We start from the raw sequence: 113,679 nt of genomic DNA on the forward strand, positions 1-113,679 counted from the left end.
CGTTAGCAGTTTTTCTGCCAACACCCGGCAGGGCTTCTAATTCTTCACGAGTCTGAGGCACTTCGCCCCCATGTTTTTCTAGGAGCAATCGACAAGTCTCCTGAATATGTTTCCCCTTGGAATTGAATAAGCCGATATGCTGAATATAAGGCCTTACATCTTCTTCGCCAAGATCTAAAAGAGCTTGCGGAGTATTGGCAATCTTATAGAGCTTACGCGTTCCTTTGTTGACGGACACATCAGTCGCTTGCGCAGAGAGTAGTACTGCAATCAATAGCTCAAATGGTGAATTATACTCCAGCTCGGTCTCTGCCTTGGGATTATTGGCTTTCAGTTGCTCAAAAAAAGCACGACGTTTTGCTAGATTCATAATTTCTTTTGCTGGGCTCTAGCAATCGCCGCTGCGATGATGGCGCGTTTGCGCTCTTGTTTCTTGAGTTCGTCTGCGGATGATGGGCTTTCGGCATTGACTGCTACTAATTTACTTGCAGATTTTTTTGCCAGGCGTTCAGCATTATCTTTTCGCTCTCTATCGAGTCGTTGCTCGCGATTGTGATAACGCTTGCGGGAAATATCTGCTAATTCTTGGGACCAAGCATCCCAGCCGGTTTGAGTGCCGGTCACATCAATCATGTGGATGCAATCAACGGGGCATGGCGGAATACAGAGATCGCAACCCGTGCACCATTCTCTCAGCACGACATGCATTTGCTTAGAAGTGCCAACGATCGCATCAACGGGGCATGTCTGAATACATAGGGTGCAACCTATGCACTTTTGCGGGTCGATAAAGGCGACTAGTCGTGGGCGTTCAATCCCGCATTCTGGGTCGATGGTGGGGTGAAGATCAAAGGCATCTTGTGGGTAGATGGATATCAGAATCTTGCTCAGGCGTTTGATGCCTTCAATGCCACCAGGAGGGCAACGATTGGGCAAAGCTTCGCCGCTCGCCATTGCTTCTGCATAGCCGCGGCACTCAGGGTAGCCGCACTTAGTGCATTGCGTTTGCGGCAGAATATCCTCAAGTTGATCGATGAGATTATTAGCTTGGCTCATGAAAATTTCTTGTGAAGATCTTCTTAAAAGTAAAGACTTCGAAGAGCCTTTAATTTATGATAACTTAATAGTCCGAGTAGCCGTTTTCTTCGTATTCTGATGTTCACGAATGAACGTCTTAATCTTCGGATAAACTTTTTCGCGCCAACGACGGCCAGCAAAGATGCCGTAGTGACCTGCGCCAGCAACTTCATAATGGTCTTTATTCTCTTTTGGGATGCCGGCACATAAAGCATTCGCTGAACGGGTCTGACCACTGCCGGAAATATCATCGAGCTCGCCTTCAACGGTAAGACGAGCAGTCTTTTTAATGTCTTGAGGTTTAACGAGCTCACCAGCAACTTCCCAGGTGCCATTAGGTAATGCATAGTCCTGGAAAACAGTCTTGATGATGTCTAAGTAGAACTTGGAATCCAAGTCCAGCACTGCGTTGTATTCGTCATAGAAGCGAATGTGTGATTCCGCATCTTGCTCGTCGCCACGCACTAGGTTCTGGAAGTAATCCCAGCGAGACTGTAAGTGGTTTTGTGGATTCATGGCGATGAAGCCAGTGTGTTGCAAGAAGCCTGGATATACCTTGCGTCCAGCGCCTGGATAGTTGGGTGGAACGTTATAAATGACATGACTCTAAAACCACTAATATGCCTTCTGATCAGCCAAATTATTCACTGAAGTCGGTGACTTACGTGCGTCAATTGGGCCGCCCATCATTATCATGGATGCCGAAGTGGCTTCGCTAGCAGATGCTGTCAAAGAGACCGCGCCTAAAGTAGGAACGGTTGGCTGGCAAACAGAAATCACGTGCAAATCTTTTGCGCCGATGGTGCGAATGAATGCTTGAACGTAGTGGACATAATCATCAAGACCAAATTCACCACCCCCTCTAATGGAACGAGGCGTGCATCAATCCAGTCGGCGATGTACACCTTATGGTCTTGTAGGAGTGTGCGCACAGTGTCGCGCAGCAATGTGGAGTGATGACCGGATAAAGGGGCAACCACAAACACCACTGGATCTTCCTTGAGTTTCTTAATAACTTCAACATCATCGGAAAAGCGTTTAAAACATACTAACTTGCAAAATGGTTTTGCAAGCGTCGTCATTTCATGAATAGCAACTTCGCGACCGTGCGCCTGCACTGAGTGAATGCCAAACTCTGGTTGCTTTTTTACCTAAACGGTAGAGTAACTCATAGTTAGCAGCTAAACGCTCAGACTCTGGAACCATTGACGCTGGATTTGAAGCATTAATAAAGGCTTCAGAAGCAGCGCGTGCCCATGAGCTCACTGGTTGAAGTAAGGCTTTTTGAAATTCGTGCAACTGATATAGCATGGTGCCTCCGGTAATTCATGATATCCGCTTGGTACGCTTGGATTAAGCTAATACGCGGGCGATTGCTTTAGCCACTTTATCAATATTTTTAGTATTGAGGGCTGCCACACAAATGCGTCCAGTAGAGAGGGCGTAAATGCCGTCTTCTTTCTGTAAGCGCTCAACTTGCTCAGCTGTTAAGCCTGAGTAAGAAAACATTCCACGTTGCTGCTCGATGAAAGCAAGGTCTTGCTTTGCTCCAGCGGCAGCGAGTTTTTCAACAAGACCATGACGCATTGCTTTAATGCGATCACGCATTTCCGTCAACTCATCTTCCCAGAGCTTGCGTAATTCTGGCGAATTCAAAACAGCGGCCGCAATGGCGGCACCATGAGTTGGAGGATTGGAATAGTTTGTCCGAATCACACGCTTCAATTGAGAGAGTACGCGAGTAGATTCATCTTTACTTTGTGTCACGATAGACAAGGCGCCAACACGCTCACCATAGAGGGAGAATGACTTGGAGAAAGAACTGGAAACCAAGAAGGACATACCCGATTCAGCGAAGAGGCGAACCGCAATACCGTCTTGCTCGATCCCGACCGCAAAGCCTTGGTAAGCCATATCCAAGAAGGGAATCAAGCCTTTGTTCTTACAGATATCAATCACTTGACGCCATTGAGCTTCGGTAATATCCGCGCCGGTTGGGTTGTGACAACAAGCGTGCAACAGCACAGTAGTGTTCTTTGGGAAAGACTCTAAAGACTTCACCATGCCATCAAAATCAACACCGCGAGTTTTGCCATCGAAGTAGGTGTACTGAAGCACTTCGAAGCCAGCGGATTCAAAAATGCCGCGGTGGTTTTCCCAGGTTGGGTTGCTAATAGCGCATGGCGCGTTTAAGTTCAGGCGTTTAATAAAGTCGGCGCCAACGCGCAATGCGCCTGTACCACCTAAACATTGAGCGGTAACAACACGACCATCTTTAATGGGTGCAGAGTCAGCGCAAAACAATAGCTTTTGCACTGCGCTGTTGTAGGGGTTTGGACCTTCGATAGGGATGTAGCTACGTGGAGAGTGCTTTGCAACAATCGCCTCTTCCGCTTGAATCACCGCTTTTAAAAGAGGCACCTTGCCTTCGTCTGTGTAATACACGCCAACACCTAAATTCACTTTGTCAGCGCGTTGGTCTGCACCGTAGGCTTCTGTGAGGCCAAAAATAGGATCTTGAGGGGCAAATGGGACTGAGGCAAACAGGATCATTTGAGGTCGAAAGTGGTGGTTTTAGGCTGGGTTTGTTCTTAATTGACGTTAACTTCAGTTTAATTTTCGGTTTTTGAGGCCAGAAGCAACTATTTCCTAAGAAAAAACGGCAAAATCATTGTTTGTACAAAATTCGCTGTGAAGAAATCTCACGGATGAAATAAATGATAGCCGATATGTTCCCTAAGTTACCTAAAACTGGATCAAAATCTGAAGTAAAAGCGGAGAAGAAAAGCTCGGCTGTAGATCCTTTGGGCGAGGTCGGTCACGACCTAGATCCTGCCAAGTTCGTGACCTTTCCTGACTCCCCTTATTACCTGTATCAGCGCTTTCCGCCGGCAGGAGACCAGCCTCAGGCAATTGATGCCCTGGTTGAGGGCATTGAGGATGGACTGACTTTTCAGACGCTTTTGGGGGTTACAGGGTCAGGAAAGACCTTCACAATGGCCAATGTGATTGCCAGAACCGGTCGTCCAGCCATCATTTTTGCCCCGAATAAGACCTTGGCTGCCCAGCTTTACAGTGAATTTAGGGAGTTTTTTCCTAAAAACGCGGTTGAGTACTTCGTGAGTTACTACGACTATTACCAGCCAGAGGCCTATGTTCCTCAGCGGGACCTCTTTATTGAAAAAGACTCTTCGATTAATGAGCATATTGAGCAAATGCGCTTGTCCGCAACAAAGAGTCTATTAGAGCGTCGCGACGTCATTATTGTGGCCACCGTTTCGGCAATTTACGGTATTGGTAATCCAGGCGACTATCACAGCATGGTGATGACATTGCGTCCTGGCGACAAAATGAGTCAGCGGGATATTTTGATGCGCCTGATCGCGATGCAGTATGACCGCAATGCAACCGATTTCAAGCGTGGTGTATTTCGCGTGCGCGGTGACACGATTGACATTTTCCCTGCCGAGCATAATGAGTTAGCGGTTCGGGTTGAATTATTTGATGATGTCATCGAGCGTTTGCAATTATTTGATCCACTTACTGGAAAAATTCGGCAGAAGATTCCGCGTTTTACTGTGTATCCAAGTTCGCATTACGTTACTCCGCGTGACACTGTTTTGAAAGCGATTGAAACAATTAAATCTGAGTTGCGTACTCGTTTGGATGAATTTGTTAAAGACGGAAAATTGGTTGAGGCGAAACGTCTTGAACAGCGCACTCGTTTTGATTTGGAAATGCTCAATGAATTGGGTTTTTGTAAAGGCATTGAAAACTACTCTCGTCATCTCTCCGGTGCCGCTCCAGGCGAGTCCCCGCCTACCCTGGTGGACTATCTGCCCAATGATGCCCTGATGTTCCTAGATGAAAGCCACGTCTTAATTGGCCAGCTCAATGCGATGTATAACGGCGACAAGTCACGCAAGCATACCTTGGTGGAATTTGGTTTCCGTTTGCCTTCTGCGATGGATAATCGTCCGCTTAAATTTACCGAGTTTGAAACGAAAATGCGTCAAACCATTTTTGTCTCCGCGACTCCAGCCGATTACGAAAATACGCATCAAGGTCAAGTGGTGGAGCAAGTGGCTAGACCAACAGGATTGGTCGATCCAGAAATTGAAGTCTTACCAGCAAGCACGCAGGTCGATGATTTGTTGGATCAAATTCATGCACGTGTCAAAGTGGGTGAACGCGTACTGGTGACCGTGTTGACTAAGCGCATGGCTGAACAATTAACCGATTATCTTTCTGATAATGGTGTGAAGGTGCGTTATGTGCACTCGGATATCGACACAGTAGAGCGCGTAGAAATTTTGCGTGACTTACGTCTAGGCGTTTTCGATGTTTTGGTTGGTATTAATTTATTGCGCGAAGGCTTGGATATTCCTGAGGTTTCATTGGTCGCGATTTTGGACGCCGACAAAGAAGGCTTTTTACGCTCCGAACGCAGTTTGATTCAGACGATTGGTCGGGCAGCCCGAAATGTCCGAGGCAAAGCTATTTTGTACGCAGATAAGATCACGGACTCTATGCGCATGGCGATGGGGGAGACCGAAAGACGCCGTACGAAGCAAATTGCCTTCAATAAGCTGCATGGTATTGAGCCTAAAGGGGTTCAAAAGCGGATTAAGGACATTATTGATGGCGTTTACGACGTCAAAGAGAAGCGTCAGGAGATGCAAGTTGAGCAGGAGCGGGCTCGCTATGAGGATATGGGCGAGAAGAATCTGGCGGCTGAAATCAAGCGCCTAGAGCAGCAAATGAATGCTGAAGCCAAGAATTTGGAGTTTGAAAAGGCTGCCAGCACCCGGGATAGACTTACTAATGTGAAAGAAATGGCTTTCGGGGCCAGGTCTAGGGACTCGGTCTACGCGTCTAATTCATTAATTCCTGGCTTGTAAGAGGGATTTTTGGGATAATTCCCGAGCAGATTGCTGGGTCTTATGGTAAGGTTAAGTGGAATGGTCTGGTAATACCCGACCGACTGTTAGCTGTCCATAACACTCCATTATCAAGGTGACATATGAGACTTACAACCAAAGGTCGTTTTGCAGTAACCGCAATGATTGATTTAGCCCTGCGTGAAATACATGGCCCCGTAACTTTGGCCGGAATTAGCCAAAGACAAAAGATTTCCCTTTCCTATCTCGAGCAATTGTTCGGCAAATTACGCCGTTTCAATATCGTGGCAAGTACTCGTGGACCTGGCGGTGGTTATAGCCTGGCCCGACCTTCATCCGAGGTGAGTGTGGCCGACATTATTGTCGCTGTCGATGAGCCTCTCGATGCAACCCAGTGCGGCGGTAAAGGTAACTGTCATACCGACGAAGAAAATCATGGCCGTTGCATGACTCATGACCTCTGGAGCAATCTCAATTCCAAAATGGTTGACTACTTGAGTTCAGTGAGTTTAAAAGATTTAGTTCAGCAGCAAGAAGGGCGCGGCATTGTGATTCAAGACATGCGTCAAAAGAAAATTAAGGTTGAAAGTTCCAAGGCGGATAAACCTGCTGCAGTGCTTGCAGCTAAAAAAGAAGTAGCGCCTAAGGCGCCGCTAGTAAATTCTGTATTTAATCTAGCGCGCCAAAGTTAATAACGAATTATACCTACCGATAGATAAACCATGAACGCCCCAAAAGATTTGCCACAACAACCGGTTCCAATGTTTAGTCCTAAGCACTTCCCGGTGTATATGGACTACTCAGCTACAACACCGATTGATCCTCGTGTGGTTGAGAAGATGTCGCCTTATTTGCGCGAGCAGTTTGGTAATGCCGCTTCACGTAGTCACGCTTATGGCTGGGTGGCTGAAGAGGCGGTTGAATGGGCGCGTTCAGAGGTTGCTCAATTGATTCATGCCGATCCTAGGGAAATTGTCTTTACCAGCGGCGCCACTGAAAGCATTAACTTAGCACTCAAAGGCGCAGCACACTTCTACAAAGATCGTGGCAATCACATCATTACCGTAAAAACTGAGCACAAGGCAACTTTAGACACCTGTCGTGAATTAGAGCGTGAAGGTTATGAAGTGACTTCCTTGGATGTATTGCCAAATGGTTTAATTGATTTTGCGCAACTCGAAGCGGCGATGAAGCCGGGCACGATTTTGGCTTCAGTGATGTATGTCAATAATGAAATCGGTGTCGTGCAAGATATCCCTGTGATTGGCGACTTATGTCGTTCACGTGGCGTGATTTTTCATGTGGATGCAGCTCAAGCAACTGGCAAAGTAGAGATTGATCTTGAGAAGATTAAAGTAGATTTGATGAGTTTTTCTGCTCACAAGACGTATGGACCTAAAGGCATTGGCGCTTTGTTTGTGCGTTGTAAGCCGCGTATACGTATTGAGGCGCAGATTCATGGCGGTGGACATGAGCGTGGTATGCGTTCTGGAACCCTTGCTGTGCACCAGATCGTTGGCATGGGTGAGGCCTTCCGCATTGCTCGCGTTGAGATGACTGAAGAAAACAAGCGTATCCGTGCTTTACGGGATCGTTTGTTAAATGGTTTAAAAGACATCGAAGAGGTTTATGTCAACGGCGATATGGACCATCGTGTACCTCATAACCTGAACATCAGTTTTAACTATGTTGAAGGTGAATCCATGTTGATGGCCCTAAAAGATTTGGCAATCTCTTCTGGTTCAGCCTGCACTTCAGCCTCTTTAGAACCATCTTATGTATTGCGCGCTTTGGGTCGCAATGATGAATTGGCGCATAGCTCTATTCGCTTTACCTTAGGTCGCTTTACGACTGAAGAAGAAGTGGATTTCACGATTAAGTTGGTGAAAGAGAAGATGGCTAAGTTGCGTGAGTTATCCCCACTTTGGGAAATGTATAAAGATGGAATCGATCTCAGTACGATTCAATGGGCAGCACACTAAAACTATATAAAAGAAATTAAAGAGGAAATGCCATGGCATATAGCGAAAAGGTCATTGACCACTACGAAAATCCCCGCAACGTTGGTTCATTCGAAAAGGGTGACGACAGCGTAGGTACTGGCATGGTTGGTGCGCCAGCTTGCGGCGACGTAATGAAATTACAGATTCGCGTGAATGACCAAGGCGTAATTGAAGATGCCAAGTTTAAGACTTATGGTTGCGGCTCTGCGATTGCCTCATCTTCATTGGTAACAGAGTGGGTTAAAGGTAAAACTTTAGATCAAGCGCTGGAGATTAAGAACTCATTGATCGCCGAAGAATTGGCTTTGCCACCAGTAAAAATTCACTGCTCCATTTTGGCTGAAGATGCTATCAAGGGAGCAGTAGCGGACTATAAAGAAAAGCATCCAGCGAAATAAGTAGGCATAACTATGGCAATTACATTAACTGATAAAGCGGCTGCACACGTAAACCGTAATCTTGAAAAGCGCGGCAAGGGCTGTGGCTTGCGCTTGGGCGTTCGAACGACGGGTTGCTCTGGCCTAGCCTATCAACTTGAGTATGTTGATGAGCCTGCGGCAGAGGATCAGGTTTTTGAGTCAAACGGTATTAAGGTATTTTTGGATCCAAAGAGCTTGGCTTACTTAGACGGTACGGAATTAGACTTTGTGCGTGAGGGTTTGAATGAAGGATTTAAGTTTCAAAATCCAAACGTAAAAGATGAGTGTGGTTGTGGTGAATCTTTCCGCGTCTGACGATTACTTTCGTTTCTTTGGATTAAATCAGAAATTCAATATCGATTTGCCTGATCTAGATCAGGCTTACTTGGCGATTCAGAAGGAAGTGCACCCTGATCGTTATGCTCGTGGCAGCGATGTGGAGCAGCGCATTGCCATGCAAATGGCGACCTTGGCCAACACTGCACATCAAACGCTTAAAAATCCGATTCAACGAGGTTTATATCTTTGCAAACTCCATGGCGTTGATGCCAAATTGGAAACCAATACTGCAATGCCTGCTGCTTTTCTGATGAAACAGATGGAATGGCGCGAAAGTCTGGATGAGCAAGCGGAAAACATTTCAGCTTTGGAGGTTTTGATGGCTGAAGTCGAAGAGTCCAAAGAAGATATCCTTACAGAAATCGTTCAAGCCATTGATGGCGCCAAAAATTATGAGCGGGCTGCCGAATTACTTCGTGGCTTACTTTTTATTGATAAGTTTGCAGTTGAGCTTGATGACACCATTGCGGCCCTAATCTAGCCCCACTCAAGCTAAACTCTATTGCCTATGGCCTTATTACAAATCTCTGAACCCGGTAAATCGCTAGCACCTCATCAGCGCCGCATTGCCGTTGGTATTGATTTGGGAACGACCAATTCTTTGGTGGCTATTGTGCGTGACGCACTGCCCAAGGTTTTGCCAGATGCGCAAGGCCGCGAATTACTACCATCGGTAATCCGTTATTTGCCCAATGGCAGAACTCAAGCTGGTTTTGAGGCGCTTGAGAGTGTGGTGATTGATCCGAAAAATACGATTGTTTCTGTGAAGCGCTTCATGGGTCGTGGCTTGCTAGATGTAGAGCATATTGAAAGCGCTCCATATGATTTTGTTGATCAGCCTGGAATGCTCAAGCTGAGAACCGTCGCTGGTGACAAAAGTCCGATTGAGGTTTCCGCAGAGATCTTGGCCCGCTTGCGTCAGTTGGCTGAAGATTCCGTTTCCGATGAAATTGTTGGCGCAGTAATTACTGTTCCGGCTTACTTTGATGATGCGCAGCGTCAGGCAACTAAAGATGCTGCTAAGTTAGCCGGTGTTGAAGTCTTGCGCTTGCTGAATGAGCCTACTGCTGCTGCAATTGCCTATGGTTTAGAGAATGCCTCTGAGGGTGTCTATGCCGTATATGACTTAGGTGGCGGCACCTTTGATATCTCCATATTGCGCATGAGTAGAGGTGTGTTTGAAGTGCTCTCTACTGGCGGAGATTCTGCTTTGGGTGGCGATGATTTTGATCATCGTTTGTATTGCTGGGTGATTGAGCAGGCTAAGCTTCCGCCATTATCGATTCATGACCATCGAACGCTCTTACAAGCGTGCAAGCATACGAAAGAGCAACTGAGTCATAACCCTTTAGCGCGTGTGCATGAAACGCTGGATGATGGCACGGTAGTGAATGTCGGTATTAGCCAGGCGCAATTCTTTGAAATTACCCAGAATCTCGTAACCAAGACTCTGATGGCTTGTAAAAAAGCTTTGCGTGATTCTGGCCTCAAGGCTGAAGATGTTAAGGGTGTGGTGATGGTGGGTGGCTCAACCCGTATGCCAAATGTCCAGCGCGCTGTAGGCGAGCTATTTGGTACGCAGCCTTTGAATAATTTAAACCCTGATCAAGTAGTTGCGTTGGGCGCGGCGATGCAGGCTGACTTATTGGCCGGTAATCAAAGCAAGGATGATGAGTGGCTTCTATTGGATGTCATTCCACTATCGCTGGGCATCGAAACTATGGGTGGCTTGGTTGAAAAGATTATTCCTCGCAATACCCCAATCCCAGTTTCCAGGGCGCAGAACTTTACGACCTTTAAAGATGGTCAGACCGCATTAGCAATTCAGGTGGTGCAAGGTGAACGAGAACTTGCTCAAGACTGCCGCTCTCTAGGTAGATTTGAGCTGCGTGGTATTCCAACAATGGCTGCAGGTGCTGCGCGCATTCGTGTGACTTTCCAGGTGGATCCCGATGGACTTCTCTCTGTAAGTGCCATGGAGCAAGGCTCTGGTGTCAAAGCATCGATTGATATTAAACCTTCTTATGGCTTAACAGATGCGGAAATTACTCGCATGCTACAAGATGGCTTTGCCTCCGCAAAAGAGGATTTGCTTTCCAGATCTTTGCGTGAAGAAGAGGTTAATGCTCAGCGTTTACTAGATGCCGTACAGACCGCTCTCGATAGTGATCGTGCTCTTCTCAATACAGAAGAGCAGAAAGCTATTGATCAGGAGATGGCTACACTACAAAAGATTTTGAATGAAGAGACTGATGGTGAGGTTGTTCGTAAAGCGGTGGATCATGCCGCCAAAGCTACTGATGACTTCGCGCAAAAGCGCATGAACGCCAGCATTCAGAAAGCTTTATCCGGTAAGCATGTTGCTGAGATTTAACTCAATAAATACTAATAGAACGTCAATAGAAAAGAATCATGACTCAAATCGTTGTATTACCCCATAGTGAGTATTGTCCTGAAGGTGCGGTTGTTGAGGTTGCTCCAGGCACATCGATTTGTGAGGCGTTATTGGAGAATGACATTCCAATTGAACATGCCTGCGATATGGTGTGTGCCTGCAGTACCTGCCATGTGATTGTGAAGGAGGGTTATCAAAGCTTGAATCCTCCTGATGAAAATGAAGAAGATATGCTCGACCGCGCTTGGGGCCTTAACCCTCAGTCTCGTTTATCTTGCCAGGCCATTGTGGGTAAACAGGATTTGGTGATTGAAATCCCAAAGTATTCAATCAATCATGCCAAAGCAAAGCATTAACTAATTAAGGCAAATAAAGAGGAGTTAGTAATCGGCAAAATTAAAATGCGATTTATCTTTTTCTGCGCCAATCTCTTCATTAGTAATACCCTGTTTGCTTACCCGTTACAAGTAGCCCGCTTTGGTGACGAAGGTAGTCTGTATGTTGAGAGTTCCTCGATTGTTCGAATGGGGTCTTTCGTTCGAATGACTTACGTAATTAATTACTGGCAGCCTCAATCCTTCGGTTCCCATACTTATTTATCAAAAGCGACTACTGTGCGAGTAGATTGCAAGAATCGACGTGTATTTGCTCTATCAAACTCTTTTTACAGTCAGCAGGATATGGACGGTGATTTCCTGGGTAAATTTCCTCAAGACGACGTTGAAGGGCAATATGCTGAGCCCGGCAGTTTGGTCGCAAATATGGTGAAGATAGGTTGTAGCTTCGGCTAGCGCTCTAAAATAGAGCATTAAGCTCTTAAATCATGCAAGTATGAAAGCGCGTGGCTTGCAGAAGGATTAATATGAATTCGTAGTTCATTCTTTAGGTAGTGCCTCCAAACAATCTTGTAAGCCATCCTTCGGGGTGGCTTTTCTTTTGCCTATTTATAAATAGTATGTTAAATTACATAATGTAAATAAACAGAATGTATATGGCTACAAAAGAACAAAAAATCGACCTTAAAAGCATGAAGAGTGCGGCAGATGCTGCCTGTCTCCTGATGAAGGTTCTCAATCATCGCGATCGATTGATGTTGCTTTGTGAAATCAGTCAAGGCGAGAAGTGCGTGGGCCAGTTGGAAGAGATATTGGATCTTCATCAGCCAATGCTCTCACAGCACCTGACCAGATTAAGGGTGGCAAAGTTAGTAAACACTCGCAGAGAAGGCAAACAGATTTTTTATTCACTAGGAAGTGAATCAGCATTGGCAGTTATCGAAGTTTTGTACCAGCAGTTTTCTAAGAAATAACCTAAAGGCGAATCAAATGAAATGTAACGTCGGTAGTATTGATCGCGTTCTACGCATCGCTGTGGGTTTGGTGTTGGTTGGCTTGGCAGCTAGTGGTGTGATTGGTGTTGGGGGTTGGGTCGGTGTTGTGCCCCTGGCAACCGGCTTGTTTAGATTCTACCCCTTTTACCCGGTTCTTGGCATTAATTCATGCGGCACTGATTCTGACTGTACCGGTGGCGGTTGCTGTAAGTAACAAGTTATTTAACTAAGGAAACTCAAATGCCAAAAGATTACAAGCAAATCACAAGAGATATCTCAGGTTCATTAGCGAAATTAAGGGCTGATGCCCCGGAGGTGATGCAGGGCTTTAGCGACTGAGCAGCTGCAGCCACTAAAGATGGTGTGCTAGATAAGAAAACTAAAGAGTTAATTTCTTTTGCTTTGGGTGTGGCCGCTTGTTGTGATGGTTGCCCGGGTTCTCATACGCAAGCCTTAGTTAAACTTGGCGCCACCAGGCAGGAGGTAGTAGAAACGCTTGGCATGGCTACTTATATGGGTGGCGGCCCATCGTTAATGTATGCAGCAGATGCTTTAAGTGCATTTGAACAGGCACAGGCCTAAACAAAGTTATTGCAGCAAAAGAAAAAGCCTCGCATTGCGAGGCTTTTTTACATCAGCGATACATCTTTACTGCGCTAGCGCTTCACGAATCATGCCTGCGGCAACCGTATGATTTGTGGCTTCATCAATTAAGATGAAAGCGCCCGTGCGCTGTGATTGGTCAAACAAGTCTGCAACGATTGGCTTTTGCAAGATGAAATTAACGCGACCAATTTCGTTGGTGGATAGCGTATGCACATCGCTTGCTTGTGATAGTGTTTGCACATCCAAGACTCGTTGAATATTCTTCACCTTTGCGCCAACGGTATTGGTGGTGTGACGTAAAGCGTACTTCCGACTCAATGAGAGTGGCTCGCTGTCTAACCAGCATAAATCGGCAGATAATTGTTTGCTCAGGACTGGCGGTTTACTGTCTTCAGTGCTAATAAATAGAGAGCCGCGTGAAACATCGATGTCCTCAGATAGCTGAATGGCAACAGCTTGACCTGTCTCGGCTGAACCAACCGCATTGCTGTCGTTGGTTTGTTTTCGGTTGGAGCGGTTGCCTAGATAGATTTCTGCAACTGTAGCTTCAGAGCCCCCTGGCAATACCTGGATTTTTTGTCCTTGACGAATACTGCCAGACTCGATTTCGCCAAGGTAGCCACGGAAGTCATCGGAAACGCTGCCATCTTGACGAGCCACATATTGCACTGGGAAGCGAAGTGCTAACTTTTCAGACTGAGGGCTGGTATTCAAGCTGTCTAGCCACTGCAAGAGGGTAGGCCCTTTATACCAAGGTGTATCTGTACTGGCAGTAACGACATTGGCGCCAAGCAATGCGGAGATTGGAATCAATGTTGGTTTAGGTAGGCCAATCTTCTGAGTGAGATCTTCAATGGATGTTTTAATGGCATTAAATACTTTCTCATCAAACTCATATATGTCCATCTTGTTTATGGCAAATACCACGTGACGTAAACCTAGAAGGTGAACAATAGCTGCATGACGCTTGGTTTGCGCCAGCAGGGTTTCGGGAGTGGCGTTGAGATCAACGCGGGTTGCATCTACGAGGATCACGGCAACATCAGATTGGGAGGCGCCAGTAACCAAGTTACGGGTGTACTGCTCATGTCCGGGGGCGTCAGCAACAATGAACTTGCGCTTTGGCGTGGAGAAATAGCGATAGGCCACATCAATGGTGATGCCTTGTTCGCGTTCAGCCTCTAGACCATCAGTTAGAATGGCTAAGTCAACACCCGCATCAGAGGAGGTGACGCGAGCATGCTTAGTCTTGGAGAGGGATTCTAATTTGTCTACCAAAATAGACTTAGTGTCATAGAGTAAGCGGCCAATTAAAGTACTCTTACCATCGTCTACGCTACCAGCGGTAATGAAACGAACGACGTTTTGATTTTGATTGGTGGTCATTAAAAGTAACCTTCTTTCTTGCGGCGCTCCATGGAGGCCTCATTGGTTTGATCATCCATGCGAGTTGCGCCACGCTCCGTGATTTCGGTGATGGCGGTTTCGGCAATGATCTCTAAAGGGGTGGCCGCGGTGCTGAGTACTGGGCAAGTGCAGCTGATATCACCTACGGTGCGGAATCGCACACTGAGGATCTCGCTGATATCGTCAGTTGCCTTTGGCGTAACGTCGGTTACTGGCACCAATCAATTCTTTTTCTTTACCACTTCACGCTGGTGTGTGTAATCAATACTTGGGAGCTCGAGATTCTCGCGAGCGATGTATTGCCAAATATCAAGCTCAGTCCAGTTGGAAATTGGGAACACGCGCATATTTTCGCCTTTGGCGATGCGGGCGTTGTAGAGGTTCCAGAGCTCAGGACGTTGCGCTTTAGGGTCCCATTGGCCGAATTCATCACGGAACGAGAAGATGCGCTCTTTTGCGCGGGCTTTTTCTTCATCGCGACGAGCGCCGCCCATTAGGGCGTCGAATTCATATTCGGCAATGGCTTCGAGCAAGGTCACTGCTTGAGCGGCGTTGCGCGAAGCGGTTGCTTTACGTAAGCGAACAGTGCCTTTTTTGATGGAGTCTGCAACATGACCAACGATTAATTTGACGCCGGTCTTTTCCACTACGGCATCGCGATAGGCGATGACTTCTGGGTAGTTGTGGCCTGTATCAATATGCAAAATCGGAAATGGCAGCTTTATAGGGCGATCACCAAACTGGAAAGCTTTGCGCGCTAAGTGCAACATCACAATAGAGTCTTTTCCGCCAGAGAACAGCATGGCTGGGTTGGAGCACTGCGCTACCACTTCGCGGATGATGTAGATTGATTCAGCTTCAAGCCAATCCAAGTGATCATCAAGTAATTTTTGTTCTGACATTCTGGAAGTTATTTCTACTAAGTTTTAATGATGAATTTGTTTTATTTATTAACGTGGAGACCGCATTCTTTGCTATCGCTTTGTAGCCACCACCAGCGACCAGCGCGAATATCTTCACCCTTCTTCACCTGACGGGTGCAGGGTTCGCAGCCAATGCTGGGGTAGCCCTTCAGATGCAGCGGATGAATCGGAACATTCTCTTGTTTGATGTAAGCCCAGATATCAGCTTCGCTCCAGTCAAACAAAGGATTGAACTTCGCGATGCCTCGTGCATCATCCAACTCTTCTAAGTTGAGTTCGGTGCGAGTGGTAGATTGTTCGCGTCGTTGTCCTGTAATCCAAGCGTCCGCGCCGAGCAATGCCGTGTTCAGGGGTTTAATTTTGCGCGCGCCACAGCAAGCTTTTTTTGGTTCTTCGCCATCGTCAAAACCATTCATGCCGTATTGATCTACGAATGCTTGAACATCGCTTTCTTCTGGGTAGACTTTTTCAATGGATACGCCGTAATGATCTTCAGTGGTTTTGACCATGTCCACGGTTTCTTGATGGAGGCGACCAGCGGCTAAGGTAAATAGTTTGATTTTGGCCTTTGCTTGACTGATCGCATCAGTCACCACCATATCTGCTGCCGCGAGACTGGTTGCGAAGCGAACATCAGAGAATCGACTAGAAATATCCACCAAACGCTGTTTTAAAACGACAGACTTTTCAGCAAGCCGAGCAGGGGTGAGGGTGCTTGGTGGTATTGACCAAAATTCTGGAGCGATCATGAGGAGACTAATTTAATCCCAACTAAAAACAGGGTTGCTGCAAGGGTTGTTCTCGTTGCACGCTCAGATAGAGTGCTAGAGAGTTTTGCACCCAACCAAATTGCGGGCACCGATCCAAGTAACAGACCAAACAGCAAATCGAAGTGCACATTACCAAGCCACCAATGCCCAATTCCGGCTAGCGCAGTTAGTGGCACTGCATATGCAATATCGGTGCCGGCTACTTGAGCGGGTTTAAGGTGGGGGTAGAGTACTAATATGAGGGTTGCACCAATGGCGCCGGCACCAATTGAGGAAACCGTGACTAATACATCAATTACAGCCCCGACAAGAATAGTTGCAAGCTTTAAGCTTGTCCCGCTTGGTAGGAATCCTGGATTATCTTGAACCCATTTCACAATCTGTGCTCTAAATAATAAGGATGCTGCTGTTAATAGAACAGAGATGCCAATTGAAATGCTAATTAAGTGATTGAAATTTTTTGAAACTGGTCCAACATACTTGAGTATGAGGATTGACAGAACTGCAGTAGTGAGGCTACCTACACAAAGTAGTCGAACGATATCCCAGCGAACAGTTCCATGAAGTCTATTGGCAGCAGTGCCAAAACCTTTGGTGATTGCTGCAAATGCCAGATCAGTTCCTACTGCAGTGGTTGGTGCTACACCAAAAATAATGGTGAGCAACGGAGTCATTAGCGAGCCTCCACCAACGCCAGTCATGCCAACTAAGAGGCCAACGAGCTCGCCAGAAAGAATAAATTGTGAGGAATCTATAAAAAAATTTGATCATGATTTGGTTCTCTGATTAAACAAATGATTGCTCAAATTCTTCAAGCTTTATCGCATTCATGAGAAATAGAATCTGACGCTGGAAACTCTTGCGCTCTCCAACTTTGTCGTGAGGCAGGCGGTCATGTTCGCGCAATCAACCGGTAATAACTGGGTTGAAGTGCTCTCGTACGGGTGACATTGCGATTCCTTGGTAAATATCTTGTTTAGAAGCATTTACCAAGCCAGATATATATCCAAAAGGAATATACAAATATATATAAATTACTTTTAGGTATAAAGAATATGCCCGATCACTTTTCTACGAAAGCGCGTTCGAAGACATAGTCACCCATTTGACCAAGACTTGGAGAAACCTTGAAACCTTTAGCATCGAGCATCTCAGAAGTTTCTTTGAGCATGGATGGGCTGCCGCAAATCATGGCGCGATCCACTGCTGGATCGAGTGGTGGCAAGCCAATATCTTTAAAGAGTTGGCCAGACTCAATCGCAGTAGTGAGGCGGCCAGTGTGCTTAAAAGCCTCACGAGTCACTGTTGGGTAATAGATGAGTTTTTCGCGAATGAGTTCGCCCAAGAATTCATCTTGAGTCAACGCATCTCTGATGTAATCCGCGTAGGCTAACTCACTGACTAAACGCACCCCATGAATGAGAACCACCTTGTCAAACTTTTCATAAGTCTCTGGATCGCGGATGATGCTCATGAATGGCGCAAGACCGGTGCCAGTGCTAAACAAGTACAAATGTTTACCTGGATTTAAATCGTCCAACACCAGGGTGCCAACAGACTTCTCGCTCACCAGAATCGGATCACCGACTTTGGTCTTCTGCAAACGCGATGTTAAGGGACCATCTTGAACTTTAATACTCAAGAATTCCAAGTGTTCTTCGTAGTTTGGGCTCGCAACGCTATAGGCGCGCACTAAAGGTTTGCCTTCCACCTCAAGACCAATCATTAAGAAGTGGCCGCTACGAAAGCGCAGACCCTTATTGCGGGTGGTGGTGAAGCTAACAAGAGTGTCATTCCAGTGGTGAACTGACAGAACGGTTTCGATGTTATATGCGGCCATAAATATGTATTGAGGTTAATAGCAAAACGATGATTATCCCATTCTTGAGGCTCTACATTGGGGCTTATCCTCTAAAAAGCAGGATTCTGTAGTGATATAGATAAGACTTTTAGTAATCAGGCATTGGTTTCAATGGGCTTGCTTGTCTATTGGCTATCATCTAGAGGTGACAAGAATCCAGCACCTCCTCTTATCTATATTTAGTTTGAGTTTGGTGATATTTGCCGTCATCTTGCAGCAGATTGGATATCAGGGCGTGAGCTTTTTGCCATGTCCTTTATGCATTTTGCAAAGAGTGGGTTATCTCGTGGTGGCCATTTCTTGTCTATTGGCAGCCAGTATTGCGCCTTTGAGAAAACTATTTCATGGATTGGCGGTATTGGCTGCTGGGTATGGGCTGGGAGTCGCTAGTCGCCATGTTTGGCTGTTATCCCACCCAGCAACTTCTTGCGGCATTGATCCATTAGAAACTTGGATTAATCAATTTCAGCTGGCGAATAGTCTTCCTTGGTTGTTTAAGGCGGATGGATTGTGTTCATCAACACTTCCAGCCATATTGGGATTGCAAGTTCCTGAGTGGTCTTTGCTATGGTTTGCAGTTATTTTATTGACGTTAGCTATTACCTTTTTTAGAAAATCAACATCGTAGTCTTAAGTGATAGAAGATTTCATTCTTAGTAAATACTTCTTTTACAAGTTTTGCTTTCGCTCATAAGCTCTTTATCAACCCCATTTTTTGCAAAAAAATACTCATGACTTACTTTGCCGATAACTCACTAACCATTGGTAAGACACCATTAGTTCGTCTCAACCGTGTAATTGATGGCGCCAAAGCAACTGTGCTCGCCAAGATTGAAGGTCGTAACCCCGCCTATTCGGTGAAGTGTCGTATTGGTGTTGCGATGATTAATGATGCTCAAGAAAAAGGCCTTCTTGGCCCAGGCAAAGAAATCGTTGAATCCACTAGCGGCAATACCGGTATCGCTTTGGCTTTTGTTGCCGCGGCTCGTGGCATTCCGCTCACACTCACAATGCCAGAAACCATGAGTATTGAGCGTCGCAAGTTGCGTACTGCCTTGGGCGCGAAGATTATCTTGACTGAGGGGCCACAGGGTATGAATGGCGCGGTTTCAACAGCTAAAGAGATTGCCGAGTTTGATCCCGCTAAGTATGTATTGCTCCAGCAATTTAGCAACCCATCAAATCCCGCTATTCATGAGAGTACTACCGGCCCGGAAATTTGGGAAGACACTGACGGTAAGATTGATGTGTTTGTTGCTGGCGTAGGTACGGGTGGAAATATCTCCGGTGTTGGTCGATATATTAAGAATGTAAAGAAAAAGAATATTGAAGTGGTAGCGGTTGAGCCAACTGCGATCCCAGTGGTCACGCAAAAACTCAATGGCGAAGAAATTAAACCTGCCACACACAAAATTCAGGGGATAGGCGCAGGCTTTATTCCAGATAACTTGATTTATCTGTGGTGGATAAGGTGGAGCAAGTCTCTAATGAAGAAGCTATTGAATTTGCTCGACGTATTGCCAAAGAAGAGGGTATTGTTGCTGGAAAATATTTCTATGCTTACTGGCATGGTCAATAGTGCTGGATTAAAGCAACTATGGATTACAAAAGCGACTAAGGCGGTTTCTGGTTTTATTCCAGTAGACCCTAAAACTGGGCAGTTAACAGGTGAATTAATCGGCATGCCTGATTTAGAGGCGGTTGTTAAAGCGGTGGGTAAATATTCACAGGATCTGACATTTGAAACCTATCGCAAAGCTGAAAAAATCTATACCTCTAATGGTTTCACAACAGCGCAAAGTTACGAAGCCAGTATTGCAGATATACGCTTGGCCATTGATAGGAAAATCGTCAATATTGATTTAATTGCGTTACCAACATTTGATACGGTTGATCAAATGTTGGCGACCAATCCGAATTTCCAGTTTGGTGTTTATATCCAGGGCGATAAAGGCTTTAAGGTTGCCGGCATTCAGGTGCCAACCGATGGGGCGCCACAACTGCGTTTGGCTTATTTTTCTAAACCCTACAGCGATACCGCTGGGTTTTCAAAAGACTGGCGTGGATTTGCATACTATCCACAAGCTCTGATTGATAAATACACCAAGCTAGCCTATGAGAAAAATATTCAATACTTTGGTTATAGCAATGGTGACGCCGGCATTGATATGACTCTTACCGCTCTAAGCAAATCGATTGCGGAGACGGGTATTACAGAAGATCGCCGTACTGTGATTGCCCATTCCTTCTTTATCCGTGACGATCAGCTGGGTGATTACAAAAAGAAAAATATTATGGCGGTGATGATGCCAAATAGAACTTGGTTGTATGGCGATGTCTATAACAAAGCCTTGGAAGGTGAGCGGGCCGCCAATCTCAGCCCTGCAAATAGCGCCAATGCGAAAGGCATTACGCTTGCCTTGCATAATGACACCCCTTCATCTGGTCCGAATGTGCTCTTTTCCGTGTGGAGTGCGGTCAATCGCAAGACATTCTCTGGTGAAGTGTTGGACCCTGAGCAACGCATTTCCCCCTATTTGGCTCTGCAGGGTTTTACAAAGGACGCCGCTTATCAATACCGTGAGGAGTCTAGCAAAGGGACTATTACGGCTGGTAAGTTAGCGGATTTAGTGGTCTTAGATCAAAACCCTCTAAAGGTGAGTCCGAGTGATATTAAGAATATTCAGGTTCTTAAAACAATTAAAGGCGGTGTTGAGGTCTACGGCAATTAATTAGTCTGATCTGGGCATAAAAAAAGAGAGGCAATTGCCTCTCTTTTTTCTATGTGGAAGAGCTTACTCTTCTTCGCGACGCAAATGGGGGAACAGGATCACATCGCGAATATTGGGCGCATCAGTCAGAAGCATCACGAGACGATCGATGCCAATACCGCAACCGCCAGTCGGAGGCATGCCATATTCAAGAGCACGGATGAAGTCATGATCAAAATACATCGCCTCTTCGTCACCAGCTTCTTTTTGCTCTACTTGTTTGCGGAAACGATTAACTTGATCTTCAGCGTCATTTAACTCGGAGAAGCCATTGGCAATCTCGCGGCCGGTGATAAAGAGTTCGAAACGCTCTGTAATGCCTGGGCGAGTGTCAGATTCTCTAGCTAGAGGACTGACTTCGATTGGGTAATCGATGATGTAGGTTGGTTCCCAAAGGTGTTCCTCTGTAACCAATTCAAATAAGGCCAATTGGAGGGCGCCAATACCGGCATTCTTGAGGGTTTGGGCATCTGGATTCTCGCCACCTTTTTGCAATTCTGAGCGGATGAAGTTAGCATCGTCCAATTGAGCAGCTTCATATCGCTTACCTGATTGACCGCAGTACTTGAGGATAGCTTCAGTAACGGTGAGGCGTTGGAATGGTGTACTAAGATCAAGCTCGCGACCTTGGTGCGTCAGTACAGCAGTGCCTTGTGCATCGATTGCTGCCGCACGAATCAAACCTTCAGTGAAATCCATTAACCAACGGTAGTCTGTATAAGCTGCATAGAATTCCATCATAGTGAACTCTGGGTTGTGACGCGAACTCACACCTTCGTTGCGGAAGTTGCGGTTAATTTCAAAGACGCGTTCAAAGCCACCAACTACCAAACGCTTAAGGTAAAGTTCTGGAGCAATACGCAAGAACATTTGCATATCGAGTGCGTTGTGATGGGTAATGAAAGGCTTGGCTGCAGCACCTCCTGGAATAGGGTGGAGCATCGGTGTCTCCACTTCCATAAAGTCTGCATCTAGCATGTGGCGACGTAGTGATGCGATGGCATTGCTGCGCGCTTTAAATGTATTGCGACTTTCTGGATTAACAATCAGGTCCACATAGCGCTGGCGATATTTTGTTTCGAGATCTGAGAGGCCGTGGAATTTATCCGGCAAAGGGCGCAGTGATTTGCTGAGTAAACGCAAGTTACTGCATTCAACAGAAAGCTCGCCCTTATTGGTCTTAAAGAGATTGCCTTCGGCGGAGATAAAGTCGCCCATATCCCAGTGTTTAAAGGCGCCATGAACATCGGCGCCGCTCAACTCATCATTGATGTAAAACTGAATCTGACCGCTTCGATCCTGAATAGTCGCGAAGCTCGCTTTACCCATGACGCGCTTAAGAACTATGCGTCCCGCTACTTTGACATGAATCTTCTTGGCTGCCAACCCTTCTTTTGTCAGGCTGTCATAGTGCGCATGTAAATCTGCAGCTAAATGCGTTGGGACAAAGTCATTCGGAAATGCAACACCACCTTCACGTAGCTTAGCGAGTTTTTCACGGCGTTCCGCAATGATGTGGTTTTCATCAACTGCTTCAGTGGATGGAGCGGCTGTATTGTTTGAATTGGTTTTATCGTTCATATCTATAGTAATGCATAATGGGAGTTGGTTTTACACGCCTTGCTTCAGGCTGGCTTCAATAAAGGCATCGAGATCACCGTCTAATACTTTCTGAGTATTAGAAATCTCAACATTGGTACGTAAGTCTTTAATGCGGCTTTGATCCAAAACATAGGAGCGGATTTGATGACCCCAGCCTACATCTGTTTTGCTAGCCTCTAATTTTTCTTGTTCAGCGCGACGCTTTTGCATCTCATGCTCATAAAGGCGAGACTTCAACATCGTCATGGCTTCAGCGCGGTTGCGGTGCTGGCTTCGGTCGTTTTGGCACTGCACCACAATTCCGGTTGGAATATGGGTTACGCGGACTGCTGAGTCTGTTTTATTAATGTGCTGTCCACCTGCGCCAGACGCGCGATAGGTGTCCGTACGAATGTCCGCAGGATTTACTTCAATCTCGATTGAGTCATCAATTGCTGGATAGACATAGATGGAGGCAAATGAAGTGTGGCGGCCATTGGACGAATCAAAAGGCGATTTACGTACCAAACGATGCACACCCGTTTCTGAACGCAGGTGACCATACGCATATTCACCATCGACTTTGATGGTGGCGCTCTTAATGCCGGCAACGTCTCCATCAGACTCTTCAAGGATTTCGGTTTTGTAGCCTTTGCGTTCACAATACTTGAGGTATTGAAGATAGAGTATACTGGCCCAGTCGCAGGCTTCAGTGCCGCCAGCACCCGCTTGAATATCGATAAAGCAATTGCATGAGTCCATCTCATTGTGGAACATGCGACGGAACTCTAAGTCACCAATAATCTTGCTATAGCTCTCGACATCTTGCTCGATAGCGGCGATCGTTTCGAAATCACTTTCTTCTTTGGCCATATCGAATAGCTCAAGAGCACTAGTGATATTGGTATTGAGATCAGTCAGTGTGGCAACTACGCCGTCGAGCATTTTTTTTTCTTTGCCGAGCGCTTGCGCTTTCTTTTGATCATACCAAATGGTGGGATCTTCCAGAATTGAATTAACTTCGGTAAGGCGACGTGACTTTACGTCGAAGTCAAAGATACCCCCGAAGAGCTTGCTCACGAGTGAGCAGATCGGATAAGGTATTTGAAATAATGTTTAGTTGTTCAACTTCCATCTTCTAATTATAAGGGGGTTATTCCGTTGAGCCCTCAGACGCTAGGGGTTCGTCGTGGGCTTCAATCATCAGCTGAACGCGGGTTTGGCCTTGATAGCGGTCAGTAACCAGGCGGTAGGCTAATTTCGCTTTGGCAGGCAGGCTTTGCGTGCGGTTAAACCAAACGGCTGTGAGTGGTTTATTGCTTGTCTTTGGTTCGGAGATCCCTATCGGACGAACTAACAGGCGCAAATGCTTTTCTTTCATGAGGCTTTGTTGGGTAATCTCAAATTCCCCATAAAAAACCGGTTGCGCGAAACCTTGGCCCCAGATCTCCTCGGCCAGGAGATCGCCAATTGCAGGGGTAAATTCAGAAGGCTCCAACATGCCATCGTGAGCATGGTGACGCTTCAGTAATTCATCGGTCAACAACTCTGTGGCAACCTGTTGAAAGCAGGCGTCAAACCTCTCAAAATCATCTTTACGAATAGTGAGTCCAGCAGCAATCGCATGCCCACCAAATTTCAGAATTAAACCAGGCCCTCGCTTAGAGACGAGATCCAAAGCATCTCTTAAATGAAAGCCTGTGAGCGAGCGACCTGAGCCACGTAATTCTTCGCCGGTGTTGCCATCGGCTGGTGCAAAAACAATGGCCGGACGATTAAAGCGTTCTTTTAGGCGTGAGGCAACAATACCCACAACACCTTGATGCCACTCCGGATTCCATAAGCAAATACTGTTGCGCTCGGATAGGGTTCCAGAAAGCTGGTCTTCAGCAAGGTGAGAGAGGGCGGTCTCTTGCATACCGCTTTCAATAACCCGTCGTTCGCGGTTGATGCGATCAAGCTCATGTGCCAGCGTCATTGCCTCATCGCTGTTATCGGTGAGCAGTAGGCGAATGCCTAAAGTCATGTCCGCCAAGCGACCGGCGGCATTGAGTCTTGGGCCAATCGCAAAACCTAGATCGAAAGTATTTGCTTTGCGTGGGTCGCGGATAGCCGCCTGAAATAGCGCCTGTATGCCTGGTTGTGAGATCCCCGAGCGCATGCGTTTTAAGCCATTCGAAACTAGTATGCGATTGTTACGGTCCAGTTGCGCCACGTCGGCTACTGTTCCTAAGGCAACTAGGTCCAAGAGGTTCTCTACCTTCGGTTGGGTTTCGTTTGTAAATTTTCCACGCTTGCGAAGTTCTGCGCGCAAAGCCACTAATAAATAAAACATGACACCAACACCAGCTAGGGCCTTGCTTGGAAAACTGCAACCGGGTTGATTGGGATTAACAATGGCTAACGCTTTAGGCAAATGATCCCCTGGAAGATGATGGTCAGTCACAATGACTTCCATGCCAAGTTCACGAGCACGATCAACACCTGCTTCACTGGCGATACCATTATCAACTGTAATTAAATATTTTGGCTTGGGGTGTTGTTGTGCAGCTAATTCCACTACTTCAGGCGTGAGTCCGTATCCCATTGTGAAACGGTTAGGCACTAGAAACTGAATTGGCGTTTCGGGACCGCCCAGCATGCGTAAGCCTCGCAGACCAACTGCGCAGGCCGTAGCGCCATCACAGTCATAGTCGGCGACGATGAGCATGGGCTCTTGATTCTCCAGTATGTCCGCAAGCAAAGACGCTGTGCTGATGCAATTCTTGAGCTCAATTGGTGAGAGCAGTTGCTTTAAATCTAGAGAGAGCTCCTCTGGAGACTGGAGGCCTCGTGCGGCATATAGTCTTGCCAATAGGGGGTGGAGACCGCTCTGCGCCAACCAAGTAGCAGTACGTTCTGAGAAAGGGCGTTGAGAGAATACGCTCATATAAAACTCATTCCTGAGTAATTTCTTTCCAGCTTAGTGGCGCTGACTTTTTCCAGAAAGCCCAAGATTTTTTATGAAGATCTTTGATGGTGAGAATGCGTTCGCGAAACTTTCCTTTTGGAAAATCAATAATAGCTAATTCATCTATTTGTTTGTTCAGCAGACCTTCCTTTAGCTGTGGCCACGCTAATTGAGGTTGTTCCAGCCAGGCAAAGGCGCCAGCTAAATTTTGTTCATTCAAATGATTTTCGTAGGGGGCATTCAAATACCTCGCCAAGCCAGACAGCATAGGGTGTTGACCAATAAGTCGCTGTGATTGCTGGAGTACTTCGGGGACTTGCATATCGTTGAGCTTGCCAATGCCGCTAATCCAGATCGAGTTAATGCTCGGCATCCCACGTTGCTCGCGTTCTTCATTTACTGGACCGATATGCCAAAGCATCTGAATTTCATTTTGAAGTTTTCGCCAACGTTTAGCGATACCTTCTTCTTTGGTATCCCGGGGCATCCACCAATCAATATTGCGACCATGCGCTTGATCTACGCTATGGCTAGCTAGGCTAGCAAAAGGCCCGGCAGGGATGAACCAGTAGTGTTGATTTTCAAAAAGAATCGAGCTCTGGAAATCCTCTTCTATGAATGGAAGAGCTGCTTTAAGTAGTTGGGCGGACTCTTCTGCTCTCAGATCAACTTGGTTTTGCCCCATCAAAATGAGGTGATCTCTTGTGGCGTGAAGATGAACTGGCTGCAGGCAAGCGATGACTTGATTTGGATTGACTGCCTGATTGGATTGTCCAAGAAGCAATACTGGTGCAAGTGGCGTCAACTCTCCGAGTAAAAAGCGCTCATGCGGCAGCCCTTGACTTGGACCACCCCTGCTGTCAAACTCGTCCAAGACATCTTCCCCTGAAAGCATCAGGGTAAAGCGGCGGATCTGGGCTTTGGTGGGGATGGAATTAGTAGTCATTCTCTTGATTTTAGGTGGCATTTAGGAATTCCATCCGATTGTCCGCGCGATTCACTAAACTGTGGCTATGTTGAGACTTCCTATTGAGTTAGAAATTGGCCTGCGCTATACCCGATCCAAGCGTCGTAAGACGGTAGGGATGCGCGACGGCTTCCTATCCTTCATTTCTGGGATTTCTACTGCTGGGATCGCTTTGGGAGTTGCTTCATTGATTGTGGTTCTTTCTGTGATGAATGGCTTTCAGAAAGAGGTGCGCGACCGCATGTTGTCGGTTTTATCTCATGTGGAAATTACCACGCCTGATGGTTTAGCCAATTGGGAGCCACTGACTCTGAAACTGGCGCAACAGCCGCATGTCGTTGGTGTAGCGCCTATGGTGAGTTCACAAGGTTTGCTCACTCGTGACAATGTGATGCGTGGTGTTGCGATTCGTGGCATCTCACCAAGCGAGGAAGGTAAGGTCTCTGAACTGCCAAAACAATTTGTAGATGGAAATATTGATGATCTGAAGCCAGGAAGTTTTGGCGTGGCTTTGGGTTCTCAACTTGCAGCGATGATTGGTGCGCATGTTGGTGATCGAATTACCCTCATTGTTCCTGAAAGTGATTTAACGCCAGCAGGTGCTATGCCTCGTATGCGTACACTTCAATTAGTGGGCATTGTTGATAGTGGCCATTATGAATATGACAGCTCCCTAGCTATCATGCATTGGCATGATGCCGCTGCCTTATTACGTTTGCGAGATCCGTCTGGGCTGCGCATCAAAGTGGATGACATGCAGCGTGCTCCAGAGGTCGCCAACGAGTTAGCTGCCATTGTGCCGCAGGCCCTATGGGTTACCGACTGGTCAAGATCAAACCGCAATTGGTTTGCGGCCGTTCAGACTGAAAAGAAAATGATGTGCATCATTTTGACTTTAATTATTGCGGTTGCCGCCTTCAACTTAGTATCCACCTTGGTGATGACTGTGAATGAGAAGCAAGCGGATATCGCCATCCTGAGAACGATGGGTGCAAGTCCGGGACTCATTCAGAGGATATTTTTAGTTCAGGGTTTGGCGATTGGTTTATTGGGCTCGTTGGCCGGTGTTGTTCTAGGTTTATTAATTGCCCTCAATATCGATGTCATCGTTCCAGTAATTGAAGCCATTTTCCGTGTTCAGTTCTTGCCGCGCGAGGTGTATTTCATTGGCGAATTGCCTTCTGATGTGAGAGCAAGTGATGTGTTGACAGTGGGATTAATGGCATTCGGTCTTTCAGTTTTGGCGACGCTATATCCAAGTCGTCGTGCCGCCAAAGTTCAGCCTGCGGAGGCCTTGCGCTATGAGTGATACAGTGAGTAGTGTGGATAAATTAGTGCTTAAGGCTAGAGGTTTAGCTAAGACCTATGGTCAAGGACCTACTGCAGTAGAGGTGCTCAAGGCGATTGATTTAGACGTCGCGACTTCAGAAAAGATCGCGATTGTGGGTTCTTCGGGTTCGGGTAAGAGTACTTTGCTACACCTCTTGGGTGGCTTAGATAGTCCAAATGCTGGTTCTGTGATGTTGGCGGGCTCCAATTTGAATAATCTATCGGTGAAAAAATTGGATCAGTTGCGTAATCGTAGCTTGGGCTTCATTTATCAATTCCATCACCTCTTGGATGAATTTAGCGCTGCGGAGAACGTGGCGTTGCCGTTACGTATTCGTGGCTTAAGCAATGATGAGTCTATGGACCGCGCCAGCGAGATGCTGAAAGCAGTTGGCTTGGCGGCTCGTGAGTTGCATACTCCGGGAGAGTTATCAGGGGGCGAGCGTCAGCGCGTAGCTGTAGCCCGAGCCTTGGTTGGTAATCCCGCATGCGTTTTGGCGGACGAGCCAACAGGCAATCTCGATACTGAAACTGCCGATGGCGTATTTGATTTGATGTTGGATATCGCTCGCGATCAAGGGACTGCCTTTGTGATTGTAACTCATGACCCGGTGCGCGCTAAACGCTGCGATCGTATTTTGCATGTAGAGTGCGGAGTTTTGAAAACGTTTTCAGTATGAGTGGACATCCCATGTGGATTGATACCCATTGCCATTTGGACACTCCTGAATTTGCGAATCATTTGTCTGTCGTGATCCGCGCAACCGCTGAAAAAAACGTTAAGGCGATATTGTTGCCCGCAGTAAAGGTGGCTGACTGCACTCATGTAAAAGAATTGACTCATCAATTTAGCCGGGAAATTCCGGGTTTGGTTTATACCCTTGGTATACATCCGCTGTATACCAATAAAGCCAAAGAGAGTGATATTGAAACGCTTGAGAAAAACATTGGTGAATCACTCTCTGATCCCCGCTTTGTAGGCGTGGGCGAGATAGGCTTAGATTATTTTGTGGAAGATTTAGATTCGCATAAACAGGAATTCTTCTTCAATGCTCAGTTAGATTTAGCCCAGAAATATCAATTACCTGTAATCCTCCATGTGCGCTGTTCGCAAGATATGATTTTGAAGGCTTTACGTCGTCGTAATATTGCTGGCGGTATAGCGCATGCCTTTAACGGTAGTTTTCAGCAATCAGAGCCGTTTATTGAGCTCGGCTTTAAGTTGGACTTTGGTGGCGCAGCTACCTATGAGCGCGCTTTGCAAATTCGTAGGCTCTTGCAAGAGTTACCGCTAAATAGCATTGTTACCGAAACGGATTCTCCAGATATTCCGCCGGCATGGTTGAGGGAAGAGCGTATTGCTTGTAATGAGCCCGTCTTTTTGCCGCGGATTACAAAAGAGTTGGCCTCTATACGGGGAGCGGAGGATATTGAGTTCGCTGCTGCGGTTTGGGGCAACGCAATGCAAGCGCTACCTCGCTGGTCGACTCTCTGCGCTAGCTCTTCTAACCCTCATTTAGCTTCTTAACTATTTGCGTTTAGTTATAGCGGCGTTTATCGCCGGGAGATCGCTCCTTCTCTTTTTGCCGCAAGTGCCGGAATACTGGGTTTATTTATGCATGATCACCGCCACTCCTTGTTTTCTGGTTGGATGGTTTAGACCGAATCACTCCCTACTTAAAAAAAGTGACGGTAATTGGTTTGTTATTTATGATGGGGTTCGCTTGGAATGCCTGGTATGCAGATCAGCGTTTAGAGAATATTCTTGCTATCGATCTGGAGGGCAAAGAGCTCGCGCTTGAGGGTGGGGTAGCTGCTTTGCCTCAGGGTAATTCGGCGGGTGCAAAGTTTGCCTTTGAGATTGATTCCGCTAGTTCGGGAAGAGAGCTTATAAATTCTTTTCCAAAGAAAAGTTATTTAAGTTGGCAACCTGCTTGGCGAAATCCTCAAGAAATTCCCGAGGTTATTCCTGGTCAGCGCTGGAAGTTCAAGGCTAAGCTCAAGCGTCCCTACGGCTCTCTAAATCCCTATACCTTTGATTTTGAGCGTTGGTCCTTTCACCAAGATCATGGTGAATTTAGTGCAAGCGTTTTGGATATCGGGCAGGGCACTGCGGTGCTTATCGAAACCGTAAACAGAAGATTGCTGTATGACACGGGCCCCATTTAAGATAAGAAAGATGATGCGGGTCAGAGAATCATCTTGCCGTATTTGCGTGGCAGAGGTATTAACCAAATCGATCGCATGGTGATTAGTCACAGCGATAGTGATCACGTTGGTGGTGCTGCAACATTGCTAAGGCATGCATGAACCTTGCCCAAAACAATCAATGGGCGATTGTTCACCATTTTGAAGATCGCGCTATTAGTGGTGCATCCAAAGATCGTCCGGGATTTAGGGAAATGCTCAAGGCAGCTCAGAGTAAGGAGTTTGACGTTTTACTGGTTGATGACCTATCGCGCTTGAGTCGTGATGATATTGAAACTAAGCAGGTTATTAGTCGTTTCAAATATCAAGGTTTAAGGATTATTGGCGTACGTGATGGCTACGATAGTTCAGGTAAGGGAGAAAAAATTCAAACCTCCATGCGGGGTTTAATGAATGAACTTTATCTTGATGATTTGCGTGAAAAGGCGCATCGTGGCATGGCGGGTCAGGCAAGTCGTGGCTATAGCACAGGAGGGCGCTGCTAGGGTTACGAGCATCATCCCCTTGAAGATTCATCAAAGCTTGATGCTTATGGAAGACCGATGGTTTTGGCAGTCCGCCGTGAAATTAACTTAGACCATGCAAAGATTATTGTTCACATATATGAGCGCTTTTCTACAGGATGGTCGCCTAGGACCATTGCTCGTGAGCTCAACGAAATGGGCGTTCCTTCTCCGCGCGGAAGTCAGTGGCTGCAGTCAGCTATTTATGGTGATCAAGATGAGGGTACAGGTATTCTAAATAATTGGTTGTATAGCGGTCGTTACGTTTGGAATCGGCGTGAGTGGCGCAAAAACCCTGATACAGGCAAGCGGACCTATGTGCAGCGCTCCAAGTCTGAATGGGTAACCACAGAGATGGAAGAGCTGAGGATTGTTTCTCCGGAATTATGGGAGCAGGTCAAAGCTCGTCAGGCACTTCTAAGAAGTGAGCAAGGTGAAAGAGTCAAGTTGGGGCTTCGCGCTGCCAGTGCAAGCGCCTCAGGTTGCTCAACAGGCATGGGCTCCAAATATTTATTGTCAGGTTTGCTAAAGTGTTTTCAATGTGGCGTTAACTTTGTAATGCACAGCGCAACTTCTTATGCTTGCGCAAAAAATATTCATGGCGGTCATGCGGCTTGCTCAAATCACTACCGTTTGCCAAGGCGCAAAGTGTAGAAGAAATTATTGGAAGTGATCAAGCAAGAGGTTTTCACTCCTGAGGCTAGTAAGCAATTTGCAGTTGAGGTCAAAAATGAATTGATGAGCAAGGCTAAAGAATTGCATGTTGATGTAGAACGGGCTCAGACTGAGGTTAAGAAGTCTCAACGAGAGATCGATAACATCATGGTGGCTATTAAAGCTTGGGTTCTGACCGAATCTACAAAAAATGAGTTAGTAGCAGTCGAAGGTAGAAAAGGTGAAGCCCAGAAGCGGCTGGAGACTGCCTCTTTAATGGACGAGAGGGCTGTCCGGCGTCTAATGGATATGTTGCCCAAGGCTCTGGAGCGCTATTGCCAGACAGTTGATGGTCTAAAAACGGTTCTAGGATCAAATCTAGAACCATTCTGAAGGATGTATTAGGGGATATTCAGTTAAGCCAAGAAAAACATGGCCTGGAGGCCGAATTGCGTATAGATTGGGCTAAAAGCTTAAGTCTTGGAGCCTCAGAAGAGGCTGAAAAACTTAAAGTATTGATGGTTGCGGGGGCAGGATTTGAACCTACGACCTTCGGGTTATGAGCCCGACGAGCTGCCAGACTGCTCCACCCCGCGTCTGAAGCTGAGATTTTACCATTTTTTTTGGGGTCTCTGTCGAGGTCTCCCTCTAAATAAAGCATAAATAAGCGGTTTTTGAGGGGAAATTCTCGATTTCATGACCGCCGTTAAGGAGTAACATATTGCCACGCAACATCACGCTAGGGTTTATTAATGTCAGTTAGCAATCCTGAGTTTTCAGAGTCATCCTTATTAAGCCCCGTGGAGATTTCTCGAGAGGGGCATCCTCATACGAAAGGGGCCTATATATCTTTGATGTTTGCCGAAATCGGCGTTGTATTCGGTGATATTGGTACAAGCCCCCTTTACGCTCTTAAGGAATGCTTCAGCCCTGAACATGGCATACCGTTTTCACCAGAGGCTGTCTATGGTGTGATCTCAATGATTTTTTTGGCTTTTGCGGTTGTCGTTTCATTGAAGTATGTTTTAGTTGTGATGCGCACAAATAATCATGGTGAGGGCGGCATTTTGGCGCTTATGGCGCTAGCGCTAAGAACGGCACCTGCAAATTCAAAGCGCTCACCACTCATTATCATGGCTGGTGTATTCGGCGCTTGCATGTTCTATGGCGATGCAATTATTACCCCGGCAATTTCAGTGCTGTCAGCAGTTGAAGGTCTGGAGGTGATTTCCCCTGATCTGACTCGATATGTCATAGCAAGCACTATTTTTATTCTAGTCCTCCTCTTTTTTATTCAGAAGACTGGCACTGATTGGGTTGGGAAGCTTTTTGGACTTGTCATGATGCTTTGGTTTATTGCTATCGGGTTGATGGGCGTACATCAGGTTATTCAGAACCCAGCAATTTTTGCCGCGATTAACCCTTTATTCGCCATTCAATTCTTAATAGAGCACTCATTGCAAGGGTTTATTGTTTTGGGTGCAGTATTTCTAGTGTTGACTGGTGCTGAGGCTTTATATGCTGATATGGGCCATTTTGGACTTACGCCAATTCGGATGGGTTGGTTTTTATTGTGATGCCTTGTTTGCTCTTAAATGACTTTGGTCAGGGCTCAATGTTTTTGGGTAACCCAGAGACCATTACAAACCCATTTTTTCTAATGGTGCCAGAAGGTCTTGTATTTCCTTTGGTGCTTTTGGCAACGTCTGCAACCGTCATTGCATCGCAAGCTGTTATATCAGGCGCTTTTTCAATGACCAGTCCGGCAATTTTCCTGGGCTTTGTACCGCGCATGCAGATTCGCAATACATCCGATAGGGAAATTGGCCAGATCTATGTGCCGCTTGTGAACTGGGTGTTGTTGACTCTAGTTATCGCCGTTGTTGTAGCATTTAAAAAGTCTGAAAACTTAGCTGCTGCATATGGTATTGCAGTTACCACCACGATGATTATCACTACCTTTTTAGCTGCAATTGTGATGCGGGTAGTATGGCGTTGGAATACCTTATTGGTAATGCTGGTAATTAGCTCTTTCTTGGCGGTGGACATGGCATTCTTAACTGCTAACCTATTGAAGATCATGGAGGGCGGTTGGTTTCCTTTATTGTTGGGGTCGGCTTGCTTTTTGCTATTGATGACTTGGTATCAAGGTCGCAAGATTCTTCGCCAAAATGCCATGAATAATGGTATTGAGCTCAAGCGTTTTATCGAGGCGTTAATGCAGCATCCTCCTCATCGCGTTGAGGGAGCTGCTATCTTCCTTACTACGCACGTAGATTATTTACCCGTTTCTTTTTTGCATAACTTAAAGCACAACCATGTGCTTCATGAGCAAGTATTTTTCTTAAAGGTGAGTATTTGGGATGTGCCTTACGTAAAGGATAGTGAGCGCATTACCTTGTGCGCTCTTGGCAATGGAATTTATGTTGTACGTGCTGTGTATGGATTTAATGAAACTCCAGATATGGGTCACATTATTGAGTTAATTGAAAAGGCATCTGATCTCAAGTTCGATCTGATGAATACTTCATTTTTCCTGTCACGAGATACGATTGTTTCAACTGAAATACCTGGTATGGCTATCTGGCGTGAGAAATTGTTTTGCTGGATGTATCAAAATACTGATCGTCAGTCTGACTTCTTCAAAATTCCAACGAACCCCTTGGTTGAGTTGGACGCAAAGGTCGAGATTTGAGAAAAAATCTTTTGCTTCAAGCAAAAATATTCATTTCAATATTTTTGTTGGCCTCAGCATTGAGTGGTGTTGTATTAGCCACTCCCGCGGAAGAGGCTGAGCTTGAGCAGTTGGATAGAATTGAGCAACAGTTGGAGCTCCAGCGAGATTGGGCGAAGTATCGTTGGGGTAAAACTTCCTCTGAGTGCTATCAAAAGTATTGTGTAAATAGCTGCCTCAAGGATGCTAGGGCTCTGTATCGCAAAGAAATTGATCCCATTCGCGCACAAGAGGTGGCGCTGCATGAAGTGCAGCGTAAGTTGCGTAAAAGCCTTAAGAGTCAAGCAGATATCAAGCGTTCCGCAGAACGAGCATCACCAGAAAAAGCAGCTGAACGCGCGGCCAATCAAGCTGAATACGAGCAAAAGCAAAAGGATGCGGCAGCTAGAGCGGCTGATTTAGAGCGGCGTCGTAAAGATGCCCCTAAGCGTGCGCAAGAAAATAAAGCCGGCACTCAGCTCGATTAATTTCATATCAATCTGTATTTCAATTTCAATAGGTAACTCTTGGCTAAAGTCAAAACGGTTTATATCTGTCAATCTTGTGGCGGCACCTCAGCCAAGTGGCAAGGTCAGTGCCCGTCTTGCCAGGCTTGGAATACCCTAGAAGAAGGCCTTCCTGAAACGACGTCGAATTCTCGTTTTCAGGGTTTGGTGCAATCATTGCCAAGACAAAAGCTTTCCGCGATTACTGCTGAAGATTTGCCAAGATTTAGTACGGGCGTTGAAGAGTTCGATCGCGTACTGGGTGGCGGCTTAGTTCCAGGCGGCGTAGTGCTCTTAGGCGGTGATCCTGGTATTGGTAAGTCGACCTTGTTTCTTCAGGCCTTAGCGGAGATGAGTGCTGCGGGGATGAATGTACTCTACAGCAGTGGCGAAGAATCGGCGGCTCAGATTGCCTTGCGCGCAAAGCGGATTGGATTGGATGCGCCGCAGTTAGAAGTGTTGGCGGAAATTCAGCTGGAAAAACTGATTTCAATTATGGATACAGTGAGGCCACAGGTATTGGTGGTGGATTCGATTCAGACTTTGTATTCGGAAGTGCTAAGTTCAGCCCCAGGTTCTGTAGCTCAAGTGCGCGAATGTGCGGCGCAATTAACAAGAGCAGCCAAATCCAGTGGGATTTGCGTGTTAATGGTGGGTCACGTAACCAAGGACGGCCATCTTGCGGGCCCTCGAGTGCTCGAGCATATTGTTGACACCGTTTTATATTTTGAGGGTGATACCCACTCCTCTTTCCGCTTAGTGCGCTCCATCAAGAATCGCTTTGGCGCGGTTAATGAGTTGGGCGTCTTTGCAATGACTGAGAAAGGTCTACGCGGCGTCACCAATCCTTCGGCGATCTTTTTGTCACAGCACGAGCAAATGGTTCCTGGCGCCTGTGTATTGGTGACTCAAGAGGGCAGCAGACCTTTGTTGGTTGAGATTCAGGCTCTGGTGGATACGGCGCACGTGCCCAATCCTCGTCGCTTAGCTGTTGGTTTGGAGCAGGCGCGTTTAGCAATGCTCTTGGCTGTATTGCATCGTCATGCTGGTGTCGCTTGTTTTGATCAAGACGTGTTCTTAAATGCTGTTGGCGGCGTCAAAATTGCCGAGCCAGCGGCTGACTTGGCGGTACTGCTCGCGATTCAGTCATCTATTCGCAATCGAGCTTTGCCTAAAGAATTGATTGTGTTTGGCGAGGTTGGTTTAGCAGGAGAAATTCGCCCTTGTCCACGCGGTCAGGAGCGTTTGAAGGAGGCTGCTAAGCTAGGCTTTACTGTGACAATCATTCCAAAAACCAATATGCCTAAGACAAAGATTCCTGGATTGAAAGTCATTCCAGTTGAACGAATTGATCAGGCAATCGCTGCAGCAGCTGAGTTAAGTTAATCCTTCTTTTCTTAACGCAAGTCTTCTGCTTGAATCAGCAAGACTTGTTCTTCCCCAGCAGAAACTTCCATCCAGATAGCTGGAATTTGCGGGAACGCATTCTTGAAGTTTTCATACTCGTTACCAATCTCGAGCAAGATGGCGCCGCGCTCAGATAGGTAATCAGGCGCTGATGCAATGATGCGTCTAATGATGTCCATGCCATCGTCGCCGCCTGCTAAGGCCAACTCCGGTTCTGCCTGATATTCCGCGGGAAGTGCGCTCATTGAGGAGGTGTTGACGTAAGGCGGGTTGCAAATGATGAGATCAAATAAGTTGTTTTCATTTGGCTCTGGTAGGGCATCCCAAAGATCGCCATCCAATAATTCCACCTGGGAGTTCAAGCCATGACGATCTACATTTCGCGATGCCACTGAGAGTGCTGGCATTCTGATATCGCAGGCGCTCACATGAATATCAGGACAAGATAATGCCAGGAGAATTGCTAGCGAGCCATTGCCCGTGCAAAGATCAAGTGCTTTACCATCTGCTGGCAACCAAGGTTCTAGCGAACCATCCACGATCAGTTCTGCAATCCAGGAGCGCGGAACAATGCTCTGCTCACTACAAAAGAATGGCACACCCATTAGCCAAGCTTCACCCAAGATGTAGGCAAGCGGTTTACGAGTGCTAATTCTGGTTTCGGCAACATCAGATGCTTGTTGCTGTTGATCTTCGGGTATTGCATCATCCAGGTGATCTAAAGTCTCCGCTGGGCTGAGGTCTAATTGTTTACTAACAATCCACAAAGCTTCGCTTTGCGCATCAATCGCCCCATGGCCGTAATGCAAGTTTGCCGCTTCGAGTTTTAGTGCAATCCGATCAATGCACCGGTTAACAGAAATTGGTTGCTGAGACTCAGGGTCCATGATGGAAGGGGTCTTTAGAGGAAAGGGCGGGCGAGACGTAATTGTGCTTAAGCGATTAATTGCTCGAGTGTCTTGCGATAGATGTTTTTGAGCGGTACTACGTCATCAACGATAACGCACTCGTCGATCTTGTGGCTTGTGGCATTGAGGGGGCCAAATTCCACAACTTCTTTGCAAATCTTCGCGATGAAGCGGCCGTCGCTAGTTCCGCCAGTTGTCGAAAGCTCTGCGTCCACCTTGACCTCTGCTTTAATGGTTTTGCGCAACGCGCCTGCTAATTCACCATCGCCAGTGATAAAAGGACTGCCGCCTAATACCCACTTAATTTCAAACTCAAGACCAGCATCCTTTAGGATTTTTTCTAGACGTTCGCGCAATTGTTCTGGCTTGCTCTCGGTAGAGAAGCGGAAATTAAAGTCGATCACCAATTCGCCGGGGATGACGTTATTCGCGCCAGTGCCGGCATATACATTCGAAATTTGAAAGCTGGTGGGTTGGAAGTATTCGTTACCCTTATCCCACTGGGTCTCTACCAACGCGGAAATCGCTGGCGCAGAAAGGTGAATCGGGTTTTTGCCTAAATGCGGATAAGCGATGTGCGCCTGAATGCCTTTGACTCTGAGTTTGCCTGATAAGGATCCGCGGCGACCATGCTTCATCATGTCACCAAGTTTATCCACTGAGGTAGGTTCACCAATCACGCAGTAGTCCAAACGTTGACCGTGCTTTTGTAAACGCTCGCACATAATTAGGGTACCATCGTTAGCGGGACCTTCTTCATCGCTGGTGATTAAGAAGGCGATTGAGCCTTGGTGGTCTGGATGCGCAGTGACAAATTCTTCTGTGGCCACCACAAAGCCAGCAAGCGAGGTTTTCATATCCGCTGCGCCACGTCCATAGAGCATGCCGTCGCGAATTGTTGGCGTGAAAGGATTGCTCGTCCACTTCTCTAGCGGGCCAGTAGGAACCACATCGGTATGACCAGCGAACATCAAGACCTTGCCTTGATCGCCAGCCTTACCTTTTTTAATTGCCCACAAGTTGGTGACCTGAAAATTCTCAGGACCACTGATAACGCTCTCAGTATGAAAGCCAATTGCCTGAAGGCGTTTAGCGATTAACTCCTGGCAACCACCATCAGCCGGTGTTACGGAGTGGCAGGAGATGAGAGCTTCAGTAAGCTCAAGAGTGGCGCTCATGGATTTAGCTTAGTCGCGGAGTAATTCGTTAATAGCTGTCTTTGCACGAGTTTGCGCATTGACTTTCTTCACGATAATTGCTGCATATAGGCTGTATTTACCGCAAGCAGAAGGCAGGGAGCCTGGAACGACCACAGAGCCTGCTGGTACGCGACCATAGTGCACTTCACCTGTTTCGCGATCGTAAATCTTGGTGCTTTGGCCGATATATACGCCCATCGATAAAACGGCGTTTTCTTCAATTACTACGCCTTCCACTACTTCTGAGCGGGCGCCAATAAAGCAGTTATCTTCAATAATGACTGGTCCGGCCTGAATTGGCTCGAGAACACCACCAATACCAACGCCGCCAGAAAGGTGAACATTCTTACCAATTTGAGCGCAAGAACCCACGGTTGCCCAGGTATCAACCATGGTGCCTTCACTGACATAAGCGCCAATATTGACGTAGGAAGGCATTAAAACAGCATTTTTGCCGATAAATGAGCCGCGTCGGGCTACGGCAGGGGGTACTACTCGGAAGCCGTCAGCAGCAAAGTCGGCTGCAGTGTAGTTTTCAAACTTGCTTGGAACCTTGTCGTAGAACTGGGTATAGCCACCAGCACTCATCGGTTTGTTGTCTTCTAGGCGGAAAGAGAGCAAAACGGCCTTCTTAACCCACTGATTCACTTCCCATTTGCCTACGTCGCGGCGCTCAGCTACGCGGATAGTGCCGGCATTGAGGCACTCTAGGACGGCATTTACGGCATTACGAACATCCCCAGGAGCGCTATCTGGAGACAGGTTTTCGCGGTTTTCCCAGGCTTGTTCAATGATGTTTTGTGGTGATTGGCTCATGCTTTTTAGTTAACTATCAGATTGTTAAGGGATTTTTCCACTGAGGGTAGATTGATCATTATATAGATTGGGCAAAAACGCGTCTAAGCACCTTCAAGCTTGCTATCATCTTCCCACTTTAGCTTTCATTTGTACCCCTTTATTTGAACCTCTTTTTTCCCTGCAAAGTACGCCGTGCAACTGAAATCCATCAAACTTTCCGGCTTTAAGTCTTTCGTAGACACAGCCCATTTTGAAATGCCTGGCCAATTGATTGGCGTTGTGGGTCCTAATGGCTGTGGAAAGTCGAACATTATTGACGCCGTCCGCTGGGTTTTGGGTGAATCCCGCGCTAGCGAATTGCGTGGCGAATCAATGCAGGACGTTATTTTTAATGGTTCTGGTTTGCGTAAACCCTCTGGTCGTGCCAGCGTGGAACTCATTTTTGATAACACTGAAGGACGCGCTCAAGGTCAGTGGAGTGCCTTTACAGAATTAGGTATTAAACGCGTTTTGACTCGCGATGGAAATTCTAGTTATTACGTGAACAACAAAGTTGTTCGTCGTAAAGATATTCAGGATATTTTCTTGGGTACCGGTATGAGCCCAAGAGGTTACGCGATTATTGGACAAGGCACGATCAACCGCATTTTGGAAGCCAAGCCAGAAGAGTTGCGCGTATTCTTGGAAGAGGCAGCCGGTGTTTCTAAATGCAAAGAGCGTCGCAAAGAAACTGCTGCGCGTTTAGAAGACACGGTAGAAAACTTAACGCGCGTTGAAGATATCTTGCGTGAACTTGATCAGCAGTTAACTCGCTTGGAAAAACAAGCGACTGTTGCCGAACGTCATGCGGAACTTTCGACGCAAATGAAATCCCAACAACAGTTGTTGTGGTTTGTACGCCAAACCGAGGCCGGTAAAGAGCAAGAGCGCCATGCCAATGGTATCCGCGATACCCAAGTTGGCTTAGAAGAGCAAACTGTTAAGCTCCGCCACGTCGAAGCTGAGCTAGAGACAATGCGCACACAACAGTACGCATTACAAGATAAAGTTTCTCAAGCGCAAGGTGATTTATATCAAACCAATTCTGACGTGAGTCAGGTTGAGTCGCAGATTCTTTATGTGCAAGAAGCGCGTCAACGTTTGCAACAGCAAACACAAGACTTGCAAGCGCAATTGCAACGCTGGACCGTACAAGAAACCGATGCGGCACAAGCGCAGCGCACTACCGAACACGAGCTTTCGTTAGCTGCTGAAAAAGAACAAACTTTGCTGGCGGATTTGAATGGTTTGCAAGAGCAAATGCCAGGTCGTGAAGAGGCTTATCACAATGCTATTCGCGAGCTTAATCAAGCACGCGATTCACTTGCGTCTATTGAGCAACGTTTAGCGAGTTTGGGTGAGCGTATTCGTTCTATGTCAGCGCAATCAGATGAGTTGAAGGGGCGCGAGACCCGCCTAGTTGGTGAGTTCGATGGCTTGCGTCGTCCTGATGCTGAGGCGTTGCAAATGGCGATTGACCGTCAGGCCATTGCGGCGCGCAAAGTGGAAGAGGCCAAGCAGCGCGCTGGTGAAGCTCAGCAACGTGTTCCTGCTGCCGATGAGGCGCGCAATGCCGCTCAACAAAAAATTCAGGAAGCCAATCAGGATTTAGCTCAGACAGAAGCTAAATTGACTGCATTAACTGCCTTGCAGGCTAGCGTTCAGGCGCAAGGCAAGATTGGACCTTGGTTAGAAAGCAAAGGCCTCAAAGAAAGTAAGCGTCTTTGGCAAGAGCTCAAAGTTGAGAGTGGCTGGGAAGCTGCCCTTGAGTCTGTATTGCGTGACCGTTTGGCTGCGGTTACTGCAAAGAGCGTGCAAGAAACATTGGCCTTAGCTAATGATGCGCCTCCAAGCCGTTTGGCTATTTTGCTCACAGAAGAAATTACCCCAGCGCATACCTCTGCGCCAGCGGATTTCACGCCATTGTTAAGCCGCGTTCAAAGCGCGGGTGCACCAAGACTCACCTCAGTGTTGCAAGAGTGGTTAGACAATATCTATATTGCTAGCAGCCTCGAAGATGCTTTGCACCGTCGCGAAAAATTACCTGCTGGCGGCGCGTTTGTAACTCAGCAAGGCCATTTGGTTAGCCGTGTAGGCGTACAGCTTTATGCGGCAGACTCTGAGCAAGCGGGTATGTTGGCTCGCGCTCAAGAGATGGAAAGTCTCGAGAAGCAGCTGCGTGCACAACAATTGATGCAAAGCGAACTCAAAGGCGAGTTGGATCAGTGTGTGGCTAATTATCAAGCGGCTCACCAAGCTGCGGAACAGGCTCGCGAGAATGCTGAGCATGCTGTTCAAGAGGCTCATGGCTTTGAAGTGGAGAGAATGCAGTTGACTCAAGCTGAAGAGCAATACAGTCAACGTGCTGCTCAAATTCAGTCTGAGTTAAGTGAATTGCGTCAGCAGATGGAGCAAGTGAGTCAGACTCAAGAGCAGTCTGCTGCTGAATTACTTGAATCAGAAGAGTCAAAACAAGGGCTGAAAGAGGTATTACAAGGTGCTCAAGAGAAATTAGAGCGCTCCACTGAAGAGTGTGATCGTTTGCGCGAGTCATTGCGTGCTGCCGAGATGGCCGCTCAAGAGGCCGCCTTCGCGACTCGCTCTTTGCAACAACGCATTGCCGATTTGCAGCGTGATCAAAGTACTGCGCGTACACAGATCATGGAGATTCAAGATAAACATGACTCCGCTACTCAAGAATTAGAAACGCTGAGTGATGAAGAGGCGCAAGATAAGTTGCAAGGTCTATTGCTAGCTCGTAGCGCACGTGACGCTGCTTTAGCTAACGCACGTACCGAACAGGATGCTTTGTTGCATCAACTGCGTGAAGCCGATGAATCACGTATGCAAGTAGAGCGTAGCTTGCAACCGATGCGTGACAAGGTCGTGGATTTGCAATTGCGTGAGCAAGCTGCTCGTTTGCACTTCGAGCAATTTGCTACTTTATTGTCTGATGCCGAGGCTGATCGCACTGCACTTGAAGCAAGCTTCAGTCCTGACTTGAAGGTTGGTGCATTGCAGAGCGAAGTGAATCGCTTAAATACCGAGATTCAAGCATTAGGCCCGGTCAATATGGCTGCTCTAGATGAGTTATCCAGTTCGCGTGAGCGTAAGCAATTCTTGGATGCGCAATCAGCTGACTTGAATGAGGCGATGCAGACTTTGACGGATGCGATTGCGAAGATTGATGCGGAAACTCATGATCTATTGCAGGGTACCTTCGATCAGGTTAATGCCCACTTTGGCAAACTCTTTCCAGAATTATTTGGCGGCGGCCATGCTGAACTGGTCATGACTGGCGAAGAGATTTTGGATTCAGGCGTTCAGGTGATGGCGCAGCCCCCCGGCAAGAAAAACAGTTCGATTGACCTCCTGTCTGGTGGTGAAAAGGCTTTGACTGCGATTGCTTTTGTGTTCTCGCTATTCCTCTTGAACCCAGCCCCATTCTGCTTGCTGGATGAGGTTGATGCGCCATTGGATGATGCAAATACCTTGCGTTATGCAAATCTAGTAGCCAAAATGTCAGATAAGACACAGTTTTTGTTTATCTCACACAACAAGATCACTATGGAAATCGCGCATCAGCTTATTGGTGTCACGATGCAAGAGCAGGGCGTATCCCGTATTGTGGCTGTCGATATCGCCTCTGCGGTATCAATGGTGGAGGCCGCTTAAGTGTATTTAGAACAAATCATGACGATGTCGGGTTTGTCTGATTTGCAATTGGCATTAGCCGTTATTGGTTTATTGATTCTGATAACGGTAGCTATTCTCAATATTAAGTACGCACGCGCTCGCTGTAAGGCAAAAGAGCAAAATGAATATTCATTGGATGATCGCTTTGCGCGTGAGCCTAGCTTTAGTCAAGGTTTCGCTGATAGCGAGGCGCTTGCGCGAACAGAGCCTAGTTTTGGTGAGGTTCAGTCGACGGCGATTTCAGCCCCGGATAAATTTGCTATTGATCCACGCATTGATTGTGTCATGACACTCCGCTTTGATGAAGCTATTAGCGGTGCGGAAATCCTAAATGAAATTAATGCTTGGACTGATCTTGAAGCGCAATCTACTGCGCGCTGGATGTGCGAAGGCCTAAATGCCAATTTAAATGTTGCTGAAGACTGGGAAGAATTGCATCCCGAGTCTATGTATTCAGAATTACAGTTAGCTATCCAGTTAGCCAGCCGCAAAGGTCCTATAGGTGTTTTAGAGCTATCAGACTTCTGTTCTCGTGCTCAAGCTCTTGCTGAGACCCTGGGATCACAAATCGATATGCCAAGCGTAAGCACCATGCTGGAAAGTGCTAAAGAATTGGATGTCATGGCTGCAGAGAGTGATATTCAGTTGAGTATTAATGTATTGTTTGATGAGCCATGTCCTTGGGGTAACTTCGATGCATTAATGCGCCAAAGAGGATTTAAGTTGTTTCGTAATGGACGTCAATACGAATATCTCAGTAAAGGTACCTTACTTTTTAATAGCGCTGATTTAGATCCCAATAAATCAGTGATCCAGATAACGCTGTTGCTTGAAGTTCCTTTGGTTCCGCAAGAAGAGCGCGCATTTGAAAGAATGCTGGCAGAAGGTATAGAGATTGCGCAAACAGCTCATGGCCGCTTAGTGGATGACAATGGTATTAATTTGAGTGAAGCTGCAGTTATCAGCATTCGTCAGCACCTTGATGTCCTCTACGCCAATCTTGAGAAATCTGGCGTACCTGCTGGATCTTCTACAGCTAGCAGACTATTTAGCTAGGAAATCACTTTGTCGTCCAATAGTCCGACAAATTTAGCGGAGCGTTACGCATTCTTGAAGGCCGAGCTCGCGCGCTTGGAGCATGCTTACTACGTTCTCGATAATCCACTCCTGCCTGATATTGAGTACGATCGCCTTTATCGTGAGTTATTGGATATTGAGGCTGCGCATCCAGAGTGGATCACTCCTGAATCTTTGTCTCAGCGAGTGGGCGGGGCAGCATTAAAAGAATTTGATTCGGTTACTCATGCGGTGTCGATGCTTTCTTTGAATAATGCCTTTGAAGATTCGGAATTGATTGCCTTTGATCGTCGTTGCCGCGAAGCGCTCCACGCAGATCATGTCACATATGCCGGTGAACTCAAGTTTGATGGTCTAGCCATTTCTCTTCGTTATGAAAATGGCTCGCTAGTTACAGCGGCTACTCGTGGTGATGGTGCTAGCGGTGAGGATGTCACCGCTAATATCAAAACGATTCGCGCCATCCCTCTAAAACTCGTTGGAAAAAATATTCCAAAGGTTTTAGAAGTTCGTGGCGAGGTATTTATGTACCTGAAAGACTTTGAGAAAATGAATCGACAGGCTGCAGAGTTGGGTGAGAAAGAATTTGCCAATCCGCGCAATGCTGCTGCAGGTAGCCTGCGTCAGTTAGATTCCAAGATTACGGCTAAGAGACCATTGTCTTTCTTTGCTTATGGCTTAGGAGCTCTAGAGCCTCAGTCTTGGTTACCCAAAACCCATGAAGAATTGCTCAATGCTTATGTAGAGCTTGGTTTGCCTGTTTGTTCGGAACGCAAAGTACTGCATTCGGTGGAAGAGATTTTGGCTTTCTACAATGAGATTGGCGCTAAACGGGACGCGCTTCCTTATGACATCGACGGTGTTGTGTACAAAGTCAATTCCTTTGCCGAGCAGGCTAAGCTAGGATTTGTCTCACGAGCGCCCAGATTTGCTGTAGCCCATAAATATCCAGCACAAGAAGCGCTGACTACGGTATTGGGTATTGATGTGCAGGTAGGGCGTACTGGTGCAATCACTCCAGTAGCGAGGCTTGCTCCAGTAGAGGTGGGTGGTGTAACGGTGACCAATGCTACCCTTCACAATGAAGATGAGGTAAAGCGCAAGGATGTTTGCATTGGCGATACTGTGTCAGTGCGCAGAGCTGGCGATGTGATTCCAGAGGTGGTTGCAGTGATCAAGGATCGTCGCCCAGCTGATGCTAAAGAATTTGTCATGCCACTTCGCTGTCCGGTATGTGATTCTCATATTGAGCGTTTAGCGGATGAGGCTGTAGCGCGTTGTAGCGGCGGACTCTTCTGTGGTGCACAGCGCAAGCAGGCCCTCATTCATTTTGCTCATAGAAGAGCAATGGATATTGAAGGTCTTGGTGAGAAGATAGTTGATCAGTTGGTTGATCAGAATCTAGTCAGAACCCCAGCAGATCTTTATCGCCTGGGATTTACTGCCTTAGCGAAGCTAGAGCGTATGGGCGAGAAGTCTGCCGATAATCTAATTCAAGCAATCAACCAATCCAGAAATACCACCTTAGCTCGATTTATCTTTGCTTTGGGTATTCGTCATGTGGGCGAGACCACTGCCAAGGATTTAGCGAATCACTATCAGTCTATGCACGCATTAATGGATGCAGGCATGGAGGATCTACTCACTGTTAAAGACGTGGGTCCCGTTGTCGCTGACTCCATCACTAGCTTTATGCAAGAGGCTCACAATCGAGAAGTGATTGAGCAATTATTCGCTTCTGGCATGCAACTCGCTGTAGATGAAAAGATCATTAGCGCAGCTGTGGCAGGTAAAACATTTGTCCTTACGGGAACATTCCAAACCATGACTTGTGATGAGGCTAAAGATCTGCTCGAGAAGGCCGGAGCAAAAGTGGCCGGATCCGTCTCAAAGAAAACTGACTATGTGGTTGCTGGCACCGATGCTGGCAGCAAACTCACTAAAGCAGAAGAATTGGGTGTGCCGGTTATTGATGAAGCGGTGATGTTTGAGTTGCTGAAATAAATTCAAGCAACTGCTTTAAGCGCCCAAAGCCTCAAGCAATTCTGCCTCAAGTTGAATCTGTAGCTTGGGATTTTTACCGAGGTTGGCAGCATCTAATAGCAGCACGTCTTCCACTCTCTCGCCTAGAGTATTAATTCTCGCTGTGTGGATTGAAATCTGATGCTTAGCTAAGACCCTGGAGATGGTGTAGAGCAAGCCAGTCCTGTCGCTTGCTGAAAGTGCTAGCGTGTAATACCTTCCGCGATCATCTGGGGCCATATGCACCCGTGGCTGAATTGGAAAAGTGCGTGATTGCCTGGATAGGCGACCCATGCTTGGTGCTGGTAGTGGCTCGCTCTTAGTGAGCGCGGCTGTGAGTTCAAACTCTACCAACTGAATGATGTCACGATAGCTACCGCCCTCATCCACAAAATTACTACCGGCAATTTGGAAGGTGTCTAAGGCATAGCCATGGCGGGTAGTGTGAATGCGCGCATCCCAAATTGAGAAACCATGTCTCTCAAAGTAGGCGCAAATTCTGGCAAAGAGATCTTCTTGGTCTTTCACATAGACGGCGACTTGCAACCCCTCGCCAATCGGAGAGAGTCTTGCCCTGACGATTGGTTGTTCACTATTCACATTATTAAATAGATGGCGTGTTAGCCAAGCAATGTCAGTTGAATCTTGTCTTAAGAAAAACGCCACATCTAATTGCTTCCATAGATCTTCGTAAGCATCATCGTTAATGCCGTAGAGACGTAATTTAGTTCTGGATTCTTCTTGATGTTGCGCTAATTCAGATGAAGCGTCTGGTTTTGCGCCGCCCAAGACTCTCAGAGTTGCGCGGTATAGGTCTTCTAAGAGCTTACCTTTCCAGGCGTTCCAAACCTTAGGGCTTGTGCCCCTGACATCGGCAACAGTCAGTAAATAAAGCGCAGTGAGGTGACGCTCATCGCCCATCTTTTTGGCAAACGCCTTAACCACATCTGGGTCGGTAATATCTTGCTTTTGCGCAACCTGACTCATATAGAGATGTTCGGCGACTAACCAAACCAGTAACTCAGTATCTTTTTTATCCAAGCCATGATCTTTGGCAAACTTGCGCATATCGGCTTTGCCCAGTTGCGAGTGATCACCACCACGTCCCTTGGTAATGTCATGGAAGAGTGCCGCAATCACGAGCAACCAAGGCTTTTCAAAATGGGCGATCAGACTGCTGCAAAACGGGAACTCATGAGTATATTCAACAACCATGAAGCGCCGTACATTGCGTAGCACCATCAGGATATGTTGATCAACGGTGTACACATGAAATAAGTCATGCTGCATTTGTCCAACAATCTTGCGGAATGCGGGAAGATATCGCCCTAATACGCTGCTGCGATTCATGAGGTGAAAGGCTCTGCTTACGCCTGCTGGCTGTTTCAGGATTTCAATAAATAGTGCGCGATTAATGGGGTTGGCACGCCATTTGCTATCCATCTTTGCTCTGGCGTTATAAAGCGCCCTAAAGATGGTTGCAGATAGACTTTTGACATTCGCTGTTTTGGCAAAAACCAGAAAGGTTCTCAGAATTTGTTCAGGATGTTTCTGAAAAAGTTGGGGGTCGGTGATATCCAATACCCCTTGGCGCTCAATAAAGCATTCGTTGCCTTCACCTGGAATGGGGTGAGTGGTTTTTGATTCCTGCGGAAAGAGAAGTGCCTCTATGTTTTGCAGGAGAACGTCATTGAGCTGAGTCACCGCTTTGGCTGCCCAATAGTAGCGGCGCATGATGGCTTCACTTGTTTGGCGGGAGGACTCTGCCTGGATTCCCATCGATGCCGCTAGCGCCGCTTGGAAGTCAAAAGCAAGAACATCTTTCCTGCGTCCGGCAAGTAAATGTAAGTTAGCACGCAGGGTTTCTAGAAAACGTTGGTTGCGATTAAGTTCAGTCAGTTCGCGTTGAGTAACAAGACCAGTCTCATTGAGATCTTTGAACGTGTTGCCCAATAAGACCGCTTTACTAACCCAGGAGATCACCTGCAAATCACGTAAACCACCTGGACTCTCCTTGCAATTGGGTTCTAGAGAGTAGGGGGTGTTTTGATATTTGTAATGACGCTGAATTTGTTCGGCTTGCTTGGCCTGAAAGAAGGCCTTCGGATCCATCGCCGCTTCATACGCCTTAGCGAAATCTTTGAATAATTGTTTTTTTCCACAAATGTAACGGGCTTCCAGTAGCGAGGTTCGCACTGTAATGTCCTGCTCGGATTTAGAAATGCATTCAGCGACAGTTCTGACGGAAGAGCCAATCTCTAAACCGGTATCCCAGCAGTTGGCGACAAATTGCTCAACTTGTTTTGATATGGCTCTGGCTTTTGCTTCATCTGCTGGAAGCAGAATCAGAATGTCTACATCTGAGTATGGAAATAAAGCGCCTCTGCCAAAGCCGCCTACCGCAACTAAAGCAGCTTCGTTATTTAAGCCGCAACTATTCCATAGATGCGCTAGCAGTCGATTACTCAGCTTTGCGAGTTGTTTGGTTAACTTACCTACGGATTGAGTTTTTTTAAACTCACCATAAGCAATTTCACGAGCAGCCCGCAGGCTAGCGACATCAACAATATCGCTAGCTTGTTGCTTATTCATATCTTAAGCGCTTGCTAACGCAGGTCTAAAGGAAAGTCCTTGAACGCAGTCGGGGGGCGAATTACTGCCTTCCGACCAAGTCAATACTTCAACGCCGGTCTGGGTCACTAGTAGGGTGTGTTCCCACTGCGCCGATAAGCTGCGATCTTTTGTCTTGACGGTCCACTGGTCTGGCATCGTGCGAATATCACGCTTGCCAGCATTAATCATCGGCTCAATCGTAAATGTCATTCCCGCTTCTAATTTTTCGCCGGTACCTGGTTTGCCGTGGTGAAGAATTTGGGGGTCTTGATGAAACACCTTGCCAATGCCATGACCACAGTATTCGCGTACTACGGAGTAACCTGCTTTTTCCGCATGAGTCTGAATCACGTGCCCGATGTCACCCAAATAGCAGCCGGGTTTGACTTGAGCAATTCCAAGCCACATACATTCAAAAGTAATTTGGGTGAGGCGTTTTGCCATGACAGAAACTTCGCCCACCATGAACATGCGACTGGTATCGCCGTAGTAACCATCGGGAGTGATGACGGTAATATCCAAATTAACCACATCGCCAGTCTTCAATACTTTCTCGCCTGGAATGCCATGACAAATTACGTCATTCACTGAGGTGCAGATGGATGCGGGGAAAGGGGGGTAGCCAGGCGGCTGATAGTTCAATGGGGCTGGAATGGTCTTTTGGACATCGCGCATGTATTCATGGCACATCCGATCCAATTCACTGGTAGTGACCCCGGCTTTAACGTGAGGGGCCACATGGTCAAGAACTTCACTGGCTAAGCGGCCAGCTTCGCGCATCCCAAGGATGTCTTTTTCGGCGGTCAATACACTATTCATGCCTTGATTATCAACGACTTGGCGAGTTTTGGCTTGCTCTAATTGCCTAAAAAATAGGCAATTACTTCGTTTTAGGCCATCTGGAGGGTAGTTCTGGCTGTAGGTTCTTTGTTCTAGTGGGGGTGGGTCTGGCTAGAGCATTGATATTTAAGCTATAATTTCGGTCTCAGGTCTGTTTTGGACTTGAAATCGCGAGTTGAGCCTTCCAGGGTGGCGTTTTTTAGCGCAGCTAGGACTCAACTTTAGAACCAACCCTTAGGAGAAGTTATGTCAGTAACTATGCGTCAAATGCTGGAAGCCGGTTGCCATTTTGGTCACCAAACTCGCTTCTGGTCCCCAAAGATGGCCCCATTTATTTTCGGTCATCGCAACAAAATCCACATCATCAACTTGGAAAAAACATTGCCAATGTTTCAGGACGCCCTGAAATTTGCAAAACAAATTGCTGCTAATCGTGGCACGATTTTATTTGTCGGTACTAAGCGTCAGTCACGCGAGATCATTGCTGAAGAAGCTGCTCGTGCTGGCATGCCTTACATCGACAGCCGTTGGTTGGGCGGTACGCTCACTAACTTCAAAACTGTTAAAGGTTCCCTCAAGCGTTTGAAAGACATGGAAGTTGCTAAAGAAGCTGGCGACTGGGAAAAGCTTTCTAAGAAAGAAGCTTTGACTAACGATCGTGATCTCGACAAATTGCAAAAAGCACTTGGCGGTATCAAAGATTTGAACGGTGTTCCTGATGCGATTTTCGTAGTGGACGTTGGCTATCATAAGATTGCTATTACCGAGGCCAACAAGCTTGGCATTCCTGTAATCGCTATTGTGGATACCAACCACTCACCAGAAGGTGTTGATTACATCATTCCTGGTAACGATGACTCAAGTAAAGCAGTAACCCTCTATGCACGCGGTATTGCTGATGCAATCCTCGAAGGCAAAGCTAACTCTGTCCAAGAAATCTTGACAGCAGTTAAAGAAGGTGAAGAAGAGTTTGTTGAAGAAGGGAAAGTTGAATAATGGTCGCTATTACCGCTTCAATGGTTGGCGAGTTACGCGCCAACACTGATGCTCCGATGATGGAGTGCAAAAAGGCTTTGACTGAGGCTGATGGTGATATGGCTCGTGCAGAAGAAATTCTGCGCGTTAAGCTAGGTAGCAAGGCTGGTAAAGCAGCTTCTCGTGTAACGGCTGAAGGTATTGTTGCTGCTTCTATCAATGGCACTACTGGCGCATTGCTAGAAGTGAACTGCGAAACCGATTTCGTTTCTAAGAATGATGACTTCTTGGCATTCACAAATGAATGCGTGAAGTTGATTGCTGAAAAGAACCCGGCTGACGTTACTGCATTGTTGGCATTGCCATTGAATGGTCAAACTGTTGATGAAGTGCGTAGTGCTTTGATCGGCAAGATCGGCGAGAACATCATGCCACGTCGCTTCAAGCGTTTCGCTGGTAGCAACAAGTTGGTTTCTTACCTCCACGGCACCCGTATTGGTGTGCTGGTTGAGTTCGAAGGCGATGAAACTGCTGCTAAAGACGTGGCAATGCACATTGCTGCGATGAAGCCGGTGGCTTTGTCTATGGCTGACGTTCCTGCCGAGGCGATTGCTGTTGAGCGTAGCGTTGCTGTTCAAAAAGCGGCTGAATCTGGCAAACCACCAGAAATCGTTGAAAAGATGGTTGAAGGTGCTATTCAGAAGTACCTCAAAGAGGTTTCTTTGTTGCACCAGACTTTCGTGAAAAACGACAAGCAAACTGTTGAGCAAATGCTCAAGGCTGCAAATACAACAATCAAGGGTTTCACCATGTTTGTTGTAGGTGAGGGCATTGAGAGGCGTCAAGACGACTTTGCGGCTGAAGTGGCTGCGCAGGTTGCTGCTGCTTCTAAAGCAACTGCTTAATTAGCCAGTATGGGGCTTGCCCCAGCCGGTTGGTAATACCCAAAAGGGCATAGAAACCTTAGTTTCTGTGCCCTTTTCTTTGATCCCGCTCAAGCCCTTTATAATTTGGCTGAGATATTAAAAAGTGCTTAAAGATCAATAAGCTAAGTAAGTTACTTACTTGGCAAATTACGGAAAATAAAAAACATGCCAGCCTACAAAAGAGTCCTCCTAAAGCTATCTGGTGAAGCCCTTATGGGTGATGATGCATTTGGCATCAACCCAGCCACCATTGATTCCATGGTTAAGGAAATCGCCGAGGTTGTAAATAGCGGAGTAGAGCTAGCAATTGTGATTGGTGGCGGCAATATTTTCCGCGGTGTTGCTGGTGGTGCCGCAGGCATGGATCGTGCTACTGCCGATTACATGGGAATGTTGGCAACCATGATGAATTCTTTGGCGCTGCAAGATGCATTGCGTCAAAAAGGCGTTGAAGCGCGCGTGCAATCCGCCTTGCGCATGGATCAAGTTGTTGAGCCTTATATTCGTCCGCGAGCAATTCGCGCTATGGGTGAAGGCAAGGTGGTTATTTTCGCAGCGGGTACTGGCAACCCATTCTTTACGACCGACACCGCCGCCGCTCTGCGTGGCGCTGAGATGGGTGTTGAAGTGATGCTCAAGGCTACTAAGGTAGATGGCATCTATAGCGCTGATCCAGCAAAAGATCCAACTGCTACTTTGTACAAAACGATTACGTTTGATGAAGCGCTAATCAAGAATCTACAGGTGATGGATGCAACTGCCTTTGCATTGTGTCGTGATCGCAAATTACCAATCAAAGTATTTTCAATTCTCAAGCCAGGCGCATTGATGCGTGTAGTGCGAGGTGAGTCTGAAGGTACTTTGGTGCACGTTTAATAGGAGCCCTGATGTCTGCAGCAGAAATTAAAACCAATGCCGATCAAAAGATGCAAAAGTCTCTCGAGGCTTTGAAGACCAATTTAGCCAAGATTCGTTCTGGCCGTGCCAATCCAGGAATTTTGGAGCATATTCATGTGGACTACTACGGTAATCCAACTCCATTGAGTCAAGTTGCTGGCTTGGGTTTGGCTGATGCTCGCACAATTAACGTGCAACCCTTTGAAAAAACCATGGTTGCCGTGGTTGAGAAGGCGATTCGTGATTCTGACTTAGGTTTAAACCCCGCATCTCATGGTACGGTTATTCGTGTGCCGATGCCCGCTTTGACTGAAGAGCGTCGTCGCGAGCTTACTAAGGTTGTGAAGAGTGAAGGTGAAGATACCAAGATTGCGGTTCGCAATTTACGCCGTGATGCGAATGAGCATCTTAAGCGCTTAACAAAAGACAAAGAAATTTCTGAGGATGATGAGCGTCGCGCTACTGATGATATTCAGAAGATGACAGATAAAGCAGTGGTAGATATCGACAAGATCATTGCCGAAAAAGAAAAAGAGATCATGACGGTTTAAATACCCGATTGAAATTTAGTTTCTGATGACTCAACACACCAGTTCAACCCTAGCCATTCCTGAGGTCAGTGCTGTACCTCGCCATGTGGCGATCATCATGGATGGCAATGGGCGCTGGGCTAGTAAGCGCATGATGCCTCGCGTCGCGGGACACTCCGAGGGGTTGAGTGCTGTTCGAAAAATCGTTCAAGAATGTCGCAAGCTTGGCGTTGAGTACCTTACGGTTTTTGCTTTTAGTTCCGAAAACTGGCGCCGCCCACCAGAAGAGGTGGGTTTTTTAATGAAGCTATTTCTCAAGTCTCTGAAAGGCGAGGTTACCCGTCTTGCTGAAAACGATATCGCCTCGAGATTGATTGGAGACTTAAGTCGATTTGATTCTGCTATTCAAGAGATGGTGCAGTTTTCCGAGCAAAAGACTGCTGGTTGTAAAAGCCTGACTTTTACGATTGCCGCTAACTATGGCGGTCGTTGGGATATCTTGCAAGCAATGCGTCAATGTCTTGCTGCCAATCCCAACTTAAAGCCAGAGCAGGTAAGTGAAGAGCTTCTTCAGCCCCATCTCTCAATGGCTTATGCACCAGAGCCTGATTTGTTTATCCGTACCGGCGGCGAACAACGTGTCAGCAATTTCTTGTTGTGGCAGCTAGCTTATACCGAACTCTATTTCACGGATATCCTGTGGCCTGATTTTGATGAGAAAGAGTTGCATAAAGCATTTGAGTGGTTCAGTCAGCGCGAGCGCCGCTTTGGTCGCACCAGTGCTCAGCTTGCATCGCAAGCAATGAGCGATGCAGTTTGATGTAGTTCATTACCAAGTCGATCCCCATGTTAAAAACCAGAGTCATTACCGCCCTTGTCTTATTGGCGGTGCTGTTGCCCATTCTGTTTCTGCTTCCTCCAATTTATATCGGCGGTTTTTTCCTGATAGCTCTACTGGCTGCTGATTGGGAATGGAGTCGCTTACTTGCGCCTGAGGCAAGCCGAGCTGCTTGGATATACGCATTATTTTGTTTGGCGATTATTGTGTTTTTGCTTGGCATGCAAAACGCTTCCTGGCAGTTCGCATTATTGCTGCTCGCAGTCATATTCTGGTTCTTTGTCGCACCATTCATTTTGGCGAAAGGCATGAACCTCTCTTTGCAAAAATTACGTCCTTTTTATGTGATGCTTGGGCTCATTTTGTTGCCCGCAACTTGGTTCGCGTTGGTCTTTTTGCGCGAGTTGGGCCTTATCTTTTTGCTAAGCAGTATGGCTTTAGTTTGGGTAGCCGATATTGGCGCCTACTTTGTTGGCAAGGCTTTTGGTAAGCGCAAGCTAGCAGTGCAAATTAGTCCTGGTAAGTCGATTGAAGGTGCTATTGGTGGCCTCATACTTTGTTATATCTACGCATTTGCTTGTGTTTACTTTTTAAATTTTGAATCCACTTTATTTGGTGTCTGGGCTATTCGCTTTGGTTGGGTTCCTATGTTTTTAATGGTGACGGTATTAATCGTCTTCAGTATTTTTGGGGACTTATTTGAGTCTCAGTTAAAGCGCTTAGCAGGTGTTAAAGACTCCAGCCATCTTTTGCCTGGTCATGGTGGCGTGCTGGATCGTGTAGACGCCTTGATTCCCACTATGCCTATTGCTGCGCTATTGGCTGGATTTGTGTGATGGCAGTGAAGCAGGTTGCGATTCTAGGCTCAACCGGTTCAATAGGCGTAAACACGCTGGATGTGATTCGCGCGCATCCAGACCGATTTAAGGTGGTTGCGCTCACTGCGGCAAAGCAGGTTGACCTATTGGCTCAGCAATGCGCGGAGTTTAGTCCCGCTATCGCCGTTGTCGCTGATGCTAATGGTGCGGCTCGTTTAAGCACGCTTTTGCTTGAGAAAAAAATCAATACTCAAGTCTTGTATGGACCGGAGGCCTTAGTTAGCGCTGTTACAGATTCCGGTTGCGATACCGTGATGGCCGCAATTGTAGGTGCCGCCGGTTTGGTATCGGCTCTAGCCGCAGCCAAAGCCGGCAAAAGAGTATTGCTGGCCAATAAAGAAGCTCTAGTGATGTCTGGCGATTTATTTATGCAAGCAATGAAGCAGGGCGGTGGAGAGCTGTTGCCAATTGATAGTGAGCACAATGCCATCTTTCAATGTTTGCCAGACCAATTCTCTAAAGCCCCAAACCCATCTCTAGGTGTGGAGGAGCTTTGGTTAACTGCTTCAGGTGGACCATTCAGAAATACACCGCTTGATCAGCTCGCAAGTATTACCCCAGAACAGGCGTGCGCGCACCCTAATTGGGTAATGGGTAGAAAAATTTCCGTAGATTCTGCAACGATGATGAACAAAGGTCTTGAGGTGATTGAAGCGTTTTGGTTATTTGGGTTGTCTTTAGAGCAAATTAAAGTATTGATTCATCCGCAAAGTGTTGTTCATTCAATGGTTCGTTATCGTGACGGATCGGTTTTAGCGCAACTGGGTCAGCCAGATATGCGCACTCCTATTGCCTATGGCTTGGCTTGGTCCGAACGAATTGACGCGGGTGTAGCTCCACTCAGTCTGACACAGTTGGCAGCCTTAAGTTTTTCTGAGCCTGAGTTGGAGCGCTTCCCTTGTCTTTCGTTGGCATTTGCTGCTGCCAAAGCTGGCGGGACCGCTCCAGCGGTTTTGAATGCCGCCAATGAAATTGCGGTAGCAGCATTCTTGGATCAAGGCCTGCCGTATTTGCAGATTCCCGTTATTGTTGAAAAAGTATTAAACGCTATCTCTGCATCCAGTGCGGATTCACTTGAGTTGATTTTAGACGTCGATGCGAGTGCTCGCCAAGCCGCACAAGAAGTGGTGAAGGATATTCTTTGCAGGCTTTGATTACTATTGCCGCTTTCTTGTTGACTCTAGGCGTGCTTGTCAGCTTTCATGAGTTTGGACATTTTTTAGCTGCTCGCTGTTGTGGTGTGCGAGTACTTCGTTTTGCGATTGGTTTTGGTAAGCCGATCTATACCTTCCGTGCTAAAAATAAAACCGAGTGGGTGTTGGCCTCCGTTCCCCTGGGTGGGTATGTGAAGCTACTCGATGGTCGTGATCGTCGGCAAATCATTCCACCAGCAGAGGAGTCGCAGGCTTTTGACAAGAAACCGCTCTGGCAGCGCTCCTTTATTGTGACTGCCGGACCATTCGCCAATTTTTTCTTGGCAGTCATTTTCTTTGCCTTTATTTACCTTTCTGGCGCCCCTCAATTACCAGCTGTTTTGAAAGCCCCTCTTGAAACCTCTTTGGCAGCCCAGCTGGGGGTGAATGAGGGCGATCGGGTGGTGGGGTGGGAGGATTTGGGTGCCCAAACGGGAAATGCACCCCTTTTAGGTGAATTTGAGCCCGTTCCCAGTTGGAATGCATTGCGCTGAAGTCGGATGGATGGCCTTACTGGGGATGATGGGTTCGCTTTGGAGTTAGAAACCCCAACCGGTAGTCGCTATGTAAAAGCCTTTTATGCCGAAGATTTGCCAAAAATGAGCCCAGACAAGGATCCGATGTTGGCATTGGGTCTATTGCCAGCGCTGACTCCATTGGAAAAGTGGCAGGAACTTAAATGGGATCCGGTAGATGCGGCCATATTCGCCTCCAAAAGGGTGTGGGTAATTTCCAAGGTATCCGCAAGGCTGATGGGGGGTTTATTTACTGGTAGCACCTCCTTTAAGCAACTCGGCGGCCCATCAGCATCGCCGATATGGCGGGCAAGACGGCCCAGGTGGGGTGGCAGCCATTTTTAGCTTTTTTGGCGTTCATGAATATTAGCATTGGGCTTCTGAATTTGCTTCCTTTTCCGATGCTGGATGGGGTCAGCTACTGTATGATGCATGGGAGTTGGTCGCTGGTAAGCGGATTTCGACATCAATGCAAGAGCAGCTCGAAAAAGTGGGCTTTATTCTGCTGATTGCTATGTCACTACTGGTATTGTTTAACGATTTACAACGCTATATTTCGCCTTGAATTCTCTGACACATTCTTCCCGTATTTTTGCCCGTTTCATTACTCAAATCTTGGCGTTATTAGCTCTTGGATTGAGTTTGAATGCTACTGCGGCCGCTTCTTTTGTGGTTAAAGATATGCGTGTTGAAGGTCTACAGCGTGTTGAGCCTGGCACGGTCTTTAGTTACCTGCCTGTTCAGATGGGTGAAACCTTCACTGATGAAAAGGGCGCTGAAGCGATTAAGGCGCTCTATGGCACCGGCTTCTTTAGGGATGTTCAGATTCAGGCGCAAGGCAATGTGCTGATTGTAATTGTCGAAGAGCGTCCTATCATCTCTCGTATTGAGTTTACGGGCATGAACGAGTTTGATCCCGAGATTGTGCGTAAATCCTTGAAAACAGTCGGCGTGGCTGAGGCTCGTTTTTATGACAAGGCCTTGATCGACAAAGCCGAACAAGAGCTAAAACGTCAATATGTGGGTAAGGGCATGTACGCGGCAGAAGTAGTCGCGACGGTGACTCCTGTTGAGCGCAATCAAGTGGCGATTTACTTCAACACCGATGAAGGCACCGTTGCCAAAATCCAAGAAATTAATTTTATTGGCAATGAAGTGTTTAGCGAAGGCACTTTAAAGAGTGAGATGCAGTTAAAAACAGGCGGATGGCTCTCTTGGTATAGTAAAGATAATCTTTACTCCAAGCAGAAATTAACCGCCGACTTAGAGTCCATTCGCTCTTACTATTTAAATCGAGGCTATTTAGAGTTTGTGATTGAATCAACTCAGGTATCCATTACTCCGGATAAAAAGGGTATTTACCTCACCATTAGCATTCGTGAAGGGAAACAATTTACCGTTAAAGATGTTCGTTTGGCTGGTGAAACCCTTGGCAAAGAAGCCGAGTTAATGCAGTTGATCGTTTTAAAGCCTGGCGATCCTTTTTCATCGGCGCGTTTGACACAGAGCACTAAGGGGATTGCCGAGGTCTTGGGTTCTTATGGTTACGCTTTTGCAACCATCCACCCTGAGCCAGATATTCGTCGTGAGGTTGCGGAGGTGGACCTGACATTAGTGGTTGACCCAGGTCGTCGCATTTATGTACGCCAGGTAGCGATTTCTGGTAACGCCAAAACTCGCGATATGGTCATTCGACGTGAAATGCGTCAGTTTGAAAGCTCATGGTTCGACAGCGACAAGATTGAGTTATCTAAAAAGCGCTTAGGCCGCTTGGGTTATTTCACTGAAACAGACATTACTACGGAAGATGTTCCCGGTTCCCCGGATCAGGTGGACGTTAATGTGAAGGTGACGGAAAAACCAACCGGAGCAATTACTGTTGGAGCTGGTTTCTCTTCAACTGAGAATCTGATTTTATCCGCCGGTATGAATCAAGATAACGCTTTTGGTACTGGTACTGCGATCGGTGTGAATGCGTCTCTCTGTAAGATTAATCAGAACTTAACACTTTCCAATTACGACCCGTATTTCACTGAAGACGGCATTAGTCGCTATACCGATTTGTACTACCGCTCATCCAAGCCTTTGTACTATGTTGGCGATCCTGATTATCAAATTAAGTCGGTTGGTTCGAATATTAAATTTGGTGTGCCATACACAGAGGTAGACCGAGTATTTTTTGGAACTGGTGTAGAAGTATTTCAAATTAAGACCTCATCCAATACTCCAGTCCCCTATTTAAACTATGCCATGAGTTACGGCGTTGCCGCTCCAGGTTATCCGGGAACCGTGACGACGTATAACGTTCCTATAACAGTAGGTTGGTCACGCGATGGTCGTGATAGCTCTTTAATTCCTTCGGATGGTTCGTTGCAGCAGCTTTCCGCTGAGGTGGGTACGCCAGTTGGAGATCTTACTTTCTATCGTTTATATGGCCAGTACCAAAAGTACCACTCATTCACGAAAGGTAATATTTTATCTTTCAACGGCGAAGTTGGTTACGGTCAGGCATACGGCAATAATCCATTCCCGATTACTAAAAACTACTATGTAGGTGGTATTGGTTCCGTTCGTGGTTATGCTCCCGGCTCTCTCTGGCCCCAGTACTACAACACCATCATTGGTGCCTACCAGTCAACGGGTGGTCAGTCGAAGATTGTGACCAACGTTGAATATACCTTCCCTGTTCCTGGGTCGGGTGTTGATAAAACCCTTCGCCTATTTACCTTCGTGGACGGTGGTAACGCATTTGGGCAAAACTTGAATTTAGTTCTAAGATACTCCTATGGATTGGGTTTATCATGGATATCACCTCTAGGCCCTTTGAAGTTCAGTTATGGTATTCCGTACAAGACTCAACCTACGGATAATGTCCAGCGTTTGCAGTTCCAGGTTGGTACAGCGTTTTAATTGTTTAAGGAAAGTTTTATGAAGCTTTATCAATCTTCTAAATGGATTCAAATTGGTGTAATTGCTGCCGTAACGGCAATTGCTATTCCGCAAGTATTCGCTCAAGATGCCGGCACTCGAGTTGCGGTTGTGAACTCTGAGAAAGTATTTAACGAGTCCAACTTGGCCAAAGCAATGCAAACGCGTTTGCAAAATGAGTTCACTAAACGACAAAATGATTTGCGCGACAGTGCTCAAAAAATTAAGACTGCAGCCGAAAAGCTTGATCGCGATGCTGCTGTGATGAATGAAGCGGAGCGTGTTCGTCGTCAGCGAGAGTTGGCTGATCAAGACCGCGAGCTACAACGCAAGCAACGCGAATTTACTGAAGATCTTAATCAGCGCACTTTTGAAGAGCGTGCCAAGATCGCGGAAAAAGCAAATGCAGTGTTAAAGCAAATTGCTGAACAAAGAAAAATTGACATCATTGTTCAAGAAGCGGCTTACGTTAGCCCTAAGGCTGATGTAACAGATGATGTTGTCAAGGCTTTAAATAGCCAGAAGTAAGCTTTATGCAGACCGCCATTGAGCTGGCCGAACAGTTTCAAGCAAGCTTGGTGGGGGATGCCTACATCGGATTTACGGGTCTTGCTCCATTGGAGCGAGCACAGCCTGATCAGATTTCCTTCCTTTCCAATCCGCTTTACAGGCAGCAAGCCAGTGAAAGTGCTGCTGGCGCACTGATTGTTAGCAAATCGGATTTGGAGTTTCTGCAGGCCAATCCCAGTGTAAATTCGGCTAAACGCGTTTATTTTGTTTCCAAAAATCCGTACGCTACTTTTGCCAGAATGGCTCAGCATTTTGCAAAAGCCGCTAGCCCAGTTTATCCATCCGGAATTCATCCTGGCGCCGTGATTGATGTCACGGCGATTGTTCCCGCTTCATGTCATATTGGCCCGTTTGTGCACATTGGCGCGGGTGTCAAGCTTGGTGAGCGCGTTTCAATTCTGGGAAATACAACTGTTGCGAGTAATAGTGTTGTTGCTAGCGACACGTTAATTTACCCATCTGTTTCTATTTATCACAACACGCAAATCGGCGAACGCTGCATTATTCATAGTGGTGCGATCATAGGTGCGGATGGCTTTGGTTTTGCGCCTGCTTTTTCTGCTGCTGGCGGGGAATGGGTCAAGATTCCGCAGACTGGTCGAGTGGTGATTGGTGATGATGTGGAAATTGGCGCGTCAACGACGATCGATCGTGGTGCAATGAGTGATACGGTAATAGGCGCCGGAACCAAAATAGATAACCAAGTGCAAATCGCGCATAACGTCATTGTTGGTAATTGCTGTGTCATTGCGGGCTGTGCTGCAATTTCCGGAAGCACCAAGATCGGAAACTGCTGCATTATTGGGGGAGCTGCAAATTTTGCGGGTCATCTATCGATTGCTGATAGAACAACGGTTTCCGGGAATACTTCGATTATTCGCTCTATTGCTGAGCCAGGCCAGCATTACACGGGTGTCTACCCATCCATGCTTCATAGCGCTTGGGAGAAGAATGCCGCTATTTTGCGTGGGCTAGATAAAATACGGCAACGCTTGCGTTTGTTGGATAAAAATAAAACTACGGAGTCATAAGACTTCGTATTATTAAAAACTATATTTACTTTTCAGCGGGTTATTTATGAGCACACCAATCGCAATCGATATTAATAAAATTCTGAAATTGCTGCCGCATCGCTATCCATTTTTATTGGTAGATCGCGTGCTGGAAATCGCCCCTCGTGAAAGTATTACGGCATTAAAAAATGTCACGATGAATGAGTCGTTTTTTCAGGGCCACTTCCCTGATTTTCCAGTCATGCCCGGAGTTCTCATTATTGAGGCGCTGGCTCAAACGGCGGCTTTGCTGACATTCTCTGAAGAACGCGCTGAAGATGCGATTTATTACTTTGCTGGCGTCGACGGCGCTCGTTTCAAAAAACCAGTGCTTCCTGGGGATCAGTTGATTATGACTGCCAAGCCAGAGCGTGGTCGTGCTGGGATTTATAAGTTTGCCGTTCAAGCAACCGTGGATGGAGAGATTGCGGCGGAAGCCAATATCACGTGCGCGGTCCGTACGAAAGGTGCGTAATGACTCGGATTCACGCAACTGCTGTTGTAGACAGTAAAGCTGAGTTGGCCAGCGATGTTGAAGTTGGTCCGTATTCTGTCATTGGCCCCAACGTCAAAATTGGTGCTGGCACCAAGGTGGGATCTCATACTGTGATTGAGGGCTACACGACTATTGGCAAAGAAAATAACTTTGCGCACTTTGCCGCAATTGGTGGTCCCCCTCAAGATATGAAGTACCGTGGCGAGCCAACCCAATTAACTATTGGCGATCGCAATACGATCCGCGAATTCACTACCATTCATACGGGCACATCGCAGGATGTTGGTATTACCCGCATTGGCAATGACAACTGGATCATGGCGTATGTGCATATCGCGCACGACTGTCAGGTTGGTAATCACACGATTTTTTCTAGTAATGCGCAAATTGCGGGCCATGTGCAAGTGGGTGACTGGGCCATTATGGGTGGTATGTCGGGTGTACATCAGTTTGTACGTATTGGACAACACGCAATGCTGGGCGGCGCATCGGCGTTAGGGCAGGATATCCCGCCTTTTGTAATTGCGGCGCGAGACAAGGCCTCTCCCCATGGGATTAATGTTGAAGGCTTAAAACGTCGTGGTTTTTCAAGTGAGACGATTTCGGCTTTGCGCCAGGCTTATAAGATTCTTTATAAAGATGGACTTAGTTTTGAAGAGGCTAAAGTAGAAATTCAGAAGATGGTTGTCGCTTCTGCAGCTGATCCAGGCACTTCTGAGAAGCTTGCTCAATTTCATGATTTCATCGCCGCCTCTACCCGCGGCATCATTCGGTAACGGAATTACTTTGCCAAAGTTAGCTTGTGTAGCTGGCGAACCTTCTGGCGATCTATTAGCGCGGCCAGTACTTAGTGCGCTACATCAAATACCAGATATGGCTGGTTTAGAGGTGTATGGTATTGGCGGCCCACGTATGCAGGCTGAGGGTATGCGCTCTGACTGGCCTATCGAAACGCTGAGCGTGCGCGGTTATGTTGAGGCCATTAAGCAACTGCCGGCTATTCTGAGGCTACGCAAAGAACTCATTCAAAACCTCCTCAATGAAGGGCGCCCCGATGTCTATTTGGGGGTTGATGCGCCAGACTTTAATTTAGGTGTTGAACTACAGTTACGCAAAGCAGGTATTCCGACTTTACATTTAGTTTCACCCTCTATTTGGGCTTGGAGAGCGGGGCGCATTAAGAAGATTTCTCAAGCGGTTGAGCGCATGTTGTGCATCTTCCCCTTTGAGACTGAAATCTACGATCGTGCTGGAGTGGCGTCTACCTATGTAGGTCATCCGCTTGCCAGTGCAATTCCACTTGAACCCAATGCTACCAAAGCAAGAGAAAAAATTAGTCATCACCTACAAATTCCAGCTCAATCCTTAGATGATGGCCTTGTTATTGCTGTTCTACCGGGTAGTCGTGGCTCTGAGATTGAGTTGATAGCCCCAGTTTTCTTTGAGACGATGCAATTAATTTCTCAAAGACTCCAAGGTCAGAAGTTTCATTTTTTAATTCCAGTCGCAACGCCGCGACTGCGTGAGCCGCTAGAGCAGTTTTTGCTTAAAGCGAAAAATAGTAATTCAGATATTCAAATTCATTTGCTCGATGGCATAGCCGATGAAGTTCTGGAGGCTTCCGATGTTGTGTTAATTGCAAGCGGCACCGCCACCTTGCAAGCCGCTCTGTGGAAAAAGCCAATGGTGATTTCCTATAAAGTTCCCTGGCTAACTGCGCAGATCATGAAGCGCCAGGGTTATTTGCCCTATGTTGGCTTGCCTAATATTTTGTGTGGTGAGTTTGTTGTTCCCGAGTTGCTGCAGGATGACGCTACGTCTGAAAAATTAGCGAATGCCGTCCAAAATTGGCTGGAGCATCCAACTCAGGTGGCAAAACTTAAAGAGCGTTTTACGCAGATGCACGAGACTTTGCGTCGCCCTACCGGTTTATTGGTTGCTCAAGCGGTGGCACAAACGATTGCCAATCATCGTAAACACAAAGTAACCATATGAGTCTTATATGGGTCTGTGGTGTGGATGAGGCGGGGCGAGGGCCATTGGTCGGTGCGGTGGTGGCTGGCGCTGTGGTACTTGATCCTAATAATCCGATTGAGGGTTTAAAAGACTCTAAGAAGTTAAGCGCCACTCGTCGTGAATATCTTTACGAGCAGATCATGAAAAGGGCAAAAGCCTGGGGTGTTGGCGAGGCTAGCCCAGCTGAAATTGATGAGATCAATATTTTGCAAGCCGCTATGCTCGCTATGCGCAGAGCGATTGAAGATCTCGCGAATCGATTGGGTACTTGGCCCGATAAAGCGTTGATTGATGGGAATCGTTGCCCGGCATTGCCGATTGCTGCCGAAGCGATTGTGAAAGGTGATAGTAAAGAGCCTGCTATATCCGCAGCATCTATTGTGGCTAAAGTCACGCGTGATCGTCAGGTGATGTCTTTGCATGAACGTCATCCGGAATATGGCTTTGCTCAGCACATGGGTTATCCAACGGAAGCGCATTTCGCGGCGCTCAAACAATATGGCGCTTGCGATCAACATAGAAGAAGTTTTTCTCCGGTTCGCAAAGTTCTTGAATCGATTGCAAGCTAGGTGATAAATAAGTTATGAACTTTGATCTCATTACCTCGAAGGAGAATGCCTTATTTCAAGACATTCGCAATCTACAGGCGACCGGCTCTAATGGGCAGAAGGCCAGGTTGGCTAGCGGTCAAGCTTTGTTGGAAGGCATTCATTTGGTGCAGACTTGGGTGGGCGATCCAAATCTAACGGTATTACTCACTTCGGAAATCGGTTTAAAGAATATTGAAATCTCGCAGGCCGTTTATGAGCATCTTGAGATTTGCCCAGAGGCCAAGGTATTGCAGTTGGATAGTGCTCTCTGGGATTTGCTGAGTGACTTAGTTAATGCGCCACATATCGCGGGCTTGCTTGATTTACCAAAATCCACTCTTACTCCTCCGCAATCAATCGCAACTCTGGATGGGGATGTGGTGATATTAGATCGCGTCCAGGATGCAGGTAATGTGGGATCTATTTTGCGTGCCGCAGCAGCATCAAGCTTCACGAAAGTCATTGCTTTATCTGGTTGCGCCCATCTTTGGTCCAGCAAGGTATTGCGTGCGGGCATGGGGGCACATCGACTCTTGGATTTATATGAAGGCTGGACAAATCAGCAACTTTTGAGTGCAGTTACCGCACCTTTATTGGTCGCCACGGCAGATGCGGAGCATGATCTTTTCTCTCTGAAGAAAGATCTCCTGCATCCAGTTGCCTGGGTAATGGGTAGCGAAGGGCAGGGCGTTTCAGAAGATCTGTTGGCTCAATCCAAAGGGGTTTCTATTCCAATCGATCCACGCGTGGAATCGCTTAATGTATCAACGGCGGCAGCCGTATGCTTATTTGAAACTCTGCGCGTACGAAGAGGTTAAGCCTTCTTCGATTAGCCGAGTATTGTCTTATCTGACTTAATTGCCTGTAGTACTGTAGTGGCAATCTCTTCAATGGATTTTCTGGTGGTAAGCACCCAAGGAATGGACTGCTTTTTCATCATCGCTGTCGCTTCATTGATTTCATAACGGCAATTTTCTAACTTAGCGTAATTGCTGCCAGGGCGACGTTCGTTCCGAATCTCAGAAAGTCTCTCCGCATCAATCATTAATCCAAAGATCTTTTGGCGATAAGACACCAAGTCCTTAGGGAGTTGTCCTCTTTCAAAGTCTTCCGGAATGAGTGGATAATTTGCCGCCTTTAATCCATACTGCATTGCAAGATACAAACTGGTTGGAGTTTTGCCAACACGAGAAATGCCAATCAGAATGACATCCGCTTCTGCCAGGTTTTGGTTGGCTTGGCCATCATCATGTGCCAAAGAATAGTTAATCGCTTCGATTCGATTCTTGTAGGCCTCAGTGTCGGCATTGTGGTGCAGGCGATTCATGGCATGAGTGGATTGCATGCCCAGGGCGGCTTCCAGTGGGGCTACGAAAGTCTGAAACATATCGAGAATCAGGCCACTTGCTTTGCCAACAATGGCATTGAGCTCAGAATTCACCAAAGTAGTGAAAACGATGGGTTGCACCCCATATTTACTGGCCGCCTGATTAATGCTACTGACGGCATCATGAGCTTTATCGACACTCTCTACAAAAGGTACTCGAATATGCTTAAAAGTGGCCTCAAATTGGGCCAAAATCGACTGGCTGAAGTTCTCGGCGGTAATGCCGGTGCCATCAGAGACAATAAAAACAATGCGGGTTTCGTTGGTCATGGATTTGGCTTAAAAGTCGGGGTCACCACTACAATAGAATCATATTAAAGTATGCCCCATTTAAGGTGGCCGCTACACCAGTTGCCTTATCTTTAGAGAGTATTTTATGTCCAACCAACAGCAACAAAATAGCAGTATGGCCGATGCCTATGTTTGGCCTTTTGAGCAACTCCGTATGACGGATGTTGAATCCGTCGGCGGTAAGAATGCCTCTTTGGGTGAAATGATTTCGCAGTTAGCCTCAACTGGTGTTCGTGTCCCAACGGGCTTTGCGACGACCGCATTAGCGTTTCGTGATTTTTTAAAACATAATAATTTGACTGAACGCATTCAACAGCGTTTAGAAGGTTTAAATATTGATGATGTCCGTGCTTTGGCGGCAGCCGGTGCGGAGATTCGTCATTGGATCGAAACGGCACCATTGCAGCCTAAGCTTGAAAAAGAGATTCGCAAGGCTTTTGCAGTATTGGATGACTCTGGTAAGGGTTCATTCGCTGTGCGTTCATCAGCTACTGCTGAAGATTTGCCGGATGCGTCATTCGTGGGACAGCAAGAAACTTTCTTGAACGTCGAAGGTATCGATGATGTGCTCAAGAAAATTCGCGAGGTGTTTGCTTCCCTATACAACGATCGCGCTATCTCTTGCCGCGTGCACAAGGGTTTTGCCCACGCTGAAGTAGCCTTATCTGCGGGTATCCAGCGCATGGTGCGCGCTGACTTAGGCGCTGCAGGTGTGATGTTCACACTGGATACTGAATCTGGATTTGAGGATGTGGTTTTCATTACCTCAAGCTATGGCTTGGGAGAAACAGTGGTTCAGGGTGCGGTAAATCCTGACGAGTTCTATGTATTCAAAACCACTTTAGCAAAAGACAAGAAGGCAATCATTCGTCGTTCTTTGGGCTCCAAGTTGATTCAAATGCAATTTGCACCCAATGGCTCTGCGGAAAAAGTGCAGACTGTAGATGTATCCCCAGAAAAGCGTAATCGCTTTTCTTTAGAGGATGCGGATATTACAGAACTGGCTAAGTACGCCATGATCATTGAGAAGCACTATGGTCGTCCAATGGACATCGAGTGGGGCAAGGATGGCCAAGACGGCCGTATTTACATCCTCCAGGCTCGTCCTGAAACTGTGAAGAGTCAGGCGGAAGGTCAAGTTGAGATGCGCTATAAATTGAAAGGCAGCGCAAAAGTACTGGCAAAAGGTCGTGCGATTGGCCAAAAGATTGGTGCCGGTCCTGTGCGTATTATTCGTGACCCAAGTGAGATGGATCGTGTGCAACCAGGAGATGTATTGGTTGCCGACATGACTGATCCGAACTGGGGGCCTGTGATGAAGCGCGCTTCTGCGATTGTGACCAATCGTGGTGGTCGTACCTGTCACGCGGCGATTATTGCTCGTGAACTTGGTGTGCCTGCGGTGGTTGGTTGTGGCGATACTGCAGAGCATTTGCAAGATGGCATGATGGTGACGGTTTCTTGCGCGGAAGGTGACGAAGGTCATCTCTACGATGGTTTGATTGAGGCGGAAGTTACTGCAGTATCTCGTGGCGCTTTGCCAGAGATTCCAGTGAAGATCACTATGAATATCGGCAATCCTCAATTGGCATTTGATTTCTGCCAGATTCCAAATGCAGGCGTTGGCCTTGCTCGTCTCGAGTTCATCATTAATAACTATATTGGTGTGCATCCACGTGCAGTATTGGAATACCCAAATATTGATCCTGACCTCAAGCGCGCAGTAGAGAGCGTTGCGCGTGGCTATGCAAGCCCACGTCAGTTTTACGAAGACAAGTTGGTGGAAGGTGTGGCAACGATTGCTGCTGCTTTCTATCCAAAGCCAGTCATCGTTCGTTTGTCAGACTTTAAGTCCAATGAATATAAGAAGTTAATTGGTGGATCACGTTACGAGCCGGATGAAGAAAACCCAATATTGGGATTCCGTGGCGCATCACGTTATGTATCAGAGGATTTCGGTAAAGCTTTTGCGCTCGAGTGCGCGGCAATGAAGCGTGTGCGTGAAGATATGGGCTTAGATAACGTTGAAATCATGGTTCCATTTGTGCGCACCATCAAACAAGCTGAGCGTGTAATCAATATGATGGAGAAGTTTGGTCTCAAGCGCGGTGTAAATGGTTTGCGCCTCATGATGATGTGCGAGATTCCATCTAACGCGATTTTGGCTGATCAATTCCTTGAATACTTTGATGGTTTCTCGATTGGCTCCAACGACATGACTCAGTTAACTTTGGGTCTAGATCGCGATTCTGGCATGGAGTTGTTGGCCATTGACTTTGATGAGCGTGATCCAGCGGTCGAGTTCATGATTGCTCGCTCAATCGATGCATGTCGCAAGCAAAATAAATATGTTGGTATTTGTGGCCAAGGCCCTTCAGATCATCCAGACTTTGCTCGTTTGTTGGTCGAGAAGGGAATTACGTCAATCTCATTGAATCCTGATAGTGTAGTGGCTACTTGGGAAATGTTAGGTAAGAACTTAAAAGCATAATAATCGTTAAGCGAGAAATGCAAAAGGCCTAGATTTTTCTAGGCCTTTTTGTTTGGTAAAAATAAAAAAAGGATAAAAACAGAGCCTATTTAGATTTTGTTTTAGCGCTAGCGCGCTTTATTGGCTTTTTGACTGTCGGAGTCGCAATTTTTACCCTGGCCTTTGCTGGTTGTCGGTTGACAGGAACAGCACCCATTTTTTTCGCAGGCGCAGAGATCGCGCTGGACTTATTGGCACCACTCCAACTGGGCTCCGCGATGGAATTAAAGGCCGCCCGCAGTTTTTCACCCCAAAGCTGATGAATCATTTAGAAGTAGGGATTGGATTCATCCATAGTCACCAACTTGTTAGCCTTGAGAGAGTTCTTCTCATAAACGAGCAAATCAAGGGGTAAGTCCTACTGAGATATTGCTATTTAGCGTTCAATCCATAGAGATTAAAGCGCATTTGGTAGTCAAATTTAATGAGGTATTAAAGTTCAATACGCGATCTAGGATTGGTTTGCCATATTTGGACTCTCCAATTTGAAAGTAGCAAGTCTCTGGCGTGGCTTCAATAAAGTTGCCCGCAGAGTAGACGTTAAAGAGGCGAGGTCTTTCCCCTTTAACTTGACCGCCAAAGATCAAGTTGCAGTTGAAATCAATACCTGCTGTTTCAAGAGCCTTGTGATCGCGATCGTAAACTTGTTTAATAGCATCTCCCACAACAACAGCCGCATCATGCGAATTTGCGGCAGTCCAGAGATTGATTCCGCCTAGTAGTTGCCCTTATAGCAAAATTTCTTTAACGGCTTGGGTGATAGTGAGATTCCCCGCGCTCATGAGGGTAAAGAAGCGATCCTTATCTTGGAATAAGGTCATTTTTCTGAAGGTGCCGATTTGATATACACCTGCATTTGTTCTTGTATCCGATAAAAATACAAGGCCATCTTTCAGGCAGAGTCCAACACAGTACGTCATTCTTTAACCTTCTTTAATATCTCAAGGGATTATCTCTTAAATATCAGCGGGGCTTAGCTCGGTTGTTGAATTGAGATGTTTGCGCTTAACTCTTCGCCACCACCTCCCGTGCGCACCCCCTTGACGGGTGCGGCTGAATAGTAGTCGCGACCTACTGCTACTCTAATGTGACGAGAGTCAATTAAACAAGCATGAGCGATATCAATACTAATCCAGATCCCTTTATCCACATCGCTACAAAAGTCGATCCATGCGTGGCTGGCAAGGTTTTGGGACTCTTCTGCAAAGAAAGAACCGATGACATAGCGAGCAGGAATTTGTGAGGCACGGCAAAGGCTCAACATGACATGCGCATGATCTTGGCAAACACCCGATTTCATCGCAAAAGATTGAGCGGCTGTAGTCGCAAAGTTGGTTTGCCCCGGGGAGTAGATGATCGTATCTTGTATGGCGGATGCTAGGCTCAGAACTTGGTCTATAGAGTTCCTCGTGGGAAGGTTCGTAGCGAAGTATTCCAACATGGTAGCAGTTAGTTCGGTTAGATTGGTCTGCTGAAGAAGGTAGTAAGGGGATGCCGCTTTGGCATCATCCACAAACTCAAAAGCATCTTGGGTATGTAGTTCTCCTTCCGCTTCAATCATCATTGATGTATAGGGACTCTCCTGCACAAATACACTGCAGATATTTCCGAAGGTATCTATGGAATTCGATGCCTTAATTGGCGTGCTTACTTTCCATTTGTCTATTTGTTGACCTGCGATAGATGGTGGCGTTAGGCGTAGCTCTTGAATGGAGTAACGGACTGGCGTTTCATAGCGATATTCAGTGCGGTGACGGATCTTTAGGTGCATATATTCTTTATGAAAGCTTAGGGGACCGCTAATGGAATGAGGGATGCATTGCTAAACTCATCGGCAATGTGATTAATGCGCTCTAAAAAAGTCTCGATGAACTCTTCTAGACCTTGTTCAAAGACTTCATCAATATCGGAGTACTCCAAGCTGGCCTTGAGTTTGCCAAGCAAGCGTTCAATTTCCTTGGATTGATGATTTTTTACCTCGGAAATCAAAGGAATTAATTCATTGATGCAGCAAACCAATGAGCGTGGCATTTGTCTGTTGAAAATCAGCAACTCGGCAACCTGTTTTGGGGTTACTTGATCCGAATACATTTGACGATAAATCTCAAATGCCGATACTGAGCGGAGTAGTGCGGCCCAATGGTAAAAATCAAAGAATTCACCGTCGGCCTTCTCATTGCTAGATCGATTTGAGCCGAGAATCTTTAGGGCGGCCTGATCTTCATACTGCGTTTCCAGGATGTGAGCGGTGTTATCGGCACGCTCAAGCAGCGTACCTACGCTTATAAAAGGCTTCATTCTTGAGCATCGTGCCATAGAGAGCGCCCGTAAAGAGATGGCAACGGTGTTTGACCCAGTCCAATAGGCGACTTGGGTCGGCTTGATGTCTAGCCTCCAAGATGCGTTGCAGTTCAAGCCAGGTAGTATTTTGCGTTTCCAAAACCTCGGAGGTAATCTTGCCTCGAATGACGCGGGCATTTTCACGCGCTGCAAATAAACAAGAAACAATGCTAGAAGGATTGCTGGTTTCATAGATCATAAAATCCAGTAGATTCTCGCGATTAATCAGATCATACTTGCTGAGCAATGCCTCTTCTAGTTTGGCAATTGTGAGCAGCGTTTTCCACCTCTGCTCTAAAAATTCGGGTGGTTTGGGGAGTAAAGAGGTTTGGTGGTTTACGTCCAACATGCGCGCAGTATTCTCCGCGCGCTCGGTGTAACAAGCCATCCAATAAAGACAGTCAGCTGTGCGACTTAACATATGATTTTCTGATTCCTCTTACGCTTCCAATACCCAGGTGTCTTTAGTTCCGCCACCTTGAGAGGAGTTCACTACTACAGCACCTTCTTTGAGTGCGACCCTGGTTAATTCGCCCGGCACCATCTTGATAGTTTTGCCTGACAGCACAAATGGTCGTAAGTCGATATGTCGTGGCGCAACGCCTGACTCCACAAAGGTTTGGCAAGTCGAGAGTGCTAAGATAGGTTGGGCAATATATTGAGCTGGGTTGGCAATCAAATGTGCTCTAAATTCTTCGATTTCCGCTTTTGTAGAGGCAGGTCCCACCAACATGCCATAACCGCCAGCTCCGTGGGTTATCTTTACTACCAACTTATTCAAATCGGCTAAGGTATAGGCCAAATCATCTGGATTGCGACACTGGAAGGTGGGTACATTATTGAGAATGGGTTTTTCGCCGAGATAAAACTCGATCATCTCGGGCACATAGGGATAAATAGAGTTGTCATCGGCAATACCCGTCCCATTAGCTAATGTGACATTACCAGCGCGATGCGCTGATAAGAGGCCGGCAACTCCTAATGTTGAATCAGAGCGGAATGCCAATGGATCTAAGCAATCATCGTCAACACGGCGATAGATCACGTCGACCCTTTCAGGGACTTGAGTAGTGCGCATAAAGACTTGTTCATTCTTAACGAATAAATCCTTGTCTTTGACTAACTCAACACCCATCTGCTGCGCAAGGTAGCGATGCTCAAAGTATGCGGAGTTATACATGCCGGGTGTTAATACAACTACATTGGGTTTTTTGCGTCATCAGGTTTTACGGAGTTAAGGCACTCCAATAAAAGATCGGGATAGTGCTCTCCAGGAGCAACTCGATATTTTTGAAAGAGATCGGGGAAGAGTCGCATCATCATCTTGCGGTCTTCAACCATATAAGAAACGCCTGATGGAACGCGCAGATTATCTTCTAGTGCATAAAACTTGCCTTTGCCAGCTCGCACGATATCAATGCCTGCAATCTGCGCGTAGATGTCACGAGGTACGCTCACGTTGCGCATCTCTGGGCGATATTGCGCATTGTTGTAAATCTGTTAAGCAGGGATGACTCCCGCTTTGATGATTTCTTCATCGTGGTAGACGTCATAGATGAAGCGGTTCAGCGCTTTCATGCGTTGACGTAGTCCGGCATCAAGCTGCTCCCACTCTTTGGCAGAGAAAATGCGGGGTACCTGATCGAAGGGGATGATCCTTTCGGATCCTAGGTCATCACCATAGACCGCGAAGGTAATGCCCACTCGCCTAAATATGAGGTCGGCTTCAGCTCGCTTGAGACCCATGAGGGCGTCACTGTGCTGTTTTAACCAATTTTGAAAAATTTGGTAGTGTGGACGCGCTTTGCCTGCGGCGTCGAGCATTTCGTCAAAAGGCAATTTCATAGTTACAAAGCTCATGCTTTTGTAAGCAATGAGCTGTGCAGGTTGAAGCGGCTGGGTGCTGGAGGGCACCAAAAAAGAGCATAAATGCTCGAATTGGTGGCATCAAAGCCGGCGCTACCCTTGTTAAAGATTAAGCGTTGAGATCGCCTCTCGCAATTCGACCTTTGTGTACTTCCCACTCGCGTTCTTTGGTGGCAGCTCGCTTGTCGTGTTGCTTTTTACCTCTCGCTAAACCAATTTCACACTTCACATTGCCTTTGGAGAAATGGAGGTTGAGAGAAACCAGGGTATAGCCTTTTTGTTCTACTTTGCCGATAAGTTTGCGGATTTCAATGGCGTTCAGTAATAGTTTCCTGGTTCGAGTACTATCGGGAACAATATGAGTAGATGCTGAGAGTAGGGGAGTGATATGGCAGCCAATCAGGAATAGCTCCGCCTTGCGAATGACAACATACGCTTCCTTGATGTGCACGCGGCCTGCGCGAATGGCCTTTACTTCCCAGCCTTCCAGTACAAGCCCTGCCTCAAAGCGTTCCTCGATAAAATAATCAAAGAAGGCTTTTTTGTTATCGACGATACTCATATTTATTTAGCTCTCAAGAACGATTATGGCAGACGTCTACAAGACCGTTTTAATTGGCCAATCAGCCGACCGTATGTACGGGTTGGTGACGGATGTTGCTCGCTATCCAGAATTTTTGCCCTGGTGTGGTGGGGTGGGGATTTTTGAGCAGACCGAAACGGTCCTTGATGCCAAAATCAATATTCATTTCAAGGGTATTACGCAGTATTTTCATACCCGCAATGTCAATCAGCGCCCAGAAACTATCGATATGGTCTTTGTAGATGGCCCTTTCAAGCATTTGTCGGGGCAGTGGCACTTTATCCCTTTGCGTGAGGATGCCTGTAAGGTGGAGTTCAAGCTGCACTGGGAATTTAAGAGCGTCATCCTGGATAAGAGCATTGGCCCAGTCTTTGGTCATATAGCGGGCACTTTTGTGGATTGCTTTGTGAAACGTGCAGAAGAGCTCTATGGCTGAGCGCGTGCTTGATTTAACTCTTTGTGATGCCAGGCAGGGCGATCTGGAGCTAAGGCCCTTCAAGCTGATTTTGGAGGCTGGGGAGGTGGCGACAGTTGGGGTGGCTCTAGTTAGGGCTGGAATTGCGACTGGCCCAGATGATCCTGTTTTAGCCAGAAAGGGCTGTTTTGGGGTCTTTGGCAAGCGCAAGGACTGGGATAGCCGCATTTATGCAGGGGATCGCTTGGAGCTCTACTCCCCGTTGCTCATCGACCCTAAGACGGTCCGTCGCAAGAAGGCACACCAGAATCAGGATGCCAAATTCCAGGCTGCCGCAGCTAAAAGAAAGGCTAGGAGGCTATAATCGATTTTTGCGACTAGGGGTTTTGCATGCGACTCATTCAAAAAGCACTCACTTTTGACGATGTCCTCCTCGTACCGGCCTATTCCTCGGTACTCCCTCGAGATGCCAGCTTGGCAAGTAAGTTAACTCGAGAAATTTCACTCAATACACCATTGGTGTCCGCAGCGATGGATACCGTTACCGAAGGTCGTTTGGCAATTGCCATGGCCAGCGAAGGTGGTATTGGCATCATTCATAAAAACTTGAAGCCCGCTGAGCAGGCGCGCGAAGTAGCCAAAGTAAAGCGTTACGAATCTGGCGTGCTACGTGATCCAATCACCATTGCTCCAGAAGTTACCTTGCGCCAAGTAATTCAACTTTCTCGCGAACATGGCTTCTCGGGATTCCCGGTTCTCGTTGACAAAGAGGTGGTGGGGATTATTACGAACCGCGATTTGCGTTTCGAAGAAGATTTAGATGCGCCGGTAAAAAGCAAAATGACTCCACGTGAGCGTTTGATCACTGTAAAAGAAGGTTGTTCATTAGACGAAGCAAAACATTTGATGAGTCAGCATCGCTTGGAGCGCGTATTAGTTGTCAACGATAAGTTTGAATTACGCGGCTTAATTACAGTTAAAGATATTCTCAAGGCGACTGAGCATCCTAATGCTTGTAAGGATTGCGAAGGTAAGCTGCGCGTGGGCGCCGCGGTTGGTGTCGGTCCTGACAATGACGAGCGTATCGAGCTATTGGTGCGTGCTGGTGTTGACGTGATTGTGGTTGATACCGCGCACGGCCACAGCCAAGGCGTATTAGATCGCGTGAAGTGGGTCAAGAAAACCTTCCCTCATGTGCAAGTGATTGGCGGCAATATTGCCACTGGCGATGCTGCTAAAGCGTTGGCTGATCATGGTGCTGATGGCGTCAAGGTTGGTATTGGACCAGGCTCAATTTGTACTACTCGTATTGTTGCTGGTGTTGGTGTTCCCCAAATTACCGCAATCGTGAATGTGGCTACCGCACTCAAAGGTACAGGCATCCCATTGATTGCCGATGGTGGCGTGCGTTACTCTGGCGACGTTGCAAAAGCGCTAGCTGCTGGTGCTAGCTCTGTCATGATGGGTGGCATGTTTGCTGGCACAGACGAAGCGCCTGGTGAAGTGTTCTTGTATCAAGGACGTTCATACAAGAGTTATCGCGGTATGGGATCCTTGGGTGCGATGGCCGATGGTTCTGCCGATCGTTACTTCCAGAGCGACATTGTTGCCAATGCAGAGAAGCTTGTGCCCGAAGGAATTGAAGGTCAAGTGCCTTATAAGGGCAGTGTATTGGCGATCTTGCATCAGCTCACAGGCGGTATTCGTTCCTCTGTGGGCTATCTCGGTTGCAAAACCATTTCTGAGCTCCATGAAAACGCCAACTTTGTAGAGATCACATCTGCTGGAGTGCGTGAGTCACACGTACATGATGTGAAGATTACTAAAGAAGCGCCAAATTACCATATTGATTAACAATTAAAAAAGCTGAAATAAGGGCTGTTTCTTTCGTGCACGACAAAATACTGATTCTCGACTTTGGTTCACAAGTAACTCAACTCATTGCTCGGCGCGTGCGCGATGGACGGGTCTATTCAGAGATTCATCCCTATGATTGCGATCCAGAATTCATTCGCAAGTTCATTCAAGAGAAGAGCGGTAAGGGCATCATTCTTTCAGGTGGCCCTAGCTCTGTAACGGAAGAGGGTAGTCCACGTGCACCACAAATTGTTTTTGAGCTTGGCGTTCCAGTTTTAGGTATTTGCTACGGCATGCAAACCATGGCCACTCAGTTGGGTGGCGCTGTTGCCTCTGCTGAGTCTTTGGATAAAGCGCGTGAGTTTGGCTACTCTGAAGTGCGTGCTCATGGCCATACCAATCTGCTCAAAGGTATTCAGGACTTTTCTACAAGTGAAGGCCACGGCATCCTCAAAGTGTGGATGAGTCATGGCGATTCCGTTACGACCTTGCCACCATCGTTTAAGTTAATGGCTTCTACCGAGTCTTGTCCGATTGCCGGCATGGCAGATGAGGACCGTCGCTTCTACGCATTCCAGTTTCATCCTGAAGTCACTCATACCATTCAAGGTACTGCGATCATCGAGCGCTTTGTCCACGAGATTTGCCAGTGCAAGCCTGACTGGGTCATGGGTGATTACATCGCTGAGGCGGTTGAGAAGATTCGCAAACAGGTTGGCGACGAAGAAGCGATTCTTGGCCTGTCTGGTGGTGTTGACTCTAGTGTTGTTGCCGCTTTGATCCATCGCGCGATTGGTGATCAACTCACTTGCGTGTTTGTAGATCATGGCTTGCTTCGTCTTAATGAAGGCGATATGGTGATGGAAATGTTTGCGCGCAATTTAGGCGTGAAAGTGATTCGTGTTGATGCTAAAGATACCTTGATGGGTGAATTAGCTGGAGTTTCGGATCCGGAGGCAAAACGCAAAATTATTGGTAAAGAATTTGTGGAAATCTTCCAAGCAGAATCTGGAAAAATCAAAAACGCTAAATGGCTTGCCCAGGGAACTATTTATCCAGATGTGATTGAATCCGCCGGAAAAGGTAAGAAGGGTGCGCATACCATTAAGAGTCACCATAATGTGGGTGGCTTGCCAGAAGACATGCATCTCAAATTGCTTGAGCCACTACGTGAACTCTTTAAAGATGAGGTCCGTGAGCTTGGTGTCGCCTTAGGTCTGCCTCGTGAGATGGTATATCGCCAGCCATTCCCAGGGCCTGGTCTTGGTGTACGCATCTTAGGTGAAGTCAAAGCGGAATTTGCCAGCTTGCTACAACGCGCCGATGCGATCTTTATTGAAGAGTTGCGCAATACGATTGATGAAGTCAGTCAAAAATCTTGGTATGACCTAACTAGTCAAGCCTTTGCTGTGTTCTTGCCGGTGAAGTCTGTAGGCGTGATGGGTGATGGCAGAACTTGTGAATACGTTGTGGCGCTGAGGGCGGTGCAGACGCAAGACTTTATGACAGCGCATTGGGCCCATTTGCCACATGATTTGCTTGGCAAGGTTTCCAATCGCATCATCAATGAAGTGCGCGGCATCAATCGAGTTGTGTATGACATCAGTGGCAAACCGCCAGCAACAATAGAGTGGGAATAAGGCGCTGGCTAAATCAGCCTACCAATTCCTATGCTTTAATTACGAGCGGCGGCACTCGAAATCCTGGCAGGGATTGATGCAGAAACTAAAGTAACTCAGTTATTAAATCGGTTTTCTGAATATCAGCAGCAGCGCATTGCGCTCGATATTTCTCGCCAGATCCACTCTCAGACTTTCAGACTCCCAGGGCGACCCCCAAAACCAGAATTAGTTCTTCCTAAGCTCGTTCCCAAAAGAAGAATGGATACGCCAGAAGGTAGGGCGGGTTTATTGCACTCCCTTGCCCATATCGAATTTAACGCCATGAATCTCGCTTTAGATGCGATCTAGCGATTTCAGGATATGCCACAGGAATACTATGAATACTGGCTTAAGGTCGTCAAGGAAGAGGCTTATCACTTTAGTTTGGTAAACAAGCACTTGCACTCACTCGGTTTTACCTATGGTGATTTTCCGGCCCATAACAGCTTGTGGGAAATGGTTGAGCGCACAACCGATTCAGTCATCGCCAGAATGGCGCTGGTTCCCAGAACCATGGAAGCTAGAGGATTGGATGCGGTGCCGATGATTCGGGATCGTTTTAAGCAAATCAAAGAATTGAGAGCAGTTGAGATCCTAGAGATCATGCTGAATCATGCAATTGGCCATGTCTTGATTGGCAATCGTTGGTCTAATTTCTTATGTGTTAAAGAAGGTCTTTCTCCGATCACCGCGTATCGAGAGCTGGCTGCAAAATATCGCGCACCTATTTTAACGGGACCCTTTAATGTTGAGGCTCGTAAACGGGCTGACTTTACTTCTGAAGAGTTAAGTCTTCTTGGGGCATAGTAAGAATATGAAGGTATTAAGCCTCATTCATCCGATGACTCAATTGAATACGCCGTATCCCTCTACGGCTTACCTCACGGGGTTTTTAAGGTCTCGTGGTGTCGATGTCGTTCAAGAGGATTTGGCTCTAGCTCTAGTGCTTAGTTTTTTTACGCCAGAAGGTTTATCTGAGATCCGAGCAGAAGCGCTTCGCGCGCCCGAAGAGAGTCGCAGCGCAAGCGTCAATTTCTTCTGGGACTACTTTGCGGAGTATCAATCCGCTATCTCGCCAGTAATTACTTTTTTTCAGGGGCGCGACAGCACGCTGAGTCATCGCATCAATTTACGGGCGTTTTTGCCTGCAGGTCCACGCTTTGCGTCCTTGGATGTTTTTGATGATGAAGATAGCAGCGATCCATTGGCTTGGGCATTTGGTGCCATAGGGTCACAAGATCGTGCCCGTCATTTAGCAACGCTATACCTTAGCGATTTATCGGATGTATTGCATGATGCTGTTGATGATCGTTTTGAATTCGTGCGCTATGCGGAGTCACTCGCAAGCAGTCAACCCACGTTTGCGCCTTTAGCGGATGCATTACAGGCTAAGCCGACGTTAATGGATTTACATTTACAAAAATTGACTGGCAACGCAATAGAGCGGCATCGTCCAGATCTAGTTCTGTTGTCGGTCCCATTTCCAGGGGCAATGTATGCCGCCTTGCGGATAGCCCAGGAGATTAGAAAAGCGCATCCAAAGATCCAGATTGCTTTAGGTGGTGGATATGTGAATACGGAGCTTCGGGAGTTGTCTGATGCGCGTATTTTTGATTATGTGGATTTCATCACGCTTGATTCTGGGGAGAGGCCGCTACTAGCTTTGCTTGAGCATCTTGCAGGAAAGCGCTTAGCTGAAAGATTGGTGCGCACCTTTATTCGCAATTCAGATAATCAAGTGCGGTACCTCAATTGGCAAGAGCCAGATGTGCCTTTTGAGGAGGTGGGGACCGCCACTTGGGATGGGTTGCCACTCGATTCCTACTTGTCGCTTCTGGATATGCTGAACCCGATGCACCGTTTATGGAGCGATGGCCGCTGGAATAAGCTCACAGTTGCGCACGGATGTTATTGAAAGAAGTGTAGTTTCTGTGATGTATCGCTTGATTACATTTCTCGGTATGAGACGGCATCTGCCGATTGGTTGGTAGATCGGATTGAGCAAATTGTTGCTGAAACGGGGCAGACCGGATTTCACTTTGTCGACGAGGCTGCACCACCCAAAATATTAAAAGCCCTTGCTGCAGAATTGATTCGTCGTAAGACGGTTATTTCCTGGTGGTGCAATATTTGCTTTGAAAAAACCTTTACACCGGAGTTGGCTGAGCTACTGGCGAAAAGTGGCTGTATTGCGATGTCGGGTGGGCTTGAAGTTGATTCTGATCGCCTTCTCAATCTAATGAAAAAGGGTGTGTCAGTCGAGCAAGTAGCTCAAGTGACCAAAGGTTTTTCAGATGCTGGCATTCTGGTGCACGCTTACCTTATGTATGGTTTCCCAACGCAAACCGTGCAAGAAACGGTAGATGCCTTGGAATACGTAAAGCCACTATTTGAGAATGGGTGCATACAGAGCGGTTTTTTCCATTGCTTTATTTGTACGGTGCATTCGCCGGTGGGGCTGAATCCTCAAGAGGATGGAATTGAATTAATACCCTTACCCCAAATTACTTTTGCCGAGAATGATGTCGCCTTTCTTGACTCTACTGGAGTTGATCATGATGCCTTGGGCCAAGGTTTAAAAAGGCCATCTATAACTATATGCATGGCGTTGGCTTTGAAATGAATGTGAAGTCTTGGTTTGATGGATTGGACATCGCCATACCGAAAACCACAGTGCCTAAAAGCTTTATAGAGAATGCTTTGCGCGATTATCATATGCGCTTAAATTGGAATTACAATAAATTTCACAGCCTTTCATTTTTAGTGGAGTAAATAAATGAAGTTATTGCGTCGCACTTTCATTACATCTGCAGCCTTAGCTCCAGTAGCCTGCGGAGTGCCATTGGCATATCAGCGAGGAACGCCTGTTGCTCAACTGGTACCCGCTCCACAAGTCAGAGCCCCTCAAGCAGGGCAGGAGTGGACGTAAATTAAACGTGATGTTTTGGATGGAAAGATTAGTGGGGTTATCACCGAGCGTGTTGCGAGTGTTGGCTCAACTATTGTGATTGAGCACGCTGATGAAAATGGCAGCCCATTGGCGAGTGAGATTCAGGATCCTTGTGGTACGGTACAGCTAGATACCTCTTGGCCACGTTTGATGAGTTTTAAACCACCACCCTCAAATATCTCAATGAAATACCTTACTTTCAAAGCCAAGATGTCTTTAGAGTGTCCAATTATCGGGAGGAAGAACTCTGGTTTGCTCCAGAAATTGTGCGCTGGGTGATCCGTAGATCACTTTGGCGTTATTTACTGGGTGGCATGCGATGGAGTGGCGCGCTCTGGGAGGATTACCTGGAGTGGAAGCTAATCTCCTGGAAAGCAGCAATACGCTTAAAATAAGCGTATTGCTATGTATACCGTAAAAGAACTATTTCCCACCTTACAAGGTGAAGGTGCCAACGCAGGTAGGGCGACGGTATTTTGCCACTTTGCTGGATGCAATATCTGGACTGGTCGCCAAGAAGATCGTGCATCTGCTGTTTGTCAGTTTTGCGATACCGATCGTGTAGGTAGCGATGGTTCCGGTGGTGGAAAGTTTGAGACAGCCACCTCTCTCGCCGATGCCATTGAATCATCATGGCGCAGCACTTCTGCCGGGCCCCAACAGCGATATGTTGTTTTTACTGGGGGAGAGTCCATCTTGCAGCTGGATGAACAATTAATGACCGCGCTTCATCAAAAAGGCTTTACGGTGGCGATTTAAACGAACGGCACTCTTAAGATTCCCAATGGAATTGATTGGGTGTGCGTCAGCCCAAAATCAGGCTCTGAATTAATTGTGCTGCAAGCGGATGAATTGAAATTAGTCATTCCACAAGATAGCCATCAAGAATTGGAAACGCTGATGGCTCGCTTTGAAAAAATGGACTATCGAAATCGTTTCTTGCAGCCTATGGATGGTCCATAGCCTCAAAAGCAACACGGAATTAGCGGTAAGCTTGTGCCAAAAGCATCCTTTATGGAGATTGAGTTTGCAATCCCATAAACTCATTGGGATTCGATAATTGGGCTTAAGCTCAAATCAAGATTAATTCAGCCATCAATGACAAATAAACAACCTGCCATCTCTATTGCTCGCCGCCTTGAGTTTGACTCAGAACACCGCATTCCAAATCATGATGGGCAATGTCGTCATCTCCATGGACATCGTTATGCGATTGAAGTGACTTTAACTGGTGAGGTGGCCGACCATCCTGGTAAAGCTGATGATGGCATGGTGCTAGATTTTGGTGATATCAAACGCTTAACAAATCAATATGTTGTTGACCTTTGGGATCACGCTTTTGTAGTTGCCAAAGAGGATGAGGGTTTAGTTGCCTTTCTTGCTAGCTTGCCCAACCATAAGACGGTGATCATGGAGCATGTGCCTACTGTCGAAAATTTGGCGAATGCTGCCTTTGCAATTTTGCAGCCTGTGTTTAGCAAGGCGTTTGGTGGTCGCTTAGAGATCTCATCCATTCGCCGCTATGAGACGCCCAATTGTTGGGCCGATGTTCATCCTGCTTAAATGACGCAAGCAGAGCTTGATCGGCAACATATGCGTATGGCAATTGAGCAGGCTCAGTTGGCTGCGCAGTCGGGTGAGGTTCCGGTGGGCGCGGTGCTTGTCAAGGATGGTCAAGTAATTGCAAAAGCGTTTAATAGGCCAATTGCGAATCACGACCCTAGCGCTCATGCTGAAATGCTGTCTTTGCGTGAGGCAGCTCTTGTTGAAGAAAATTATCGTATCCCAGGCAGCACTCTATATGTCACTTTAGAGCCGTGCGCAATGTGTTCAGGAGCCATGTTTCATGCTCGGGTTGATCGGGTGGTTTATGGCGCACCAGATCCCAAGACGGGTGCGGCTGGAAGCGTGTTGAACTTATTTGCCTCTAAACAGATTAACCATCAGACTAGTGTTGAAGGTGGCATTATGAGCGAAGAGTGTGGTCAGTTACTGCGCGATTTTTTTAAGGGGCGACGTTGAAATCCATTCACCTAATTGCTCCCTCTGGGGCGAGCTTAGATAACAAAAGCACTTTAGCTGGGATCGACTGGCTAGAGCGCCAAGGCATTTCAATCCAAAATACTGATTGTGTTCATAGAGTGTATGAACGATTTGCAGTGGGCGATGAGGCTCGGCTTGCGGAGATCAACCAATTGCCTCAAGTAAATTCACAAACTGTAGTGATGGCAATGCGTGGTGGTTATGGTCTTCATCGCTTGCTTCCAGGCATGGAGTGGAATGGGATTGCAAAGGCAGTTAAAAGCGGGTTACAGATTTGCGGCCATAGTGATTTCACGGTATTTCAGTTGGGATTGTTAGCAAAAACAGGCGCCATTACATTGGCTGGACCAATGCTGAATTATGACTTTGGGCGACTTGCCGATGATGGTGCCCCAGTAGTCCCGGATGCATTCATGTGGCAGCATTTTCAGAATGCCGCTCAGAATCGAAGTGTGGAATGTCAGGTTTCGGCGCCGTAATCTTTCCTGGGCGCACCCAATGCCCATTCTCTAACGGGTTTATTGTCGGGCGGTAACTTGACTGTTGTAGCAGGTTTGGTGGGCACACCCTATTTTCCAAGTGCCCAACAAACGCGTGCCGGTATTTTATTCCTAGAGGATGTCAAGGAGCGCACTTATCGCATAGAGAGAATGTTGATGCAGCTGCTGGATGCGGAAGTGCTTTCCAATCAGGGTGCGATCTTGCTGGGTGGTTTCTCTGCCTACCGTCTTTACGATAACGATAAAGGGTATTCACTTGAAAGAGCGATCGAGGCTATTCGTAAGCGCTTGTCGCCAGAGATTCCTATTTTGACGGGTTTACCGTTTTGGCATCAGTCGAATAAATTAACTTGACCCGTTGGTGCTGCAGCGAATCTAAGTTTCAATGCAAGCGGGTTTGAGATTAAGGCTCAGTGGTAATGCGATTGGCGCTTTAGTTTTTCGCTTCGAAGCTTTTCAATACAAATTGGCCGCCGCCATTGATGCCTAGCGCCTTAACCAAAGTTGGCAGGGCTTGAGCTAAGTGTTTTTCTAGAGTCCAGGGCGGATTGATGATGAACATACCGCTGGACTGTAGGCGTCGCTCACCGGGCGCATTTTCAACGCGCAATTCTGTATGAAGCCAGGAGCGTTTATATTGGGCCGCAATCTTTTTTAGCCTATCCGGCAAAGCTGCGGATTCTCTTCTAGAGATACGGGATACCAGATTGCATAACAGCCCGTAGCAAATCGTTGCAATGCCTCTTCCATCGCAGTCTCAAGATATCGATAATCCTGCTTGTCTTCATAGGAAGGGTCTATTAGTACCAGTCCGCGTCTACTTGGGGGTGGTAGTAAGCCCTTTAGCCTAGAGAAACTATCTTCCGAATAAATGTCAATTTGCTTTGACTGCTTTAGCTCGCCAATATTGTGGCGAAGAATATCGATTTCTTTTGGGTGTAGTTCAAATAGCTTGAGGCGATCTTGTGGACGTAGTAGGCGAGCAAGGATAAAAGGAGAGCCGGGATAGTTTGTTAGTTGTTCATCCTGATTCTCAGCTTCAATGCGCTTTCAGTACTCCTGAATGCTCTCCGGGATTAGAGTATTAGCGCGCCTGCAGGTCTTCACATATTGAGTAAGGCGAAAAATTCCGCCATCCGCTTCTTTGCTCACAGTTGAGAACCCATCTTGTAGGCTATAAACGTCAGCGCCCGCATGCGTGTCCACAATCGTCAGTGCGCCAGGCTTTTCCTGAAGATACTCAACTAAATGAATGCGGGTAAGGTGCTTCAGGATATCTGCATGACTACCGGCATGAAATGCGTGTCTATAGCTAAACATATCAGAGCAGCCTCATTACTGGCGAACTTGGGTAAATTGCGCTGTAGCAAAAAATGCAAGCGTAATAACGATGATGGCGATTGAGGCATACTGCAGTGGTTGGTTTAATTCCAGATCCATTACTTTGGTAATGTGCGCGTAAATAGCCGCTAAGCCGCCAATGGCAATAGTGCGTGACCAGGCGCTTTTGAGGTTGAGGGCATCCTTGGTAAGGCGATCCGCCAAGAGGGCGCCAAACATTCCGCACCACATGCCCACTCCCGCTCCCGCCAGTACATCGGTGAGCCAGTGGGCTCCAACGGCATTGCGAGAGAGCCCTACGCACGTCGCCAGCAAAAACAAGCCAAGCAGGGGTGCGCGTTTCTCTTTATTCGCCGAAAAATAGAGAGCGCTTGCAATGGCAAAGGCGGTAAGCGTGTGACCAGATGGAAATGCTTTATTGAGCAGCACTTCGCCGATTCGGTGAAAGCTGCCACTCTCTAGAAGGCTGGCAGGTCTTGGTAAGTTAAATGCATTTTTAAGTACTGTTGTTGCTATAGCGGAGATGATGCCAGCGAAAATACCGGCAGAGAGCATTTTTGGTGCCAATAGTAAAAGCGGAAAAGCAAGAGCGAATAACCCCCAACCATTTCCTAGAAATGTAAGCCAGGCCCAGAGTGTGTCTGGTAAATACTGCGTTAGTTGATTGATGAATAAAAAGCTACTACTTTGCAGTTCACCAAAGTAAATCGCGAATACGAGGACAATAGGGGCGAGCGGAAAAAACCAAGCAAACCGAGATATTGCGCTTTTACGCATTCAGCTTAATGAGCCTTAGCTTGATCGGCGTCTTGTAATTGCTTAACCACTTTATCAAGCACCTGAGAAACGGTAATGGCTTGCATGCAGACATTGTCATGACAGGGAGTCTTGCGATGATTGGCGGCGCTCACGCAGGGGGAACAGGCTAGGTTAGCGGTAATGGCAATCGAGTTTCCAACTGAGCCATAAAGTGCTGGAGTCTCTGGTCCAAAGAGCACAACGGTTCTTAATGGAGTTACCGCTGCAAAATGGCCTGGACCAGAATCATTTGTCACCATCACATCGGATAAGGTGTAGAGCGGTGGCAACTCAGCAAAGCTCACTTGTCCAGCAAAGTTCAACGCATTTTTAACATTAGCTACAGCTCGAACTTTTTCAACATACTCAAATTCAGCGGGTGAGCCAGTAATGAGGATGAGGTCATGTGGATATTGCTGATGTATGGCCTGCATGAGTTCGGAAAAACGTTGTTGAGCCCAACGACGCTGCGGAAGTAGATCGCTGGCATTTGGGTTGATCAGGATGAGGCGGTTTTTGCCGGACGCGTAATCAATGTTCGCCTCTTTGGCTAAGGTCTGAATGCGCTCGCGAACTTTTTCTAAAGCGCTTGGATTGATAATGGCTTGCTCTAGACGTACTTCGGAGTCGGGGATTTCAATCTTACTAAAAGGAACTTCAATCTTTTGGGCAAAAGCGGCATGAATCAAAGAGAGAAAGTTCTTGGTGCTATGCATATGTGGGTTGTAATGTACTTTGCGGGTCAACATGAAGCCACGCCACAATCCTTCGCCGTGAAAGATGTGATAACCCACGCGACGACGGGCGCCACACATACCTGCTAATAGGGCGGTAAAGCGAGAGAACAGCTCTAAGTCAATTACGGTATCAATGCGGTGTTTGCGTGCCAGCACCAAAAAGCGCAAGGTATCTTTGATTAAGCAACCCAAGCTGGATGAATCTATGGTGAAGATGTTTTCTGGTTTAACGGTATTGAGTAAGGTTAGGCTGGCGCGATTGTTTTTAAAGATCAAGAAGAACAACTCAGCTCCGCGCGCCTGCGCATTACGCATTGCTGGATCCACCAAAATCGCGCTACCCATCTCTGAAAGTTCAATAAAGAGCAATTTCTTTGTGGTCTCAGGACCGCGATTGAAGATATTTTTTACGCCATCAATTAATGCGATCACGGGGCTAACCATTGCGCAAAGCGGTACACCGACCCAATGATCAATCGCGCGCATAGTGTTGACACTAATAGTCATAGCTTTGTTCTAAAAAATGATTTAAATTATTTTAGTTTTAATAAAAAATACGCGCCAGGCAAAACCGATAAAACGGTAATCGCTCCATAGCTAATTGAAGCTAAAACAGTTAAAGAAGGGTTGACGCCCCACAAGGCTAAGACGGATGAAAGTGTGGCTTCACGAAGACCCCAGCCAGAGATGCTAATGGGCAGCATGAGTAGCAAGCTCAGTGCTGGCAAGCCGATCATCAGGCCCTCAATTGGGGCGTCCACTCCATACGCTTTAAGGCAGAATAATAGGGTCAAGATTGTCAGAAAGTGAATGCCAATGGCTAAGCAAGCTTGGGCAATATTATTAGGCCATGCGAATGCCAATTGAATCCCAGGCATGGCGTGATTCATATTGAATCGATCTAAGAATTTTTGTAGCGGTTGTTTGCTAGGGCCCCAAGTCAAGATGATGGCGATTGCAACGACCGCTAACAGCATTAACGCCATGACTGCATAACCTAGGTCTTGCCCCCAAGTCGCCAATGTGGCACCGCCCAATATCAAGCCAATTGCGCCTAGTAAATTATTTCCCGCTAAACCCAAGAGACGGTCTACCAGTACCATCGCAAAACTTAAACGTAATTTAGGTGTGGCATGCTCAAGATCGACTGAGTGATGAAGCTCTTTATCTAATTCTTTGGTTTCCGATAGGTTGCCGGCGTTGGTTAAGTGAGTGGCAGTGATAGCGCGGTAGCCGTCGCCTCCCAAAGTGCTTGGTAGACCTTGATTAATGAGTCCACCCGAAAAATAGAGGCCGATGTAAGAGCGGATGCGACCTGGAAATCCTACGGCTTGCATAAACAATCCCCAGCGATATCCGCCGCAAATAAAGGCGCACATCATGCTGGCAAGCGCCGCTAAAAACCACAGGGGTTGCATTTGAATATGGGTATCGAATAGGGAATGCCATTCAATGCCGATGGTGGCTTTCCATAACAAAGCGATAGAAAGAAGAACGCGAATCGTTGGCCAAGTTCGCTTCAGAATGGATTTCCACCCCGGTTGGGTTTTGGGGGTGTGCTTGGATTGTGAACACATAAGCGTAAGGATAATGCATTGGACCCCCAAGGTCTTGAATTTGGGGGAATTACTCCGGCCGACCGAGGCCCTGCCAGTTGCGACAAAGACTAAAGTCAAACTTGGATAAAACCCTTCCAAATCGCTCAATTTCTAGGTTATCCAAGGGCTCACACGCCTCAAAGGCGGATGTATTGCCCACCGGCATGGGATATGGCATGCCGGACCAGTTAATCAGGAGGATATTTGCCCCGGGCGGAAGCTGACCGAACCAAAGGTCAAATTGATCCTGTCGCTGATCTAAAACAAATACCGGAGTAGGAGAGGCATACCAAGCAGCGCGACTACCTAGGGTCCAGTGTTGAACGGCAATACCATCTGTCTTGGTTGCTTTTACTAGACCCGCTGCTGTGTGACCGGCAACTTTCCAGCCATATAAATCCGCAATCGGATTGGATTTGATTGAGGCAGAGCTAATGCCGCCAGATAAAACATACCCAAAGCCGATGCAGCAGAGCGCGACTTGGATCAAAAATAAAACACGTATCCAGCGACGGTGTTGTGTAGCCCAAGCTTTTGCCAATCCAATTCCAGCGAAAGGCGCGAGACAGAACCAGGCAGGTGAAGTCCAATGAGGTAGACCTCCTCCGCCGGACAAGCTAGTAAAGATTGCAAAAGGAATTAAAAAGAATCCTAAGAGTGCAAGCAATGGAAGCTTGATGCCATGCATGCAGTCTTTTAGGAATGCAAAAGACCCCAAAATAAAGAGCGGTCCAAACACGAGGATTTGAAGACTTATGTAGGCTGCTACTCTGCGCCAGAGCCATTCACCGCCGCCGCCGTGAGCCAGTTGATATTTGAATGAGATCCAATCATGTGCCCAGTTCCAGTAGATGACAGTGGTGATCAGTAGCAGCGCTACTGCGACAGCTAGCCAGAAACCGGCTTTAGTGAGCCATGGTTTTTTTGGAGTACTTAGGAATACAAACAACAAAGCAAATGCGGTAAACGCAGCGGTGTATTTACTTAAACCTGCTAGACCCAATAGCGCCCCAGCAATTATCCAGTCGCCAATATCAAAGTGATCTTTTTTCAGCCAACGAATGGCCATCAACATGAGGCCGAGGCTTAAGGGTGTCAGTAGACTATCTGGCAATAAACCAATTGCCAGGATATGTAGCATTGGTGCTGCAACAATAGTTAAGACCGCTAAGAGGCCGCACAAGTTGGCGGAAGGAAGTGCGCTAGTGAGATAGCCTGCGTTACGACCGCGAATGAAATGGTGAATTTCAAAGGTGACTTGGTAGACCAAGAAGCAAGACAGAATCCACAATAATTCAGGAATAAGACGAATAAGCCCTTCAGAAGAGGTGAGTGCTACCAAGGGCCACTGTATCCAACCTACTAGAGGCGGGTGATCAAAATAACTCCAGGCTAAGTGTTGAGCATATAGAGCATAGTGCGCCTCATCAATTGAAAATTCGATTGAAAAGCCCAGGGCTAGATGCACGGCTGCAGCAATCAAGACGCAGATGATGGCCCAGCTTGAGGGTGATTGTTGGCGCATCTATTGATTTTAGTCTCACAAGACCCATTCTTTGGGACAATTGAGATATGGTGAAACGAACAACCTGGTTTTTTAATCCTAAGTACAGTCATATTCCTCTCTGTATGCGCTGGACTAAGCGGCGGTTCCGTTTATCGCCTGGAGAACTATCAAGGCAAAACAGTGCTGAGCGCGAATTCAAAAACATCCGCATCGGGGTTGGCTGTCAAGTTACGTTCGCGTCAGGCCGCCAATTTGTTATTGCAGTGGGAGTGGAAGGAAATAAATCCCATCGTCAATGCGGATAATGCGGACGATGCCCCACTTCGCATCTTAGTTGCATTTGATGGCAATAAATCGAAGTTACCCTTAAAAGAAAAGATGACTGTTGAGATGGCTAATCTAATTAGCGGACAAGAGATGCCATATGCCACATTGATGCATATCTGGTCAGGTAAATCTCCTGTTGATACCATCATCTTAATGCGCACACCTCACGCATTAAGATGATCGTGGTGGATTCTGGTTGGGATAATTTAGGGCAGTGGCAAAAGCATCAGCGGAATTTGGCGGCTGACTATAAACGTGCCTATCGCGAGTCTCCCGGTGAGGTTATTGGGATTGCCTTGCTGACCGATACAGACAATACTAAGTCAGAAACGCGTGCCTTTTACGGTGATATTGAATTGATTCGCAAAAATTCAAAATAAGCGAAGCAGTTCGCCAAAACTATTTATTTAGATTTGGTGACCGGGATGCCAGCGCTTCAGTAAAAGCGCATTACTCAGGACACAAAAACTCGATAACGCCATAGCGCTACCAGCCAGCATAGGCGAGAGATAGCCTAGGGCGGCCAAAGGGATGCCCGTATCATTCAAGATAAAAGCCCAGAACAAATTTTGCTGAATCTTTTTCCAGGTGCGCTTGGAGATATCGACTGCATTTGCCACTAAGTTGGGATCGCCTCTCATCAGGGTAATGCCGGCTGCTTGCATGGCCACGTCGGTGCCAGTAGACATTGCCATGCCCACATCTGCGGTTGCTAGGGCGGGTGCATCATTTACACCATCACCTACCATTGCGACATATTGTCTTTGTCCATCTTTTGATTGAAGTTTACGAATAATTTCTGCTTTATCGCCGGGCAGAATTTGCGCGAAGACTTCTTGAATGCCGATGGTATTGGCAACACGTTTGGCTGCGGCGAGATTGTCACCAGAGAGCATTACTGCTCGAAGATGCAAATGATGTAGTGAGGAGACTGCTTCTCTAGCATTGTCTTTGAGCTCGTCTCCAAAGGCAATGATGGCGATTGGTGCTGGAGACACGCCATTATTTACTAATGCAGAAACAGTTTGGCCGGCATCAAAACAGGCTTGCGCTTTGTCCATTATTGCGGAGTGATGATGGCTACCTTCTAGTGCAGCAATGCTTTGCAGACTAAGACTTTGACCTGCAAAAATTCCTGAGATGGGTTTTCCGCTAATACAGATACCGGGAATGGCTTTGCTATCGGTTTTGGCACTTGGCTTGAGATCTTTTTGCTTGGCGGCGTCGAGTAGCGCTTTTGCAAGAGGATGTTCGCTTCCTAGATGTAAACCTGCGGCGCTTGCTAGGATGTCATTTTTGGAAACTGAATGGTCTAATGCAATGATTTTTAGCAGTCTCGGTTTGCCGACCGTGAGCGTTCCTGTTTTATCAAAGGCAACCACGTTCAGGCGATGCGCTAATTCCAAAACTTGAGGATCTTTAATGAGAATTCCAAAGCGGGCTGCGACCCCTGTGCCGGCCATGATGGCCGCGGGTGTGGCAAGACTTAGCGCGCAAGGGCCAGCAATGACGAGGACGCGTTCCCCATTAAGGGGGCCGCCGATGACTTTTCCGTTGATATATGTTTTGACTGGCTCGCGTTCTCCAGTGAGGAGAGACTCATCTACGTGGCTATTGCCAAGCAAGATGATTCCATCTACCGGTATACGCTCGCCAGGCAATACCAATATACGATCTTTGGGAAACACTTGATCCAGGGGAAGATCTCGAAATTGATCCAACGCGGAGTTATCGGTGATCACGATATCGCGCTCTATTGCTTTGGCATGCTCTGGCCATAATTTTTGTAAAGCGCGTATTGCTTCGCTTGTTTGTTGCTTTGCTCTGGCCTCCAGCCATTTGCCAAGCAAGACCATGCAAATAATTACGGCCGAGCCCTCAAAGTAGAGTTCGTGATTCGCGTGGGGTGACGCAATCATTTGATAAATACTTAAACCGTACGCTGCAGTGGTGCCGAAGGCTACGAGTAAATCCATATTGCCAACACCTGACATTAGGGATTTGAAGCCTGATTTATAAAAGAGCCATCTTAAAAAAAATTGCACAGGAGTGGCGAGTAGAAGTTGCCACTTTGGTGAAAGTGCCCAATGTATGCCAAATGGCATAAGGAGCATGGGCAAAAAGAGTGAGGCGGAGAGGATGAATCCCAGCAATACTCGTCCCAGTTCATCCGTACCCCAGAATAGTTTCGATGGGGCCAGTTCGACCATGCCATGGGGCAAGCTTATTTTGGCTTCATACCCTGTTTTTTGGACTGCGGCGATTAAGTCATTAATTTCAGTCTTTGAGTCCGGTTTTAGGCGGATTTTGGCCTGCTCGGTAGCCAATTCACGCTAGCCGCTTCTACCCCAGGAATCCTGTCTAAAGCCTTCTCAAACCTGCCAACGCAGGATGCGCAGGTCATGCCGCCGATATCTAGGGTAAATAGCTCTGATTTAATGTCGTTTTGAGGGCTCATATAGAAGATAATCTACTTGTATGCAAGCCATATTTACATCAAAAAGGCCTATATTGTGGACTCTAAAAGTATCTAGAATGACCCGTGGAGGCTGTATTAACGCCGTAACTCGAGAAATCCAAGCTCAGGACCCGCAAGCAAAAGTTCAGGCGGATTTGGCCAGTCAAATTGTGACTCTGGAAACCATCTTATCGGCAGAGCAAGCAAGCCGGCTTATAACAGATGCTGGTTTTCCGGTTGCTTAATAAGCATTGTTTAGAATGTCGGCAAACCTAGCAAAACCCGTAGTTTTTGTTCTAAAAGGATCGTGATTTATGTTCTTCAGTAAGTTAATGCCTCACGATGGTAATTTCTTCGAGTTATTCAATGAGCACGCCAACAATATTGTTTCCGCTTCCGAATCTTTTTTAAAGTTCGTTGAGCATTACAACGATGAAACCCTGCGCGCTAAATATACGGAAGATGTTGATAAAGCAGAGCATGCTTGCGATAATGTTGTAAAAGAAGTGCATCGCCGTTTGCATAAAACCTTTATTACGCCAATCGATCGTGAGCAAATTTTCTCTCTCATTAATACGATGGATGATGTGGCTGACTTGTTGCAAAACGGCACAGAAGCGATGCATTTGTATGACGTCAAGCAAATGACGCCTGAAATGCTACAAATGGCAGAGCTTTGCAATCAATGTTGCATCGGCATGAGAAATGCTGTTGCAGCATTAAAGGATATCTCCGATCCTGAGGTAGCTAAGGCGGCATTGAAAACTTGTGATGAGATTGATCACTTGGAATCTGGCGTTGACCGCCTGCTATCGACCGCGATTACCCGCCTATTCCGTGAAGCCATCGAAGTACGTGAGCTGATTAAGTGCCAGCGCATTTATGAGTTGCTTGAGGAAGTTACCGATAAATGTGAAGACGTTGCCAATTTGGTTGAAGGCATTGTTCTTGAAAATTCTTAAGGCGAATTAAGTTGCCATCGACAGAAGTAGCTTTTTGGGTCGTAGCGCTTTTAGTGGCGCTAGCCCTTGCATTCGATTTCATGAATGGATTTCATGATGCGGCCAACTCTATTGCAACCGTAGTCTCGACCGGCGTTTTAAAGCCGCAACAGGCAGTAGTGTTCGCAGCCTTCTTTAACTTTTTGGCGATTGTCATTTTCCATTTAAGCGTTTCTGCCACAGTAGGAAAGGGAATTGTTCATCCCGCAGCCGTGGACTTGCATATGATCTTTGGCGCTCTGGTTGGCGCAATTGTTTGGAACGTGATTACTTGGTATTACGGTATTCCTTCAAGCTCATCTCATGCTTTGATTGGCGGCTTGGTTGGCGCGGCATTGCCAAAGGCAGGGGTTGATGGCTTGGTTTGGTCAGGAATTATTAAAACTGTTTCCTTCATCTTTATCTCCCCATTTGTTGGCTTCTTGCTTGGCTCTTTGATGATGTTGATAGTGGCCTGGGTTTGTCGAAATGCAAATCTGGCTAAAACAGACCGCTGGTTCCGCCGCCTTCAGTTGCTATCTGCGAGCGCCTATAGCTTGGGTCATGGCGGCAATGACGCTCAAAAGACCATCGGCATTATTTGGCTTTTACTCATCATCACTGGCTATGCCGAAGCTGGCGCAAAGATGCCGCCTACTTGGACAATTATTTGCTGCTACATCGCAATCGCGATGGGCACGATGTTTGGTGGTTGGCGCATCGTCAAAACTATGGGTCAAAAACTCACCAAACTCAAGCCTGTAGGTGGTTTCTGTGCCGAGACTGGTGGCGCGATTACCTTATTCGCGGCAACTGCTTTAGGAGTTCCGGTTTCTACTACCCACACAATCACTGGTGCTATTGTTGGGGTTGGATCAACCCAAAGGGCCAGTGCCGTCCGCTGGGGTGTGGCTGGAAACATCGTCTGGGCATGGATCTTCACCATTCCAGCGACTGCTTTGATGTCCATGGCAGTCTATTACTTGAGCCTACTAATTTTTTAAAGCCGTTAGCTAAAGGTGGTTGGTATCACTTGCGGCAAATATTTTCGGCTACGAGTAAGCTAGCGCTAATTTAAGAAAATACTTGAAACCTAGAAGCTCATTCTAGGTTGACTCATATTAGGAGAAGGTTGTGGCGGTTACACCGGAAGTGGTACAAGCGGCACTCAAAAGCTTAGTTGATCCCAATACTAAAGTTGATTTCGTCACTACAAAAAATATTAAAAATCTTCGCGTAGAAGATGGCGATGTGTCTTTGGATGTCGTGCTTAGCTATCCTGCCAAAAGCCAGTTTGATGCCATTCGTAAATCAGTTATTACTGCTCTGCGTGAATTGCCAGGCGTAAAAAACGTCAGTGTGAATGTGAGTAGTCAAATTGTCGCGTATGCGGTACAGCGTGGACTGAAGTTGTTGCCTGGTGTAAAAAATATTATTGCTGTTGCTAGTGGTAAAGGTGGTGTGGGTAAATCTACTACGGCGGTCAATTTAGCCTTAGCTCTTGCAGCTGAGGGCGCACAGATTGGTATCTTAGATGCGGACATTTATGGCCCAAGCCAGCCGATGATGTTGGGTATTACCGGTAGGCCAGATTCTATTGAAGAGAATACGATTGAACCAATGGAGGCTTATGACCTGCAAGCGAGCTCAATTGGCTTTTTAATTGATGATGATGCGCCGATGGTTTGGCGTGGCCCAATGGTGACTTCGGCTCTTGAGCAATTGCTTCGTCAAACCCGTTGGCGCGATTTGGATTATTTAATAGTGGATATGCCGCCTGGTACGGGTGATATTCAGCTGACACTGGCGCAAAAAGTTCCTGTAACCGGTTCAGTGATTGTGACTACGCCTCAAGATATCGCATTGCTCGATGCTCGTAAAGGTCTCAAGATGTTTGCGAAGGTAGGGGTGCCCATCATCGGCATTATTGAAAATATGAGTACTTACGTTTGCACAAAATGTGGACATGAAGAACATGTATTCGGTACTGGTGGTGGCGAAAAAATGTGCAAAGAGTATGGCGTGGATTTTTTGGGATCTTTACCCCTCAATCTTTCTATTCGTGAGCAGGCTGATGCGGGGCGCCCAACGGTAGTTGCCGACCCAGACGGCGCTATTAGCGCAATCTATAAAGGCATTGCTAGACAGGTAGCTATCCGTGTTGCTACTCTGTCTAAAGATATGAGTAGTAAATTCCCGAATATCGTTGTTCAAAACACTTGAGGCTCTGAACATTTATGCGTTTTGCGGTAGTAATACGTAAACAAAATATTGATAACCCCTGGGTTTCATACCGCTGGGCGCCTCAGGAAGTATTGCCTGACTTTGGGCAATTCAATGCTAATCAAAGTAATTCCATTTCTGGTCAGCTTCTTGGGCGAGATGACGCAGGCGAGTCTTGGTTGTTCACTGGTTACGAATGAGATCTTTTTCCGGATGAGGCTGAAGGCTACTACCTCAATGTTTCGACTACAACACCCAGTTGGTTTGTGATGTGGCGCTTAGAGGACGATATTGAGCGTGATATTGATGGGCAATCAATTGCTTTGGCAAAGTCTGAATCATCCTTCGCGGTCCCACATCGTATTTGTGTGAGCTATAACGAAGCTGCTGGTTTGCTTGATGGTGGTGAGTCAGTGTACGCGATCAGGATGAGTGGGCAGTATGCATCGTGACTGCAAGAGTATATCAACGACAACTACCGTCCTGAACCCAAAAAACGTCATAAGCCCGCCTCATTTAAAGGCGCTGAGCGTCCAGCGTAGGAATCATGGCTGATAGATTTCTTAGTCGCTGGTCTAAACGCAAGGCGGCTAAAGACAATGATTCCTTAGAGAAAAAAGTTGAAGCCCCGCAGTCTTCTGGGGATCCCCCTGTGGAGAAGGTTGTCGAAGAAGCTGCGCCGCTCCCCACTTTGGAAGATGTTGCCAAGATTGATCGATTTGACCCCGATTTTTCCGGGTTCATGAAGCCAGATGTGGATCCTGGTGTCCAACAGGCCGCCTTAAAGAGAATGTTTACCGATCCTCATTTCAACATCATGGATGGATTGGATATCTATATTGATGACTACAGCAAGCTAGATCCTCTGCCGCCAGGCATGCTGGATAGAATGGTGCAAAGTGATATGTTGAAGCTTTTTCCTCAAGCGCCCGAGACAACGCAAAATACAAAACAAGCCGAGCACCAAGTTGACGATCTGTCGATCGAGAGCGGTAAATTGGAGGTGCGGCAGGAAACTGATTTAACATCCACACAGCAAAAAGCCTCCGATCGCTTGGCTCAAGTGCCACATGAAGTGTCAAAAGAGCATGAACAGAAAAAACCTAAGAAGATAGCGCATGAGGCAAAAATTAGTCTGCCATTGCAATTGCAATGGCACTATGCCTTTGGATGCAAAAGCCTTGGGTGTGCCAATTCATCAATCTTGATGTAGACAAGAAGTAGGCTCTTTTTTAAAAGCCTGAGATGATTCGGATTCTTTGGTGGTTGCCTGTACCCAAGAGGGCGCGCTGTTTAGTGAATTGGCCGATCAAGTCGAGCAGCCTCTGATTGCGCCACTGCGTTTTGTCAATATTCGTGAAGTGGCCGGCTGGACGCAAGAGGCCAAAACCTCTGGCCCTAAAATTGCCGCGTTATTGGCATTGGCGGATATACCCGAGGCTGAGCCTGTTCCAGTTGTGAACTATGAAAGCCGGGGTAGATTGTTGATTATTGGCGCTGGATCACAGGCCATTCCATGGGCTGCAAAACTCAGTTCCTCACTAGATGTTTCTGTTTTATGTACTGAGCCTGGTGACTTACCGCTTACTCGAGGCTACCCGATTTACACCGGTGGGATAACTAAGCGAGATGGATATTTAGGAAATTTCTCGGTGAGTTGGGATTTACAAAACCCGATTGATCCTGAGATGTGCACTCGCTGTGGAGCTTGTGTTGAGGCATGTCCTGAACAAGCTATCGATCTTTCTTTTCCGATTGATTTAAACAAATGCAAATCCCATCGCGCATGTGTCACTACTTGCGCAAGTATCGGCGCTATTGGTTTTGATCGCAAAGAGCGAGATCGTCATTCTGAATTTGATCTTATTTTAGATTTGCGTGCAGATCCAAAGATGCGCATGAGTCAAACTCCACAGGGCTATTTCGCTCCTGGAACCGATCCTCTGGAGCAGGCATTGGCTGTTAATCAGTTATCAGAAATGGTTGTGGAGTTTGAGAAGCCTAAATATTTTGCTTATAACGAAAAGATTTGCGCGCACGGTCGTAATGGCAAAGTGGGTTGTAGCGCTTGTATTGATGTTTGTTCGACCGGAGCCATTGGGTCGATATTTAAAAATGGCCAAGGCTCAGTTGAGGTGAACCCCAATCTTGGTATGGGATGTGGGGCTTGCGCAACGACATGTCCTTCTGGCGCTATGCGATACAACTACCCTAGTGTTTCTCATCAAGGTAAAGAGGTGAAGACACTAGTCAGTGCGTTTACGGCAGCAGCTAAAAAGTTGAACCAGGCGATTGCCCCCCAGCTTACTTTTGCATACCTTAAAAGCTGGCACGCAAATGATTGACGGATTGGGTAGGTCTGCACATTTCATGCCAAAACAGTTTGAAGGCTTGCCAGCGTTTGTTATTCCTTATGGCATTGAGCATATCGCCTCTATCGGCCTGGACTTATGACTTGGAGCTCTCTCGTATGGTTTTGCCGATGTCACACTACTGTTAAGTGGGAATGAGGACCCCGCATACCGCGCCGCTCTTGAAGAGCAAGCGAATTTAGCAAATAGCATCCTGAAGGCTTATGGCTTTAATGAGCGCATTCATTTGATATTGGCAAGCTCCCCTGATGATTTATCCGCAGTGTCTAAAGCAATGGGATTATTCCGTCAGCGAAGAGCTCTGAGTCCCATCTGCACTCCTGCAAGTATTGGTTTATCCAATCAAAAACGTGAAACGTTGGAAGCGGTTTTAGAGCATCTGCAAAAACAAGCAAAGACACCATTGCCGGAGGCGGGTGTTGCGCTCCCGAAGTCTTCCTTGTTAGGTGGTTTGGCAATTAATAAAAATGCATGCACCTTGTGTATGTCTTGCGTAAGTGGCTGTCCTGAGGGTGCGCTTTTAGATAATCCAGATGAACCCATTCTTTCCTTTATTGAAAAGCCGTGCGTTCAATGCGGTCTTTGTGTGCAAACTTGTCCTGAAAAAGCGTTGACCCTTGCGCCACGTTTGCAGACGATTGAGCAGCGCAAACAAAAAGCTGTTCTTAATGAAACCCAGGCATTCCATTGCATTAGCTGTGGTAAGCCATTTGGCACTTTGAAGATGGTTGATCTGATGTTGACTAAATTGGGTGCTCATGGTGCTTTTGCTGGAGCAGCAATGGACAGATTGAAAATGTGTAGTGATTGTCGGGTGGTGGATATGGTGAAAAAAGAGATATGAGCGCAATGACCAAAGCGACAAACAAGGCAATGCCTACAGAGCATTCTTCTGTGGAGGTTGGGGATGTGGGTTTGCCAGAAGAGCTGGCAAGAGCGGATTTGTATGACTTAATCGCTCGCTTTTTTCAGATGCCGCCTGCCCAAGACGTGTTGAATCAAATCGCAGCTACAGCCGATCAGCATGATGCTGCTGACGAGGCGCCTTTGGCTCGGCTTTGGATGGATGTGGTTGAGGTTGCCAAGAACAATCCAGCCAAGGCTTGGCATGACGAGTTTGATCTCAATTGCATCAGTGTAGGTAAGCCTAATGTTGTTTTGAATGGTTCTTTTTATATGGCCGGCCATTTAAACGAAAAAGCTTGGGTCAATATTCGTCAGGCACTCGAAGAATTTGGGTTGGAGGCTTCGGAGGAGGTGACTGAAACTGAAGACCATATCTCAGCACTGTGTGAGGTCATGCGCTACCTCATTGCGGGAGGTGATGTTGAGATATCAAATCTTACAAATCAAAGGATTTTCTTCAACGAACATATTCGTCCTTGGTATGACGAATTGTGCGATGCAATAGAAGATATTCCGGAAATGCATCTGTACCATCCCGTTGCCGCACTTACCAGAGAATTCTTGGCGATTGAGAGTCAAGGTTTTGACATGATTTTATGTTGCGTTGCAGCATATGGAAATGCCTAGCAATTACCAATGAAGCAAATATGTCAAAAGTGCAATTACGGATTAAACTTGACGGGAGTCAAGAATAATTAGATAGGAGCATGCCATGAGCATGAAATCCAAAGTTGCCATCGGCAGCCGCTGAACCAAGTAAAGCCATGCTTGATGGCAATGGCAAGATTGAAGTCAAGAGATCTATCTGTACTCATTGTTCCGTTGGCTGCGCAGTAGATGCCACCGTTCAGAATGGTGTTTGAGTGCGTCAAGACCCGGTATTTGATTCGCCTATTAATTTGGGCGCGCATTGCGCTAAGGACGCTGCTTTGCGTGAGCATGGCCACGGCGATTACCGTTTGCGTTATCCAATGAAGTTGGTGGACGGTAAATATCAACGCATCTCTTGGGATCAGGCGCTGACTGAAATTATCGTTCAAATGAAGAATATTCGCGAGAAGTATTCTCCAGATGCGATGTTCTTTATTTGATCATCTAAGCACAACAACGAACAGGCCTACTTGCTCCGTAAGTGGGTCTCTTGCTTTGGCACAAACAATACAGACCATCAGGCCCGTATCTGTCACTCCACCACTGTTGCCGGTGTTGCAAACACCTCGGGCTACGGTGCGATGACCAACAGCTACAACGACATGATGAATGCCAAGGCCGCTTTGTATATCGGCTCTAATGCGGCTGAAGCCCATCCAGTTTCGATGTTGAGCTTATTGCACGCCAAGGAAAATGGTTGCAAGGTGATTGTGGTTGGTCCGCGTTACACCCGTACGGCTGCCAAGCCTGATCAATATATCCGTATTCGCTCTGGTACTGACATTCCTTTCTTGTTTGGACGTCTGTATCACATTTTCAAGAATGGCTGGGAAGACAAGAAATACATCAATGACCGTGTTTACGGCATGGAAGAGATCCGCAAAGAAGTGATGGAGAAGTGGACTCCTGCCGCAGTTGAAGAAGCTTGTGGCGTACCTGAAGCTCAAATGTATCAAGCTGCCAAGACTATGGCGATGAATCGTCCTAGCACGGTTGTTTGGTGTATGGGTCAAACGCAGAACGCTATTGGTAATGCCATGGTGCGCGCTGCCTGTATTTTGCAGTTGGCATTAGGTAACGTAGGCAAGTCTGGCGACGGTACACATATTTTCCGCGGACACGATAACGTTCAAGGTGCCACTGACGTTGGTCCTAACCCAGACTCCTTGCCTGGCTACTATGGTCTCGCTGCTGGCTCGTGGAAACACTTCGCAACAGTTTTGGGTGTTGACTACGATTCGATTAAGGGCCGTTATGCGCCAGACATGATGGAAAAGTCTGGTACGACCGTTTCTCGTTGGGTCGATGCTGTTCTCGAGAAGAACGACATGATCGATCAGAAAACAAACGTTAAAGGTTTGTTCTTCTGGGGTCACGCACCTAACTCGCAAACTCGCGGCCTAGATATGAAGCGCGAGATGAATAAGTTAGACCTCTTGGTGGTGGATCCATACCCAAGTGCAACTGCGGCAATGGCAGCAATGCCGGCAGCAGAGGGCGACGTTGTAAACAAGAATCGCAATGTTTACTTGTTGCCAGCCGCAACTCAGTTTGAAGCTTGCGGCACTGCAACAGCGTCAAATCGCTCTTTGCAGTGGCGTGAAAAAGTAATTGATCCATTGTGAGTCTGTGCCTGACCATGTGATCATGCAGGCATTTGCCGATCGTCTTGGCTTTGGACAAGAGTTGTCCAAGAACTACAAAATGCTCAGTTCTAAATTTGCCGTTAAGCAATGGAAAGAGCCGCAAATTGAGGATATCTTGCGCGAGATCAATCGCTCCGTATGGACCATTGGCTATACAGGTCAAACTCCTGAGCGCTTGAAAGCGCATATGAGAATGGTTGCCACATTTGATCCGAAGACATTGAAGTCTCGTGGTGGAGTGGATTCGGTGACCGGCTATGACACCACTGGTGATTACTATGGTCTGCCTTGGCCTTGCTATGGCACTGCTGCAATTAAACATCCTGGATCACCCAACCTCTATGATACCAGCAAGAGTGTGATGGAAGGGGGGGCGGCAACTTCCGCGCAGACTTCGGTGTTGAGCGCGATGGTGTGAGTTTGTTAGCTGGTGACGGTTCTTGCTCTAAGGGTTCTGCAATCACCACTGGTTATCCAGAGTTCGATCACGTATTCGTGAAAAAACTGAGTTGGTGGGATCAGCTAACGGAAGATGAGCAGAAGTTCGCAGAAGGCAAGAACTGGAAGACTGACTTATCTGGCGGTATTCAGCGTGTTGTGATGAAGAATGGCTGCCATCCATTTGGTAACGCCAAATCTCGCGCAGTGGTTCGGAACTGCCCAGATGCAATTCCAATTCACCGCGAAGCGCTCTACAGTACAAATGCGCCAATGATGCGCAAGTACCCAACTGCCGCAGATAAGAAGAATTGCTGATGCCTACCAACTCTCTATAAGACTGTTCAAGACCAAAACTTGAATCAGAAGTTATATGAGAAGTTCCAAATCATTCTGACTTCAGGTCGTTTGGTTGAGTATGAGGGTGGCGGTTATGAGACCCGTTCAAATCCATGGTTGGCTGAACTCCAGCAAGAAAACTTTGTGGAGATCAATACTAAGGCCGCAGCAGATAGCGGTATTAAGAATTGGGATTATGTTTGGGTCAAGTCGCCAACCGGCGCCAAGATCAAAGTTCGTGCGTTAGTGACTGAGCGTGTTAATCAGGGTGCTGCGTTTGTGCCATTCCACTTCGCTGGCTGGTGGCAGGGCGCTGACTTGCGTAAATACTATCCAGAAGGCGCTGCGCCTGTAGTTCAGGGTGAAGCGGTTAACACTGCAACTACATACGGTTATGACAGGGTGACGATGATGCAAGAAACGAAAACCACGATGTGTCAAATCGAGAAATGTGCCTAAGTCAAAAAATAAGGTCAGGAGCACACAATGGCAAGAATGAAATTTATTTGTGACACAGAACGATGCATTGAGTGCAACGGTTGTGTCACTGCCTGCAAGAATGAAAACGAAGTGCGTTGGGGTGTTAATCGTAGTCGCGTTGTGACGGTGAATGATGGCATCATTGGTCAAGAAAAATCAGTATCAGTTGCTTGTATGCACTGTAGCGATGCGCCTTGTATGGCCGTCTGCCTGGTAGATTGTTTCTATCGCACAGATGAGGGTGTTGTCCTGCACGATAAAGATATCTGTATCGGGGTTGCGGCTACTGTTCGTTTGCTTGCCCATTTGGCGCGCCACAGTTCTTGAGTAAGGACGCCTTTAGTTCCCGCAGCAAAATCGATAAGTGCACATTCTGGAGTGGTGGTCCAGAAGAAAACGGCAGTGTTGCTGAGTTTGAGAAGTATGGTCGTAACCGCTTGGCAGAAGGTAAGTTGCCACTTTGTGCTGCAATGTGTTCTACCAAGGCCGTGATTGGTGGGGATAGCGATGTGATTAGCGGCATCTTCAATAATCGTGTCGCCACCCGCGAGAAGAATGGCAGATATCCAGGGTCGAAAGCGTTTGGTTGGACTACTGCTTATGTTGGCCCTGATGCCCCAGCGTCAACTCCAACGCCTGCCGTGAAAATTCCAGGAGCTAAATAATGAAAGCCATTTTGAAAACGCTCGGTTTATGTTTTGCAGCAGCGGCTTTATTGGCTGCATTCTCTGAACCCCCAGAAATTGCTGCTAAAGCTGCAAAGCGTCCGGATGTGGCGCCTTACATGGGCGCTAACAATGGATTCATGACCAAAAATTGGACGCCGGGTAATCAGGCCAGCTGGACTAAGTCGATTGACAAGCGCACTCAGGGTCAAAACGAATACAGTCGCGTTAAGTGATCAACTAAACAACAATAAATAAAACGAAAACATTTAAGGACATGTGTATGAAACGATCATTTTCTAAAGTTCTACGCACTTTGGTGGTGACTGCTGGTTTGTCGCTGACATTGGCAAGCGGAATCAGTTTTGCTGAGCGCGCGCCGATGGCGCCCTTGCCATCTCCAAGTGGGGTGGATATTCCACCTTTATCCGTACCAGTCAATCTCAATGCTTTAGCAAACGGAACTCAGGCTCAGGCGCAACCGGATAACCCCTCTATCTTCACTTCTGCAAATAGTGATCCGCATAACTACGTCAGCATTCCTGATAAGGAAGCCAGCGTTCTGATTCAGTGCTCTGGCCAAGAGTGGCGCGTGATTCGCAATGGCGTCATTACTGTGTATGGCGGTTGGTTGTTGGCCTTAGCCTTTTTTGGAATCATTGCGACTTATACGCTTAAAGGCCCCATGAAATTACATGAGCCAATGTCGGACGTAAAGATCAAACGTTTTAGCGCGTTTGATCGTTTGGTGCATTGGTTCATGGCATTTAGCTTTTTAGTATTAGCTTTTACTGGCTTATTGATTTTGTACGGTAAGTATTTTGCGATGCCATTGATAGGTGGGACGGCTTACGGCTCGTTCTTGATGGTTTGCAAGAATATCCACAACTTTACCGGCCCTTTATTTACGATTTGTATCGTCATTTTCTTCTTGCTCTTTGCTTACAAAAATGTGTTTGGTAAGGGTGACATGGCATCGATTATGGGTTTTGGAGGAGTTTTTTTCAGGCAAACATATTCCAGCGGGCTTCTTTAATTTCGGTGAAAAGTTCTGGTTTTGGTTTGGGATGACCTTCTTGGGATTGGTAATATCAGGCTCTGGATTTGTGCTCGACATGATTTTGCCTTTTATGACCTTGGAATACACGCGCGGCACAATGCAAATCGCGAACATCATTCATAGCAGTGCCGCAATTTTGATGACTGCCATGACGATGGGTCATATCTATATTGGTACGATTGGTTCACAGGGATCAATCGACGGCATGAAGACTGGATATGTGGATGCTACTGGGGCTAAAGAGCACCATGAGATCTGGTACAACAAGGTGAATAAAGAAGGACAAAGCCATGAAAAAGATCATTGCTTTTACATTCTGCGCATTTGCCTCTGCTACAGCTTTTGCAGCTCTCCCGCCGTTAACTCCGGAAGCACAGGCGGCAGCGGATTTAGCTAAAGCAAAAACCGCCTACGGCGATAAGGTTGGCGCATATAAATTTGTTTAGCGCACAACAAGGTGGCAGATCAATTTAGGGCACCTGGAACTCCTGCGCCTGGCGTATGCACGGCTGCACCTCCATTTACTCCACCAGTGGCTGCCGCAGCTCCGGCTGCTCCAGCTGTACCTGCGGCTAAATAAGGTTAGTCGTTAAGCAGCTCTTGATGTAGGTAGCGTTTCTCTGCTGGTGTTTGAGGCTGATTCAAGAAGGGGTCTACGGGTCCATTTTCTTTTATCTCGCCTTTGTCAAGAAAGATGATGTGTTCAGCGAGTCTTTGTACTTGAGCGAGTTGGTGGGATGAAAAAATTACATTCGCACCTTGTCGGTTACATTGGCGAATCAGATCTTCGCCTTGTTCAGTTGCATTGGGGTCGAGATTGGCTATAGGTTCATCTAGCAATACTAAATTTGGCTGCAAGAGAATGGCCCTGCCAAGGCAAAGCTTTTGTCTTTCTCCGGTGGATAGTTTGTGGGCTGGACTAATGTCTAGATTATCTAAACCCACCTGCGCCATCACCCGATCTACATCGGTATTCCGAATCGATGGATCGACATCTCGCGCTATTCCCAGATTGGCTTTAGCCGAGGCTTTAATCATGAGTGTGCGGTGTAAGATTTGGCTTGAAGGAATAAGTCACCGTGCCTGAGTCAGGCTTGATGAGCCCATCTAGGAGCTTCAGTAAAGTAGTTTTTCCGGCGCCGTCTGGGCCAATGCATGCGGTAATTCGGTCTGCGGGAATGATGGCATGAGCAATATTAAGGATGGTTCTGCCATCACTCTTGACAATAATGTCTTTGACCTCAATGAGTCTCTCAAAAGTCTGTGTTGTACTAACCATAGCGACGCTCCGCAACTTGGCAAACCGCAAAGGTAAGTAGATTGGCAAACAAAACGATGGTCAGCAAGACAATGCCGAGCGCAAGAGCGAGAGGTAGATTACCTTTGCTAGTCTCTATGGCAATCGCGGTTGTCATTGTTCTAGTTGAATGATCAATATTGCCGCCAACAATCATTACTGCTCCAACCGCTGAAATGACTCTTGCTAGGACAGCAAGAATAGCAAGGATGAGCGAGAAGCGGCAATCCCATATCAGCCATTTAAAGCGAGACAGAGGGGGGAATCTGAGGCTGAGAAAGAAGTCACGGTGAATTTTCCAGGAGTCCTCCAATATTTGGCGTCTAAGAGTGGCAATGAGAGGGGTTGTCAGTAATGTCTTGACCACAATCATCCCATTGACTGTAAATAGCCATCCCCACATCCCTAGCGGCCATGTGCGGGACAACATGAGATATACCAGGACCCCAACGATTACAGTGGGGACGCCCATCAGGGTATTAAGGGTCACAATAATCGTTTTCTTGCCTGCGAATCGTTCTGTAGCTAGAAGTGCTCCAATTGGGAGGCCCAGCAGTGCTCCAATCAGCAAAGCCGTGAGACTAACCTGTAGCGAAATCCAGACGATCCCAAGCACTCCGCCATCCAAATGGGTGAGTAGGGCGAGGGCGTCCTGAAAGGCTTTTCACATCACTTGATTCTATCAAGGCAGTGGCAAAATGGCTGTAATGAGACTGATTTCCCTATTGTCGACTAATGGCTGAAGTGGTTTGCCTCTGCAATGAGGTCCTCGACGTGGAGTTGCGCGAGTACTTGGATACCCATCCGGTAGACTCCATTGAAGAATTGCGAGAGCAGGCCTCTATTTGCAATAAATGTATGCAGTGTCAGGATCTAGTTGAGGGCGAGATTTACCTGGCGCGCGTTCGGCGTCAGCGTGCGGCGGGGCAGTTCTGATGGATTCAAAAAACGCTTCTCGCTTTACAGTTTTGATCATGAATGTTCACAAAGGTTTATCACCTTTGCATCGACACTCAACAATTTATCAATTGCGCCAGAAAATGCGCAGCCATTATCCTGATCTACTTTTCTTACAAGAGTTGCAGCAGGAGCATCGGGGTAGGTCGATGCGTTTTGATCAATGGCCACTGACAGAGCTAACACACTTTCTTTCCGAGGATTTTTGGCAGCACTGGCATTATGGAAAAAATGCCAAGTATCGTGATGGGCATCATGGTAATGCGCTTCTTTCTAAGCACCCTCAGCAAAAGGGTAACAACTACGATATATCTGCGTATCGCTTTGAGAGTCGCGGGCTGCTGCACAGCATTACAAGACTAGATGGCGTAGATACGCCCATCCATTGTTTTTGTGTACATTTAGCGTTTTTTGAGCGTGGCCGGGAGCGACAGTTGGAGGCTATTATTGGGCACATTCAACATTTGGCTCAAGATGGACATACGATCGTCGCTGGAGACTTTAACAAGAGTTTGCTGATTGACAAACGAATTGCAATCTTTGGTTCAGTTAACTTTGACCAACGCAGCTTGCGTCTTAATTTTGAAATCAGTCTGATTGTGTATAACGTTGATTTTTGCGCCAAACTTGGGAAGTTGATTGAGTCATACTTGGCTCAATCGGATTATGTCGATCCGCAAGCCTGGACGAAGAGGCCAACATGGCGTCGCTACCTTGAGAATGCTGCACACCTCACTTCGCCACTGCTTTAAATTGCCCCGCTAGCTCGCATATTGGCGATATCAGACTCCTCTAATCCCAATTCTTTCAGGATCGCATTCGTGTGCTCTCCGACTGCGGGTATGGGATCCATGCGATAGTCATAACTATCATTTAAGCCGGGCGGTAGTAGGGCGGCGATAGCGCCATTAGGGCTATCCACTTCAGTCCAACGATTTCGGGCTTTCAGTTGTTCATGCTTCCAAAGGCCTTCCATGTCGTTGAGATGGGCGTTCGCGATCTGAGCTTTTTCCAATCTTGCGATTCATTGCTCGGAAGTCAGTTGAATAAAGCAACTATTAATAATTTCTAGAAGTTCGGCGCGTTTTTCATTGCGCTTAAAGTTGCGATCAAAGCGCTCGTCTTTGGCGAGATTTGGATTCTCTAATACAAGCTCGCAAAACTGCACCCATGCACGCTCATTTTGAAGCCCCAGCATGACAGTTTTGCTATCGTCCGCTTTAAAGGGGCCATACGGATAAATGGTTGCATGAGAAGCGTCATTTCTCGGTGGAGGTTCCGCCCCCTTGTAGGCGTAATACATGGGCAAGCTCATCCATTCACCAAGAGATTCGAGCATGGAGATGTCGATCACTGAGCCTTTGCTGGTTTTCCCTCTTGGCAAAAGGGCAGCTAAGATGTTGGTATAGGCGTACATGCAGGCCGCAATATCAGCAATCGAATTGCCCGCTTTGCTCGGTGTTTCCGGAGTTCTGGTAACCGATAAAAATCCAGTCTCACTCTGAACCAAAAGGTCATAGGCTTTTTTATCGCGATACGGACCATTATTACCGTAGCCAGAGATATCGCAGAGAATCAGTTTTGGATTCTCTTTTTGCAATACTTCCGCAGTCAGTCCCATGCGAGCCGCCGCGCCTGGCGCTAGATTTTGTACCAGCACATCCGCTGTCTTTAATAGCTCCTTCAGTGTGGCAATCGCAGCTGGCTGCTTTAGATCTAAGGTCAAACTCTCTTTAGATCGATTTACCCATACGAAGTGAGAGCAAAGTCCGTCAACCTGCGTGTCGTATCCTCTAGCCAAGTCGCCTCCATCGGGCCTCTCCACCTTAATAACGCGCGCTCCAAAATCGGCTAACTGGCGCGTGCAAAAAGGTGCCGAAATGGCATGTTCTAAAGAAACAACGGTAATGCTATCTAATTGGCGAACACTCATATTGATCTCGATTAGATTAGAAAGAACGTGGGAGGCCGAGGATGCGCTCGGCAACACAGGAGTAAATCAACTTTGTCGAGATTGGCGCTACTTGATAGAGGCGAGTCTCGCGGAACTTACGCTCAACATCGTATTCATTGGCAAAGCCAAAGCCACCATGAGTCTGCAAACATACGTTCGCCGCTTCCCAAGAAGCTTTCGCCGCCAAATACTTGGCCATATTGGCTTCGGCACCGCAAGGCTCTTTCGCATCAAAGAGATTACAAGCCTGAAAGCGCATCAGGTTGGCTGCTTCAGTTTCAATATAGGAATCTGCAATTGGAAACTGAATGCCTTGGTTTTTGCCAATAGGACGATCAAACACCACACGCTCATTAGCGTAGCGACGGGCTTTATCGACAAACCAGTAGGCATCGCCAATACACTCGGCGGCGATCAGGGTGCGCTCTGTATTAAGGCCGTCGAGGATGTACTTAAAGCCTTTGCCTTCCTCACCGATCAGATTTTCAGCAGGAATTTCTAGGTTATCGAAGAATACTTCATTGGTTTCATGGTTGACCATATTGGCAATAGGCTGGATATCCATACCCTTGCCAATGGCTTCTTTCGGATCAACGATAAATATCGACATGCCTTCGGATTTTGTAGTCACTTCGGCCAGTGGAGTAGTGCGCGCCAGGAGAATCATCAAATCAGAATGCTGAATGCGAGAGATCCAGACCTTTTGTCCGTTTACGACATACTTGTCACCTTTTTTCACTGCGGTTGTCTTGAGCTTGGTAGTTTCGGTTCCGGTAGTTGGCTCAGTTACCGCCATCGTTTGTAAACGAAATTCGTCAGTAGCTATCTTTGGTAGATAAAGTTTCTTTTGAGCATCAGAGCCATGACGCAATAAGGTACCCATGTTGTACATCTGACCATGACAAGATCCGGCGTTGCCGCAAGAGAAGTTGATTGCTTCCATGATCACCGAGGCTTCAGCCAAACCAAGACCTGAGCCGCCGTATTCTTCAGGGATCAGGGCGGCTAACCAGCCTGCTTGCGCCATTGCATCGACAAATGCTTCGGGATAACTGCGCTCATGGTCAATCTTTTGCCAATAAGCGGAATCAAAGCTTCCGCAAAGATCGCGCAAAGCCTCGCGTATATCTTGGTATTGGTCTGGCTTTGGAATAGGGTGATTCATGAAGGTCTCGATTTATAGGTTTTATGGTTTATTTACTGACAGAGCCATTGGTTTAAGCAAGATTTAACAATATTGGATATTGACTAAAACAAGGCAAAATAGTCCTCATGAGACTCAAGATTATTTGCTCCAATACCCTAGGAGGTGTTTTTGAATGGATGGTGTCTTCGAGCATTTTTTTAGCTGGTTTGGAATGCCTTCAGTGGGCTTGCCTGCAGTCTTTGTTAGCGCGTTTATTTCCGCGACCTTAATTCCGGCTGGTTCAGAGCCAATTCTGTTTGGTTATGTCACTCTAAATCCCCATTTATTTTGGGTCGCAATAGCCGTTGCCACAATCGGTAATACATTCGGCGGTATGTTGAATTGGTGGCTTGGAGTGTTGGCGCGCAATAGTTTTAAATCCATGGATGAGCCAAGAGACAGTCGTTTAAAGCGCTGGCTGGGAGATTGGGGTCCCAAGTTGTTGCTGTTTTCCTGGCTGCCAGGATTTGGCGATCCCTTATGTTTGGCTGCTGGATGGTTGAAACTTCCCTGGCAGCCATGCCTTATTTACATGTTTATAGGTAAATTATTGCGTTTTGTTACGCTCACCTCGCTTCTGGGCTTAGTCCCCGATAGTTTTTGGCATCAACTGGGACACTGGTTGCACATCATCTAAACCGCGCAATACTTTTGCTGAATCTCATCATTATTCAAGAGGTTCTGAGCGGTGTCATGAAACACAATCTCACCTTGATCCAGAATATAGGCTCTGTCGGAGATTTTCAAAGCCTGCTGTACGTTTTGCTCGACCAAAAGAATCGTGAGGCCTTGCTGTTTTAATTTGGCAAACAACTCAAACATTTCATCCACTAAGACTGGCATGATGCCTTCTGAGGGCTCATCCAGCAGAATGACCTTAGGCTTGCCAATCATGGCTCTAGCAATCGCTAGCATTTGCTGCTCCCTGCCTGACAGAGAGGTGCCATCTTGATGAAGGCGTTCTTTCAGCCTGGGAAAAATTTCGGCAATTTCATCAACTAGTGCACTCATACCGCCTGAGTTCTTCTTGGCGATCACGCCAAGTTCTAGGTTTTCCTTAACGGTTAGCCCTGGGACAATCCGGCGATCTTCTGGTACATAAGCTAGTTCCAAATGAAAGCGTTCATGAGCAGGCAAATCCAAAAACGAGATGCCATCAATTGCGGCTTTACCTTGACGCTTGGATAGTAGACCCATTAATGAGCGTAGGGTGGTTTTTGCCTGCGCCATTGCGACCCATCAAGGTGACAATTTCGCCTTTATTGACTTGAAGCGATACTCCTTGCAATACATGACTGCGGTCATACCAAGCGTTTAAATTGTCTACACGCAACATAGTTTGCTTGCCGTTTAACCTTGACCAAGGTACACGCGACGTACCTCGGCATTATTTTGAATTTCTTCTGGTGTACCTTCTGCTAAAAATTCACCATGGTGCAAAACGATGATGCGCTTGCAAAGACCCATAATGAGCTTCATTTTGTGCTCGACCAAAATGACTGCCCGTTCATTTGCTAAAGTTCGTATGAGCTCCATCATGACTAAGTCTCTTCTGGAGACATTCCGGCTGTAGGCTCATCCAGTAAAAGCAGGCTAGGATTACAGGCTAACGCCATTGCAATTTCGAGAGCGCGCTGCTGTCCGTGGGTCAAGTCGCCTGTCTTTTTGTTGCGCAAGTGCTCAAGATTCACTCGATGAAGCAGCTCATCGGCAATCTCAATAGGCTTAGGATAACTTTGCGCATTGCGCAGAAAGTTATGGCGGGTGGTTTCCATTTGAGCGGCAACACGAACATTCTCATGAACGCTTAATTGCTTAAAGACGTTGGTAATCCGAAAGCTTTTGGAAATTCCGATGGGAGCAAACGCATGTTGCTGCATGCCAGTAATGTCTTTACCATTAAATAGTATTTGTCCGCTGGATGGGGGAAAGGCACCACTTAAGACATTGAAGAAGGTGCTCTTATCAGCGCCATTGGGTCCGATAATTGCGGTTAACGTTCCAGGCATAAAGCTAGTAGATACATTTTGCAGAGCCTTGAACTTACCAAAGCTCTTACTGACGTTACGCGCTTCAAGAATGGGGGTTGTAGTTGCGCTACTCATTATTTTGAATCCTGATTAATTTGTAGATTGCTCAGAATAGTTCCCCAGATTCCCTTGTGGAAGAACAGCACAAAGAACATGAAAACCAAGCCAACGACGGCCATCCAGTGTTTGGTAAAGGTAGTTATGACATCTTCTAAATAGAGCATGACCGCTGCGCCAATGAAAGGGCCAAAGAAGGTGCCCATGCCGCCCAGAATACTCATCATGACCGCTTGTCATGCTTGCAAGTAGTGCAGAGAGTCGATTGGAACGATGGAGAGGTGCAGGGCGCGTAATGAACCAGCTAAGCCGCAAATGGCTTCTGCAAAAACAACTACCAATAGTTTGTTGGTGCGAGCCACATTAAATCCACAAGCTGCCGCACGCTTTTCATTTTCGCGAATCGCCTCCATTACTGCGCCTAAAGGAGAGTGTAGGATGCGTGAGATTAGCCAGATCGCAATCACTACGAAGAAGAGAATGACGTAGTACTTCACTAGGGGATTTAAAAAATCAATTGGAATACCTAGGATGGTGAATTCACCCACTCTCACGCCGCGCAAACCATTCTCACCGCCTGTAAGGCTTTCCGCTTTATAGAAGATGTAATACACAATTTGACCAAGAGCCAATGTCACCATTGAGAAATAGATCCCGCGAGTGCGAATGGACAAGTAACCAATAATAAGGCCGCCAATGGCTGCACCTACGATACCCGTGAGAATGGCGATTCCCCAAGGTATGCCGTAATGAACGATGGCAATACCGGTGAGGTAGCTGCCAATACCTAAAAAGGCTGCATGACCAAAGGAGAGGAGTCCCATATAGCCAAATAACGAGTTAAAGCCCATAGCGAATAAACCAAAGATCAAAATATTGATCGCCAGAGCTTCGTACGGCACGATGAATGGAAAGATTGCTAAAAATAGCGTGCTAGCTAGTACGCGATGACGTGCACTGAGTTGAAATAATGAGTCCATAGATATACGGAGTCTTAGCCCATCGCTCCTGCTTTACCAAATAAACCTTGTGGGCGAATTAATAACGCTACGGCCATCAATACAAAGATAGATAACTCTGCCAAGTCGGGGAAGAAGAGTGAGGTCATGCTGTAGACCACGCCTACTAGTAAGCCGGCAATAACAACTCCAACAGGTGAGCCCATGCCGCCAACCACAGTCACCAAAAATGATTCAGCCAAAATAGGAATACCCATTTCTGGATTTACGGATCTCGTTGGTGAAGCAAGTATTCCTGATAGGCCGGCAATTGCGCAGCCTAGGCCGAAGACCAGTAGCCAAACCTTAGCAATATCAATACCCAAGACCTTCACGATTTCTTGATCGGCTGCACCCGCTTTAATCATTAGGCCATAACGGGGTTTTTTGAATAAAGAACCACACGCCTAAGATAATTACAGCGGTAGCGGCTATTAGGAATAAGCGGTATTTCGGGAAGTATCCAATACCGACATTCACCGTTCCAGTACGGCCTTCCGGAGTCGCTGAAGGCAATCCTTCAATACCAAAGGTAATGCGCATGACCTCAATCAATACATAGGAGAGGCCAAAGGTGAGTAGTAGCGGGTAATCCAGTCCGAGACCATATAAAGGCCGTACTAACAAGAGCTCGGTTAAAAGGCCGATTGCTCCCGCAAACAATGGAGTTAGCACTAGGCTAAACCAAGAACTTCCAGTAATGCCCAAGAAGTAAACACCTAAAAAAGCGCCCACCATAAAAAATGCGCCATGGGTAAAGTTCACCACATTGAGCATACAAAAAATCAGACATAAGCCCATGGCGAGAAGTGCGTAAATGCTACCTAAGGCGATGCCCGTAAGCAGCTGCATGCAAAGAAGTTCAAATGTAATACTGGTCATAAATATACTCAGAAAATAACTCCCCTAAACCTAATAAGGGAGGGGGTGGATCGGGGTGAATTTATCATCCACTCTGAAATTTTTGGATTAAGCTTTGTGGCCTAGTTCTGCGCAAGAGCGCATGTTTTTCTCGGTTGTGGGCTCAATCGTTAACATATTGAAGACGTCATACTTGTCTTTCATATTTTTCGATTTCGACTCTACGATGATCACGGTTTGGACTGCTTGGTGGTCACACTTACGGTAGTGCTCGGGACCCTTGTACCAGTCGTATTGCGCGGGATAGCATAGCGTGACACAGCACCAGCAGTCATAGTTGGATTAAGCGCTTCGTGGAATGTATAGACGCTCCAGTCTTTCGCGTCGTTAATCGCATCAGACTGGCTAATGGAGTTGAAGAGAACCTTACGCTCTTTACATACCGCGTTGATTGAGAGTTGTGTCGCTGCGGAAAGCGAGCCCACAACAAAGTTCACTTTGTCTTTCTCAATCAATTCCAATGTACGAGTTGCCGCTTCGCCTGGATTTAACTTGTCGTCGCGCACTAACAATTCCGCTTTGCGTTCGTTAAAACCACAAGCATCATTCAATTCTTTAATAGCCAACTCCGCAGCATTTACCTGGTCCTGGGCTTCGGCGGAGAATGGGCCGGTTAACGGTGTCGGAAAGTCAATCTTGATCGTGTCAGCTTGAGCATGCGCAACGTTTAACCATAGTGGAGTGCTTGCTGCGGCAGCTCCACCAATCAACATCTTGCGTCTCGTTTGATTCGTTACTTTTTGTTTCATGGTTGTCTCCTCCCTATAAAACTTTGTTAAATAAGAATGCTTTTTATTTTTTTTAAATCTTAACTGAATGCGCCTTTTCATGTGCGTATTCAGGTACTGCTTTCCCTTGAGCTAATAGATCGCTAATATCAATTGCGGTTTCCACCATCACAGTATCGACATTTCTTTTAAGCTTCTCGTGCTCTCTATTGCCCTTGCTGCCCTGAGCTTGCATATAGCGCCCCAAATACTGTGCTCTAGCAACCACTTGCTGACCAAGCTTGAGGCGTTCCTCGCTATAAGTATGTAAAGCTTCTGGTGTGGCGCCAAGTGCTGCAATATGCTTTGCAATCACCATCGCTTCGTCACCCGCTTTTGTGACGCCCATGCCAACATGAGGTCTACCAACAAAGGCAGCGTCGCCCATTCAATGCGATTCGCCCAAAAACAATTTGTTCGGCTCTAACGTCATAAATTACTTGCAAGAATGGCGCCGCAGTTTTCTCCAGTATTTTCGCGTATTGGGGCGCCAATATCTCTTGCGCTACTTTTCGCATGTGAGCAATGTGTTTCCAGGAAACCTTGAGTGGGGGAATGCCGGTAGGGTAGTAATGACCATCGTCGTCAGTCAAAAGGCTGACCAGGTCCTCATGTTTCGAAGCGGGTCGATACCAAACAAAGTTGTAGCGACGCTTCACGGGGCGAGTGTCATTGCCTTAGCCTGCCACTGGGTAGCCCAGCATTTGTTCTCCGTTAGGTAGGCAAAAACCAAAGCGATTAAATAGCGTCTTCAGTGTGTAAGTGGATAAACAAGCTTCATCGCACACGCCACGCTATATAGCCGGCATATTCAGGTTGAATTTGTGGGGCTACTTGGGCTCTTACTGCAGAACGTATGCCGTCAGAGGCAATCAAGATCTCGGCATCATATTGGCTGCCATCCTCACATAGCACTTGTACGCTATTTGGATCTTGAGTAACTGTTTTGACTGTTTTGCCTTGAAGATAGCGTGCGCCTGGAAAGCTTTCCTTCAGCATGTGATACAGACGACTCCAAGATGTAAGCACTTGAAGTAACTCCCTTTCCCCCAGACTTTGGCCGTCAGCACCTAAAGTCATACGCTTGGTAACGGCTACACCCAGGGTTTCATCGACAGTAACGCCGGCGGCACGGAGTGCTTCAGCTAAGGCGTCATGCGTCACAATACCCGCGCCACGGCCATCCAAGAATCCAGTTGTCTTCTCAAGCAGGGTGACGTCATGTCCTTGTCACAGCAAAATATTCGCCGCAAACAAGCCGCCAAGAGAGCCGCCAATAGCCAGGATTTTTGCCATCAATCGCTCCTATGCTGCCTTGGCGTCCAGAGCCGTTTTTTCTTCAGCCGT

114 protein-coding genes, 1 tRNA gene and 17 pseudogenes (1 of these 132 cut by a window edge) are annotated in these 113,679 nt (G+C 47.0%); 81 read left to right on the forward strand and 51 right to left on the reverse strand.

Annotated elements, in window-relative coordinates; all coding sequences use genetic code 11:
* The 4 genes and pseudogenes from nth to DXE35_RS02290 form a co-directional block, all read right to left on the reverse strand.
* Window positions 1-370, reverse strand: partial view of an endonuclease III gene (gene nth, locus DXE35_RS02275; RefSeq protein ID WP_114689433.1) — the 5' portion only. Its footprint begins 287 nt before the window's first position; only the first 370 of its 657 coding nucleotides appear in the window; its start codon is at window positions 368-370; its stop codon lies off the left edge, out of view.
* 2 nt (window positions 371-372) lie between these two features.
* Window positions 373-1,056: pseudogene (gene rsxB / locus DXE35_RS02280) on the reverse strand (electron transport complex subunit RsxB); the annotation flags it as partial.
* 54 nt (window positions 1,057-1,110) lie between these two features.
* A pseudogene (locus DXE35_RS02285) lies at window positions 1,111-2,388 on the reverse strand (polyhydroxyalkanoate depolymerase).
* Between the two features lie 42 nt (window positions 2,389-2,430).
* Window positions 2,431-3,630: an amino acid aminotransferase gene (locus DXE35_RS02290; RefSeq protein ID WP_114689435.1), complete on the reverse strand. Its 1,200-nt coding sequence runs from the start codon at window positions 3,628-3,630 to the stop codon at window positions 2,431-2,433.
* A 164-nt stretch (window positions 3,631-3,794) separates the two neighbouring features.
* Here DXE35_RS02290 and uvrB point away from each other — a divergent pair, with 164 nt between their 5' ends.
* The 12 genes and pseudogenes from uvrB to DXE35_RS02350 form a co-directional block, all read left to right on the forward strand.
* Window positions 3,795-5,978, forward strand: coding sequence for an excinuclease ABC subunit UvrB (gene uvrB, locus DXE35_RS02295; RefSeq protein WP_114689436.1), 2,184 nt, complete (start codon window positions 3,795-3,797; stop codon window positions 5,976-5,978).
* 122 nt (window positions 5,979-6,100) lie between these two features.
* On the forward strand, window positions 6,101-6,670 hold the full coding sequence (locus DXE35_RS02300; protein WP_114689437.1) for a Fe-S cluster assembly transcription factor: 570 nt from the start codon (window positions 6,101-6,103) through the stop codon (window positions 6,668-6,670).
* 30 nt (window positions 6,671-6,700) lie between these two features.
* Window positions 6,701-7,960: an IscS subfamily cysteine desulfurase gene (locus DXE35_RS02305; protein WP_114689438.1), complete on the forward strand. Its 1,260-nt coding sequence runs from the start codon at window positions 6,701-6,703 to the stop codon at window positions 7,958-7,960.
* A 32-nt stretch (window positions 7,961-7,992) separates the two neighbouring features.
* Window positions 7,993-8,379, forward strand: coding sequence for a Fe-S cluster assembly scaffold IscU (gene iscU / locus DXE35_RS02310; RefSeq protein WP_114689439.1), 387 nt, complete (start codon window positions 7,993-7,995; stop codon window positions 8,377-8,379).
* 12 nt (window positions 8,380-8,391) lie between these two features.
* On the forward strand, window positions 8,392-8,715 hold the full coding sequence (gene iscA / locus DXE35_RS02315) for an iron-sulfur cluster assembly protein IscA (protein WP_114689440.1): 324 nt from the start codon (window positions 8,392-8,394) through the stop codon (window positions 8,713-8,715).
* Window positions 8,681-9,220: a Fe-S protein assembly co-chaperone HscB gene (gene hscB, locus DXE35_RS02320; RefSeq protein ID WP_114689441.1), complete on the forward strand. Its 540-nt coding sequence runs from the start codon at window positions 8,681-8,683 to the stop codon at window positions 9,218-9,220. Before iscA ends, hscB begins: the two co-directional genes overlap by 35 nt.
* 27 nt (window positions 9,221-9,247) lie before the next feature.
* Entirely contained in the window at window positions 9,248-11,113 is a 1,866-nt protein-coding gene (gene hscA / locus DXE35_RS02325) for a Fe-S protein assembly chaperone HscA (RefSeq protein ID WP_114689442.1), read from the forward strand.
* A gap of 38 nt (window positions 11,114-11,151) precedes the next feature.
* Window positions 11,152-11,490: an ISC system 2Fe-2S type ferredoxin gene (fdx, locus tag DXE35_RS02330; RefSeq protein ID WP_114689443.1), complete on the forward strand. Its 339-nt coding sequence runs from the start codon at window positions 11,152-11,154 to the stop codon at window positions 11,488-11,490.
* A 45-nt stretch (window positions 11,491-11,535) separates the two neighbouring features.
* Window positions 11,536-11,925 (forward strand): surface-adhesin E family protein, encoded by a 390-nt coding sequence (locus DXE35_RS02335; RefSeq protein WP_114689444.1) that lies wholly within the window; start codon window positions 11,536-11,538, stop codon window positions 11,923-11,925.
* 200 nt (window positions 11,926-12,125) lie between these two features.
* The gene (locus DXE35_RS02340) at window positions 12,126-12,443 is read left to right on the forward strand and encodes an ArsR/SmtB family transcription factor (RefSeq protein ID WP_114689445.1); all 318 of its coding nucleotides are present in this window, start codon (window positions 12,126-12,128) and stop codon (window positions 12,441-12,443) included.
* 16 nt (window positions 12,444-12,459) lie between these two features.
* On the forward strand, window positions 12,460-12,678 hold the full coding sequence (locus tag DXE35_RS02345; protein ID WP_114689446.1) for a YgaP family membrane protein: 219 nt from the start codon (window positions 12,460-12,462) through the stop codon (window positions 12,676-12,678).
* Between the two features lie 143 nt (window positions 12,679-12,821).
* Window positions 12,822-13,046, forward strand: a pseudogene (locus DXE35_RS02350) (carboxymuconolactone decarboxylase family protein); the annotation flags it as partial.
* A gap of 66 nt (window positions 13,047-13,112) precedes the next feature.
* On the opposite strand, the gene DXE35_RS02355 reads toward DXE35_RS02350, so the two are convergent.
* The 5 genes and pseudogenes from DXE35_RS02355 to DXE35_RS02375 all read right to left on the reverse strand — a co-directional run bounded on the left by DXE35_RS02355 (window position 13,113) and on the right by DXE35_RS02375 (window position 18,010).
* On the reverse strand, window positions 13,113-14,456 hold the full coding sequence (locus DXE35_RS02355) for a sulfate adenylyltransferase subunit 1 (protein ID WP_114689447.1): 1,344 nt from the start codon (window positions 14,454-14,456) through the stop codon (window positions 13,113-13,115).
* Window positions 14,456-15,379 (reverse strand): annotated as a pseudogene (gene cysD, locus DXE35_RS02360) (sulfate adenylyltransferase subunit CysD). The gene DXE35_RS02355 and the pseudogene cysD overlap by 1 nt, the downstream one beginning before the upstream one ends.
* Window positions 15,380-15,420: 41 nt before the next feature.
* Window positions 15,421-16,149 carry a phosphoadenylyl-sulfate reductase gene (locus DXE35_RS02365; protein WP_114689448.1) on the reverse strand — a complete coding sequence of 243 codons (729 nt, stop codon included), beginning with the start codon at window positions 16,147-16,149 and terminating at the stop codon, window positions 15,421-15,423.
* Window positions 16,146-16,925, reverse strand: coding sequence for a sulfite exporter TauE/SafE family protein (locus DXE35_RS02370; protein ID WP_114689449.1), 780 nt, complete (start codon window positions 16,923-16,925; stop codon window positions 16,146-16,148). The genes DXE35_RS02365 and DXE35_RS02370 overlap by 4 nt, the downstream gene beginning before the upstream one ends.
* A gap of 308 nt (window positions 16,926-17,233) precedes the next feature.
* Entirely contained in the window at window positions 17,234-18,010 is a 777-nt protein-coding gene (locus DXE35_RS02375; protein ID WP_114689450.1) for a ferredoxin--NADP reductase, read from the reverse strand.
* Window positions 18,011-18,176: 166 nt separating this feature from the next.
* Between DXE35_RS02375 and DXE35_RS02380 the strand changes: the two genes are divergently transcribed.
* From DXE35_RS02380 to DXE35_RS10075, 3 genes and pseudogenes are all read left to right on the forward strand, one after another.
* Window positions 18,177-18,659: a disulfide bond formation protein B gene (locus DXE35_RS02380; RefSeq protein WP_114690353.1), complete on the forward strand. Its 483-nt coding sequence runs from the start codon at window positions 18,177-18,179 to the stop codon at window positions 18,657-18,659.
* A 103-nt stretch (window positions 18,660-18,762) separates the two neighbouring features.
* Window positions 18,763-19,577 (forward strand): annotated as a pseudogene (gene cysK / locus DXE35_RS10070) (cysteine synthase A); the annotation flags it as partial.
* A 10-nt stretch (window positions 19,578-19,587) separates the two neighbouring features.
* Complete coding sequence (locus DXE35_RS10075; RefSeq protein ID WP_231970136.1) at window positions 19,588-20,763, forward strand: amidohydrolase; 1,176 nt, start codon at window positions 19,588-19,590, stop codon at window positions 20,761-20,763.
* A 63-nt stretch (window positions 20,764-20,826) separates the two neighbouring features.
* On the opposite strand, the gene lysS is transcribed toward DXE35_RS10075, so the two are convergent.
* From lysS to DXE35_RS02405, 4 genes are all read right to left on the reverse strand, one after another.
* Window positions 20,827-22,383 carry a lysine--tRNA ligase gene (gene lysS / locus DXE35_RS02390; RefSeq protein WP_114689452.1) on the reverse strand — a complete coding sequence of 519 codons (1,557 nt, stop codon included), beginning with the start codon at window positions 22,381-22,383 and terminating at the stop codon, window positions 20,827-20,829.
* A 30-nt stretch (window positions 22,384-22,413) separates the two neighbouring features.
* A protein-coding gene (prfB, locus tag DXE35_RS02395) for a peptide chain release factor 2 (protein WP_114689453.1) occupies window positions 22,414-23,518 on the reverse strand; the annotation gives its coding sequence in 2 pieces (ribosomal slippage) (window positions 22,414-23,436 and window positions 23,438-23,518; 1,104 coding nt in all).
* An 18-nt stretch (window positions 23,519-23,536) separates the two neighbouring features.
* Window positions 23,537-25,312 carry a single-stranded-DNA-specific exonuclease RecJ gene (recJ, locus tag DXE35_RS02400; protein ID WP_114689454.1) on the reverse strand — a complete coding sequence of 592 codons (1,776 nt, stop codon included), beginning with the start codon at window positions 25,310-25,312 and terminating at the stop codon, window positions 23,537-23,539.
* A 7-nt stretch (window positions 25,313-25,319) separates the two neighbouring features.
* Window positions 25,320-26,279 carry a hypothetical protein gene (locus DXE35_RS02405; RefSeq protein ID WP_231969929.1) on the reverse strand — a complete coding sequence of 320 codons (960 nt, stop codon included), beginning with the start codon at window positions 26,277-26,279 and terminating at the stop codon, window positions 25,320-25,322.
* A gap of 67 nt (window positions 26,280-26,346) precedes the next feature.
* Between DXE35_RS02405 and DXE35_RS02410 the strand changes: the two genes are divergently transcribed.
* The 8 genes from DXE35_RS02410 (at window position 26,347) to DXE35_RS02440 (ending at window position 31,387) form a co-directional block, all read left to right on the forward strand.
* A complete protein-coding gene (locus tag DXE35_RS02410) occupies window positions 26,347-27,609 on the forward strand; it encodes a lipoprotein-releasing ABC transporter permease subunit (RefSeq protein WP_114689456.1) in 1,263 nt (420 codons plus the stop codon).
* Window positions 27,602-28,309: an ABC transporter ATP-binding protein gene (locus tag DXE35_RS02415; RefSeq protein WP_114689457.1), complete on the forward strand. Its 708-nt coding sequence runs from the start codon at window positions 27,602-27,604 to the stop codon at window positions 28,307-28,309. Before DXE35_RS02410 ends, DXE35_RS02415 begins: the two co-directional genes overlap by 8 nt.
* Window positions 28,310-28,320: 11 nt before the next feature.
* Window positions 28,321-29,157 carry a TatD family hydrolase gene (locus DXE35_RS02420; RefSeq protein WP_114690354.1) on the forward strand — a complete coding sequence of 279 codons (837 nt, stop codon included), beginning with the start codon at window positions 28,321-28,323 and terminating at the stop codon, window positions 29,155-29,157.
* A 119-nt stretch (window positions 29,158-29,276) separates the two neighbouring features.
* Window positions 29,277-29,798, forward strand: coding sequence for a ComEC/Rec2 family competence protein (locus DXE35_RS02425; protein WP_269459848.1), 522 nt, complete (start codon window positions 29,277-29,279; stop codon window positions 29,796-29,798).
* A 30-nt stretch (window positions 29,799-29,828) separates the two neighbouring features.
* Entirely contained in the window at window positions 29,829-29,939 is a 111-nt protein-coding gene (locus DXE35_RS10080; protein WP_331851951.1) for an MBL fold metallo-hydrolase, read from the forward strand.
* Window positions 29,936-30,322 carry a recombinase family protein gene (locus tag DXE35_RS02430; protein ID WP_114689458.1) on the forward strand — a complete coding sequence of 129 codons (387 nt, stop codon included), beginning with the start codon at window positions 29,936-29,938 and terminating at the stop codon, window positions 30,320-30,322. The genes DXE35_RS10080 and DXE35_RS02430 overlap by 4 nt, the downstream gene beginning before the upstream one ends.
* A 57-nt stretch (window positions 30,323-30,379) precedes the next feature.
* Complete coding sequence (locus DXE35_RS02435; protein ID WP_114689459.1) at window positions 30,380-30,994, forward strand: recombinase family protein; 615 nt, start codon at window positions 30,380-30,382, stop codon at window positions 30,992-30,994.
* Between the two features lie 9 nt (window positions 30,995-31,003).
* A complete protein-coding gene (locus DXE35_RS02440; RefSeq protein WP_162784943.1) occupies window positions 31,004-31,387 on the forward strand; it encodes a hypothetical protein in 384 nt (127 codons plus the stop codon).
* A 126-nt stretch (window positions 31,388-31,513) separates the two neighbouring features.
* On the opposite strand, the gene DXE35_RS02445 is transcribed toward DXE35_RS02440, so the two are convergent.
* Window positions 31,514-31,590 (reverse strand) — tRNA-Met (locus tag DXE35_RS02445).
* Window positions 31,591-31,848: 258 nt separating this feature from the next.
* Between DXE35_RS02445 and DXE35_RS02450 the strand changes: the two are divergent.
* The 3 genes and pseudogenes from DXE35_RS02450 to radA all read left to right on the forward strand — a co-directional run bounded on the left by DXE35_RS02450 (window position 31,849) and on the right by radA (window position 35,599).
* A pseudogene (locus DXE35_RS02450) lies at window positions 31,849-33,689 on the forward strand (potassium transporter Kup).
* Window positions 33,690-33,748: 59 nt separating this feature from the next.
* Window positions 33,749-34,195: a hypothetical protein gene (locus DXE35_RS02455; protein ID WP_231969932.1), complete on the forward strand. Its 447-nt coding sequence runs from the start codon at window positions 33,749-33,751 to the stop codon at window positions 34,193-34,195.
* 39 nt (window positions 34,196-34,234) lie between these two features.
* A complete protein-coding gene (gene radA, locus DXE35_RS02460) occupies window positions 34,235-35,599 on the forward strand; it encodes a DNA repair protein RadA (RefSeq protein WP_114689462.1) in 1,365 nt (454 codons plus the stop codon).
* A gap of 11 nt (window positions 35,600-35,610) precedes the next feature.
* Here radA and prmB read toward each other — a convergent pair whose 3' ends face one another.
* The 3 genes from prmB to dapD are packed head-to-tail and all read right to left on the reverse strand — an operon-like array spanning window position 35,611 to window position 38,543.
* Window positions 35,611-36,507: a 50S ribosomal protein L3 N(5)-glutamine methyltransferase gene (gene prmB / locus DXE35_RS02465; RefSeq protein WP_114689463.1), complete on the reverse strand. Its 897-nt coding sequence runs from the start codon at window positions 36,505-36,507 to the stop codon at window positions 35,611-35,613.
* A gap of 47 nt (window positions 36,508-36,554) precedes the next feature.
* Entirely contained in the window at window positions 36,555-37,706 is a 1,152-nt protein-coding gene (gene dapE / locus DXE35_RS02470; protein ID WP_114689464.1) for a succinyl-diaminopimelate desuccinylase, read from the reverse strand.
* Window positions 37,707-37,715: 9 nt separating this feature from the next.
* The gene (dapD, locus tag DXE35_RS02475; protein WP_114689465.1) at window positions 37,716-38,543 is read right to left on the reverse strand and encodes a 2,3,4,5-tetrahydropyridine-2,6-dicarboxylate N-succinyltransferase; all 828 of its coding nucleotides are present in this window, start codon (window positions 38,541-38,543) and stop codon (window positions 37,716-37,718) included.
* Window positions 38,544-38,717: 174 nt separating this feature from the next.
* On the opposite strand from dapD, the gene smc reads away from it, so the two are divergent.
* From smc to ligA, 3 genes are read left to right on the forward strand one after another with little or no spacing between them, the layout of a single operon-like run.
* Window positions 38,718-42,239 carry a chromosome segregation protein SMC gene (gene smc / locus DXE35_RS02480; RefSeq protein ID WP_114689466.1) on the forward strand — a complete coding sequence of 1,174 codons (3,522 nt, stop codon included), beginning with the start codon at window positions 38,718-38,720 and terminating at the stop codon, window positions 42,237-42,239.
* Window positions 42,240-43,316 carry a cell division protein ZipA C-terminal FtsZ-binding domain-containing protein gene (locus DXE35_RS02485; RefSeq protein WP_231969933.1) on the forward strand — a complete coding sequence of 359 codons (1,077 nt, stop codon included), beginning with the start codon at window positions 42,240-42,242 and terminating at the stop codon, window positions 43,314-43,316. It abuts the gene before it with no gap.
* A gap of 9 nt (window positions 43,317-43,325) precedes the next feature.
* Window positions 43,326-45,341, forward strand: coding sequence for an NAD-dependent DNA ligase LigA (gene ligA, locus DXE35_RS02490; protein ID WP_114689468.1), 2,016 nt, complete (start codon window positions 43,326-43,328; stop codon window positions 45,339-45,341).
* 15 nt (window positions 45,342-45,356) lie between these two features.
* On the opposite strand, the gene DXE35_RS02495 is transcribed toward ligA, so the two are convergent.
* Window positions 45,357-47,951 carry a [protein-PII] uridylyltransferase gene (locus tag DXE35_RS02495; RefSeq protein WP_114689469.1) on the reverse strand — a complete coding sequence of 865 codons (2,595 nt, stop codon included), beginning with the start codon at window positions 47,949-47,951 and terminating at the stop codon, window positions 45,357-45,359.
* 3 nt (window positions 47,952-47,954) lie between these two features.
* Window positions 47,955-48,809, reverse strand: a pseudogene (gene map / locus DXE35_RS02500) (type I methionyl aminopeptidase); the annotation flags it as partial.
* Between the two features lie 249 nt (window positions 48,810-49,058).
* On the opposite strand from map, the gene rpsB reads away from it, so the two are divergent.
* The 18 genes from rpsB (at window position 49,059) to DXE35_RS02580 (ending at window position 64,034) form a co-directional block, all read left to right on the forward strand.
* The gene (rpsB, locus tag DXE35_RS02505) at window positions 49,059-49,808 is read left to right on the forward strand and encodes a 30S ribosomal protein S2 (RefSeq protein ID WP_114689471.1); all 750 of its coding nucleotides are present in this window, start codon (window positions 49,059-49,061) and stop codon (window positions 49,806-49,808) included.
* Entirely contained in the window at window positions 49,808-50,692 is an 885-nt protein-coding gene (tsf, locus tag DXE35_RS02510; protein WP_114689472.1) for a translation elongation factor Ts, read from the forward strand. The genes rpsB and tsf overlap by 1 nt, the downstream gene beginning before the upstream one ends.
* 186 nt (window positions 50,693-50,878) lie before the next feature.
* The gene (pyrH, locus tag DXE35_RS02515; RefSeq protein WP_114689473.1) at window positions 50,879-51,589 is read left to right on the forward strand and encodes a UMP kinase; all 711 of its coding nucleotides are present in this window, start codon (window positions 50,879-50,881) and stop codon (window positions 51,587-51,589) included.
* Between the two features lie 11 nt (window positions 51,590-51,600).
* Window positions 51,601-52,161 (forward strand): ribosome recycling factor, encoded by a 561-nt coding sequence (gene frr, locus DXE35_RS02520; RefSeq protein ID WP_114689474.1) that lies wholly within the window; start codon window positions 51,601-51,603, stop codon window positions 52,159-52,161.
* A 25-nt stretch (window positions 52,162-52,186) separates the two neighbouring features.
* Window positions 52,187-52,960, forward strand: a complete 774-nt coding sequence (gene uppS / locus DXE35_RS02525; RefSeq protein ID WP_114689475.1) for a polyprenyl diphosphate synthase — start codon at window positions 52,187-52,189, stop codon at window positions 52,958-52,960.
* 26 nt (window positions 52,961-52,986) lie between these two features.
* A complete protein-coding gene (locus DXE35_RS02530) occupies window positions 52,987-53,814 on the forward strand; it encodes a phosphatidate cytidylyltransferase (RefSeq protein WP_114689476.1) in 828 nt (275 codons plus the stop codon).
* A gap of 5 nt (window positions 53,815-53,819) precedes the next feature.
* The gene (gene ispC / locus DXE35_RS02535; protein ID WP_197714044.1) at window positions 53,820-55,010 is read left to right on the forward strand and encodes a 1-deoxy-D-xylulose-5-phosphate reductoisomerase; all 1,191 of its coding nucleotides are present in this window, start codon (window positions 53,820-53,822) and stop codon (window positions 55,008-55,010) included.
* On the forward strand, window positions 54,998-55,543 hold the full coding sequence (locus DXE35_RS10085; protein ID WP_231969934.1) for a site-2 protease family protein: 546 nt from the start codon (window positions 54,998-55,000) through the stop codon (window positions 55,541-55,543). The genes ispC and DXE35_RS10085 overlap by 13 nt, the downstream gene beginning before the upstream one ends.
* 6 nt (window positions 55,544-55,549) lie before the next feature.
* A complete protein-coding gene (locus DXE35_RS10090; protein WP_231970171.1) occupies window positions 55,550-55,909 on the forward strand; it encodes a hypothetical protein in 360 nt (119 codons plus the stop codon).
* Window positions 55,867-56,073, forward strand: a complete 207-nt coding sequence (locus DXE35_RS10095) for a site-2 protease family protein (protein ID WP_231969935.1) — start codon at window positions 55,867-55,869, stop codon at window positions 56,071-56,073. Before DXE35_RS10090 ends, DXE35_RS10095 begins: the two co-directional genes overlap by 43 nt.
* A gap of 52 nt (window positions 56,074-56,125) precedes the next feature.
* On the forward strand, window positions 56,126-58,474 hold the full coding sequence (gene bamA / locus DXE35_RS02545; protein ID WP_174220934.1) for an outer membrane protein assembly factor BamA: 2,349 nt from the start codon (window positions 56,126-56,128) through the stop codon (window positions 58,472-58,474).
* A gap of 18 nt (window positions 58,475-58,492) precedes the next feature.
* Window positions 58,493-59,020, forward strand: a complete 528-nt coding sequence (locus tag DXE35_RS02550) for an OmpH/Skp family outer membrane protein (RefSeq protein ID WP_114689478.1) — start codon at window positions 58,493-58,495, stop codon at window positions 59,018-59,020.
* A 5-nt stretch (window positions 59,021-59,025) separates the two neighbouring features.
* A complete protein-coding gene (gene lpxD / locus DXE35_RS02555; RefSeq protein WP_114689479.1) occupies window positions 59,026-60,093 on the forward strand; it encodes a UDP-3-O-(3-hydroxymyristoyl)glucosamine N-acyltransferase in 1,068 nt (355 codons plus the stop codon).
* Between the two features lie 46 nt (window positions 60,094-60,139).
* Entirely contained in the window at window positions 60,140-60,589 is a 450-nt protein-coding gene (gene fabZ, locus DXE35_RS02560; protein ID WP_114689480.1) for a 3-hydroxyacyl-ACP dehydratase FabZ, read from the forward strand.
* A complete protein-coding gene (gene lpxA, locus DXE35_RS02565; protein ID WP_114689481.1) occupies window positions 60,589-61,386 on the forward strand; it encodes an acyl-ACP--UDP-N-acetylglucosamine O-acyltransferase in 798 nt (265 codons plus the stop codon). Before fabZ ends, lpxA begins: the two co-directional genes overlap by 1 nt.
* A complete protein-coding gene (lpxB, locus tag DXE35_RS02570) occupies window positions 61,346-62,605 on the forward strand; it encodes a lipid-A-disaccharide synthase (RefSeq protein WP_162784944.1) in 1,260 nt (419 codons plus the stop codon). The genes lpxA and lpxB overlap by 41 nt, the downstream gene beginning before the upstream one ends.
* The gene (rnhB, locus tag DXE35_RS02575) at window positions 62,602-63,195 is read left to right on the forward strand and encodes a ribonuclease HII (RefSeq protein WP_114689483.1); all 594 of its coding nucleotides are present in this window, start codon (window positions 62,602-62,604) and stop codon (window positions 63,193-63,195) included. The genes lpxB and rnhB overlap by 4 nt, the downstream gene beginning before the upstream one ends.
* A 14-nt stretch (window positions 63,196-63,209) precedes the next feature.
* Window positions 63,210-64,034, forward strand: a complete 825-nt coding sequence (locus DXE35_RS02580) for a TrmH family RNA methyltransferase (protein ID WP_114689484.1) — start codon at window positions 63,210-63,212, stop codon at window positions 64,032-64,034.
* Window positions 64,035-64,045: 11 nt separating this feature from the next.
* Here the strand turns inward: DXE35_RS02580 and ppsR are convergent, their stop codons facing one another.
* A complete protein-coding gene (gene ppsR / locus DXE35_RS02585; protein WP_114689485.1) occupies window positions 64,046-64,873 on the reverse strand; it encodes a posphoenolpyruvate synthetase regulatory kinase/phosphorylase PpsR in 828 nt (275 codons plus the stop codon).
* Window positions 64,874-64,979: 106 nt separating this feature from the next.
* Between ppsR and ppsA the strand changes: the two genes are divergently transcribed.
* Complete coding sequence (gene ppsA, locus DXE35_RS02590; RefSeq protein ID WP_174220935.1) at window positions 64,980-67,385, forward strand: phosphoenolpyruvate synthase; 2,406 nt, start codon at window positions 64,980-64,982, stop codon at window positions 67,383-67,385.
* Window positions 67,386-67,470: 85 nt separating this feature from the next.
* Here the strand turns inward: ppsA and DXE35_RS02595 are convergent.
* The 5 genes and pseudogenes from DXE35_RS02595 to smpB form a co-directional block, all read right to left on the reverse strand.
* Window positions 67,471-68,344 (reverse strand): annotated as a pseudogene (locus DXE35_RS02595) (peptidase).
* A gap of 53 nt (window positions 68,345-68,397) precedes the next feature.
* Window positions 68,398-69,195 carry a transglutaminase family protein gene (locus DXE35_RS02600; RefSeq protein WP_114689486.1) on the reverse strand — a complete coding sequence of 266 codons (798 nt, stop codon included), beginning with the start codon at window positions 69,193-69,195 and terminating at the stop codon, window positions 68,398-68,400.
* 17 nt (window positions 69,196-69,212) lie between these two features.
* Window positions 69,213-70,185: pseudogene (locus DXE35_RS02605) on the reverse strand (alpha-E domain-containing protein).
* A gap of 18 nt (window positions 70,186-70,203) precedes the next feature.
* A pseudogene (locus DXE35_RS02610) lies at window positions 70,204-71,609 on the reverse strand (circularly permuted type 2 ATP-grasp protein).
* Window positions 71,610-71,739: 130 nt separating this feature from the next.
* Window positions 71,740-72,192 carry an SsrA-binding protein SmpB gene (gene smpB, locus DXE35_RS02615; protein ID WP_114689487.1) on the reverse strand — a complete coding sequence of 151 codons (453 nt, stop codon included), beginning with the start codon at window positions 72,190-72,192 and terminating at the stop codon, window positions 71,740-71,742.
* Between the two features lie 25 nt (window positions 72,193-72,217).
* Between smpB and DXE35_RS02620 the strand changes: the two genes are divergently transcribed.
* The 13 genes and pseudogenes from DXE35_RS02620 to DXE35_RS10105 all read left to right on the forward strand — a co-directional run bounded on the left by DXE35_RS02620 (window position 72,218) and on the right by DXE35_RS10105 (window position 81,993).
* Complete coding sequence (locus DXE35_RS02620) at window positions 72,218-72,649, forward strand: type II toxin-antitoxin system RatA family toxin (RefSeq protein WP_114689488.1); 432 nt, start codon at window positions 72,218-72,220, stop codon at window positions 72,647-72,649.
* Window positions 72,642-72,992, forward strand: coding sequence for an RnfH family protein (locus tag DXE35_RS02625; RefSeq protein WP_114689489.1), 351 nt, complete (start codon window positions 72,642-72,644; stop codon window positions 72,990-72,992). Before DXE35_RS02620 ends, DXE35_RS02625 begins: the two co-directional genes overlap by 8 nt.
* A 26-nt stretch (window positions 72,993-73,018) precedes the next feature.
* Window positions 73,019-74,482: an IMP dehydrogenase gene (gene guaB, locus DXE35_RS02630; RefSeq protein ID WP_114689490.1), complete on the forward strand. Its 1,464-nt coding sequence runs from the start codon at window positions 73,019-73,021 to the stop codon at window positions 74,480-74,482.
* A 35-nt stretch (window positions 74,483-74,517) separates the two neighbouring features.
* Window positions 74,518-76,125, forward strand: a complete 1,608-nt coding sequence (gene guaA, locus DXE35_RS02635; RefSeq protein WP_114689491.1) for a glutamine-hydrolyzing GMP synthase — start codon at window positions 74,518-74,520, stop codon at window positions 76,123-76,125.
* Between the two features lie 60 nt (window positions 76,126-76,185).
* Window positions 76,186-76,953 (forward strand): annotated as a pseudogene (locus DXE35_RS02640) (ferritin-like domain-containing protein).
* 34 nt (window positions 76,954-76,987) lie between these two features.
* Window positions 76,988-78,918 (forward strand): annotated as a pseudogene (locus tag DXE35_RS02645) (B12-binding domain-containing radical SAM protein).
* A gap of 4 nt (window positions 78,919-78,922) precedes the next feature.
* Entirely contained in the window at window positions 78,923-79,075 is a 153-nt protein-coding gene (locus tag DXE35_RS09210) for a hypothetical protein (protein WP_162784945.1), read from the forward strand.
* A gap of 15 nt (window positions 79,076-79,090) precedes the next feature.
* Window positions 79,091-79,375 (forward strand): hypothetical protein, encoded by a 285-nt coding sequence (locus DXE35_RS02650; protein WP_114689492.1) that lies wholly within the window; start codon window positions 79,091-79,093, stop codon window positions 79,373-79,375.
* 126 nt (window positions 79,376-79,501) lie between these two features.
* Window positions 79,502-80,156 (forward strand): annotated as a pseudogene (queE, locus tag DXE35_RS02655) (7-carboxy-7-deazaguanine synthase).
* A 38-nt stretch (window positions 80,157-80,194) separates the two neighbouring features.
* Complete coding sequence (locus DXE35_RS02660; protein WP_114689493.1) at window positions 80,195-80,659, forward strand: 6-pyruvoyl trahydropterin synthase family protein; 465 nt, start codon at window positions 80,195-80,197, stop codon at window positions 80,657-80,659.
* Window positions 80,660-81,118, forward strand: a complete 459-nt coding sequence (tadA, locus tag DXE35_RS02665; protein WP_114689494.1) for a tRNA adenosine(34) deaminase TadA — start codon at window positions 80,660-80,662, stop codon at window positions 81,116-81,118.
* Window positions 81,115-81,618: an LD-carboxypeptidase gene (locus DXE35_RS10100; protein ID WP_231969936.1), complete on the forward strand. Its 504-nt coding sequence runs from the start codon at window positions 81,115-81,117 to the stop codon at window positions 81,616-81,618. The genes tadA and DXE35_RS10100 overlap by 4 nt, the downstream gene beginning before the upstream one ends.
* 42 nt (window positions 81,619-81,660) lie before the next feature.
* Complete coding sequence (locus DXE35_RS10105; RefSeq protein ID WP_269459849.1) at window positions 81,661-81,993, forward strand: S66 peptidase family protein; 333 nt, start codon at window positions 81,661-81,663, stop codon at window positions 81,991-81,993.
* Window positions 81,994-82,072: 79 nt separating this feature from the next.
* On the opposite strand, the gene rlmJ (DXE35_RS11300) is transcribed toward DXE35_RS10105, so the two are convergent.
* The 7 genes from rlmJ (DXE35_RS11300) to DXE35_RS02695 all read right to left on the reverse strand — a co-directional run bounded on the left by rlmJ (DXE35_RS11300) (window position 82,073) and on the right by DXE35_RS02695 (window position 87,638).
* Complete coding sequence (rlmJ, locus tag DXE35_RS11300) at window positions 82,073-82,309, reverse strand: 23S rRNA (adenine(2030)-N(6))-methyltransferase RlmJ (protein WP_415069861.1); 237 nt, start codon at window positions 82,307-82,309, stop codon at window positions 82,073-82,075.
* A complete protein-coding gene (gene rlmJ, locus DXE35_RS11305) occupies window positions 82,294-82,683 on the reverse strand; it encodes a 23S rRNA (adenine(2030)-N(6))-methyltransferase RlmJ (RefSeq protein WP_415070268.1) in 390 nt (129 codons plus the stop codon). Before rlmJ (DXE35_RS11305) ends, rlmJ (DXE35_RS11300) begins: the two co-directional genes overlap by 16 nt.
* A 6-nt stretch (window positions 82,684-82,689) precedes the next feature.
* The gene (locus DXE35_RS11310; protein ID WP_415069863.1) at window positions 82,690-82,959 is read right to left on the reverse strand and encodes a 23S rRNA (adenine(2030)-N(6))-methyltransferase RlmJ; all 270 of its coding nucleotides are present in this window, start codon (window positions 82,957-82,959) and stop codon (window positions 82,690-82,692) included.
* 15 nt (window positions 82,960-82,974) lie between these two features.
* The gene (locus DXE35_RS02680) at window positions 82,975-83,535 is read right to left on the reverse strand and encodes a phosphatase PAP2 family protein (RefSeq protein ID WP_231969938.1); all 561 of its coding nucleotides are present in this window, start codon (window positions 83,533-83,535) and stop codon (window positions 82,975-82,977) included.
* Window positions 83,536-83,762: 227 nt separating this feature from the next.
* Complete coding sequence (locus DXE35_RS02685) at window positions 83,763-85,022, reverse strand: glycosyltransferase family 9 protein (protein WP_114689496.1); 1,260 nt, start codon at window positions 85,020-85,022, stop codon at window positions 83,763-83,765.
* A gap of 26 nt (window positions 85,023-85,048) precedes the next feature.
* On the reverse strand, window positions 85,049-86,092 hold the full coding sequence (locus DXE35_RS02690; RefSeq protein WP_114689497.1) for a lysylphosphatidylglycerol synthase transmembrane domain-containing protein: 1,044 nt from the start codon (window positions 86,090-86,092) through the stop codon (window positions 85,049-85,051).
* A 49-nt stretch (window positions 86,093-86,141) separates the two neighbouring features.
* Window positions 86,142-87,638: a glycosyltransferase family 39 protein gene (locus tag DXE35_RS02695; RefSeq protein ID WP_114689498.1), complete on the reverse strand. Its 1,497-nt coding sequence runs from the start codon at window positions 87,636-87,638 to the stop codon at window positions 86,142-86,144.
* Between the two features lie 162 nt (window positions 87,639-87,800).
* Here DXE35_RS02695 and DXE35_RS10895 point away from each other — a divergent pair, with 162 nt between their 5' ends.
* Window positions 87,801-88,127: a DUF3047 domain-containing protein gene (locus DXE35_RS10895; protein WP_269459850.1), complete on the forward strand. Its 327-nt coding sequence runs from the start codon at window positions 87,801-87,803 to the stop codon at window positions 88,125-88,127.
* A 2-nt stretch (window positions 88,128-88,129) separates the two neighbouring features.
* Entirely contained in the window at window positions 88,130-88,327 is a 198-nt protein-coding gene (locus DXE35_RS10900; protein WP_269459851.1) for a DUF3047 domain-containing protein, read from the forward strand.
* 27 nt (window positions 88,328-88,354) lie between these two features.
* On the opposite strand, the gene DXE35_RS02705 is transcribed toward DXE35_RS10900, so the two are convergent.
* Both DXE35_RS02705 and DXE35_RS10110 read right to left on the reverse strand, forming a co-directional pair.
* The gene (locus DXE35_RS02705) at window positions 88,355-90,274 is read right to left on the reverse strand and encodes a heavy metal translocating P-type ATPase (protein ID WP_231969939.1); all 1,920 of its coding nucleotides are present in this window, start codon (window positions 90,272-90,274) and stop codon (window positions 88,355-88,357) included.
* Entirely contained in the window at window positions 90,244-90,405 is a 162-nt protein-coding gene (locus tag DXE35_RS10110) for a heavy-metal-associated domain-containing protein (RefSeq protein WP_331851922.1), read from the reverse strand. The genes DXE35_RS02705 and DXE35_RS10110 overlap by 31 nt, the downstream gene beginning before the upstream one ends.
* Window positions 90,406-90,482: 77 nt before the next feature.
* Between DXE35_RS10110 and DXE35_RS02710 the strand changes: the two genes are divergently transcribed.
* The 15 genes and pseudogenes from DXE35_RS02710 (at window position 90,483) to DXE35_RS10905 (ending at window position 102,745) form a co-directional block, all read left to right on the forward strand.
* Entirely contained in the window at window positions 90,483-90,650 is a 168-nt protein-coding gene (locus DXE35_RS02710) for a heavy-metal-associated domain-containing protein (RefSeq protein WP_114690357.1), read from the forward strand.
* A 69-nt stretch (window positions 90,651-90,719) separates the two neighbouring features.
* Window positions 90,720-91,367: a DUF47 domain-containing protein gene (locus DXE35_RS02715; RefSeq protein ID WP_114689499.1), complete on the forward strand. Its 648-nt coding sequence runs from the start codon at window positions 90,720-90,722 to the stop codon at window positions 91,365-91,367.
* A gap of 80 nt (window positions 91,368-91,447) precedes the next feature.
* Window positions 91,448-92,389, forward strand: a complete 942-nt coding sequence (locus DXE35_RS02720) for an inorganic phosphate transporter (protein ID WP_415070270.1) — start codon at window positions 91,448-91,450, stop codon at window positions 92,387-92,389.
* Window positions 92,390-92,519: 130 nt separating this feature from the next.
* Window positions 92,520-93,608: an iron-sulfur cluster carrier protein ApbC gene (gene apbC / locus DXE35_RS02725; RefSeq protein ID WP_114689501.1), complete on the forward strand. Its 1,089-nt coding sequence runs from the start codon at window positions 92,520-92,522 to the stop codon at window positions 93,606-93,608.
* 14 nt (window positions 93,609-93,622) lie between these two features.
* A pseudogene (locus DXE35_RS10115) lies at window positions 93,623-94,060 on the forward strand (DUF3305 domain-containing protein).
* 95 nt (window positions 94,061-94,155) lie between these two features.
* The gene (locus DXE35_RS10120) at window positions 94,156-94,821 is read left to right on the forward strand and encodes a DUF3306 domain-containing protein (RefSeq protein WP_231969940.1); all 666 of its coding nucleotides are present in this window, start codon (window positions 94,156-94,158) and stop codon (window positions 94,819-94,821) included.
* A 49-nt stretch (window positions 94,822-94,870) separates the two neighbouring features.
* Window positions 94,871-95,953, forward strand: coding sequence for a 4Fe-4S dicluster domain-containing protein (locus DXE35_RS10125; protein ID WP_231969941.1), 1,083 nt, complete (start codon window positions 94,871-94,873; stop codon window positions 95,951-95,953).
* Between the two features lie 259 nt (window positions 95,954-96,212).
* Window positions 96,213-96,824, forward strand: coding sequence for a 4Fe-4S dicluster domain-containing protein (locus tag DXE35_RS10130; protein ID WP_231969942.1), 612 nt, complete (start codon window positions 96,213-96,215; stop codon window positions 96,822-96,824).
* Window positions 96,821-97,513, forward strand: coding sequence for a TorD/DmsD family molecular chaperone (locus DXE35_RS02745; RefSeq protein ID WP_231969943.1), 693 nt, complete (start codon window positions 96,821-96,823; stop codon window positions 97,511-97,513). Before DXE35_RS10130 ends, DXE35_RS02745 begins: the two co-directional genes overlap by 4 nt.
* Window positions 97,514-97,656: 143 nt before the next feature.
* Window positions 97,657-100,419, forward strand: a pseudogene (locus DXE35_RS02750) (formate dehydrogenase subunit alpha); the annotation flags it as partial.
* A gap of 27 nt (window positions 100,420-100,446) precedes the next feature.
* Window positions 100,447-101,105, forward strand: a pseudogene (gene fdh3B, locus DXE35_RS02755) (formate dehydrogenase FDH3 subunit beta).
* Entirely contained in the window at window positions 101,105-101,341 is a 237-nt protein-coding gene (locus DXE35_RS02760) for a hypothetical protein (RefSeq protein WP_114689502.1), read from the forward strand. The pseudogene fdh3B and the gene DXE35_RS02760 overlap by 1 nt, the downstream one beginning before the upstream one ends.
* A gap of 47 nt (window positions 101,342-101,388) precedes the next feature.
* Window positions 101,389-102,141, forward strand: coding sequence for a cytochrome b/b6 domain-containing protein (locus tag DXE35_RS09490; protein WP_197713933.1), 753 nt, complete (start codon window positions 101,389-101,391; stop codon window positions 102,139-102,141).
* The gene (locus DXE35_RS09495) at window positions 102,095-102,562 is read left to right on the forward strand and encodes a formate dehydrogenase subunit gamma (protein ID WP_197713934.1); all 468 of its coding nucleotides are present in this window, start codon (window positions 102,095-102,097) and stop codon (window positions 102,560-102,562) included. Before DXE35_RS09490 ends, DXE35_RS09495 begins: the two co-directional genes overlap by 47 nt.
* A gap of 60 nt (window positions 102,563-102,622) precedes the next feature.
* The gene (locus DXE35_RS10905) at window positions 102,623-102,745 is read left to right on the forward strand and encodes a hypothetical protein (RefSeq protein ID WP_269459852.1); all 123 of its coding nucleotides are present in this window, start codon (window positions 102,623-102,625) and stop codon (window positions 102,743-102,745) included.
* Window positions 102,746-102,747: 2 nt separating this feature from the next.
* Here DXE35_RS10905 and DXE35_RS02775 read toward each other — a convergent pair whose 3' ends face one another.
* From DXE35_RS02775 to DXE35_RS02780, 3 genes are read right to left on the reverse strand one after another with little or no spacing between them, the layout of a single operon-like run.
* Window positions 102,748-103,203, reverse strand: a complete 456-nt coding sequence (locus DXE35_RS02775) for an ATP-binding cassette domain-containing protein (RefSeq protein WP_269459853.1) — start codon at window positions 103,201-103,203, stop codon at window positions 102,748-102,750.
* Window positions 103,196-103,444, reverse strand: a complete 249-nt coding sequence (locus DXE35_RS10910) for an ATP-binding cassette domain-containing protein (protein ID WP_269459854.1) — start codon at window positions 103,442-103,444, stop codon at window positions 103,196-103,198. The genes DXE35_RS02775 and DXE35_RS10910 overlap by 8 nt, the downstream gene beginning before the upstream one ends.
* Entirely contained in the window at window positions 103,437-104,078 is a 642-nt protein-coding gene (locus tag DXE35_RS02780; RefSeq protein WP_197713935.1) for an ABC transporter permease, read from the reverse strand. Before DXE35_RS02780 ends, DXE35_RS10910 begins: the two co-directional genes overlap by 8 nt.
* Before the next feature lie 119 nt (window positions 104,079-104,197).
* On the opposite strand from DXE35_RS02780, the gene DXE35_RS02785 reads away from it, so the two are divergent.
* The gene (locus DXE35_RS02785; RefSeq protein ID WP_114689504.1) at window positions 104,198-104,398 is read left to right on the forward strand and encodes a hypothetical protein; all 201 of its coding nucleotides are present in this window, start codon (window positions 104,198-104,200) and stop codon (window positions 104,396-104,398) included.
* On the forward strand, window positions 104,398-105,171 hold the full coding sequence (locus tag DXE35_RS02790) for an endonuclease/exonuclease/phosphatase family protein (RefSeq protein ID WP_114689505.1): 774 nt from the start codon (window positions 104,398-104,400) through the stop codon (window positions 105,169-105,171). Before DXE35_RS02785 ends, DXE35_RS02790 begins: the two co-directional genes overlap by 1 nt.
* On the opposite strand, the pseudogene DXE35_RS02795 reads toward DXE35_RS02790, so the two are convergent.
* Window positions 105,168-106,352, reverse strand: a pseudogene (locus tag DXE35_RS02795) (CaiB/BaiF CoA transferase family protein). The gene DXE35_RS02790 and the pseudogene DXE35_RS02795 sit on opposite strands and share 4 nt — an antisense overlap.
* A 16-nt stretch (window positions 106,353-106,368) precedes the next feature.
* On the reverse strand, window positions 106,369-107,538 hold the full coding sequence (locus tag DXE35_RS02800) for an acyl-CoA dehydrogenase family protein (protein WP_114689506.1): 1,170 nt from the start codon (window positions 107,536-107,538) through the stop codon (window positions 106,369-106,371).
* A 154-nt stretch (window positions 107,539-107,692) separates the two neighbouring features.
* On the opposite strand from DXE35_RS02800, the gene DXE35_RS02805 reads away from it, so the two are divergent.
* Window positions 107,693-108,196 carry a YqaA family protein gene (locus tag DXE35_RS02805; RefSeq protein WP_114689507.1) on the forward strand — a complete coding sequence of 168 codons (504 nt, stop codon included), beginning with the start codon at window positions 107,693-107,695 and terminating at the stop codon, window positions 108,194-108,196.
* Here DXE35_RS02805 and DXE35_RS02810 read toward each other — a convergent pair.
* The 12 genes from DXE35_RS02810 to DXE35_RS09515 form a co-directional block, all read right to left on the reverse strand.
* The gene (locus DXE35_RS02810) at window positions 108,193-108,789 is read right to left on the reverse strand and encodes an ABC transporter ATP-binding protein (protein WP_231969944.1); all 597 of its coding nucleotides are present in this window, start codon (window positions 108,787-108,789) and stop codon (window positions 108,193-108,195) included. The genes DXE35_RS02805 and DXE35_RS02810 overlap by 4 nt on opposite strands.
* The gene (locus tag DXE35_RS11140) at window positions 108,728-108,895 is read right to left on the reverse strand and encodes an ATP-binding cassette domain-containing protein (RefSeq protein ID WP_331851923.1); all 168 of its coding nucleotides are present in this window, start codon (window positions 108,893-108,895) and stop codon (window positions 108,728-108,730) included. Before DXE35_RS11140 ends, DXE35_RS02810 begins: the two co-directional genes overlap by 62 nt.
* Window positions 108,896-108,909: 14 nt before the next feature.
* On the reverse strand, window positions 108,910-109,098 hold the full coding sequence (locus DXE35_RS10135) for an ABC transporter ATP-binding protein C-terminal domain-containing protein (RefSeq protein WP_231969945.1): 189 nt from the start codon (window positions 109,096-109,098) through the stop codon (window positions 108,910-108,912).
* Window positions 109,099-109,100: 2 nt separating this feature from the next.
* Complete coding sequence (locus DXE35_RS02815) at window positions 109,101-109,664, reverse strand: ABC transporter ATP-binding protein (protein ID WP_231969946.1); 564 nt, start codon at window positions 109,662-109,664, stop codon at window positions 109,101-109,103.
* Window positions 109,664-109,873: an ABC transporter permease gene (locus DXE35_RS10140; protein ID WP_231969947.1), complete on the reverse strand. Its 210-nt coding sequence runs from the start codon at window positions 109,871-109,873 to the stop codon at window positions 109,664-109,666. The genes DXE35_RS02815 and DXE35_RS10140 overlap by 1 nt, the downstream gene beginning before the upstream one ends.
* 9 nt (window positions 109,874-109,882) lie before the next feature.
* Window positions 109,883-110,626: a branched-chain amino acid ABC transporter permease gene (locus DXE35_RS02820; protein WP_231969948.1), complete on the reverse strand. Its 744-nt coding sequence runs from the start codon at window positions 110,624-110,626 to the stop codon at window positions 109,883-109,885.
* 14 nt (window positions 110,627-110,640) lie between these two features.
* Window positions 110,641-111,012 carry a branched-chain amino acid ABC transporter permease gene (locus tag DXE35_RS10145; RefSeq protein WP_231969949.1) on the reverse strand — a complete coding sequence of 124 codons (372 nt, stop codon included), beginning with the start codon at window positions 111,010-111,012 and terminating at the stop codon, window positions 110,641-110,643.
* The gene (locus DXE35_RS10150) at window positions 111,005-111,526 is read right to left on the reverse strand and encodes a branched-chain amino acid ABC transporter permease (RefSeq protein ID WP_231969950.1); all 522 of its coding nucleotides are present in this window, start codon (window positions 111,524-111,526) and stop codon (window positions 111,005-111,007) included. The genes DXE35_RS10145 and DXE35_RS10150 overlap by 8 nt, the downstream gene beginning before the upstream one ends.
* 209 nt (window positions 111,527-111,735) lie before the next feature.
* The gene (locus DXE35_RS02830) at window positions 111,736-112,314 is read right to left on the reverse strand and encodes an ABC transporter substrate-binding protein (protein ID WP_231969951.1); all 579 of its coding nucleotides are present in this window, start codon (window positions 112,312-112,314) and stop codon (window positions 111,736-111,738) included.
* A 52-nt stretch (window positions 112,315-112,366) separates the two neighbouring features.
* On the reverse strand, window positions 112,367-112,720 hold the full coding sequence (locus DXE35_RS09505; protein ID WP_197713936.1) for a hypothetical protein: 354 nt from the start codon (window positions 112,718-112,720) through the stop codon (window positions 112,367-112,369).
* Window positions 112,695-112,991: an FAD binding domain-containing protein gene (locus DXE35_RS09510; protein WP_197713937.1), complete on the reverse strand. Its 297-nt coding sequence runs from the start codon at window positions 112,989-112,991 to the stop codon at window positions 112,695-112,697. The genes DXE35_RS09505 and DXE35_RS09510 overlap by 26 nt, the downstream gene beginning before the upstream one ends.
* 118 nt (window positions 112,992-113,109) lie before the next feature.
* On the reverse strand, window positions 113,110-113,520 hold the full coding sequence (locus DXE35_RS09515) for a Rossmann-fold NAD(P)-binding domain-containing protein (protein ID WP_197713938.1): 411 nt from the start codon (window positions 113,518-113,520) through the stop codon (window positions 113,110-113,112).
* Window positions 113,521-113,679: the final 159 nt, after the last annotated feature.

Origin of the sequence: Polynucleobacter necessarius, assembly GCF_900095215.1 — a bacterium.
Classification (GTDB): Bacteria; Pseudomonadota; Gammaproteobacteria; order Burkholderiales; family Burkholderiaceae; genus Polynucleobacter; species Polynucleobacter necessarius_H.

Coding starts and splice junctions, on each gene's coding strand:
- DXE35_RS02290 (WP_114689435.1), bottom strand. CDS start 3,630: ATGATCCTGTTTGCCTCAGTCCCATTTGCCCCTCAAGATCCTATTTTT.
- uvrB (WP_114689436.1), top strand. CDS start 3,795: ATGATAGCCGATATGTTCCCTAAGTTACCTAAAACTGGATCAAAATCT.
- DXE35_RS02300 (WP_114689437.1), top strand. CDS start 6,101: ATGAGACTTACAACCAAAGGTCGTTTTGCAGTAACCGCAATGATTGAT.
- DXE35_RS02305 (WP_114689438.1), top strand. CDS start 6,701: ATGAACGCCCCAAAAGATTTGCCACAACAACCGGTTCCAATGTTTAGT.
- iscU (WP_114689439.1), top strand. CDS start 7,993: ATGGCATATAGCGAAAAGGTCATTGACCACTACGAAAATCCCCGCAAC.
- iscA (WP_114689440.1), top strand. CDS start 8,392: ATGGCAATTACATTAACTGATAAAGCGGCTGCACACGTAAACCGTAAT.
- hscB (WP_114689441.1), top strand. CDS start 8,681: ATGAGTGTGGTTGTGGTGAATCTTTCCGCGTCTGACGATTACTTTCGT.
- hscA (WP_114689442.1), top strand. CDS start 9,248: ATGGCCTTATTACAAATCTCTGAACCCGGTAAATCGCTAGCACCTCAT.
- fdx (WP_114689443.1), top strand. CDS start 11,152: ATGACTCAAATCGTTGTATTACCCCATAGTGAGTATTGTCCTGAAGGT.
- DXE35_RS02335 (WP_114689444.1), top strand. CDS start 11,536: ATGCGATTTATCTTTTTCTGCGCCAATCTCTTCATTAGTAATACCCTG.
- DXE35_RS02340 (WP_114689445.1), top strand. CDS start 12,126: ATGGCTACAAAAGAACAAAAAATCGACCTTAAAAGCATGAAGAGTGCG.
- DXE35_RS02345 (WP_114689446.1), top strand. CDS start 12,460: ATGAAATGTAACGTCGGTAGTATTGATCGCGTTCTACGCATCGCTGTG.
- DXE35_RS02355 (WP_114689447.1), bottom strand. CDS start 14,456: ATGACCACCAATCAAAATCAAAACGTCGTTCGTTTCATTACCGCTGGT.
- DXE35_RS02365 (WP_114689448.1), bottom strand. CDS start 16,149: ATGATCGCTCCAGAATTTTGGTCAATACCACCAAGCACCCTCACCCCT.
- DXE35_RS02375 (WP_114689450.1), bottom strand. CDS start 18,010: ATGGCCGCATATAACATCGAAACCGTTCTGTCAGTTCACCACTGGAAT.
- DXE35_RS10075 (WP_231970136.1), top strand. CDS start 19,588: ATGCTTACTGGCATGGTCAATAGTGCTGGATTAAAGCAACTATGGATT.
- lysS (WP_114689452.1), bottom strand. CDS start 22,383: ATGAACGATAAAACCAATTCAAACAATACAGCCGCTCCATCCACTGAA.
- recJ (WP_114689454.1), bottom strand. CDS start 25,312: ATGAGCGTATTCTCTCAACGCCCTTTCTCAGAACGTACTGCTACTTGG.
- DXE35_RS02405 (WP_231969929.1), bottom strand. CDS start 26,279: ATGACTACTAATTCCATCCCCACCAAAGCCCAGATCCGCCGCTTTACC.
- DXE35_RS02410 (WP_114689456.1), top strand. CDS start 26,347: ATGTTGAGACTTCCTATTGAGTTAGAAATTGGCCTGCGCTATACCCGA.
- DXE35_RS02415 (WP_114689457.1), top strand. CDS start 27,602: ATGAGTGATACAGTGAGTAGTGTGGATAAATTAGTGCTTAAGGCTAGA.
- DXE35_RS02420 (WP_114690354.1), top strand. CDS start 28,321: ATGTGGATTGATACCCATTGCCATTTGGACACTCCTGAATTTGCGAAT.
- DXE35_RS02430 (WP_114689458.1), top strand. CDS start 29,936: ATGAACCTTGCCCAAAACAATCAATGGGCGATTGTTCACCATTTTGAA.
- DXE35_RS02435 (WP_114689459.1), top strand. CDS start 30,380: ATGGTTTTGGCAGTCCGCCGTGAAATTAACTTAGACCATGCAAAGATT.
- prmB (WP_114689463.1), bottom strand. CDS start 36,507: ATGGACCCTGAGTCTCAGCAACCAATTTCTGTTAACCGGTGCATTGAT.
- dapE (WP_114689464.1), bottom strand. CDS start 37,706: ATGAGCGCCACTCTTGAGCTTACTGAAGCTCTCATCTCCTGCCACTCC.
- dapD (WP_114689465.1), bottom strand. CDS start 38,543: ATGAGCCAATCACCACAAAACATCATTGAACAAGCCTGGGAAAACCGC.
- DXE35_RS02495 (WP_114689469.1), bottom strand. CDS start 47,951: ATGAATAAGCAACAAGCTAGCGATATTGTTGATGTCGCTAGCCTGCGG.
- rpsB (WP_114689471.1), top strand. CDS start 49,059: ATGTCAGTAACTATGCGTCAAATGCTGGAAGCCGGTTGCCATTTTGGT.
- tsf (WP_114689472.1), top strand. CDS start 49,808: ATGGTCGCTATTACCGCTTCAATGGTTGGCGAGTTACGCGCCAACACT.
- pyrH (WP_114689473.1), top strand. CDS start 50,879: ATGCCAGCCTACAAAAGAGTCCTCCTAAAGCTATCTGGTGAAGCCCTT.
- frr (WP_114689474.1), top strand. CDS start 51,601: ATGTCTGCAGCAGAAATTAAAACCAATGCCGATCAAAAGATGCAAAAG.
- uppS (WP_114689475.1), top strand. CDS start 52,187: ATGACTCAACACACCAGTTCAACCCTAGCCATTCCTGAGGTCAGTGCT.
- DXE35_RS02530 (WP_114689476.1), top strand. CDS start 52,987: ATGTTAAAAACCAGAGTCATTACCGCCCTTGTCTTATTGGCGGTGCTG.
- DXE35_RS10090 (WP_231970171.1), top strand. CDS start 55,550: ATGGATGGCCTTACTGGGGATGATGGGTTCGCTTTGGAGTTAGAAACC.
- DXE35_RS10095 (WP_231969935.1), top strand. CDS start 55,867: ATGGCGGGCAAGACGGCCCAGGTGGGGTGGCAGCCATTTTTAGCTTTT.
- DXE35_RS02550 (WP_114689478.1), top strand. CDS start 58,493: ATGAAGCTTTATCAATCTTCTAAATGGATTCAAATTGGTGTAATTGCT.
- lpxD (WP_114689479.1), top strand. CDS start 59,026: ATGCAGACCGCCATTGAGCTGGCCGAACAGTTTCAAGCAAGCTTGGTG.
- fabZ (WP_114689480.1), top strand. CDS start 60,140: ATGAGCACACCAATCGCAATCGATATTAATAAAATTCTGAAATTGCTG.
- lpxA (WP_114689481.1), top strand. CDS start 60,589: ATGACTCGGATTCACGCAACTGCTGTTGTAGACAGTAAAGCTGAGTTG.
- lpxB (WP_162784944.1), top strand. CDS start 61,346: ATGATTTCATCGCCGCCTCTACCCGCGGCATCATTCGGTAACGGAATT.
- rnhB (WP_114689483.1), top strand. CDS start 62,602: ATGAGTCTTATATGGGTCTGTGGTGTGGATGAGGCGGGGCGAGGGCCA.
- DXE35_RS02580 (WP_114689484.1), top strand. CDS start 63,210: ATGAACTTTGATCTCATTACCTCGAAGGAGAATGCCTTATTTCAAGAC.
- ppsR (WP_114689485.1), bottom strand. CDS start 64,873: ATGACCAACGAAACCCGCATTGTTTTTATTGTCTCTGATGGCACCGGC.
- ppsA (WP_174220935.1), top strand. CDS start 64,980: ATGTCCAACCAACAGCAACAAAATAGCAGTATGGCCGATGCCTATGTT.
- DXE35_RS02600 (WP_114689486.1), bottom strand. CDS start 69,195: ATGCACCTAAAGATCCGTCACCGCACTGAATATCGCTATGAAACGCCA.
- smpB (WP_114689487.1), bottom strand. CDS start 72,192: ATGAGTATCGTCGATAACAAAAAAGCCTTCTTTGATTATTTTATCGAG.
- DXE35_RS02620 (WP_114689488.1), top strand. CDS start 72,218: ATGGCAGACGTCTACAAGACCGTTTTAATTGGCCAATCAGCCGACCGT.
- DXE35_RS02625 (WP_114689489.1), top strand. CDS start 72,642: ATGGCTGAGCGCGTGCTTGATTTAACTCTTTGTGATGCCAGGCAGGGC.
- guaB (WP_114689490.1), top strand. CDS start 73,019: ATGCGACTCATTCAAAAAGCACTCACTTTTGACGATGTCCTCCTCGTA.
- DXE35_RS09210 (WP_162784945.1), top strand. CDS start 78,923: ATGAAGTTATTGCGTCGCACTTTCATTACATCTGCAGCCTTAGCTCCA.
- DXE35_RS02660 (WP_114689493.1), top strand. CDS start 80,195: ATGACAAATAAACAACCTGCCATCTCTATTGCTCGCCGCCTTGAGTTT.
- tadA (WP_114689494.1), top strand. CDS start 80,660: ATGACGCAAGCAGAGCTTGATCGGCAACATATGCGTATGGCAATTGAG.
- DXE35_RS11310 (WP_415069863.1), bottom strand. CDS start 82,959: ATGTTTAGCTATAGACACGCATTTCATGCCGGTAGTCATGCAGATATC.
- DXE35_RS02680 (WP_231969938.1), bottom strand. CDS start 83,535: ATGCTCTCTGCCGGTATTTTCGCTGGCATCATCTCCGCTATAGCAACA.
- DXE35_RS02685 (WP_114689496.1), bottom strand. CDS start 85,022: ATGACTATTAGTGTCAACACTATGCGCGCGATTGATCATTGGGTCGGT.
- DXE35_RS02690 (WP_114689497.1), bottom strand. CDS start 86,092: ATGTGTTCACAATCCAAGCACACCCCCAAAACCCAACCGGGGTGGAAA.
- DXE35_RS02695 (WP_114689498.1), bottom strand. CDS start 87,638: ATGCGCCAACAATCACCCTCAAGCTGGGCCATCATCTGCGTCTTGATT.
- DXE35_RS10110 (WP_331851922.1), bottom strand. CDS start 90,405: ATGAGCCCTCAAAACGACATTAAATCAGAGCTATTTACCCTAGATATC.
- DXE35_RS02710 (WP_114690357.1), top strand. CDS start 90,483: ATGACCCGTGGAGGCTGTATTAACGCCGTAACTCGAGAAATCCAAGCT.
- DXE35_RS02715 (WP_114689499.1), top strand. CDS start 90,720: ATGTTCTTCAGTAAGTTAATGCCTCACGATGGTAATTTCTTCGAGTTA.
- DXE35_RS02720 (WP_415070270.1), top strand. CDS start 91,448: ATGAATGGATTTCATGATGCGGCCAACTCTATTGCAACCGTAGTCTCG.
- DXE35_RS10120 (WP_231969940.1), top strand. CDS start 94,156: ATGGCTGATAGATTTCTTAGTCGCTGGTCTAAACGCAAGGCGGCTAAA.
- DXE35_RS02745 (WP_231969943.1), top strand. CDS start 96,821: ATGAGCGCAATGACCAAAGCGACAAACAAGGCAATGCCTACAGAGCAT.
- DXE35_RS02760 (WP_114689502.1), top strand. CDS start 101,105: ATGAAAGCCATTTTGAAAACGCTCGGTTTATGTTTTGCAGCAGCGGCT.
- DXE35_RS09490 (WP_197713933.1), top strand. CDS start 101,389: ATGAAACGATCATTTTCTAAAGTTCTACGCACTTTGGTGGTGACTGCT.
- DXE35_RS02775 (WP_269459853.1), bottom strand. CDS start 103,203: ATGATTAAAGCCTCGGCTAAAGCCAATCTGGGAATAGCGCGAGATGTC.
- DXE35_RS10910 (WP_269459854.1), bottom strand. CDS start 103,444: ATGGTTAGTACAACACAGACTTTTGAGAGACTCATTGAGGTCAAAGAC.
- DXE35_RS02785 (WP_114689504.1), top strand. CDS start 104,198: ATGGCTGAAGTGGTTTGCCTCTGCAATGAGGTCCTCGACGTGGAGTTG.
- DXE35_RS02790 (WP_114689505.1), top strand. CDS start 104,398: ATGGATTCAAAAAACGCTTCTCGCTTTACAGTTTTGATCATGAATGTT.
- DXE35_RS02800 (WP_114689506.1), bottom strand. CDS start 107,538: ATGAATCACCCTATTCCAAAGCCAGACCAATACCAAGATATACGCGAG.
- DXE35_RS02805 (WP_114689507.1), top strand. CDS start 107,693: ATGGATGGTGTCTTCGAGCATTTTTTTAGCTGGTTTGGAATGCCTTCA.
- DXE35_RS02810 (WP_231969944.1), bottom strand. CDS start 108,789: ATGGCGCAGGCAAAAACCACCCTACGCTCATTAATGGGTCTACTATCC.
- DXE35_RS11140 (WP_331851923.1), bottom strand. CDS start 108,895: ATGTTGCGTGTAGACAATTTAAACGCTTGGTATGACCGCAGTCATGTA.
- DXE35_RS10135 (WP_231969945.1), bottom strand. CDS start 109,098: ATGATGGAGCTCATACGAACTTTAGCAAATGAACGGGCAGTCATTTTG.
- DXE35_RS02815 (WP_231969946.1), bottom strand. CDS start 109,664: ATGAGTAGCGCAACTACAACCCCCATTCTTGAAGCGCGTAACGTCAGT.
- DXE35_RS10140 (WP_231969947.1), bottom strand. CDS start 109,873: ATGATGAGTATTCTGGGCGGCATGGGCACCTTCTTTGGCCCTTTCATT.
- DXE35_RS02820 (WP_231969948.1), bottom strand. CDS start 110,626: ATGGACTCATTATTTCAACTCAGTGCACGTCATCGCGTACTAGCTAGC.
- DXE35_RS10145 (WP_231969949.1), bottom strand. CDS start 111,012: ATGATTAAAGCGGGTGCAGCCGATCAAGAAATCGTGAAGGTCTTGGGT.
- DXE35_RS10150 (WP_231969950.1), bottom strand. CDS start 111,526: ATGACCAGTATTACATTTGAACTTCTTTGCATGCAGCTGCTTACGGGC.
- DXE35_RS02830 (WP_231969951.1), bottom strand. CDS start 112,314: ATGAAACAAAAAGTAACGAATCAAACGAGACGCAAGATGTTGATTGGT.
- DXE35_RS09505 (WP_197713936.1), bottom strand. CDS start 112,720: ATGGGCGACGCTGCCTTTGTTGGTAGACCTCATGTTGGCATGGGCGTC.